Annotated in this window: 110 protein-coding genes, 1 tRNA gene and 2 pseudogenes (2 of these 113 running past the window's edge); 37 read left to right on the forward strand and 76 right to left on the reverse strand. The window is 62.2% G+C overall.

Features of this window, described 5'->3' with window-relative positions; genetic code table 11:
* A protein-coding gene (locus tag V5F23_RS19260; protein WP_338496116.1) for a glycosyltransferase family 2 protein crosses the window boundary here: on the forward strand, positions 1-151 show its end. The gene continues 809 nt to the left of window position 1, outside the view; 151 of the gene's 960 nt are visible here — the last part of the coding sequence; its start codon lies off the left edge, out of view; it ends in the stop codon at positions 149-151.
* Between the two features lie 50 nt (positions 152-201).
* Positions 202-1005 (forward strand): NAD(P)-dependent oxidoreductase, encoded by an 804-nt coding sequence (locus V5F23_RS19265; protein WP_338496118.1) that lies wholly within the window; start codon positions 202-204, stop codon positions 1003-1005.
* 7 nt (positions 1006-1012) lie between these two features.
* On the opposite strand, the gene V5F23_RS19270 is transcribed toward V5F23_RS19265, so the two are convergent.
* From V5F23_RS19270 to V5F23_RS19285, 4 genes and pseudogenes are all read right to left on the reverse strand, one after another.
* Positions 1013-3145 (reverse strand): glycosyltransferase, encoded by a 2133-nt coding sequence (locus tag V5F23_RS19270; protein ID WP_338496121.1) that lies wholly within the window; start codon positions 3143-3145, stop codon positions 1013-1015.
* Positions 3138-3824, reverse strand: a complete 687-nt coding sequence (locus V5F23_RS19275) for a 2OG-Fe(II) oxygenase family protein (protein ID WP_338496124.1) — start codon at positions 3822-3824, stop codon at positions 3138-3140. Before V5F23_RS19275 ends, V5F23_RS19270 begins: the two co-directional genes overlap by 8 nt.
* Positions 3824-5329, reverse strand: a complete 1506-nt coding sequence (locus tag V5F23_RS19280) for a polysaccharide pyruvyl transferase family protein (RefSeq protein WP_338498962.1) — start codon at positions 5327-5329, stop codon at positions 3824-3826. Before V5F23_RS19280 ends, V5F23_RS19275 begins: the two co-directional genes overlap by 1 nt.
* Positions 5312-6532 (reverse strand): annotated as a pseudogene (locus tag V5F23_RS19285) (ABC transporter ATP-binding protein); the annotation flags it as partial. The pseudogene V5F23_RS19285 and the gene V5F23_RS19280, both read right to left, overlap by 18 nt.
* A 478-nt stretch (positions 6533-7010) precedes the next feature.
* Between V5F23_RS19285 and V5F23_RS19290 the strand changes: the two are divergent.
* The 13 genes from V5F23_RS19290 to V5F23_RS19350 all read left to right on the forward strand — a co-directional run bounded on the left by V5F23_RS19290 (position 7011) and on the right by V5F23_RS19350 (position 24262).
* Positions 7011-7829 (forward strand): ABC transporter permease, encoded by an 819-nt coding sequence (locus V5F23_RS19290; protein WP_047736394.1) that lies wholly within the window; start codon positions 7011-7013, stop codon positions 7827-7829.
* A 55-nt stretch (positions 7830-7884) separates the two neighbouring features.
* Complete coding sequence (locus V5F23_RS19295; protein ID WP_338496127.1) at positions 7885-10335, forward strand: glycosyltransferase; 2451 nt, start codon at positions 7885-7887, stop codon at positions 10333-10335.
* 54 nt (positions 10336-10389) lie between these two features.
* A complete protein-coding gene (locus tag V5F23_RS19300; protein ID WP_338496129.1) occupies positions 10390-12798 on the forward strand; it encodes a glycosyl transferase in 2409 nt (802 codons plus the stop codon).
* A 12-nt stretch (positions 12799-12810) separates the two neighbouring features.
* Positions 12811-13824 carry a glycosyltransferase family 2 protein gene (locus V5F23_RS19305; protein ID WP_212802866.1) on the forward strand — a complete coding sequence of 338 codons (1014 nt, stop codon included), beginning with the start codon at positions 12811-12813 and terminating at the stop codon, positions 13822-13824.
* On the forward strand, positions 13821-14612 hold the full coding sequence (locus tag V5F23_RS19310; RefSeq protein ID WP_338496132.1) for a methyltransferase domain-containing protein: 792 nt from the start codon (positions 13821-13823) through the stop codon (positions 14610-14612). The genes V5F23_RS19305 and V5F23_RS19310 overlap by 4 nt, the downstream gene beginning before the upstream one ends.
* A complete protein-coding gene (locus tag V5F23_RS19315; protein WP_212802867.1) occupies positions 14609-15016 on the forward strand; it encodes a GtrA family protein in 408 nt (135 codons plus the stop codon). The genes V5F23_RS19310 and V5F23_RS19315 overlap by 4 nt, the downstream gene beginning before the upstream one ends.
* A 2-nt stretch (positions 15017-15018) precedes the next feature.
* Entirely contained in the window at positions 15019-16302 is a 1284-nt protein-coding gene (locus V5F23_RS19320; protein ID WP_212802868.1) for a sugar nucleotide-binding protein, read from the forward strand.
* Positions 16292-17866: an FAD-dependent oxidoreductase gene (locus V5F23_RS19325; protein WP_338496142.1), complete on the forward strand. Its 1575-nt coding sequence runs from the start codon at positions 16292-16294 to the stop codon at positions 17864-17866. Before V5F23_RS19320 ends, V5F23_RS19325 begins: the two co-directional genes overlap by 11 nt.
* 13 nt (positions 17867-17879) lie before the next feature.
* Positions 17880-18989 carry a UDP-N-acetylglucosamine 2-epimerase (non-hydrolyzing) gene (wecB, locus tag V5F23_RS19330; RefSeq protein ID WP_123578311.1) on the forward strand — a complete coding sequence of 370 codons (1110 nt, stop codon included), beginning with the start codon at positions 17880-17882 and terminating at the stop codon, positions 18987-18989.
* On the forward strand, positions 18980-20086 hold the full coding sequence (locus V5F23_RS19335) for a glycosyl transferase (RefSeq protein WP_042731612.1): 1107 nt from the start codon (positions 18980-18982) through the stop codon (positions 20084-20086). Before wecB ends, V5F23_RS19335 begins: the two co-directional genes overlap by 10 nt.
* Before the next feature lie 241 nt (positions 20087-20327).
* Positions 20328-22019, forward strand: coding sequence for a molecular chaperone HscC (locus V5F23_RS19340; protein ID WP_338473746.1), 1692 nt, complete (start codon positions 20328-20330; stop codon positions 22017-22019).
* A 3-nt stretch (positions 22020-22022) separates the two neighbouring features.
* Positions 22023-23402, forward strand: a complete 1380-nt coding sequence (locus tag V5F23_RS19345; RefSeq protein WP_338496146.1) for a J domain-containing protein — start codon at positions 22023-22025, stop codon at positions 23400-23402.
* Between the two features lie 113 nt (positions 23403-23515).
* Positions 23516-24262, forward strand: a complete 747-nt coding sequence (locus V5F23_RS19350) for a transporter substrate-binding domain-containing protein (RefSeq protein WP_212802871.1) — start codon at positions 23516-23518, stop codon at positions 24260-24262.
* Between the two features lie 3 nt (positions 24263-24265).
* Here V5F23_RS19350 and V5F23_RS19355 read toward each other — a convergent pair whose 3' ends face one another.
* Both V5F23_RS19355 and V5F23_RS19360 read right to left on the reverse strand, forming a co-directional pair.
* Entirely contained in the window at positions 24266-24592 is a 327-nt protein-coding gene (locus V5F23_RS19355) for an AzlD domain-containing protein (RefSeq protein ID WP_212802872.1), read from the reverse strand.
* Entirely contained in the window at positions 24589-25326 is a 738-nt protein-coding gene (locus V5F23_RS19360) for an AzlC family ABC transporter permease (RefSeq protein ID WP_338496149.1), read from the reverse strand. Before V5F23_RS19360 ends, V5F23_RS19355 begins: the two co-directional genes overlap by 4 nt.
* Before the next feature lie 133 nt (positions 25327-25459).
* Between V5F23_RS19360 and V5F23_RS19365 the strand changes: the two genes are divergently transcribed.
* The gene (locus V5F23_RS19365; protein ID WP_338496151.1) at positions 25460-26413 is read left to right on the forward strand and encodes a LysR family transcriptional regulator; all 954 of its coding nucleotides are present in this window, start codon (positions 25460-25462) and stop codon (positions 26411-26413) included.
* 49 nt (positions 26414-26462) lie between these two features.
* On the opposite strand, the gene V5F23_RS19370 is transcribed toward V5F23_RS19365, so the two are convergent.
* From V5F23_RS19370 to V5F23_RS19385, 4 genes are all read right to left on the reverse strand, one after another.
* Positions 26463-27419 (reverse strand): 2-hydroxyacid dehydrogenase, encoded by a 957-nt coding sequence (locus V5F23_RS19370; RefSeq protein ID WP_338496153.1) that lies wholly within the window; start codon positions 27417-27419, stop codon positions 26463-26465.
* A 92-nt stretch (positions 27420-27511) separates the two neighbouring features.
* Complete coding sequence (locus V5F23_RS19375) at positions 27512-28270, reverse strand: SDR family oxidoreductase (RefSeq protein WP_042731620.1); 759 nt, start codon at positions 28268-28270, stop codon at positions 27512-27514.
* A gap of 41 nt (positions 28271-28311) precedes the next feature.
* Positions 28312-29004: a fumarylacetoacetate hydrolase family protein gene (locus V5F23_RS19380; RefSeq protein ID WP_047736403.1), complete on the reverse strand. Its 693-nt coding sequence runs from the start codon at positions 29002-29004 to the stop codon at positions 28312-28314.
* 99 nt (positions 29005-29103) lie between these two features.
* Positions 29104-30453, reverse strand: a complete 1350-nt coding sequence (locus V5F23_RS19385; RefSeq protein ID WP_042730343.1) for an MFS transporter — start codon at positions 30451-30453, stop codon at positions 29104-29106.
* Positions 30454-31020: 567 nt separating this feature from the next.
* Here V5F23_RS19385 and V5F23_RS19390 point away from each other — a divergent pair.
* The 3 genes from V5F23_RS19390 to V5F23_RS19400 all read left to right on the forward strand — a co-directional run bounded on the left by V5F23_RS19390 (position 31021) and on the right by V5F23_RS19400 (position 34202).
* The gene (locus V5F23_RS19390) at positions 31021-31953 is read left to right on the forward strand and encodes an AraC family transcriptional regulator (RefSeq protein WP_042730342.1); all 933 of its coding nucleotides are present in this window, start codon (positions 31021-31023) and stop codon (positions 31951-31953) included.
* A 181-nt stretch (positions 31954-32134) separates the two neighbouring features.
* Positions 32135-33193, forward strand: coding sequence for an alpha/beta hydrolase (locus V5F23_RS19395; protein ID WP_123578314.1), 1059 nt, complete (start codon positions 32135-32137; stop codon positions 33191-33193).
* A gap of 193 nt (positions 33194-33386) precedes the next feature.
* A complete protein-coding gene (locus V5F23_RS19400) occupies positions 33387-34202 on the forward strand; it encodes a DUF1206 domain-containing protein (RefSeq protein ID WP_042730340.1) in 816 nt (271 codons plus the stop codon).
* Positions 34203-34209: 7 nt separating this feature from the next.
* Here the strand turns inward: V5F23_RS19400 and V5F23_RS19405 are convergent, their stop codons facing one another.
* Entirely contained in the window at positions 34210-34689 is a 480-nt protein-coding gene (locus V5F23_RS19405; protein WP_042730339.1) for a nuclear transport factor 2 family protein, read from the reverse strand.
* A 409-nt stretch (positions 34690-35098) separates the two neighbouring features.
* Between V5F23_RS19405 and V5F23_RS19410 the strand changes: the two genes are divergently transcribed.
* The gene (locus V5F23_RS19410; protein ID WP_123578487.1) at positions 35099-36751 is read left to right on the forward strand and encodes a RopAA-2; all 1653 of its coding nucleotides are present in this window, start codon (positions 35099-35101) and stop codon (positions 36749-36751) included.
* 418 nt (positions 36752-37169) lie between these two features.
* On the opposite strand, the pseudogene V5F23_RS19415 reads toward V5F23_RS19410, so the two are convergent.
* Positions 37170-37399 (reverse strand): annotated as a pseudogene (locus tag V5F23_RS19415) (terminase); the annotation flags it as partial.
* On the opposite strand from V5F23_RS19415, the gene V5F23_RS19420 reads away from it, so the two are divergent.
* The 4 genes from V5F23_RS19420 (at position 37386) to V5F23_RS19435 (ending at position 41709) form a co-directional block, all read left to right on the forward strand.
* Positions 37386-37538, forward strand: coding sequence for a DNA cytosine methyltransferase (locus V5F23_RS19420; RefSeq protein WP_123578488.1), 153 nt, complete (start codon positions 37386-37388; stop codon positions 37536-37538). The pseudogene V5F23_RS19415 and the gene V5F23_RS19420 sit on opposite strands and share 14 nt — an antisense overlap.
* 766 nt (positions 37539-38304) lie before the next feature.
* Complete coding sequence (locus tag V5F23_RS19425; protein ID WP_152622925.1) at positions 38305-39225, forward strand: trypsin-like serine protease; 921 nt, start codon at positions 38305-38307, stop codon at positions 39223-39225.
* Positions 39222-40199 carry a hypothetical protein gene (locus V5F23_RS19430; RefSeq protein WP_338496158.1) on the forward strand — a complete coding sequence of 326 codons (978 nt, stop codon included), beginning with the start codon at positions 39222-39224 and terminating at the stop codon, positions 40197-40199. Before V5F23_RS19425 ends, V5F23_RS19430 begins: the two co-directional genes overlap by 4 nt.
* Before the next feature lie 653 nt (positions 40200-40852).
* A protein-coding gene (locus tag V5F23_RS19435) for an IS5 family transposase (protein WP_338496159.1) occupies positions 40853-41709 on the forward strand; the annotation gives its coding sequence in 2 pieces (ribosomal slippage) (positions 40853-41194 and positions 41197-41709; 855 coding nt in all).
* A gap of 106 nt (positions 41710-41815) precedes the next feature.
* Here V5F23_RS19435 and V5F23_RS19440 read toward each other — a convergent pair.
* A tRNA-Ser gene (locus V5F23_RS19440) sits at positions 41816-41905 on the reverse strand.
* Between the two features lie 307 nt (positions 41906-42212).
* Between V5F23_RS19440 and V5F23_RS19445 the strand changes: the two genes are divergently transcribed.
* The 3 genes from V5F23_RS19445 to V5F23_RS19455 all read left to right on the forward strand — a co-directional run bounded on the left by V5F23_RS19445 (position 42213) and on the right by V5F23_RS19455 (position 44978).
* Positions 42213-42902 (forward strand): crotonase/enoyl-CoA hydratase family protein, encoded by a 690-nt coding sequence (locus tag V5F23_RS19445; RefSeq protein WP_042730335.1) that lies wholly within the window; start codon positions 42213-42215, stop codon positions 42900-42902.
* A gap of 248 nt (positions 42903-43150) precedes the next feature.
* Positions 43151-43873, forward strand: a complete 723-nt coding sequence (locus V5F23_RS19450; RefSeq protein WP_338496161.1) for a 1-acylglycerol-3-phosphate O-acyltransferase — start codon at positions 43151-43153, stop codon at positions 43871-43873.
* A 133-nt stretch (positions 43874-44006) separates the two neighbouring features.
* Complete coding sequence (locus V5F23_RS19455; RefSeq protein WP_042730333.1) at positions 44007-44978, forward strand: magnesium and cobalt transport protein CorA; 972 nt, start codon at positions 44007-44009, stop codon at positions 44976-44978.
* 101 nt (positions 44979-45079) lie between these two features.
* Here V5F23_RS19455 and V5F23_RS19460 read toward each other — a convergent pair whose 3' ends face one another.
* The 3 genes from V5F23_RS19460 to V5F23_RS19470 all read right to left on the reverse strand — a co-directional run bounded on the left by V5F23_RS19460 (position 45080) and on the right by V5F23_RS19470 (position 49274).
* Positions 45080-45811, reverse strand: coding sequence for an amidotransferase (locus V5F23_RS19460; protein ID WP_338496163.1), 732 nt, complete (start codon positions 45809-45811; stop codon positions 45080-45082).
* Positions 45812-45899: 88 nt separating this feature from the next.
* Positions 45900-48044, reverse strand: a complete 2145-nt coding sequence (locus V5F23_RS19465; protein WP_338496165.1) for a 3-hydroxyacyl-CoA dehydrogenase NAD-binding domain-containing protein — start codon at positions 48042-48044, stop codon at positions 45900-45902.
* A 24-nt stretch (positions 48045-48068) separates the two neighbouring features.
* Positions 48069-49274: an acetyl-CoA C-acetyltransferase gene (locus tag V5F23_RS19470; protein ID WP_042732244.1), complete on the reverse strand. Its 1206-nt coding sequence runs from the start codon at positions 49272-49274 to the stop codon at positions 48069-48071.
* A gap of 596 nt (positions 49275-49870) precedes the next feature.
* Here V5F23_RS19470 and V5F23_RS19475 point away from each other — a divergent pair.
* Complete coding sequence (locus V5F23_RS19475; protein WP_338496168.1) at positions 49871-50677, forward strand: cytochrome c; 807 nt, start codon at positions 49871-49873, stop codon at positions 50675-50677.
* Between the two features lie 110 nt (positions 50678-50787).
* Here V5F23_RS19475 and V5F23_RS19480 read toward each other — a convergent pair whose 3' ends face one another.
* From V5F23_RS19480 to V5F23_RS19530, 11 genes are all read right to left on the reverse strand, one after another.
* Positions 50788-51129 carry a ribonuclease E inhibitor RraB gene (locus V5F23_RS19480; RefSeq protein WP_042732242.1) on the reverse strand — a complete coding sequence of 114 codons (342 nt, stop codon included), beginning with the start codon at positions 51127-51129 and terminating at the stop codon, positions 50788-50790.
* Positions 51130-51329: 200 nt separating this feature from the next.
* Entirely contained in the window at positions 51330-51566 is a 237-nt protein-coding gene (locus V5F23_RS19485) for a hypothetical protein (protein ID WP_042732241.1), read from the reverse strand.
* 138 nt (positions 51567-51704) lie between these two features.
* Positions 51705-52313, reverse strand: coding sequence for an START domain-containing protein (locus tag V5F23_RS19490; RefSeq protein WP_042732240.1), 609 nt, complete (start codon positions 52311-52313; stop codon positions 51705-51707).
* 48 nt (positions 52314-52361) lie between these two features.
* Positions 52362-52616 carry a YkgJ family cysteine cluster protein gene (locus tag V5F23_RS19495; protein ID WP_042732239.1) on the reverse strand — a complete coding sequence of 85 codons (255 nt, stop codon included), beginning with the start codon at positions 52614-52616 and terminating at the stop codon, positions 52362-52364.
* 145 nt (positions 52617-52761) lie between these two features.
* Positions 52762-53235, reverse strand: coding sequence for a translation initiation factor 2 (locus tag V5F23_RS19500; protein ID WP_338496170.1), 474 nt, complete (start codon positions 53233-53235; stop codon positions 52762-52764).
* A gap of 86 nt (positions 53236-53321) precedes the next feature.
* Complete coding sequence (locus tag V5F23_RS19505; protein WP_014339472.1) at positions 53322-54764, reverse strand: PLP-dependent aminotransferase family protein; 1443 nt, start codon at positions 54762-54764, stop codon at positions 53322-53324.
* 197 nt (positions 54765-54961) lie between these two features.
* Entirely contained in the window at positions 54962-55771 is an 810-nt protein-coding gene (locus V5F23_RS19510) for an OmpA family protein (RefSeq protein ID WP_042732092.1), read from the reverse strand.
* On the reverse strand, positions 55768-56127 hold the full coding sequence (locus V5F23_RS19515) for a DUF4398 domain-containing protein (RefSeq protein WP_042732091.1): 360 nt from the start codon (positions 56125-56127) through the stop codon (positions 55768-55770). The genes V5F23_RS19510 and V5F23_RS19515 overlap by 4 nt, the downstream gene beginning before the upstream one ends.
* 9 nt (positions 56128-56136) lie before the next feature.
* A complete protein-coding gene (locus tag V5F23_RS19520; protein ID WP_042732090.1) occupies positions 56137-56961 on the reverse strand; it encodes a transporter substrate-binding domain-containing protein in 825 nt (274 codons plus the stop codon).
* 178 nt (positions 56962-57139) lie between these two features.
* Positions 57140-58069: an FAD-binding protein gene (locus V5F23_RS19525; protein ID WP_047736411.1), complete on the reverse strand. Its 930-nt coding sequence runs from the start codon at positions 58067-58069 to the stop codon at positions 57140-57142.
* Positions 58070-58071: 2 nt separating this feature from the next.
* Positions 58072-58821, reverse strand: coding sequence for an electron transfer flavoprotein subunit beta/FixA family protein (locus tag V5F23_RS19530; RefSeq protein ID WP_028620627.1), 750 nt, complete (start codon positions 58819-58821; stop codon positions 58072-58074).
* Between the two features lie 543 nt (positions 58822-59364).
* Here V5F23_RS19530 and V5F23_RS19535 point away from each other — a divergent pair.
* Positions 59365-61029: an electron transfer flavoprotein-ubiquinone oxidoreductase gene (locus tag V5F23_RS19535; protein WP_338496172.1), complete on the forward strand. Its 1665-nt coding sequence runs from the start codon at positions 59365-59367 to the stop codon at positions 61027-61029.
* Positions 61030-61214: 185 nt separating this feature from the next.
* On the opposite strand, the gene V5F23_RS19540 is transcribed toward V5F23_RS19535, so the two are convergent.
* Positions 61215-62105: an AraC family transcriptional regulator gene (locus V5F23_RS19540; protein ID WP_212802880.1), complete on the reverse strand. Its 891-nt coding sequence runs from the start codon at positions 62103-62105 to the stop codon at positions 61215-61217.
* A 179-nt stretch (positions 62106-62284) separates the two neighbouring features.
* Here V5F23_RS19540 and V5F23_RS19545 point away from each other — a divergent pair, with 179 nt between their 5' ends.
* On the forward strand, positions 62285-63337 hold the full coding sequence (locus V5F23_RS19545) for an NAD(P)-dependent alcohol dehydrogenase (RefSeq protein ID WP_047736413.1): 1053 nt from the start codon (positions 62285-62287) through the stop codon (positions 63335-63337).
* Positions 63338-63392: 55 nt separating this feature from the next.
* Here V5F23_RS19545 and V5F23_RS19550 read toward each other — a convergent pair whose 3' ends face one another.
* The 5 genes from V5F23_RS19550 to V5F23_RS19570 form a co-directional block, all read right to left on the reverse strand.
* Positions 63393-64196, reverse strand: a complete 804-nt coding sequence (locus tag V5F23_RS19550; RefSeq protein ID WP_042732127.1) for an IclR family transcriptional regulator — start codon at positions 64194-64196, stop codon at positions 63393-63395.
* Between the two features lie 59 nt (positions 64197-64255).
* Positions 64256-65566, reverse strand: a complete 1311-nt coding sequence (locus tag V5F23_RS19555; RefSeq protein ID WP_042732128.1) for an MFS transporter — start codon at positions 65564-65566, stop codon at positions 64256-64258.
* A gap of 187 nt (positions 65567-65753) precedes the next feature.
* A complete protein-coding gene (gene dgoD, locus V5F23_RS19560; protein WP_042732129.1) occupies positions 65754-66902 on the reverse strand; it encodes a galactonate dehydratase in 1149 nt (382 codons plus the stop codon).
* A gap of 49 nt (positions 66903-66951) precedes the next feature.
* Positions 66952-67572: a 2-dehydro-3-deoxy-6-phosphogalactonate aldolase gene (locus V5F23_RS19565; RefSeq protein ID WP_042732130.1), complete on the reverse strand. Its 621-nt coding sequence runs from the start codon at positions 67570-67572 to the stop codon at positions 66952-66954.
* A 19-nt stretch (positions 67573-67591) separates the two neighbouring features.
* The gene (locus V5F23_RS19570) at positions 67592-68575 is read right to left on the reverse strand and encodes a 2-dehydro-3-deoxygalactonokinase (RefSeq protein ID WP_042732131.1); all 984 of its coding nucleotides are present in this window, start codon (positions 68573-68575) and stop codon (positions 67592-67594) included.
* A gap of 188 nt (positions 68576-68763) precedes the next feature.
* Here V5F23_RS19570 and V5F23_RS19575 point away from each other — a divergent pair, with 188 nt between their 5' ends.
* Entirely contained in the window at positions 68764-69396 is a 633-nt protein-coding gene (locus V5F23_RS19575; protein WP_338496178.1) for a glutathione S-transferase family protein, read from the forward strand.
* Positions 69397-69401: 5 nt separating this feature from the next.
* Here the strand turns inward: V5F23_RS19575 and V5F23_RS19580 are convergent, their stop codons facing one another.
* Positions 69402-69884 carry a GNAT family N-acetyltransferase gene (locus V5F23_RS19580; protein WP_042730311.1) on the reverse strand — a complete coding sequence of 161 codons (483 nt, stop codon included), beginning with the start codon at positions 69882-69884 and terminating at the stop codon, positions 69402-69404.
* 188 nt (positions 69885-70072) lie between these two features.
* Between V5F23_RS19580 and V5F23_RS19585 the strand changes: the two genes are divergently transcribed.
* Positions 70073-70420, forward strand: a complete 348-nt coding sequence (locus V5F23_RS19585; RefSeq protein ID WP_042730312.1) for a hypothetical protein — start codon at positions 70073-70075, stop codon at positions 70418-70420.
* A 32-nt stretch (positions 70421-70452) separates the two neighbouring features.
* Positions 70453-70833, forward strand: coding sequence for a Rho termination factor N-terminal domain-containing protein (locus V5F23_RS19590; RefSeq protein ID WP_047736416.1), 381 nt, complete (start codon positions 70453-70455; stop codon positions 70831-70833).
* A gap of 156 nt (positions 70834-70989) precedes the next feature.
* On the opposite strand, the gene araH is transcribed toward V5F23_RS19590, so the two are convergent.
* From araH to V5F23_RS19705, 23 genes are all read right to left on the reverse strand, one after another.
* Positions 70990-71958 (reverse strand): L-arabinose ABC transporter permease AraH, encoded by a 969-nt coding sequence (araH, locus tag V5F23_RS19595; RefSeq protein WP_042730314.1) that lies wholly within the window; start codon positions 71956-71958, stop codon positions 70990-70992.
* A gap of 9 nt (positions 71959-71967) precedes the next feature.
* Positions 71968-73512, reverse strand: a complete 1545-nt coding sequence (araG, locus tag V5F23_RS19600) for an L-arabinose ABC transporter ATP-binding protein AraG (RefSeq protein WP_042730315.1) — start codon at positions 73510-73512, stop codon at positions 71968-71970.
* Positions 73513-73578: 66 nt separating this feature from the next.
* Positions 73579-74583 (reverse strand): substrate-binding domain-containing protein, encoded by a 1005-nt coding sequence (locus V5F23_RS19605; RefSeq protein ID WP_042730316.1) that lies wholly within the window; start codon positions 74581-74583, stop codon positions 73579-73581.
* A 175-nt stretch (positions 74584-74758) separates the two neighbouring features.
* The gene (locus V5F23_RS19610) at positions 74759-75577 is read right to left on the reverse strand and encodes an SDR family oxidoreductase (RefSeq protein ID WP_212802881.1); all 819 of its coding nucleotides are present in this window, start codon (positions 75575-75577) and stop codon (positions 74759-74761) included.
* 236 nt (positions 75578-75813) lie between these two features.
* Positions 75814-76689, reverse strand: coding sequence for an SMP-30/gluconolactonase/LRE family protein (locus V5F23_RS19615; RefSeq protein WP_338496185.1), 876 nt, complete (start codon positions 76687-76689; stop codon positions 75814-75816).
* The gene (locus tag V5F23_RS19620; RefSeq protein ID WP_338496187.1) at positions 76686-77432 is read right to left on the reverse strand and encodes a FadR/GntR family transcriptional regulator; all 747 of its coding nucleotides are present in this window, start codon (positions 77430-77432) and stop codon (positions 76686-76688) included. Before V5F23_RS19620 ends, V5F23_RS19615 begins: the two co-directional genes overlap by 4 nt.
* Positions 77433-77607: 175 nt before the next feature.
* Positions 77608-78168, reverse strand: coding sequence for a DUF1285 domain-containing protein (locus V5F23_RS19625; protein ID WP_338496189.1), 561 nt, complete (start codon positions 78166-78168; stop codon positions 77608-77610).
* A 15-nt stretch (positions 78169-78183) separates the two neighbouring features.
* Positions 78184-78789 carry a DUF4823 domain-containing protein gene (locus tag V5F23_RS19630; protein WP_042730321.1) on the reverse strand — a complete coding sequence of 202 codons (606 nt, stop codon included), beginning with the start codon at positions 78787-78789 and terminating at the stop codon, positions 78184-78186.
* A gap of 211 nt (positions 78790-79000) precedes the next feature.
* Complete coding sequence (locus V5F23_RS19635; RefSeq protein ID WP_042730322.1) at positions 79001-79969, reverse strand: radical SAM protein; 969 nt, start codon at positions 79967-79969, stop codon at positions 79001-79003.
* Positions 79970-80105: 136 nt separating this feature from the next.
* Positions 80106-80744, reverse strand: coding sequence for a TetR/AcrR family transcriptional regulator (locus V5F23_RS19640; RefSeq protein WP_042730323.1), 639 nt, complete (start codon positions 80742-80744; stop codon positions 80106-80108).
* Positions 80745-81129: 385 nt separating this feature from the next.
* Entirely contained in the window at positions 81130-81924 is a 795-nt protein-coding gene (locus tag V5F23_RS19645) for a TatD family hydrolase (RefSeq protein WP_123578333.1), read from the reverse strand.
* 11 nt (positions 81925-81935) lie between these two features.
* Positions 81936-82292, reverse strand: a complete 357-nt coding sequence (locus V5F23_RS19650) for a PilZ domain-containing protein (protein ID WP_042730325.1) — start codon at positions 82290-82292, stop codon at positions 81936-81938.
* Positions 82293-82334: 42 nt separating this feature from the next.
* A complete protein-coding gene (locus V5F23_RS19655; RefSeq protein WP_047736421.1) occupies positions 82335-83321 on the reverse strand; it encodes a DNA polymerase III subunit delta' in 987 nt (328 codons plus the stop codon).
* Positions 83314-83946 carry a dTMP kinase gene (gene tmk / locus V5F23_RS19660; RefSeq protein ID WP_042730327.1) on the reverse strand — a complete coding sequence of 211 codons (633 nt, stop codon included), beginning with the start codon at positions 83944-83946 and terminating at the stop codon, positions 83314-83316. Before tmk ends, V5F23_RS19655 begins: the two co-directional genes overlap by 8 nt.
* Positions 83947-83965: 19 nt before the next feature.
* Positions 83966-85126: an endolytic transglycosylase MltG gene (mltG, locus tag V5F23_RS19665; RefSeq protein ID WP_080964300.1), complete on the reverse strand. Its 1161-nt coding sequence runs from the start codon at positions 85124-85126 to the stop codon at positions 83966-83968.
* A gap of 3 nt (positions 85127-85129) precedes the next feature.
* Positions 85130-85945, reverse strand: a complete 816-nt coding sequence (gene pabC / locus V5F23_RS19670; protein WP_047736423.1) for an aminodeoxychorismate lyase — start codon at positions 85943-85945, stop codon at positions 85130-85132.
* On the reverse strand, positions 85945-87189 hold the full coding sequence (gene fabF, locus V5F23_RS19675; RefSeq protein ID WP_047736424.1) for a beta-ketoacyl-ACP synthase II: 1245 nt from the start codon (positions 87187-87189) through the stop codon (positions 85945-85947). Before fabF ends, pabC begins: the two co-directional genes overlap by 1 nt.
* A gap of 108 nt (positions 87190-87297) precedes the next feature.
* A complete protein-coding gene (acpP, locus tag V5F23_RS19680) occupies positions 87298-87534 on the reverse strand; it encodes an acyl carrier protein (RefSeq protein ID WP_003175607.1) in 237 nt (78 codons plus the stop codon).
* Positions 87535-87725: 191 nt separating this feature from the next.
* On the reverse strand, positions 87726-88469 hold the full coding sequence (fabG, locus tag V5F23_RS19685; protein WP_042728825.1) for a 3-oxoacyl-ACP reductase FabG: 744 nt from the start codon (positions 88467-88469) through the stop codon (positions 87726-87728).
* Between the two features lie 15 nt (positions 88470-88484).
* Positions 88485-89423 (reverse strand): ACP S-malonyltransferase, encoded by a 939-nt coding sequence (fabD, locus tag V5F23_RS19690; protein WP_338496191.1) that lies wholly within the window; start codon positions 89421-89423, stop codon positions 88485-88487.
* A gap of 123 nt (positions 89424-89546) precedes the next feature.
* Positions 89547-90557 (reverse strand): phosphate acyltransferase PlsX, encoded by a 1011-nt coding sequence (plsX, locus tag V5F23_RS19695; protein WP_080922030.1) that lies wholly within the window; start codon positions 90555-90557, stop codon positions 89547-89549.
* A gap of 3 nt (positions 90558-90560) precedes the next feature.
* Entirely contained in the window at positions 90561-90743 is a 183-nt protein-coding gene (gene rpmF / locus V5F23_RS19700) for a 50S ribosomal protein L32 (protein WP_003179396.1), read from the reverse strand.
* 13 nt (positions 90744-90756) lie between these two features.
* The gene (locus V5F23_RS19705) at positions 90757-91284 is read right to left on the reverse strand and encodes a YceD family protein (protein WP_003204262.1); all 528 of its coding nucleotides are present in this window, start codon (positions 91282-91284) and stop codon (positions 90757-90759) included.
* A 105-nt stretch (positions 91285-91389) separates the two neighbouring features.
* On the opposite strand from V5F23_RS19705, the gene V5F23_RS19710 reads away from it, so the two are divergent.
* On the forward strand, positions 91390-91968 hold the full coding sequence (locus V5F23_RS19710; RefSeq protein WP_047736425.1) for a nucleoside triphosphate pyrophosphatase: 579 nt from the start codon (positions 91390-91392) through the stop codon (positions 91966-91968).
* 76 nt (positions 91969-92044) lie between these two features.
* Here the strand turns inward: V5F23_RS19710 and V5F23_RS19715 are convergent, their stop codons facing one another.
* The 3 genes from V5F23_RS19715 to rluC are packed head-to-tail and all read right to left on the reverse strand — an operon-like array spanning position 92045 to position 94662.
* On the reverse strand, positions 92045-93034 hold the full coding sequence (locus tag V5F23_RS19715; RefSeq protein WP_338496194.1) for a S49 family peptidase: 990 nt from the start codon (positions 93032-93034) through the stop codon (positions 92045-92047).
* 19 nt (positions 93035-93053) lie between these two features.
* A complete protein-coding gene (locus tag V5F23_RS19720) occupies positions 93054-93716 on the reverse strand; it encodes an HAD-IIIA family hydrolase (protein ID WP_123578337.1) in 663 nt (220 codons plus the stop codon).
* Positions 93706-94662, reverse strand: coding sequence for a 23S rRNA pseudouridine(955/2504/2580) synthase RluC (rluC, locus tag V5F23_RS19725; RefSeq protein ID WP_042728826.1), 957 nt, complete (start codon positions 94660-94662; stop codon positions 93706-93708). Before rluC ends, V5F23_RS19720 begins: the two co-directional genes overlap by 11 nt.
* Positions 94663-95360: 698 nt before the next feature.
* Here rluC and rne point away from each other — a divergent pair.
* Positions 95361-98588, forward strand: coding sequence for a ribonuclease E (gene rne / locus V5F23_RS19730; RefSeq protein ID WP_338496198.1), 3228 nt, complete (start codon positions 95361-95363; stop codon positions 98586-98588).
* Between the two features lie 267 nt (positions 98589-98855).
* Here rne and V5F23_RS19735 read toward each other — a convergent pair whose 3' ends face one another.
* The 12 genes from V5F23_RS19735 to V5F23_RS19790 form a co-directional block, all read right to left on the reverse strand.
* Positions 98856-99446 carry a nucleotidyltransferase family protein gene (locus V5F23_RS19735; RefSeq protein ID WP_042728818.1) on the reverse strand — a complete coding sequence of 197 codons (591 nt, stop codon included), beginning with the start codon at positions 99444-99446 and terminating at the stop codon, positions 98856-98858.
* Between the two features lie 20 nt (positions 99447-99466).
* Complete coding sequence (locus tag V5F23_RS19740; RefSeq protein WP_042728817.1) at positions 99467-100438, reverse strand: XdhC family protein; 972 nt, start codon at positions 100436-100438, stop codon at positions 99467-99469.
* The gene (locus V5F23_RS19745) at positions 100438-102753 is read right to left on the reverse strand and encodes a xanthine dehydrogenase family protein molybdopterin-binding subunit (RefSeq protein WP_212802887.1); all 2316 of its coding nucleotides are present in this window, start codon (positions 102751-102753) and stop codon (positions 100438-100440) included. Before V5F23_RS19745 ends, V5F23_RS19740 begins: the two co-directional genes overlap by 1 nt.
* Positions 102750-103220, reverse strand: a complete 471-nt coding sequence (locus tag V5F23_RS19750; protein ID WP_042728815.1) for a (2Fe-2S)-binding protein — start codon at positions 103218-103220, stop codon at positions 102750-102752. The genes V5F23_RS19745 and V5F23_RS19750 overlap by 4 nt, the downstream gene beginning before the upstream one ends.
* Before the next feature lie 265 nt (positions 103221-103485).
* Positions 103486-104505, reverse strand: coding sequence for a UDP-N-acetylmuramate dehydrogenase (murB, locus tag V5F23_RS19755; protein WP_047736431.1), 1020 nt, complete (start codon positions 104503-104505; stop codon positions 103486-103488).
* Positions 104502-104966, reverse strand: coding sequence for a low molecular weight protein-tyrosine-phosphatase (locus V5F23_RS19760; protein ID WP_042728813.1), 465 nt, complete (start codon positions 104964-104966; stop codon positions 104502-104504). The genes murB and V5F23_RS19760 overlap by 4 nt, the downstream gene beginning before the upstream one ends.
* Positions 104966-105730 (reverse strand): 3-deoxy-manno-octulosonate cytidylyltransferase, encoded by a 765-nt coding sequence (kdsB, locus tag V5F23_RS19765; RefSeq protein WP_212802888.1) that lies wholly within the window; start codon positions 105728-105730, stop codon positions 104966-104968. The genes V5F23_RS19760 and kdsB overlap by 1 nt, the downstream gene beginning before the upstream one ends.
* A complete protein-coding gene (locus V5F23_RS19770; protein ID WP_042728811.1) occupies positions 105727-105912 on the reverse strand; it encodes a Trm112 family protein in 186 nt (61 codons plus the stop codon). Before V5F23_RS19770 ends, kdsB begins: the two co-directional genes overlap by 4 nt.
* A gap of 25 nt (positions 105913-105937) precedes the next feature.
* Positions 105938-106948: a tetraacyldisaccharide 4'-kinase gene (gene lpxK / locus V5F23_RS19775; protein WP_212802889.1), complete on the reverse strand. Its 1011-nt coding sequence runs from the start codon at positions 106946-106948 to the stop codon at positions 105938-105940.
* On the reverse strand, positions 106948-107376 hold the full coding sequence (locus tag V5F23_RS19780) for a biopolymer transporter ExbD (RefSeq protein WP_042728809.1): 429 nt from the start codon (positions 107374-107376) through the stop codon (positions 106948-106950). Before V5F23_RS19780 ends, lpxK begins: the two co-directional genes overlap by 1 nt.
* The gene (locus V5F23_RS19785) at positions 107373-108008 is read right to left on the reverse strand and encodes a MotA/TolQ/ExbB proton channel family protein (protein WP_161796100.1); all 636 of its coding nucleotides are present in this window, start codon (positions 108006-108008) and stop codon (positions 107373-107375) included. Before V5F23_RS19785 ends, V5F23_RS19780 begins: the two co-directional genes overlap by 4 nt.
* Positions 108009-108103: 95 nt before the next feature.
* Positions 108104-110350 (reverse strand): DNA internalization-related competence protein ComEC/Rec2, encoded by a 2247-nt coding sequence (locus V5F23_RS19790; protein WP_338496216.1) that lies wholly within the window; start codon positions 110348-110350, stop codon positions 108104-108106.
* Positions 110351-110494: 144 nt separating this feature from the next.
* On the opposite strand from V5F23_RS19790, the gene V5F23_RS19795 reads away from it, so the two are divergent.
* A complete protein-coding gene (locus tag V5F23_RS19795) occupies positions 110495-111010 on the forward strand; it encodes a DUF2062 domain-containing protein (protein ID WP_042728806.1) in 516 nt (171 codons plus the stop codon).
* A gap of 93 nt (positions 111011-111103) precedes the next feature.
* On the opposite strand, the gene V5F23_RS19800 is transcribed toward V5F23_RS19795, so the two are convergent.
* From V5F23_RS19800 to V5F23_RS19815, 4 genes are all read right to left on the reverse strand, one after another.
* Positions 111104-111883, reverse strand: a complete 780-nt coding sequence (locus tag V5F23_RS19800) for an ABC transporter permease (protein ID WP_042728805.1) — start codon at positions 111881-111883, stop codon at positions 111104-111106.
* Positions 111880-112812 (reverse strand): ABC transporter ATP-binding protein, encoded by a 933-nt coding sequence (locus V5F23_RS19805; protein ID WP_042728804.1) that lies wholly within the window; start codon positions 112810-112812, stop codon positions 111880-111882. The genes V5F23_RS19800 and V5F23_RS19805 overlap by 4 nt, the downstream gene beginning before the upstream one ends.
* Positions 112813-112944: 132 nt before the next feature.
* Entirely contained in the window at positions 112945-113568 is a 624-nt protein-coding gene (locus V5F23_RS19810; RefSeq protein ID WP_042728803.1) for a glutathione S-transferase, read from the reverse strand.
* A gap of 46 nt (positions 113569-113614) precedes the next feature.
* The gene (locus V5F23_RS19815) at positions 113615-114274 is read right to left on the reverse strand and encodes a transglutaminase family protein (RefSeq protein ID WP_212802891.1); all 660 of its coding nucleotides are present in this window, start codon (positions 114272-114274) and stop codon (positions 113615-113617) included.
* Between the two features lie 275 nt (positions 114275-114549).
* On the opposite strand from V5F23_RS19815, the gene V5F23_RS19820 reads away from it, so the two are divergent.
* Positions 114550-114574: the start of an acyl-CoA dehydrogenase gene (locus V5F23_RS19820; RefSeq protein WP_123578345.1), read on the forward strand. Its footprint extends 2423 nt past the window's final position; 25 of the gene's 2448 nt are visible here — the first part of the coding sequence; the start codon lies at positions 114550-114552; its stop codon lies beyond the right edge, outside the window.

Below are 114574 nucleotides of genomic sequence, written 5' to 3' on the forward strand. Positions count from 1 at the left end.
GCGGTTCTATGGCAAGTTTTTTCGCCAGAAGTACTCGGCGTTTCTGTGGGTCAGCGTGGTCGTTGGCGTCTGGTTCCGATTCGGCCTGATGGTCTGCCGTCACGCTGCCAGCCGACTGGTGAAGGCCTTGAAACGACTGGCAGGCGCCTGAAGTTGCGCGTCGGCCTGTTGGGAGCTTCCAGCGTATGGGGTGAGCGTGCCATGGCGCTGCTGGGCCACGCGGGTCATGCCGTGACCCCCTTTACCCGAGCGCTGCCCAACACACCGCTGCCTGGCGCCGGCTGGCGACACACCGATGACTGGCAAGGGCTGGTGCTGGATGCATGCCTGTCCTTGGCGCCCCTCTGGGTTCTGCCGGACTATCTGCAACGCCTGGCCGACACCCAGCTCAAGCGCATCGTTGTCTTGTCCTCCACGAGCCGCTTCGCCAAGGCGATGTCACCGGATCCCAGGGAAAGGGACATAGCACAACGTCTGGTCGATGCCGAAACGCACCTTGAACGATGGGCAACGGCACGAGGGATCGAGTGGGTCGTTCTGCGACCGACGCTGGTCTATGGGCTGGGCCGTGACAAGAGCGTTGCGCAAGTGGCGCGGTTCATCCAGCGCTTCGGCTGCTTCCCGCTCGTCGGTGGCAGTGTCGGGTTGCGCCAGCCGGTGCACGGCGACGACGTGGTCCAGGCGTGCCTGGCCGCGATGAGTATCGACGACCTGCCCAGTGGCGGCTACAACCTCTCGGGAGGCGAAACGCTGCCCTACCACGCCATGGTCAGCCGGATCTTCCAGGCCCTGGAGCGCCCGGAACGCACCCTGCCCCTGCCCGCCCCGGCGTTGGGCATGGCGGTTTCGCTGATGCGCTGCCTGCCGCGTTACCGGCACCTTTCAAGCGCGCTGGTGCAGCGCATGAACCAGGACCTGGTGTTTGACCACTCGCTCGCCCGCGATCGACTGGGCTTTTCGCCCAGGCCGTTCCACTTGACCCACGAGGACCTGCCCGGGCGCTGACGCCATTTCAGCGCTGCACGTGGGCCTGCCAGCGTCCCCATTTGCTTTCGAAGTACGCCTGGTTCTTATCCCAGAGGGCCTGGTACTCGCCACTGGCGATCAGTTTTCGAAACGAAGCCTGCCCGTAATGATGGATGAACGCATCTTCGGCGCAGACGGTGCGGTAGCCCTTTTCCTGGACACGGCGACTGTAGTCATCGTCCTCGAACATGCCGATGCCGAAAGCTTCGTCCAGCCACCCCACGGCCTCGAGGACGTCCCTGCGCAAGGCGACGCAAAACATGGCAAGCATCGCGATGTCGAAACACTGCCCCGCATGGGCGGCCCTGTACTCATCGGCGAAACGCTGCATCCGCGCCATGTCGGTATAGCTCACCGGGACCTTCGCTTCGTTGCCCACGGCATTCGTGACAGGGCCGACCAGGCCGATAGCGGGATCGCGCAAATGACCGACCAGCGGGTCCAGCCATCCCTTGGGAACCACGGTGTCATTGTTGAGCAGCACGAGAATGTCGCCGTCGGCTTGCCTCAAACCCTGATTGTTGGCCGCCGCAAAGCCGCGGTTCTCGTCGTTGAGGATGATCTTCACCCACGGCACGTGCTGGTGCAGGCGCTCCAGGTAGTCACGGGTGCCATCGTCAGAACCGTTATCGACCACCACCAGTTCGTAGTGGGGCCAGGTGGTGTTGCGCAAGAGGCTGTTGATGCATTGAACCGTCAGCGCGAGGTTGTGGTAGGTGACCACCACGATGGAGACTTTTTCGTGCAGCGCCACCATCGCCTGTTGCGTGGCGGCGAATCGATCCTTCCAATCATTAGCCCGGGCCAGCTCGAGGCGTTTCTTGTAGGTGGCCAGATCGCGCTCGGCCAGTGCCCGCTCGAGCTGGGCGACGAACTCATCGACACCGGTGGCGAAATACAAAACGTCCTCATAGAGGCTCATTTCCTTGAGCGGCGTGGAAACCACCGGTTTGCCGGCACTGATGTACTCGTAGAACTTCACCGGGTCTACCGCATGCGTCACGTTATAGAGCCGGAAAGGGATCAGGCAGGCATCGAAATGATGCAGGTACAAAGGCATTTGGGTGTAGGGCCTGATGCCCAGCAGATGCACGTTGGGCTTGTGCTCCAGGCCTGCCATGTCGTCGACGAACACATCGCCCAGGAATACGAAGTTCCACTCCGGTCGCCGGTCCGCCAAGGCCGCCAGCAGGGGAAAATCCAGCCACTGCGCCAAGGCGCCATAGTAGCCAATGACAGGGCCGACGAGCCCTTCCAGCACGTCATTGGCGAAACAATGCTGATGGAAAAAGTTGAAATCCACGGCGTTCCTGACCAATACGCACCGGGCGGTACTGGCGCACCATTTTTCGTGCAGCAAGGCGGAAGACACCGTCACCAGGTCGGCCTCGGCCACCAGGGTCTGCTCTTCTCTGAGCAGCGGTTCGCCGATGTTCGGAAAACCGTCCCAGTCGTCCATGCAGTCGTACTGGATCCGCCAGCCACGCTCGGCGCGCAATGCCAGTGCCAACGGGCTCCAGTAAGGCAGGTGGATCACCGAGAGCGCCGTCTTTATCTGCCAATCGGCCGCCAGCGCGGCCAGGGCCTGCCGATAAAGCTCGACGCCCTGGGGCGAGAGCGTGGTTTCGTAGTACTTGTCCTGGGTGTCGCGTTGCAGCGCGACCTCATAGACATTCGGCGCCACGGCAGTCAGCAGATAGGGCTGGCCCTGTTCGGGCACGCTGGACGGCACGACATAGAACACCCGGTAGCCCTGCTGCGCGAACTGGCTCATCAACTGCTGCGGCCGCTGGAATCGCGCCGCCCAGGCGATGTTGGCGAAACAGAGGATGTCCAGGCGCCCCGAGGCCTCGAAGTCCGGTTCAACCTCGGGTATCGGCCACAGCTCCTGCCCGGCCGGGCGCACGATGGCTTCCATCAGCTTGGGCGGGTCTCGCCGGGCGGCAAAGCCATAGCGCAGCAACTGGGCAAGCGTGCGCAGCGGTTGGGTAAAACGCCAGGAACTGGTCTTCTGCAGGAAGTCGACTTTCGCCAGGGCGATATCGCGTTCATGAAGGGCGGCATCCCGTTGGGCCACGACACCCTCGCGCTCGGCCAACTTGCTGTCGGGCTTATGCACGTGGGTAGCCATGCAACGCCGGCGTCTCACCTTGCGGCCACATGGAACTGACGGAGCCAGGGCGATAGAACGTTGCCGTCAGGCTGCGGCGCGAGGCGTTGCAGTTGCCCACCACCCGCGACACGGCATGCCAGGAATTGGCCGAACGCACCAGGACCGCCGAATTGCCCACCAGGGGCTCGATCTCGGCCACCACGGCGGTGGGGTCGTTGCTGCTCAGGATTTGCAGGCAACCGCCGTCGTCACGGTTCCAGGACTCGTTGAAATAGAGGATATGGGTCACCAGCTTGTCCGGGAGATCCGGGTGTGCACCGAGGCTGGCACCCAGGCCGTAGTGAAAGACATTGACCTCCATCGGTACGCTGCGCAGGTCGATCCCGGTCAATCGCGACATGGCTTCGCGATAAGGCGCCGAACCCAGGTCCCGGGCCAGTTTCAGCCAGACATCGCTCAGTGACTCGGCAAAGGCGATGGTCTGGGTGCCCATCTCCACCAATGCCCGCGCCTCGTAGTCATAGTTTTTCTCGCCGCCATAGCCACTCACGGTCTTGAAGTGATCATGGGGAAAGGTCTCGGCCAACGCCGCGGCGTCCTTGGCCGAATACAGATTCGCGATTTCAGCCCAGGAGAATGGATAGGACTTCAGTGCAGTCGATTCGAGGCGAAAAAGTTCTAGCATTATTTATTCTGGGTCGCTGTCAGTTTTCGGATACCACGGGCAATGGAGCGCAGTGGTGCGGTCATTCGGAACGAACTGGAACCTTCTAGTTGCAGAACCCTAGCATTACTCGACGCCAGTTGCTGGCTGAGCTGGGAAATAAGCGCCTGCTGGGCAACTTCCTGGGCCGACGGGCCGGGGACTGGAGCGACGACCCGAGGCGTGATCGGCTCCGGCGCGCACTGGGCATGCGGGGCAGCGCCGCGCTCGGCGGCTCCTTCGAGCAGATTGGGCAGGTGCTGCAAAAACGCGCCCAGCGCCGGCCTGGACGCCGTGCGGCCCTGGCGAATGATGTCGGCCACCCGGTCCCAATGCGCCACCAGGGTGTCCGCCGCTGCGCGCGCCGCCGGCGACGGGGCCGTTTTGCCAACGCGCGAGAGAAACCACTGGGGATCGATCGTCGCCACGTCGGGCAACGCATGGAGCGAGTCGAACTCAGCCAGGGCCGTGTACTTGCCCGTGGTCAGGTCCGCCGAGCAAAACACCGGGACCCCGAACGCCAGCGCGCTGATCGCCAGGTGATAACTGTGCCCGATCACCGCTTGCGCCTGGCTGAGTATCTCGGCCATCAACAGCGGTTGCGGCCAGAACGGCAAGGTGACGGCCCCCGGCAGGCGTGCGGCAATGACCGACGGGTCGTCGCCCAGCACCGGGCCGATGGGGACGACCAGGAAGCGATAACCCTCGAATGCCTGGGGATGCTCTTCGAACAACCGGACGAACGACTCGACCACATGAATGGCGTGGATCACGATGTACGGCCGGTCCAACCCCGCCTGTTCGCGCAGTTGCACGAACGCTGGGGAAGGCTGCTGCTCATCGATCAGGCGCGGCAGGCCGAAGGCGGTGTCCGGCAGCACGTCGATCTCGGCCCGCGAGGTCAAGGCGGCCAGGGCATCGCGGGTCGGTACATCGCGCACGCGCACGTACCGACTTTGCTCCAGGGCCATGGTCAACAGCGGCCTGGCCCAGTCGGGAACATGATTGCAATGCATCCCTGGGGCATTCCACAGGACCGGGATCCCATGCTGCAACCCGACCAGCGCCGGCGTGAGCCAGTACCCCGTGGGGTGATGGATGTCCGTGGTCGTCGGGCCATAGCCAGGGGCGACGACCTTGTCAAAACGGATCAGGAACCCACCGCCGATCAGCACGCCGTCCAGGTCCTCGGCAACACGGGGCAGCTCGGTCAGCGAGGTCACCGCATAGGGCCACTCGGCCGGAGTCTTGGCGTGATAGGAAAACCGATGCAGGTGGACGTTGCCCAAGCGCCGGGCCAACTCCGCCTCGGCGAGGATGGGAAACAACAGGTCACCGTAATTCTCGACATCGAAGGTGCCGAATATCGCGACCTGCCAGTCGGGCTTGCGGGTGGGCTCGGTCAACGCGTCACGCTCCTTGAGTTTGTCCTCGGCCAGGCACGCTTGCGCACCGGGGCCAACGCTGTGCAGGCCCAGGTCGACCATGCCGAGGAAATGGCGGGCGCTGGGCAACACGTCGAACGCCAGCGGCGCGACCTGTTTTTCGATCAATTGCGAGGTGTCTTCGGTCACCCCGTGCAACAGCTTCAGGGTCACATGGTAGCGCCCCGCGGCGAGATTGGCCGGGAAGCGCACGTTGATCGCCGCCCGTCGCCAGCCATTTTCGACGGGGCCCATCGGCAAGGCAAAGTTCGCCCCACCGATGACCAGCAACCGCGCCTCCTGGATGGTGAAGCTGATGTTGGGCTGGCGAATCGACTCATGCAGCACTGCCTCCACGCGAATCTCGATGTCGTTCCCATACAAGTAGCTGGAGGTAAGCTCCTGGGTATCGGTGAAGCAGGCCGTCGTGATGCGCCCTTCCTCGGTGCCGAACGCGATGCCGTCCAGGCCGCCCATGAAGGGCTTGCGGGTCACCGGTATGACCCCGCCGCTGGCCCAGCGACGCTGCTCGTCACGCATGTCGAGCAGGTACAGCTCGGCCATTTCGTCCGGCGCGCCGCTGGCGACCACCTGGCCTTCGCGCAGGTAGATGACCCGGTGGCAGAACCGCTTGACCATGCTCATGTCATGGGAGACGAACAGCAACGTGGTGCCCTTGGCGGTCAGCTCTTCCAGGCGGCTCAGGCACTTGAACTGGAAGGACGCATCACCGACGGCCAGGGCCTCGTCGACGATCAGGATATCGGGCTCCACGCCGACGGAAACGGCGAAGGCCAGGCGCACCAGCATGCCGCTGGAATAGATCTTGGTCGGCTGGTCGATAAAGTCGCCGATGTTGGCGAAGGCCAGGATGTCCTCGAAGCGCGCGTCAATTTCCGCGCGGCTCAAACCCAGCACGGCGGCGTTCATGTAGACGTTGTCGCGCCCGGTGAACTCCGGATTGAAACCGGCTCCCAGCTCCAGCAATGCCGCGATCCGGCCGTTGCCCCGGACACTGCCGTGGGTCGGCATCAGTGTCCCGCAGATCAGTTGGAGCAACGTCGACTTGCCACTGCCGTTGCGGCCGATGATGCCGACGGTCTCTCCCCTGGCGACGCTCAGGGAGACATCGTTGAGCGCCCAGAACTCGCGATAGAAGCGCTTCTTGCCACGCATCACCATCTGCAACAGGCGGTCCTTGGGTGCATCGTAGATCTGGTAGCACTTGCTCAGGTTTTCGGCGTTGATCGCCACTTCATTCGACATCGGCAAAAAGACCCATCCGTGAATCACTGCCGTTTGTACCGGCGTGCAGGAACATGCGCTGTAACAGGACGTTGCGGGCAGTTAAGCACAGACGCCACGAAAAAAAAGCCTTGCGTGCGTGGCGCCGACAATTAATTCACGTTCGCCGCGGCGGGCTCGTCCAGGTCGATCCGGCACAAGGATCTGGCGTCAATTAACCGCCCTGCCCGCGCCCATTGCGCTCACGCGCCTCCTATCCAGAAAGACGTCTGCAACCGGGAGTTTTTATTGTCGACAGGCCCCAACGGACGTAAGGTGTAGCCCTCTTGCAGGCTGTACGACAGTGGCCTTGGGGCCACGAATAACCACTAGAACCCGCCGTCTGGACAGGAACGCCGGCCCCCTGCCTTTGAGGTGATTCGATCCGTCGATTCACCTGTGCATGACGATGTTCGTCAGGGCGCCTGTGATCGATACTGTCTTAAGGACCCCGCCACTGATGCAGCCGTTCAACGCTTCGCCCATCGCCATGATCAAGAGTGCGTTCACCCATCGAAACCTGATCAGGACCTTGATTGGCAGAGAAGTCAGCGGTCGCTACAAGGGCTCGGTGCTGGGCATATTCTGGTCGTTCTTCACGCCCGCGCTCATGCTGGTGGTCTACACCTTCGTCTTTAGCGTCGTGTTCAAGGCCCGCTGGGCCGGTGGCGGCGAATCCAAGAGCGAGTTCGCCCTGATCCTGTTCGCGGGCCTGCTGGTGTTCAACCTGTTTTCCGAATGCGTGAACCGTGCGCCGGGGCTGGTGCTGGCGAACACCAACTACGTCAAGAAAATTGTCTTTCCCCTGGAGATCCTCCCCCTGGTGTCACTGGGCGCGGCGCTGTTCCATGCAGCGGTCAGCCTGCTGGCGTGGCTGATCTTCTACGTCCTGCTGTTTGGCATGCCGCCCGCGACCCTGTTCCTGCTGCCCGTGGTGGTACTGCCCCTGGTGTTGCTGACACTCGGTGTTTCCTGGTTTCTCGCCGCCATCAGCGTCTACCTGCGGGACGTGGGCCAGTTCACTGGCATCGTCACCACGGCCATGCTGTTCCTCTCACCGATTTTCTACCCACGCTCAACGCTCCCGCAAAACTACCAGGCGGCCTTGCAGGCGAACCCGCTGACCCTGCCGGTGGAAGTCGCCCGCGACCTGCTGTTCTGGGGCAGGATGCCGCAATGGAGCAGCTTGGCAATTTACGCGGCGGCGTCTGTACTGATCGCATGGGCCGGATTTACCTGGTTCCAGAGGACACGCAAAGGCTTTGCCGATGTCATATGAAAATGTCGCCCGCCAACACTGAGCCAACAGCATTAACCAAGGGATTTTAAACCGCATGGAACAGCTCAACCGCCTGGCTGATTGCATCGACCAACTGAGGCGCTCGACAGAAACCCGGTCCGTGGAAGCCGTCCAACTGGTCAAGGAAATAGAGAACCGCGACCAGCTTATCGCTCAGTTGCGTCGGGAACTGAAAGAGGTCACTGCCCGTACGGCATCCCAGGAGCGCGAGACCGGGCGGCTGCACGCGCAGTTGCGCGAACAGCAACAGCAGTTGGCTGCGGCAACGACGTCGCTACAGGCAAAAATCGATGAAGCGGCCGCTCTCGCCGACCAGGCCACGGACCTGCAGGATCGCCTGGCCGGCAAGCATGCCGAACTCCTCAAGCTGTCGGACTGGAGCCACGCCATCGAGCGCGCTCCGCTGCGCTATTCGATCCGCAAATTCCTGTATGGATGGTCCCGGCGGGTCTTCGCCTTGCTGCCGCTCGATGCCCAACGCAAAAGCCGGCTGGCGAGCCAACTTCGACGCTGGCTCAAGCGACGCCAACCCGTGCCCGGCCAGTCAGCGGCATCACCGGAGCAGGCGTCCCAGCCGCTGCCAGCCCTGTTGGTGAACCTCCCTCCGCCGCCTCTCACTACGCAACCCTGCGTGGTGATGTTCGGCGTCATCGATTGGCACTTCCGCATCCAGCGTCCGCAGAACCTGGCCAAGGAACTGGCCAAGGCCGGCCAGACGACCTTCTACATCTCGAACAATTTTATCGACGATCAGGCGCCCGGCTTCGAGGTCGAGGCGCTGGATGCCTCCAGGCGGTTGTTCCAGATTCGCCTCAAAGTCTGCGGCGCGCCGGCCATTTATCACGCCCCGCCTTCGGCCGCCGCAATCGGCCAGTTGTGCCAGAGCATCGCCATGCTGCTGCGCTGGGCGAAAGTCGGCGCGGTGGACTGCATTGTCCAGCATGCCTACTGGTTTCCGTTGGCCAGGCGTATCCCCAACTCCACGCTGATCTATGACTGCATGGACCACCACGAAGGCTTTGGCAACGTGGCGCAGGAACTGCTCGACCTGGAAATCGCCCTGATGCGCCGGGCAGACCTGCTGGTCGCCACCTCCGATTGGATCGAACAACACGCCCGGCGCGAAAACGCCAACGTCGCGGTGATCCGCAATGCCAGTGAATACTCTTTCTTCAGCCAGCGTCCCGAGCAGATTTACCAGGATGCCAAGGGCCGCAAGATCATTGGTTATTACGGCGCTATCGCCGAATGGTTCGACCTGGACCTGATTCAGCACGTCGCCCAGACTTTTTCACAGCACCTGATACTGCTGATCGGCAATGACACGACCCAGGCGAAAAAAGCCCTCAAGGCCTGTCCGAACGTGGTCTTCGAAGGCGAGGTCCCCTACGCCTCGCTGCCTTACTACCTGCATGCGATGGACGTGTGCCTGCTGCCGTTCAAGGTCATTCCACTGACCCTCGCCACCAACCCGGTCAAGGTCTATGAATACCTGAGCGCGGGCAAACCGGTGGTCTCGGTGAAACTGCCGGAACTGAGCAAGTTCGGCGATCGGGTGCGGGCGGCCGAAAACCCGACGGATTTCGTCGCGGCCATCGGCGAGGTTCTGCAGGCCCTGCCAGAGGCGCAATCCACGCTGCAGGCGCGTCGCTCGTTCGCCCAGCAGCAGACCTGGCGACATCGCGCCGCGAGCCTGCGCCAGGCCATCGACACCTTGCCTCAACCCAAGGTCAGCGTCGTGGTGCTGACCTATAACAACCTCGCGCTCACCCAGGCCTGCCTCGACAGCCTGGTGACCCACAGTCACTACCCGAACCTGGAGATCATCGTCGTCGACAACCACTCCAGCGACGAAACCCCTGCCTTCCTCACCGACTGGGCGAAGGGACACCCAGACCGGATCGTCATCCTCAACCCCGACAACAAGGGGTTCGCGGCGGGCAACAACGTGGGCCTCGCCGCAGCCAGCGGCGACTACCTGGTGATCCTCAACAACGACACCGTGGTCACGGCCGGCTGGGTCAAGGGCCTGCTCCGGCACCTGCGGGACAACCAGAACATCGGGATCATCGGCCCGATCACCAACAACATCGGCAATGAAGCCAAGGTCAGCACCCGCTACAACCTGATCGAGGACATGCACGTCGAGTCGGCAGAGCTGACCTATGGGCGCATGGGCGAGAGCTTCGAGATCAACACCCTGGCTTTTTTCTGCGTGATGTTCCCGCGCACCACCTACGCACGGATCGGCGGCCTTTGCGAAGAGTATGGCCTGGGCTTTTTCGAAGATGATGACTACTGTCGCCGCGTCCAGCAGCTTGGCCTGCGCGCCTTCTGTGCCGAGGACGTGTTCGTCCACCATCATTTGTCCGCCTCGTTCAACCAGTTGGGCGCGCAGAAGAAACGCGTGCTTTTCGAGAAGAACAAAGCCCTCTACGAAAGCAAATGGGGGCCCTGGGTCCCGCATGTGTACCGGGACGTATAGGCCGCCCATGGTCCTTCCCAAGCCACTGACGTGTTGAACCGCAGAGACGATACCTTGCACACAGATAGCTTGAAGTACGCGACGGTGGTGTTGGTGCTGTTGGCCAGCACGGTGGTCAGCCTGTACGGTTTCTCGACGCTGCCATGGCCGTCGATGAACAGCGCCACCCGGACAATCCTGTTGGCCTCACTGGCGATTGGCGCGCTCACCGCCCTCACCCGCAAACCGCCGTTTGTGCTCGGCCTGGGCCTGATCGCGGGCTTGTCCATCGCCGGTGGCCAGGCCTGGCCGATGATCGTGGTCGCCGTGCTGGCGCTGTCCGCCCACACCCTCGGCAAATGGATACTGGGCCAGCGAACCCCCACCGACTGGACGGTCCCGTTGCTGGTCGGGATGGGCACGTTCGGTACGCTGACGGGCCTGGCCGCCTACTTCCCGATCAATTACCCCGGGCTGTATGCCGCGCTGCTGTCGCTGCCCCTCGTGTTCGGACATGCCGACGCCGCGGCGAGTGTTCGCCGAATCCTGGCGCAGGTCCGCACCGAACGCGCGCCGCAGGCACCGCTGGCGACCCTGCTGGATAGCCTGTTGGTCGCCATCGCCTGCCTGCACGCAGCGGTCGCCTTCATGCCGGAGGTCGGCTACGACGCCCTGGCGATGCACCTGTTCGTCCCGTCTCAACTGGCCCAGCGGCACCAATGGGGTTTCGACGCCAGCACCTACGTGTGGGCGGTCATGCCCATGCTGGCCGACTGGGTCTACAGCATCGTCTACATGCTGGCCGGCGAAACCGCTTCGCGCCTGACCAACTGCGCGTTCACGCTGCTGGTGGCGTGGCAGGTCCGAAACCTGACGATCTGGGCCGGCGGTACGGCCATCAGTGCCCGATGGGCGAGCCTGTTCTTCCTGTCCACGCCCCTGGCCTTCGCCGAAAGCAGCAGCCTGTTTATCGAGTCAGCGTGGACCGCGTTCGTCCTGGCCGGGTCATTGGCCATCCTGAACACCTCACGGTTCACCTCGCAAGTTGCGCAGCGTCATTCACAGTTGATCCTGGCCGGGCTGCTGCTGGGGTTTGCCCTGGCGACCAAAGCGGTGACCCTGAGCATTCTGCCGGTCCTGCTGGTGCTCCTGCTGGTGCAGTACCGGGCCTGGATCCGCCCCGGCGTCATCCGGGCGCTGCTGTTGGGCAGCCTCGGCCTGCTGGTGGCGGGGCTCACACCGTACCTCTCGGCGTGGTTCCTGACCGGCAATCCCGTGTTCCCGTTTTTCAACGCGATTTTTCAATCGCCACTCTGGCCAAGCGTCAACTTCGAGGCGCCGGCCATTTTCGACAAGGGGGTCACGTGGGACACCCTCTATCGCATGGTCTTCAAGGCCCCCCGGTTCATCGAGGGGAAGGACGGTGCCGCCGGCTTCCAATGGCTGCTGGTGCCCACCGCGGCCGTCGCCCTGCTGCTGGGGGCCAACCGCAAGGCCTGGTACATCCTCCTGCTCGGCGCCGGTGCGATTGTCCTGTCGTTCCACTCGACAGCCTACCTGCGCTACATATTCCCTTCCTTTGCCCTGTTTGCCGTAGTCCTCGCCCTGCCCTTTTCCGACCACAGGCACTTCCCGAGGACACTGGGGATGATCGTGGGCGCCGTGCTGGTGCTGGCCAATGTGCTGTTCATCCAGGCGGCCACCTACTATGGCCAGATCAAGCCGGCCGCACTGTTCAGTGCGGCCGGGCGGGATGCCTACCTGGCGCAGAACCTGCCGATCCGCAAAATGGTCGACGTCGTCAACGCGCTGAACGTGGCCAATCGGCCCGTGGCAGTCTTTGCGCCACCTTCGATGGCGGGCCTGAAAAGCGATGCGTTATACGCCTCCTGGTACAACGTGAAATGGACCCGTGAAGTCGACCAGGCAACCACGCCGCCGGCCCTGCTGCAGCGGTTGCGACAGCGCCAGGTGGACTGGTTGATCATCGACCATGCCAGCACACCCACCGCGCAACGCGAGCGTCTGCTGGCCGTGTCCGAGCCGTATGCAAAAATGGGCGGGCTGGAGCTGCGCAAAGTCCATCAGGTCCCTCTCGAACGGTTGCTCAACCCTGACCTGTCCGACCTCGAAGGCTGGCACCTGACCGAGCCCTCGTCCTATGACGCATCGCGCAAAACCCTTACGGTCACGGTCAACACGCCGGCCACCCAACGTGTCGAGGTGGCGCCAGGGCAGAGCTTCACCAGCGCAGTGTCGGCACGCTGTGCGACGCAGCCCACGTCCGGAAGAATCCAGACCAACTGGATGGATGCCCAAGGCCGGTTCATTTCCGCCAGCATCGAAACGTTCGATTGCACGCCGCAATGGGCGACCCATGAAATGACCGTGGTGGCACCTGAGGAAGCCGTCGTCGCGATCGTCTATGCCTCCGGGCATACCGATACGCCCGTGGCGTTCAAGTCCCTTTCATTCAGACAATAGCCAGCGATATCGATGAACTCAAAAACAGAGCTTTTCACGGAAGAACCTCGAGTCGCGGTCGTCATCCCCTGCTACCGGGTGACGGCGCACATCATCGATGTCATCGAGGCCATCGGCCCGCAGGTGTGGCGCATCTACGTGATCGACGATGCCTGCCCGGACGGCTCCGGCCAGCATGTGCTGCAGGCCTGCACCGACCCCAGGGTCAGGGTCCTGCCCCATGCCGTCAACAAAGGTGTCGGAGGGGCCGTGATGACCGGGTACCGGGAAGCCATCGCGGACAACGCAAGCATCATCGTCAAGATCGATGGCGATGGTCAGATGGACCCGGCCCTGATCCCGCTGTTCATCGAGCCGATCCTGGCCGGCGAGGCCGACTACACCAAGGGCAATCGCTTTTTCAACCTGGAGCAAGTCCAGTCGATGCCACGGGTCCGGCTGTTCGGCAACGCCGTGTTGTCACTGATGGCCAAGCTGTCGACGGGTTACTGGGACCTGTTCGACCCCACCAACGGGTACACCGCGATCCATCGTGACGTCGCCCGGCTCCTACCCCTGGACAAGGTCAGCGAACGCTACTTCTTCGAGACCGACATCCTGTTCCGCCTCAATACCGTGCGCGCCGTGGTGGTCGATATTCCGATGGAGGCGCGCTATGGCGACGAAACCAGTCACCTGGCGGTCTCGAAAATCATTGGCGAGTTCCTGTTCAAGCACCTGCGCAATTTCAGCAAGCGTGTGTTCTACAACTACTACCTGCGGGACATGTCCCTGGCCTCGATCGAATTGCCCATCGGGCTACTCATGCTCCTGTTCGGCACCGTGTTCGGCAGCTACCACTGGTACGAATCGGCGCAAAATGGCGTCCAGACCCCCGCCGGGACCGTGATGCTCAGTGCGCTGCCGCTGCTGCTGGGGCTGCAACTGGTCATGGCCTTCCTCGGCTACGACATCGCCTCGGTGCCCAACCGGCCAAGGCATTCGAGACGCCGCCATGCCACCTCGTTGCGGAAAAAGCAGCCGTGAAGGCGCTCAGGGATTTTCTGGCCGACCCTTCGCTCAAGACATTGGATGTCGACGGCGTCGAGCGCCTTGAGCTGCATAAGCGAATTCTCGAACGCAAGCGGATGCTCAAGGACGTGTTCGTCGAGTTCCACCATGCCTTTCATCGCCTGGCCGAGCGTCACTTCAAGGTCGAAGGCCTGCAAGTGGAAATCGGCGCCGGGATCGCGCCAATGCGCGACACCTACCCTGGCGTGTTGGCCACCGACATCGTCGCCACCGAGCACCTAGACATGGCCCTGAATGCAGAATCGATGAGCCTGGGCGATCACTCGGTCAGGGCGTTCTACGGCCAGAACTGCTTCCACCATTTTCCTCACCCTGATCGGTTTTTCAGCGAGCTTGAACGCACCCTCGTGCCCGGTGGCGGGGCCATCCTGATCGAGCCCTTTCACGGCCCGCTTGCCGCGTTCCTGTACAAGCGCCTGTTCAAGTCCGAGGGCTTCGACAGGCACTTCCCATCGTGGGAAACACCCTCTACCGGCCCCATGAACGGTGCCAACCAGGCGCTCAGCTACATCGTTTTCGTGCGGGACCGCGAAGCCTTCGAACGCAAGTACCCTGGCCTGGAAATCCTCCACCAGGAAATCTGCGGCAACTATCCTCGGTACCTGATCTCGGGCGGCTTGAATTTCCGTCAGTTGCTGCCCGACGCGCTGATCCCCTTGATGAAAGTCGTTGAAAAACTGCTTTATCCCCTGCGACGGGTGCTGGGCCTGCATCACATTGTCGTCATCAGGAGCAAGCCTTGACCTTCGTTCGGTATGGCGCCATCCAACTGCTGGCCTATGCCCTGGACATGGGCACGTTCCTGCTGCTCCTGGTTTTTTTCCGGGATGAGCCGGTGCTGGCCAATATCGCCGGCAAGGTCGTCGCCGGGCTGTTCGCGTTCTTCCTGCATCGCCACTTCACGTTCAAGTCGAACCAGGGCAACGGCAAGGCCCAGGCACTGAGCTACTTCGCGTTGCTGGCGGTCAACATTCCGCTCGCCTCGGCCCTGCTCAGCGCCGGCCTGTATGTCGTCGACCATCCCAGCACGGTGAAATTCGTTGCCGACGTGGCCTGCGTCTTCGTGACGTACTGGATCAGCAAGTGGTTCGTGTTCACCGCCAAGACGCCTGCGTCCGAGCGGCCCGACCGCGTGGAAGGCGCCTGATCATGAAGCTGCTGATTACCGGTGCAACGGGTTACATCGGCCTACCACTGGCCGACCGCGCGGCAGCGGACGGCCATGAGGTGATCTGCGCCACGCGCACGCCGTGCGCTCGCGCCCATGCCTGGCTCCCCTACGACCTGCGGGACCCCGCCCCGCAATGCCCGGCCGGTGTCCAGGCGTTTATCCACCTGGCGGCCAATACCGCGCCCGAGTCCGGCATGGGCGCGGACGCCGAGGTCCAGGCCGCCGAGGCGCTGATCCAGTGCGCCCGACAAGCCTCGGCCAGGTTCATTTTCATGTCCAGCCAGACGGCCCAGGCCAGCGCGCCAACGGTCTACGGCCAGGTCAAATGGCGGATCGAACAAGCGGTGCTGGCGGCCGGAGGCGTGGTGATTCGCCCGGGCCAGGTGTATGGCGGTCCCGAGCGTGGGCTCTTTGGCCTGTTGTGCAGGCTGGTGCGCCGCTTCCCGGTCATCCCGATGCTGGTGCCGGCGCCTTGCGTACAGCCGATTCATGTCGATGACCTGGCCGCCTCGATCCTGGCCGTGGTCGAGCGTGAGGACATTCGCGCCGAGGTGCTGAGCCTGGGTGCGGTGCAGCCGATTTCCTTTGGCCGCTTTCTCATGGCGATCGCGACACACAGGGTCCACACGATGCGCCTGCCCGTTCCCGTGCCGGTAGCACTGCTCGCCCTGCTGCGCCGGTGCCTCGGCCAATCGCTGGGCACGAAGCTGGGGCTGGAGCGGATCTTTTCGCTGATCCACCTGCCCACCCTGGACACCGCCCACAGCCTGCAAAAACTCGGCATCGTGTTGCGGCCCCTGGCGGACGGCCTGCACCGCTCCGGCCGGGGACAACGTCGGCAGTGCCTCGAAGAAGGCAAAGTGCTGTTGGGCTACCTGCTCGGCAGCACACCGCCGAGCAGTTTGGTCAGCCGCTACGTCAAGGCCCTGGAACAGGCTGGCAAAACCCGACCGGCCATTCGCTCGCCCTTGTTGAAACGCTGGCCGGTCCTGGTGAGCCTGCTGGACAACCCCGGCGTCCTCGCGGCGACCGGTGGCCAGGACCTTTCCTGGCGCCTGCAGGCCGCGCTCGCCCTGGCCGAAGCCAGCCCCGTCGGCGCCAGGCGGTTTCTCGGCACGCATCAGCCCCGTGGCTTCGTCCTGACGTCGATGGCACTGGTATGGATCGCGGCCAAGGCCCTCGCATGGCGGGCCGTGACCCCGCTGTGTCGTCCACTGGCGCGCCGCTTGATCCTTGACGCTGGAGCCCCGCGTGACGCCTGAATTCGATGTGATCATCGTCGGCAGTGGCCCTGCCGGCACCTCGGCCGCCTACCCCTTGGTCAAGGCAGGCCTGACCGTGCTCATGGTCGATGCCCAGGTCGACGGCGGCACCTCGGCTGCGCCGCTGGCCCCGTACCTCACGAGCCGCACCCGGGACGAAGCCCAGTGGAAATGGTTGATTGGCGAAGACTTCCACGGCCTGAACCAACAGGAAGCGGTCTCCCCCAAGCTGAAGACGCCCACCCACGCGCATGTGTTTCGCGGGTTCAACGAAAGCAACCGCATCGACACCCGGCACTTCATCGGGGTCGGCTCATTGGCCACCGGCGGGCTGTCGAATGCCTGGGGCTGTGGCGTGGCGCGCCTGGACGCCAGCGACTTGCCCGCGCTGCCCTTCGATTACGCCGAACTGGAACGATCCTATGCAGCGGTGTCGCGGCGAATCGGGATCAGCGGCCAAGCCGACGATGATCTTTCCAGCTACTTCGGCCTCGATGAGTGGTCCCAACCGCCCTTGCCGATGGACCCTTTGCATCAACGGCTGCTTGATCGCTACACACGCCGTCAACCGAGTTTTCCCGCCCTGGGGTTTCGCCTGGGCCGTTCGCGGGTGGCGGCGTTGAGCCAACCGCTGGGGGAACGCAAGGCGTGCGATCTGTCCGGCAATTGCCTGTGGGGGTGCCAGAACCAGGCGCTGTACAGCGCAGCGCAGGAACTGGCAACGCTCAAGCAGTACCCAGGCTTCCAGCACATCCAGGGTGTGCTGGTGGATGATCTTTCGCGTCAACCGGACGGCTCGTGGGTGATCAGCGACCGTCATGCCTCCCGACGCGTGGGCGCACGGCGCCTGCTGCTGGCGGCTGGCACGCTGGCCACTACCCGGCTCGTGCTCAAGCAGTTGAACCACACCGCGGCGGTGCGACTGCTGTCCTCGCCCACGGCCGCCTTCCTGCTCTGGCTGCCGAGCATGCTCGGCACGCCGAGGGTTTCGACATTTGGCCTGGGTCAGCTATCGTTCGCCCTGGAGCTGGCGGCCGGCACCTGTGCCTTCGGCTCGACGTTCAGCACCACGGGCTTGCCGATGAGCGAATTCGTCAGCCGGATCCCGATGAGCAAACGCTTGGCCATCGAGCTGTCGAACAACCTGCTCAGTGCCTGCCTGGTCGGCAATATCTTCCTGCCTGGCCATCTGTCCAACAACACGGCGAGGTTACGCCCCGATGGCTCGTTGAGCGTTAACGGCGGCCTGCAACCCGAGGCGCCAGGGCTCATGAAGAACGCCGAGGCCAGGCTGCGTCGGATCTACTGGAAAATGGGTGCGCTGCTGATGCCGATGAGTTTCACCCTGGCCCAGCCGGGGGCGGACATCCATTACGCGGGCACCCTGCCCATGCGGGCACGGCCCGACGTCGGAGAGACCGACAGCCTGGGAGAGGTCGCCGGGCTGCCCGGCGTGCACGTTGTCGACGGTGCTTGCCTGCCTGGTCTCTCCGAGAAATCCCACACCCTGACCCTCATGGCCAACGCGGACCGGATCGGACGCGCCCTTGCAACACAACGATAGGACATCAACAGGCATGACCCGCAAGGTACTTTGCATCGTCGGCACCCGCCCGGAAGCCATCAAGATGGCCCCGGTGATCAAGGCACTCCAGGCACAGGACGGCATCGACTGCCGGGTGCTGGCCACCGCCCAACACCGAGGCATGCTCGACCAGGTGCTGGCGTTTTTCGCAATCACCCCGGACCTGGACCTGGACCTCATGCAGCCCGACCAGTCGCTGGCGACGTTGACCGCACGATTGCTGCTGGCACTCGACGATGTGCTGAAGGCCGAAAAACCGGATGTCGTCCTGGCCCAGGGCGACACGACCACCGTGATGAGCGCGGCCCTGGCATGCTTCTACTTGCAGATTCCCTTCGGCCATATCGAGGCTGGCCTGCGTACCGGGGATATCCACAACCCTTTCCCTGAAGAAGCCAATAGGGTGATCGCCGGCAAGCTGACCCGCTGGCATTTCGCGCCGACCCAGGGCGCGGTGGACAATCTGCTGCGTGAAGGCGTCGCCCCGGCCGATGTCATCCTGACAGGCAACACCGTGATCGATGCTTTGTTGATGACCGCGGCACACCCCGTGCCCCTGGATATCGAACTGGACGCCAGCAAGCGCCTGGTGCTGGTCACGGCCCATCGGCGGGAAAACTTCGGCGCCCCCTTCCTGCATATCTGCCAGGCGCTCCGCTGCCTGGCCGAACGCAACCCGGACATCCAGATCCTGTACCCCGTACACCCCAACCCCAACGTCCAGGCAGTGGCCCACCAGGTGCTCGGCCAAGTCCCCAACATCCTGCTGTGCGCACCCCTGGACTACGCCCCGTTCATCGCGGCCATGAAACGCGCCTACCTGATCATCAGCGACTCCGGTGGCGTCCAGGAAGAAGCACCGGCGCTGGGCAAGCCGGTCCTGGTGCTGCGTGAGGAAACCGAGCGCCCGGAAGCGGTGGACCTGGGGGTGGTCAAGCTGGTGGGCGCCAACCCACAGGCGATCCTCGAACAGGCCCAACGCTTGCTCGATGACCCTCAGGCGTACCAGAACATGGCCCGGGGGATTTCCCCCTACGGCGATGGCCAGGCCGCCGGGCGGATCGTCGATGTGCTGAGGCAGCACCTGTCGCCATGCGCCTGATCTATCTGTCGCCGGTGCCATGGGCCAGCTTCAGCCAGCGCCCGCATCATTTCGTCCACTGGTATCACGAGCAGACCGGAGAACCGGTGCTGTGGATCGACCCGTATCCGACCCGCCTGCCCTCGCTGAACGACTTCAGGCGCAAGCCTCCATCAGCCGGCCCACAACACATCGCCGTACCGCCCTGGTTGCGCCTTTGCCAGCCCCCGGCGCTGCCCATCGAACCCATCCCCGGCGCGGCGCTGGTCCTCAAGCCGTTATGGCGCAAGACGTTCAGGCGCGTCGCACAGTTCTGCGCCGAAGGGCCGAGCATGATCTGTGTCGCGAAGCCTTCGGAACTGGCGCTGCAGTTGCTCGCGCGCCTGCCGGACAGCCCGGCGGTGTATGACGCCATGGATGATTTCCCGGCCTTCTACCAAGGCCTGTCCCGACGGTCGATGGCACGGCGCCAGGCGCAGTTGATTCGACGGGTGCCTCACCTGCTGGTGTCCTCCACGGCCCTGCGCGACCGGCACCAGGCTGTGGCAAAGCGTGTCGAACTGGCCCTCAACGCTTGCGACCTGCAGCATCTGGCACCGGTGGAGCAACTGGACCTGGGTCCCAAACAACAGGTGCTCGGTTATGTCGGCACGATGGGGCACTGGTTCGACTGGGACCTGGTCATTGCCCTGGCCCGCGCCAACCCGGCCAACCCGGTTCGCCTGATCGGCCCCGTGTTCACCCCGCCGCCCGGCGCGTTGCCGGCCAACATCGAGCTGATTCCCGAGCGCGCCCATGCCGAGGCCATTGCCGCCATGGCGACGTTCTCGGTAGGGCTGATTCCCTTCAAGCTCAACCAGCTGACCGCCTCGGTGGACCCGATCAAATACTATGAGTACCGGGCCCTCGGCCTGCCCGTGATATCCACCCGATTCGGTGAGATGGCCCTGCGCGGCGAAGCGCCGGGGGTCTGGTTGGTGGATGAAGGCACCGACTTGCGTCAAACCGCCCTCCAGGCACTTGCCTGCCCCAGTGACCGCACCACCATCGGGCAGTTTCGCCAGGACAACCGCTGGGCAGACCGTTTCGCAGCGACGCAGGTCCTCGCGCCCACCTGATGGGGCTCGGTTGACCATGCCACCGCCGCCCCTCGCCACGACGAACGACTGGAGCTTGTTCTCCAACCTCTGGATAATGGCGCGCGGACCAAATCGGTGTGAAGCGGTGGGTGAATTAAAGCGCCTGGCCTGCGCTGCCGATAACCCCAGCCAGGGTGCTGCGCCCTCCGGCGTAACTGTAATGACTGACCCGCGACCAGGGCGCTGCATGGCCCGGCGCGTCATTTAAGGAAAAGTGACTGTGATCATTGGTATCGACCTGGGCACCACCAACAGCCTCGTGGCGGCGTGGGATGGCGAACATGCCCGGATCCTCCCCAACGCCTTGGGCAACTTCCTGACGCCGAGCGTCGTGGGCCTCGACGATGAGGGCCAGTTGGTCGTCGGGGACATCGCCCGCGAGCGGTTGCACACCCACCCCCAACTCACCGCGTCCCTGTTCAAGCGCTACATGGGCAGCGCCCGTGAAACGCGACTCGGCGCCCGCGTCTACCGCGCTGAAGAACTCTCGGCGATGCTGCTGCGCAGCCTCAAGGCCGATGCCGAGCGCGCCTTGGGCGAGCCGGTGCACGAAGCGGTGATCAGCGTGCCGGCGTATTTCAGCGATGCCCAGCGCAAGGCGACGCGTATCGCCGGCGAGCTGGCGGGGCTGAAGATCGAGAAGCTGATCAACGAACCCACCGCTGCCGCCTTGGCCTACGGCCTCGAACAGCGGGACGAAGCCACGTTCCTGGTGTTCGACCTGGGCGGCGGCACGTTTGACGTGTCGATCCTGGAACTGTTCGAAGGCGTGATGGAGGTTCGCGCCAGCGCCGGCGACAACTTCCTGGGCGGCGAGGATTTCGATGACTTGCTGGTGGAGCACTTCATCGCCAAGATCGGCGCCGCCGACCTGCCCGACCTCAACCAGCCGGCCATCACCCAGCGTTTGCGGCGCGAAGCACAGCGGGTCCGCCATGCCTTGGGCCAGGCCCAGGCTGCGCGCTTCACCCTTCGCGAACAATCCCGTGAATGGCACCTGGAACTGACCCAGGGCGATCTCACGACGGTCGTCCAACCCTTGCTGGACCGCTTGCGCGCGCCGATCGAACGGGCGCTGCGCGATGCCCGGATCAAGGTCGCGGACCTGGATGAAATCCTCCTGGTAGGCGGTACAACGCGCATGCCACTGGTGCGCAAGCTGGTCGCCACGCTGTTCGGGCGGATCCCGGCCATGCAGCTCAACCCGGACGAAGTGGTTGCCCAAGGGGCGGCCATCCAGGCGGCGCTGCAGGCACGGCATGCGTCCCTGGAGGAAGTCGTCCTGACCGACGTCTGCCCTTACACCCTGGGCATCGAGACGTCCATGCAGGTGGGCGGCGGTTTCCAGAGCGGCCATTACCTGCCGATCATCGAGCGCAACACCGTGGTGCCAGTGAGCCGTTCTCGCAACGTGTCCACCCTCAGCGATAACCAGAAAGTGGTGCGGCTGGGCATCTACCAGGGCGAAAGCCGCCTGGTGAGCAACAACATTTTCCTGGGTGAGCTGGAGATCCCCGTACCGCCGCGCAAGGCCGGTGAAGTGACCCTGGATGTGCGCTTCACCTACGACAACAACGGCTTGCTCGAAGCCCAGGTCCACCTGCCGATCAATGGCGAAACCCGGCGACTGGTGATCGAGAACAACCCGGGGGTGCTGGCCCCCGAAGAGATCGCCCAGCGGCTGGCCGCCCTCGAAGCGCTGAAAGTGCACCCACGCGACCAGCAGATCAACACCCTGCTGCTCGCCCGGCTCGACCGGCTGTACCAGGAAAGCCTCGGGGAGGGCCGCGAGTACATCGCCAGCCTGGCGAACCATTTCCAGCAAATGCTCGACACCCAGGATGAACACCAGATACGCGAAGCCCGCAGCGACATTACCCAGCGCCTTGTGCACTTCGAGCGGGAGATTTGAGCCATGAGCCACTGGCAGTTGCTTAGCCTGACCCCGGACGCGGACGAGCGCAGCATCAAGCGCGCTTATGCGCGGCTGCTCAAGGTCCACCGCCCGGACGAAAACCCCGACGCGTTCCAGCGCCTGCGTGAAGCCTATGAAACGTCGCTGGCCGAGGCCCGCTGGCGCGCGCAGGCCGATGAAGAAACCGTTGAGACACCGTTGGCCGAGCCCCTGCCGCCCGCCCCCGAGGTGGTGGAGATACCCGTGCGGGACATGCACGTGGAGCGGATCGAAATCCCCACGGTTGTCAGCCCTCCGGAGCCATCATTGGGGCAGATGGCGCAATGGTTGGTCGAAGGCAAGGAGCGCCAGCTCATGGAGGCCCTGCGTCACTGGCTGAGCAGTGAGTGGCTGGTGCCGTTCGAGCACCGCCAGCAGTTCGAGCAATGCGTGCTGGACTGGTTCGAGTCCGCCCCGAGTTGGTCGCCGGCCTTCTTCGAGGGCGTGTGCCAGGCCATGGGCTGGAACGAAGACCAGGGCAACCTGCCCTGCGCCTACTGGCGTTGGGATCGACTGATCCGGCACTGCGAAGTACAAGCCTTCGAGGAAACCCTGCGCAGTGACCTCGACCGTTTCGACGCCGATAAACTCCATGGACAGGCCGCCGCCCTGCTGCTCAAACCCATGAGCGACGCCCGCCGTCGTGCAATGGCCGACCACTTTACCGGCCTCGACTGGCAACGCTTCACCCAGCTCGCTGAAACCATCGAGTACCAGTACCCCGAGGTTCCCGAACGCCTGGAACTACAACCCTTGGACAACTGGCGGGACTGGCTGCCGGCCACCAGCTATCGAGGGGTCAGCCTGTTCCTCTGGTTCGCGTTGTCCGCGTTACTCGTGGCAACGTTGTTCACCGTGCCGGTCAACCGGGATGAACCGCTGGCGGTGCTGCTGATGCCGTTCCTGATGCCGATATTGCTGTGGCTGGGCGTCAAGCTCTACCACGTCTGGACCTACGTGGCCGTGGCCGCCGCCCAGTTCGATGTGTGGCTGAGCCAAAGGCTGGTCCCCCGCCGCTGGTACCGGCAAGGCGCCGGCCTGCTGGTGTTGCGTCACGTTGTCCCTGCTGCGGTGCCCGCGGCCCTGGCCTGCGCCTGGTCCGACGGTGTGCCGTGGCTACGCTGGGTCAGCCCGGCGGTGGTGTTCTTCGGCACGCTGTATTTCACCCAATTGGCCCTGAGCGGCGGTCGGGTCTCGATCTGGGGTCGGGCAGCGCGAGCCATCAAGTTGAAAATCGGACGGTTGCCTTGGCACCTGCTCAAGCGCGAAGGCGTCCTGGCCGTGCTGGCAGTGGCGGCGACGGCGGCGTGGGTGTATTCGAAGTTGAAAGCCGTGGCTTAGGGCGGACTACTCCACTCAGTGCCAACCGGCATTGAACGGTTTTTTGCGTCTATGCTTATCTTGGCCCCCTTCTCAAAACCGCCCTCAACGGCGAAAGGCCCCCAGGTGAATACGTGAAACACTCGGCACCGACTGCAGTGCTGCTTTGTCTGTTGCTCGGCACGCAGGCCCGGGCCGAGCAGTACCAGGTCGTGACCGAAGAGTGGGCACCCTACAACTATCGGGAAAACGACCAGCTTACCGGCATGACCACGGAAATTGTCCGGGCCATCATGGCGCGCACCGGAGACGCTTTCGAGGTGTCGATGGTGCCCAGCATGCGCGCCACCCAGGCGCTGAACACCCGGGACAAGACCATCATGTACTCGCTGTTCCGCACCCCGGAACGCGAGGCGTTGTACAAGTGGGTCGGGCCGATCGTGGAAGAGTCCATCCACCCCTACCAGTTGAGCAGCACGCCGCCGGTGAACAGCCTCGAACAACTGCGGCACGTCCCGCAGATCACCACGCGGCACGCCGGCTCGGTGCCCGCCAGGCTGCAATCGATGGGCTTCGGCAACCTCGACAAAAGTGCGACGTCGAGCCTGCAGCTCTACCGCATGCTGCTCGCCGGACGCACGACCATCATCGTCGGCGACACCGATGCCGGGGTGGCCTACTACAGCCGCCAGTTGGCCATCGCTCCCGGCCTGCTGCGACAGATCCCCGTCGAGATCTACCGCTCATCGCTGTACATCGCCTTCAGCCCCGACTCCGAGGACAAGGTCGTCGCTGCCTGGGCCGCCGCCTTGGAACAGTTGCGCCAATCTGGTGAGCTGGCGCGTATCAAGCAGCGCTACACACAGCCGGTCGGGCAGTGATATTCACGCGACCAGGAACTTGAACCCCCACAACGCCGCCATCCCCACCGCCAGGGTCAACAGCGTATTGCGCCAGCGCCAGGCCACCCACGCAGCAACCATCGCCGCCGGTACCTGGGGATTGTTAAGCACCCATTCAGCCTGCCCGGTCGGGTACACCACGGCAGGCAGCACCAGGGCCGCCAAGACGCTGGCCGGTACGTACATCAATGCCCGGCGCATCAGCGGCGGGATGCGCCAGCGGCCATAGAGCTCGACAAAAGACAAGCGCATGGCGAAGGTGCCCAGGCCGGCCGCCAGGCACAACCCCCACAGGGCCAGGTCGCTCATTGGGCTTCTCCTTCGGCGCCCTCGACACTCGCGCTGTTTGACGAGGCCTGAAGACGCTCCACCACCAGCCCGGCCAGCACGCCCCCGAGGGAGGCGGTGACCAGGCCAAGGTTATAGGGCAGCTTGATCGCCAGCACGGCAAGCGTCCCGCCCACCGCCGCCGCGCACCAACTGGCGCGGCTTTGCAGGCCGGGAATCAGCAACGCCAGGAACGAGAGCGGTATGGCAAAGCTCAATGACCAGTCCTGGGGAATGCTCGCGCCCAGGTACACCCCGGCCAGGACCGAAACTTGCCAGGCCAGCCACATGGTCACCGCGGTACCGGCATAGAAATAATGAGCAAAGGGCCCCAGCTCCCCGGACGACAGCTTCAAAGTACAGAGGGCGTAGGACTGATCGGAAAGCAGGTAGGACAGCGGCCACGTCCAGCGTCGGGGCAAGTGGTGCAGGTGAGGCGCCAGGGACGCGCTGTACATGATGAAACGCAGGTTGATGATCAGGGCCGTGACCACGATCGCCACAGGCAGCACGCCGTTGTGCAGCAACTGCAGCGCGACCATCTGGGCAGAGCCGGAGTAGAACAATATCGTCATGCCCATGGCCATGCCCGGCGACAGGCCCATTTCGATCGCCATGACCCCGGTCACCAACCCGAACGGAATGACGCCCGGCGTCAACGGAAGGAGCGCCCGGGCCCCTTGCATGAAGGCGTGTGCGCCACTGCGGTACGGCATCTGGTTTCCTCGTGCGGGGTTCGTTCGGACACAGGCCACTGGCGTTGCCCTGAGCATCGTGAGGTAGAGTGTAAGCATGCGGGACCGACCGGCAGAACCAACTTTTTTTCCGAGAAAGCAGGTAGTTTTTGTTATGGCCAGAAACGATCCGCCAGACCAGGCGCTGATGAAAATGCCTTCGTTCAAGGCCATGAGATCCTTCGTGGCGGCCGCCCGGTACCGCAACTTCACCCGTGCGGCCGAGGCGTTGTGCGTCACCCAGGCGGCCATCAGCCGACAGATCCGTGACCTGGAAACCTACCTGGGTACCGAGTTGCTCATCCGCAACGGCAGAGAACTCAAGCTGACGCCGTCGGGCGCCGCGCTCTTCGACGCAGCGCAGTTATCGCTGCTCAATATCTTCCAGGCCACGGAACGGATCCGCCGGGAGAAAAGCGACAAGCACGTCCTGACCCTGTGCTGTACCCCCGCATTGTCGACGCTTTGGCTGGCCCACCGGCTGAAGGACTTTTTCAGCGCCAACCCCGACATCGACCTGAAGGTCATCACCACCCAACATTTCCTGGCCATGGAGTCGGGCATCAACCCGGACCTGTTCATCGCCAAGTTCAACGACCACTGCCCCGGCTACCTGCGGGTGCCGTTGCTGCACGAAGTCGTCTATCCGGTGTGCACCCCACGCTATCTCCAGGCCCACCCGGAACTGGGAACACTTGCCGGCCTGCGCAGCAACACGTTGCTGGACCTCAACCCCCATGGCCGTTCGCAACTCTCGGAGCTGATCGACTGGAACGTGTGGTTCGCCTACCAATCCCACGACCTGCAACTGCCGGTGTCGGACAGCCCGCAATCGTTCAGCAGCAACGACTACAGCCTGCTGGTGCAAATGGCCCTGGATGACCAGGGCGTTGCGCTGGGCTGGGACCATCTGGTCCGGCACCTGGTGCAACAGGGCCGCCTGGTCCGACCCGTCCCGCAAGAGCTGGCGCTCAGGGAGTCGATCCAGTACCTGATGATCAACGAAGACAAGGTGGATGATCCGGCGTGCAAACGCTTGAAGGCGTGGCTGGTGGATCAGTTCCAATAGCGTGCGTGACGACCTCGGGAAGCCTGTGTTCCCTGAGGTCGCCCGACATTCAGCCCGTCACACAGCCCTGCGGCACCTTCCCGGCAAAACTGTCCACCAGGCTGGCCACCACCATTTCGCCCATGCGCGTGCGCGTTTGCAGCGTCGCGCTGGCCCGATGAGGCTGCAGCACCACGTTTTCATGGGCGAACAACGCCTCGGGCACGTTGGGCTCATCGACGAACACATCCAGCCCGGCACCGGCGATGTCACCGGCAGCCAGCGCCGCCACCAGGTCGGCCTCGTTGACCAGTTTGCCCCGGGCCACGTTGATCAGGTAGCCGCCCTTGCCCAACGCTTGCAGCACACGTGCGTCAATGATGGCGTGGGCGTTGTCGGCGGCGGCCGCCAGGATCAGCGCGTCGCTGTCGGCCGCCAAGGCCTTGAGATCGGCAACGAAGGTATGGGGCACATCGCTCATCGGCTGTAGATCGGTGTAGCTGATCGGGCACCCGAACGCCGCTGCCCGGCTCGCCACGGCGCGACCGACCCGCCCCATGCCGACGATGCCGATGCGCATGCCGGAGACCTGGCGCGCCAGTGGCAGCGGGGCCAAGGGCGTCGGGCTCTGCGGCCATTGGCCCGAGCGCACGTAGCGGTCACCGGTGCACAGGCCACGGCACACGCCGATCAACAGGCCCATGGCCAGGTCGGCGACGTCCTCGGTCAACGCGCCGATGGTGGCGGTCACGCGGATGCCGCGATCCCTGGCGTAGGCCAGGTCTACCGCGTCGGTGCCCACGCCGTTGACGGCCACCACTTCCAACTTGGGCAGTTGCTCCATGACAGCCCGGCTGATGCCGGTATGCCCGCCGGTGATGACCCCGCGGATGTTGGCGCCATGCGCCTGCAGATACGCCGGTTTATCGGCCTGTTCGAAATAGCGCCGCACCGTGAACAGCTCGCTGAGCCGGGTGTTGATTTCAGGGATCAGGATCGGGCTGAGCTGCAAGACTTCTGGCTTCATGTGAACCTCGTGTCGCTAAATAAAAAGATCGATCGAGCACCTTGCTGCTCGCGTACGGCGTGCTGGATGCCGTTAATGAGCAGCGTTACGGCTCAACCGCGACCGGCAAACGGCATGGCCGTGGCCATGACGGTCATGTTCAGGACGTTGGCCGACAACGGCAGGCCGGCGATGTAGCGCACCGCGTCGGCCACGTGCTTGACGTCCACCATCGGCTCGACCGCGATGGTGCCATTGGCCTGGCGCACGCCCTTGGTCATGCGCACCGACATCTCGGTGAGGGCGTTGCCGATGTCGATCTGACTGCAAGCGATGTTGTACTCGCGCCCGTCCAGCGCCAGGGATTTGGTCAAGCCCAGCACCGCATGTTTGCTGGCGGTGTAGGCACTGCTGAACGGCCGCGGGGTGTGGGCCGAAATCGAGCCGTTGTTGATGATCCGCCCGCCCTGGGGCTGTTGCCGGCGCATCAGGCCGAAGGCGCCACGGGCGCAGAGGAAAACACCGTTGAGGTTGGTGTCGATCACGTTGCGCCATTGCTCGAACGTCAATTCATCCAGTGGCACCGCCGGCGCGTTGACCCCGGCATTGTTGAAGACGACGTCCAGGCGTCCGTAGACCTCGGCGATGGTGGCGAACAGTGCATCGACACTGGCCGGGTCACGCACGTCGGTGGGCACGGCCAGGGCCTGGTGCCCCTCGCTCGCCGCCGATTCGACCAGCGCCTGCAAAGGCTCCGGCCGCCGACCGGCCAGTACCAGGGTGTAGCCGTCAGCCAACAGCCCCAGGGCCACCGCACGACCAATTCCGCTACCGGCACCGGTGACCAGAGCCACTTTCAATGGGTGGGACATAGTGTTCCTTCCTTTCTCGAATCAGTTGACGCGCGCAGGGCTCAAGGCCGCTGGCCGACGCGCATTTCCAGTTGGCCGAGGCCATCGATGCCGGCGTTGATGACATCGCCCGGCTCCAGCAAGTCCACGCCTGCCGGGCTCCCGGTCATGATCAGATCGCCGGCCCGCAGCGCCACCGACTGCGAGATCCGGCTGATCACTTCACTGACCGACCAGATCTGGCTGTCGAGGCTGTCGCGCTGGCGCTCCTGGCCGTTCACGTTGAGCCACAATTCACCTTCGGGGTGCCCCGCCCGCGAGACCGGCACGATGGCGGTCATCGGCGCTGCGGCCTCGAACACCTTGGCGCCTTCCCAGGGCAGGCCGTTGCGCTTGGCCCGGCGCTGGACATCACGCCGGGTCAGGTCGAGCCCGACGGCGTAGCCCCAGACATAGGCCAGCGCCTGGTCCTCGGGAATATTCGCGCCACCTTCGCCGATGGCCACGACCAGTTCGATTTCGTGAACGAATTCTTCCGTCACCGGCGGGTACGGCACTTCACCGACCGCATCCACCACACTGCTGGCCGGCTTCATGAAGAACACCGGCGGCTGGCGGTTCTGGCCCTGGGTGTCGGGCCACGGGTAGTTGCGACCGACACAAAACACCCGGCCGACGGGAAAGCGTTGCGCAGTGCCGACCACCGGCAAGGTCACTGGCAAGTCCGGGGTAAAGACGTACTCGGGCATGTTCATCCTGATAAAAATCCTCTTGGTTGCGTCAGCGTACGGCGGCAATCCGTGGCGAAGTTGGAGGAATGCCGCCTTGTCTTGGAGAAAAACGGTTTTCTTGGCTCAGCGCGTCCGCAGTTCGATGCGGTACAAGCGGCCGAGCAGCAGCGAATAGGACAACGTGCCCATCAGTGCCACGCCGCCAATGAACCAGAACGCCAGGGCAAACGAGCCGGTGCTGTGGACGATCGCGCCGATCACGATGGGCGTGACGATGCCGCCGATGTTCGCCGCCAGGCTGGTGATGCCTCCGGTCAGCCCGATCAGTTCCTTGGGCGCCACCTCCGACACCGCCGCCCACGAGGACGAGGCAATGCCCTGGGCGAAGAAGGCGACGGTCAGGATGGCAATGCAGATCACGTTCGAATCGGTGAAATTGACCAGCACGATGGACATGCCCAGCATCGACCCGACCACCAGCGGCAACTTGCGTGCAAAGGACAGCGAATAGCCGCGACGGATCAACAGGTCGGAGATGATCCCGGCCAGCAGGATGCCGACGGTCGCGCCCACGAACGGCAGCACGGCGAAGATCCCGGCCTTGATCATGGTCAGTTGGCGTTCTTCGATCAGGTACGTGGGGAACCAGGTAAGGAAGAAGTACAGCGCCGAGGTGCTGGCGAACTTGCCAATGCAAATTGCCCAGACCTGCCGATAGCTGAACAGCTCGGCAATCTGCCGCCAGTTGAAACGGGTGCGTTCCTGGCTGCTCTTGACCAGCCCACCGCCGGCTTCGATGTACTTGAGTTCCTGCGGGCTGACTTTCTTGCAGTTCATCGGGTCGCGATAGAGGTACAACCAGGCCACCCCGAAGACGATGCCGAGGGCGCCGGTGCTGTAGAACACATGCCGCCAGTCGTAGGTGGTGGCCAGCCACAGCAGCGCACCGGTGAACAACGCCGTGCCCAGGTATTGGCCACAGACATAGATGCTGCTGGCCATGCCCCGCTCCCGCGCCGGGAACCACACCGTGACGGCCCGGCTGTTGGCTGGAAACGCTGGCGCCTCCATCGCACCGACCGCCAGGCGCAAGCCGAACAACGAGGCGAACCCGGTGGCAAAGCCCTGGCACACGGTGACCGTCGACCAACTGATCAACGACACTCCGTAGGTGAACCGTGAACCGAAGCGATCGGCAATGAATCCGGCGGGAACCAGGGCGAGCGCATAGGTCCAGGCGAAGGCGGAAAAAATCAGGCCCATCTCGATCTTGTCCAGGCCCAGGTCCTTGGCCAGGAAAGGCGCGGCAATCGAGATGTTGACCCGGTCGATGTAGTTGATGATGGTTGCGATCAACAGCAACGACAGCATGAACCAGCGCCGCCGTGACGGCAGTCGCCCAGGCACTGCGGCGTCCCGGGCGGCGGCGATCACCGGCGCCGAGGCGGTCTGGGAGGTGTGGGAATTCGACATGGGTGGACCTCGTTATTGTTAGAAGCGTCGAAATATCTACGAGCAGCCGAAGCCATTGCCCTCGATGTCGGGGCAGCACAATCGCTACTGGAATAAGGACATGCGAACAGCCTGTGTCAGGCGGGCGAAGATGCCTGGCGCCAGGGGTTGCCGGGGGAAACGGCAGGAGGATCTGCCAACGATGGGAACCACGTCATGATGAGCGCACCTCTGGATTGTTTTTGGATAAAGGTCGGGTTGCGTGGCACCTACAGTGGTCGTACAACCTTGCAAAATCAACCGAGGCGTTAGATCGTTTTTTTCGAAGAAAGCCCTGACGATGGGCCCTGTCCAAGAAAATGCAAAACCGCCGGTTTTTCCATGATCTTTTACGATCAAAGTTAACCAACTGTTTTACAAAGAAAAATATTAAGAGACTGGCCTTTCTGGTTTTGGACACTCGCCTTGCGTCCAAGCAGGGCAGAAAATCATCGCCCTGCGCATCTCATCGTATAACTTCTTGAAAACTCGCCAGATGCACCGTCACAATCACCGTCATCGCCATGCCCTGCAGAGGATTCCCAGGAGATGCCAGCACCGAGCCGAGTCCCCACTTATGTCATGCAGCAACGCAGCGAACTGACGGACTTCTACATACGTGACAAAAAAGGCCGGCGCGCTGAAACCAGCCCCCATCGGCACGAGTATTTCCAGATCCAGATCAACCTGGGCGGCGATACGGTGCAGCACATCGGCAACGTCGAGCGTCCGTTCCCGCGCAACACCCTGGCCTTCATCCTGCCCCACCGCGTGCATGTGATCCCGCATCCGGCCAACAGCAACTTCATGGTGATCAATTTTTCCCAGACCTTCCTGTTGCCGCACCTGCAGTGCGACCCGATGGACCTGGAGGAAGTCTCGATCCTCCTGGCACCGGAGTTGTCGCCGTTCCGCTTTCAGGAGCACCTGGACTTCATCCTGGCCGACGAGGATTTCGCCCGGGTCTGCGGCCTGATCGAGCAGATGCGCGTGCTCGATGAACACCGCCAGTTCGGCACCCGCGAAATGCTCAAGGGTTTGCTGTTGCAACTGATCGGCAGCGTCTGTGCGCTGTACGCCGAACCGCTCAAGCGCTTGGCCGAGGAAAATGCCGCTGAAGTCAGCCGCCGCGATGCGTTGGGCCGCATGTCCGAATACCTGCGCAAGAACATCGCCGATCCGGACCTCAACCTGATCAAGGTGGCCGCCGCGACCTACCTGTCCCCCACGTACCTGACCCACTGGCTGCGCAAGGAAATCGGCAAGACGTTCACTGAGCTGGTGCTTGAGCGACGGATGCACGCCGCCCGCAATTACCTGCTCAACGGAACGCGCCCGGTGGGCGAGGTGGCGCGCCTGTGCGGGTTTGCCGATGAGGCCTATTTCTCCCGGCGCTTTCGCCAGATCCACGGGCAGCCGCCGGGACAGTTCAGGAAACAGCAGTTGAATCCGGACACGCCGCAGTTGCCGTTGAACACCTGATCCGCGGCGAGCGGGCTGCGTGCATGTATCGCTTTGTATCAGGCAGGCTTCCCGGTACATAACCTTTCACCCAGCCCCCTGGCCCGACACAGCCCGGATACCTCGTCGCGTTCAAATGCCTCCACGGTTTGAAGGGGTTCGACCAGCACCCCTGGCCACGACACGCGACGGAGGCATCACCATGAACAAGGCATTGCAGCACAGCACACCCCAGCGTCACCTGCTCGGCTCATCGATTCTGGCGCTCGCCCTGTTCGGCGCTTTCGGCGCAGCCAACGCGCAATCGGTAACCGCGGCGCAGCCCGCCTCGACCGAAGCGAGCGCTCCCCAGGCAACACCCTCGCCCTTCGGCCCGCTGAAGCATGTAAAGGCCGGCTTGCTGAACGTGGCGTATGCCGAGACAGGTCCGGCGGATGGGCCGGTGGTGATCCTCCTGCACGGCTGGCCCTACGATATCCACAGTTATGACCAGGTCGCTCCCTTGCTGGCCGCCAAGGGCTATCGGGTGTTGATGCCGTATGCCCGAGGCTATGGCGATACACATTTCCTGTCCGCCACCACGCTGCGCAACGGCCAGCCGGCCGCGCTGGCCAGCGACGTCATCGATTTCATGGATGCACTGAAGATCCCGCACGCCGTGCTGGGCGGCTACGATTGGGGCGCACGCTCGGCGGACATCGTTTCGGCGCTGTGGCCGGAACGGGTCAAGGCCCTGGTGTCGGTCAGCGGCTACCTGATCGGCAACCAGGCGGCCGGCCAGAACCCGCTGCCGCCCAAGGCCGAGTTGCAATGGTGGTATCAGTTCTATTTCGCCACCGATCGCGGCCGCGCCGGGTATGCGAAGAACACCCACGATTTCGCCAAGTTGATCTGGCAAACCGCTTCGCCGAAGTGGACGTTCGACGACGCCACGTTCGACCGCAGCGCCAAGGCCTTGGAAAACCCCGACCATGTCGACATCACCGTCTTCAACTACCGCTGGCGCCTCGGGCTGGTCAAGGGTGAAGCCCGCTACGAGGCACTGGAGCAGAAACTGGCCACGGCGCCGGCCATTAGCGTGCCGACCATCACCCTGGAGGGCGATGCCAACGGCGCACCGCACCCGGCGCCCGAGGACTATGCCAAGCGCTTCACCGGCAAATACGAGTTCCGGTTGATCAACGGCGGCATCGGCCACAACCTGCCGCAGGAAGACCCGCAGGCCTTCGCCAAGGCCGTGATCGATGCCGATCATCTGTGAGGCCAGGCCGAACGTCGGGGAAAACAGCGCCGGGTAGCGCCTGAGGCACCCGGCGCTGGAGCCCAGGGCAACCCTGCGGGAGCGGGCGCCATCGACCCGGGTGAGCGGCGCTGGGGTTTCGCCCGCAACGCCAATCGAACCCCTCGCAACACCATGGGTCTGCTCCTGTATCACGTCTACGGAATCGCAACCCATGTCCCCACACCAGAGCCTGGTTTTGCTGGCCCGCGGTGGCTATGCCGCTCGTGGCGTCATCTACCTGATCATCGGCCTGTTCGCCCTGCTCGCCGCCAAAGACTCAAGCAACCCGAAAGACAGTCACAAGAGCCTGGAAGCGTTGCTGAGCCAACCTTTCGGCCACGCGCTGGTGGGACTGGTGGTGGCAGGGTTGCTCGCTTTCGCCGGCTGGCGCGTGTTGCAAGCCACCCGCGATGTCGACCACCACGGCCACGATCTCAAGGGCTGGGTCATTCGTGCAGGCTTGTTCGCAGGAGGCCTGGTCAACGGTGCGCTGGCATTCTTCGCATTGAGCCTGCTCATCAGCGGCCTCAGGCGGTCGAGCGGCTCCGGCGGTGATCACACCCCCGACCTGCTCGCCCGCCTGCTGTCCTGGGACCACTCGAACCTGCTGATTTACCTGATCGCCCTGGTGCCGCTGGGTGTAGGCATCGCGCACATCATCAAGGGCTGGAAAGCATCGTTCGAAAAGTACTTTGAAGTTGACGAAGACGTCATGCGTTATGTGCGCCCCGTGTCGCGCTTCGGCCTGGTCGCGCGTGGCGTGGTCTTCATCGAGATCGCCCTGTTGTTGATGGTCAGCGGCTCGGCCTACAAGGCCATGGACCCACCGGGGATGAAAGAGGCCCTCAATGCGCTTCAGAACCTGCCGGCCGGCGGTGTAGCCCTGATGGTGATGGCCTTGGGCTTGATCGCTTTTTCGGTCTACAGCTTTTCCGAAGCCGCCTGGCGCAAGATCAACATGGACGTGCCTGGAGTGCCGGACACCTGACACTGGCTTATTGCTGTGCAGGTTCCACGCGACGCATAAGATCGTTCAGCGCATACGTGTCGAGAAAAGCCTTTACCTCGGTGATCTGCCCCTGCGTGAATGTCATGTGCCATAGGTACGTGTTGTTATAGGGTTTACGATCCAGTGCGGTTGCCTGGCCGCTCCACAGCACGACCACAACGTCGTCTTCGGCAACAATGCTTTGAACGGTGGGCGAAATAGGCGTCGCCAACCGAGCACTGATCGGCCGTACGGCTTGTTCCATTAAATCGGCCTTGCTCTTGTACACGCCCGACACAGGACTGGATCCGGCGACCGTCCATGTGGCATTGGGCGCCAATAGATCGAACACGGTGCCTTTGCCTTGCTGCCAGTTCGTGAATGCCTGGCGCAGTCGATCTGCATTGGCGTTTTCCGACGCCCAGGCTGAGCTCATTGAAAGAGCCAGCGATAGTGCGATAGCTAGAGGGCGCAAAGCCGAACTCATCCGAGTGGTCATGTTGTTCTCCCAACAATGCCGTTGATAGGAAGTCGCAGGAAAACCTTAACGGCATGCGCCGGGCCCCTGTAGCTCGATACTGTTGCGTATTTGCCTGATGCTGCCTGGAGAGGAGTGCTGGCGCGATTGGAAACCGGACACAACGTTGCCGACCTAAAGCCAGCTATCGCCGATTCATCCAAGCCCGCAAGGGGTTTCTCAGCCAAACCGTTCAAGTGGAATAAAACCGCTCTCCTTTGGAACGTTTCTTCCGTCATCGCCACTCAGGGCAAGGATATCGCCGCTCATAGCGTCCAGATCGAGATGTGTCGGGGCGGGGGAAATGATGGCGGGTGGGCGCGTAGGCCACCGAATTCATTTGCATGCTTCTATCTGCCGATCACCAGAGGGTAATGCCATGGATACGATTAATGTGAGTGCAAACCGCGAGATGACGCGTGTACCTGATGAGCTACAGCCCGATGCAGCGCCACAGGTCTCCCACTCTCCCAACCTCGGCCCTACCGGGCTGGCGATGAGCAGCCGGCTTCAAGACCATTTCGAGGCTCACCTGGAGAGAGATGCCGACTCCGGCCACCCCCTTGCCGCGACCGCAAGCCCCCACAACAGGGAGCTGAACGCGATTCGCGATGACCGTGCCCAACGGTTAGAGGCGAAGGGCTATAACGTCCATGACATGGAGAAGGTGGAAAAAAACGCGGCCAGAGCCGACAGACTGTTTGCATCAATAAAGTCGGGGATGGGGGGGACGCCCTTTGCAGCGCTTACCGAGGCAGGTAATTTCAGTCCGTCCATCCTTCAGGTAGGGGGCCAGCATGCCAATACCGTACGCCAAGCGGCGATAGAGAACGCTATGTCATGCTTGTATGCCGGTATGGCTGATGCTGCCGGCAACAAGATGATTGCAGGCCTCAAGCCGGGTTACTACCTTAAGCCCGATAGCCAAGCACTGCACCCGGCGCTTCAAGCGTCAGTGGCGCAAAAGCTGCTGGCCTTGGACAAAGGCCCATTGCGCAACGCCTTCGACGAAGCCAATAAGTGGCTTGTCGGGTTTGCCGTCCGTAATACTGCGATGTACGCATCGACGCTGGCCATGACGGCTGCCGGCCGAGAGGAGCTGGATGCCATCCTGCAGCCCGCCCTACGCCCCGTCACGGCTATCCTCGTGGGCATCGCAATTGAGCATTACGCTGTGAGCCGCGATCGCACGAACCACTTGGCCGAGCCAGCAATGCTTTATGGTCGGCGAGATGCTGTACCGCAGGGGCAGCCTCATAAGCCTCTTGATCAAGAGACCGAATGGCTGGATGACTTCGAGACTTTAAAGGATCTCGATGCCACTGCCCTGGTCAAGATGGTCTCCGCGCGGCTTGGTGAAGGCTCGGCTACAGCTCTGAATGCGATCATCAGCGGCGATGCCCTGAAAGAGATCCTGGACCCGGTCAGTGTCCTGGGAAATGGCCTCCTGACTGGGGGATTTTCTGCGATGGGCGCGGCTACAACCGCCACGGCCAACTTGGCCAAATCCAGGCAACTAGGGGCAATGGCCGCTACCGCTGCCTCGGAGGGGGTAAAAAACGTATTGGGTACACTGGCTTTCGGGCTGTGGGCAGCCGGCGCCTCGCTAGGTGGCTCATTACCGAAAAAAGCCACCGAGGCTGTCGATGCCCATGTACCCAAAGCAGTAGAAGGGAGCGCAGATGCCGTGGGCAGAGTGGCTGTCAAAGGCGGTGAGCTTGCACTCAAGACATCGCTCAGCGGCGCCAAGTTTGCCAAAGAGGTCGCTGTTTCAGGGGCCAGCCACACCAAAAGTGCAGTTCAAGCGGCAGGGGATGGAGTCATCAGCGCCGCTGGCGTCATTGGCTCCACCTCCCAATCGGCTTGGGACAAAAGCATTGGAGCGCTGAGGCAACGCACGGTGGCCTCCTCCCAAGGCCCAGCCGTTCAAGGTCAGAACATACCCCTGCAGCCGCTCACCGCTGCGCAGACCCCAGCAACGTCCTCAGCGCCCACACGCCCCGCGGCTCAGGATGATGGCGATATTGTGTAAGGCCCGCTGGCGTCTTTAGTTCCGAGGGGAAAGCACGGATATGGACCGCCTCGGCTTGGCGCGAACAGGGTCGCTCGGTTCCGGATCGCTTTTTTCAGACGCCAAAAACCACAAACCCCCGACTTTCTCTAGGAAAATCGGGGGTTTGTGTTTATAGAATTTGGCGGTGAAGGAGAGAGTTGAAAGCACCCGATTGGGATTTTCGCGATGTCGCCCCCCGATTTATAAGGGTTTCAGGGCGATAGTTTGCGCGCAAGTATTCCCATGGCAGTCCCATGGAATCTGTTCGGCACCAAGGGGCACGGTCGCGTAAGCAGACTATTGCGTTTTTGGGGAGCAGCGTCGGCAGTGGGTAACTTTAGTAACTCACTCGTGTTTTTATGAACATCCAGAAAGCCTTGAGAGCAGAAATAACCGTTTAAGTCTCAACGGTATTGGCAGCGGTCTGCCCTTCGAGCGGTTCGTTCTGCAATGCGTGGAAGTAGGTGAACTGGCGGCCGCCTGGGTAATGGTCTTGCGGATTGCCATGAGCGACTGGGCCATGTCGTTCCAGCCGGCATCGAACTCCAGCCTTCCCTTATGGATCACCTCGTAGGCCTTCAACACCAAGCGGGTTTTAACCTCGGGCGAGTAGTTGAAGGTGGTCACAGCCCGGGCTGTGCTTGCCGATCGATTTACCCATGCACGCCAGTTCGAAGACATGCGTCAATGCGGCACCCATAACCTCACCCCGGTGGATATCCTCACCGCCGGTTTCTCCTGCCAGCACATCAGCATCGCCGGATGAAGGGAAGCAATCAGGCCACCCGAGGGCTACGCAGCGGCCTGTTTTGGGAATCCTCAAAGAGATACAACCTGGCTGGGTGGTCCTTGAAAACGTCGTTAACTTGCTCGCTGTCGACGATAGCGAAGACTTTGAGACAGTCATTCGGGCCCTTGCGGACTGGGGCATGTGGGATTTTGCCGAGTGCTTAATGCTCAATATTTCGAAGTCCCCCTGCAACGTCGTCGAATATTCCTGGTCGCCGGTTATCGACGCATGCCTTCTTCGAGTTCCTAGCTGACGCCGCGCCAGTGGACGCAATACCTCCAGCGTCTCGTTCGAGACGATGGCCATGCCCCGCGGACGCCTGGGCTGCCAATACTCTATTGGCAAACAAGGCCGGATACCAAATCGCTTAGGGCTGTACCACTTTCGTCGCTCACCCGAACGGGTGGGATCAGATAGTTGAGCGGCAACGAGCGTCTGAAATGATGGGGTTTGCATCGGACTGGATGCGGCCAACCTTGAAGAGGTTTTCAGTGCCGGAAACGCCGTTTTACGCAGGTTGCGGAGTGGGTTGGGCGGGAGCTGATGAGGAATTGACGTATCAAAAATATTTGGTCTGCAGCAGATGCGTAGCGGACTTTTAGTCAGACCACGGCAGTCAAATTTTAATTTTTCATAAATTTCAATAACTTACATAAAACAAAAAACATTACATTATTTCCCATCAATAATTTGACACTTCTCTGATTCCAGCTTTAATCAATCTCAACCAGAGAGGTGTTAAATGAGAAAACAATCGGTTTATACAGCCTGCCTCTTGCTTGCCTTTACTGGATCAACACTAGCGATTATGAAAATCGCTTATGTACCTTATAAAACAATGGGAAAAAACAACCTGCCGGTTTTGTTCGGCCATACATTCACCAACGAATACAACCCTTCAGCCTCCACCAAATTCGACCCTCAAAAATACACTCAGATAATTGCAGAGGCTACACAATTGGGATGCAGAGGAGGAGATGGACTTTCAACGCAAACGAACAAGCCACACGCAGTGCTAAGCTGTTTTCAAAAAAATAATGGCGAGGATAAAAAAACAACAATAATATACAACAAACTCAAAGATGGGATTACATCAATCACCTTTGACAACAGCCATTTCTGCATGGCCTCCTATGCTGGAAATGGAAAATGGGTTACTGCAGGACATTGTTTTTCCGGCAAAACAGAGCCCTATGAAAACTACAAAATCCTTCTAGACAAAGCCTACTCCATCAAAGTCACAAACTGCGGCCCACTTAATTGTGACATAGCAACAGTAGAAGCGATTGGGAGCAAACTTTCTGAAACCCCTCCTGCCCCCATCATTGGTGATTTAAGCTCAGTATCAGAAGAAACACCTTTATTCATACCGGGCATAGAAATAGGAACAAAAATTCCGGGCAACAACCTTCAAGGAGTGTCACAGGTTGTGATGTGGAGCAAAATTAAAAACGCTTGTATTCCCTATGAAGTAAAACATGGATGCATAGCCTACACATGCAGCACGCTGACTGGCTTTTCTGGATCACCTGTTTACTCCATAAGCGCGGATTATCCCAAGCTTGTTGGCGTGCACTCTGGCGTCGAGCTTGGTGGTAGTTGTACCAACCATACCGTAAACCTAGCAGTAACTACTGACATTTTCGCGGGGATGCTAAAATGAAAAATGGCTTACTGATACTTTCCTCAGCTCTGCTGGCTTCCTGCAGCTGGGGCCCTAAAACCGTGAGCACTAAAAGTTACGATATCTCCGATATACATCGTAATGAATCAATAGAAGAACTTAGGGTTTTTACCAAGATCGGGGAAAAATGCGCTACAGAAACCCTAGGCAAAGAGACAGTCCTTCCCTTGGGGGCGGTAGTCCTTGGTTCAGCAATAAAACAAATTGCGGCTTACGGAAAAGAGCAAGTTGATATCGCGATAAAATACCTACAAGGCGACGTCAAAATATCCGGAAAATCGCTTTTAAGCAACGCAAATATGACCCCTGCGCCAGCACCGACTCCTTCGCCAAAATTATGCATGCTTGCAATATATGGAACATTCAAAACGACCCCTACATCAGATGACAAAAACAAGACAATACAGACCTTTAAAAAAATCCAAATCCAAAATAAAATTGATGAACGAGACAACGTTTTTATAGAAGACCTCAAAGAGTATGAGATGGCCGGAGTAAACTCAGAAAACCCTGTCGACAGCCTAATAGGCAATCCGGTATTTATGGTAGAAATGAAAGCCTACGTAGTGACGGGATCTGATCCTTCCTCCTCCAAATACTTGTATAAAGTTACTCCTACCTTTTTGTGGTACCCACACTCATTGCACAAAGGGGTATTTCAACGGGCCAAACGCGATCTCAGCGTAGAAGTAGCGTTTGCAGATGTTAAATCCATTTCTCCCCTAGATGGATTTCCTGCCGGGTTTATGTATAAAGGGAGCGATTTTGCATCTCGGTTTTCATTGGTTGAAGGCAGCAAAAGCGCGACTGTTAACGTCGTGAGCGTTACAGTAATCGAAGGACCTGACAAGGTTCCTACAGATAAAGCTCTTGCGATTGTTAACGACGCCATTAAGGCGAAAGCCGAGGAACTCTCCAAGGAAATCGAGGACAAAAACAAACCCGCACAATAAAAATTAGACTAATGCCGAATACACAACCCAGCTTGAGAACGTTTATCTCATGGCCTAATTTCTAGGCGGACTCGAAGGGATCAGTCGACGAACGTGAAAATTTTTCCGACATCGACCCTATCGAAGAGACTGACCAGATGAGGTTGAGCGCTTCCCTGCGGCTAAAACCGTAACCGCGCAAGGCGATTCGCGAGCGGTGCCCGAACCTGCTTTCCGAAAACGAAAAAAGACGCCTACCGCGTCTTTTTTCTACTCCCAGCGTTTTGTTGTCGTAGGCTGCCGCATGTGGTCTTACCGCAATACGAAGCCCATTTGGCCCAGCAATCGAGGCGGCTTGTCAGAAATAGGAAAGGCCTCACCCTGAGTATAGGTGGGACCCTTTATTTGCTAATAATCACCAAAGCCTCGACGAAACGCCTGCGGGTGCTGACACGACCGCATGAGAGTCGATTGCACTTGTTGGCCGAGGTCTACCGCTTCTCCCCAAAGTCAAACGCCCTCATCCAGATCGGACTATCTCTCCAAAAAGTGAAGCTAGCGCACACGCTTCGGCACTCCTAGGCTCTGTACGAAATCCCGAGAAACCCAATTGGCGCTCCTTGCACGCTGAGATTTTGTAGAGTCACCCGCCATCAGCGGAAAGGAATTCTGTGATGGCAAAGCGTTATGAACTCTCGGATGAGGCCTGGGATGTGGTCTCCGATCTCTTCATCGAAACTCATGGCCGGGGGCGGCCTCGACTGAGCGACCGACTGATGCTTGACGGCGTGCTATGGGTGCTCTGTTCGGGTGCTGCATGGCGAGATATGCCTGAGCGCTTCGGCCCATGGTCAACGGTGTATCAACGGTTTCGGGGCTGGCGAAATCAGGGAACGTTCGAACAGATGCTCAAACGCTTGCACCTGAGATTGAATGAGCAGGGCTTGATCGATCTGCAAACCTGGATGATCGACTCAACAGCAGTACGCGCAACCCGGGCCTCATCTGGCGCCGGGAAAAAAGGGGGGCTGACGAGCCTGCCGATCACGCTCTAGGCCGTAGTCGCGGCGGCCTGACAACCAAAATCCACATGCTTTGCGACGCCAACGGAACACCGTTGCGCTTCCTCCTCTCTGGCGGTCAAGCCAGTGACATCAGCTACGCACAACCACTGTTGGACGAGGTCAGCATTCCATCGAGCCAACGTGGCCGTCCGCGCAAGCGCTGTAAATGGCTGCTCGCCGACAAGGGCTATGATGCCGAAGCGCTGCGCCGCTACTGCGACCAATATCGAATGCAGCCCGTCATCCCGCTGCGCTCAATGAAGCGCAAGCCCAAGCCTGGTTTACCCAGACTGTTTGATCGGCCCAAGTACCGACAGCGCAACATCATCGAGCGCATGTTTGGCTGGCTGAAAGAGAACCGTCGGATCGTGACACGCTTCGACAAGCTCGCAAAAAGTTATGCCGCCATGGTCTCACTCGCATGCTCCATGCGGTGTTTGCGACATCTCTTTTCGTACAGAGCCTAGGGACGAAAACACCCTCATATTTCCCCATATCGCCCTTTTCCAGACGCCAAAAACCACAAACCCCCGACTTTCTCTAGGAAAATCGGGGGTTTGTGTTTGTAGAGTTTGGCGGTGAAGGAGAGATTCGAACTCTCGATACAGTTTCCTGTATACACACTTTCCAGGCGTGCTCCTTAAGCCACTCGGACACTTCACCGTGTCTCGGCAAACTGTTCAGTCTGTCGAGGCGCGCTAATGTAGTCGAAAGGCTTTCCGATGGCAAAGGTTTTTTTCAGAATTTTCATGCGGTTAAGGTGTTCGGGCATTTCAAACGCGTCGGAACATGGCAAACCGGCCAATCTCCGGGTGTGCGTGGGGACGAGGCCAGGGATGAAGGTAAGGCCGGATGGGCAGGCCAGACGGTTTGTCGATGTCAGGGCTGACCGGTGAGTCAGTCACGGCGCTTTACCTGGCCTGCGGCGGTGGGTAACGTCTGCCTCACTTCTCTTACAAGGAATAGCGTGATGAGCGACCTGATTGGCTACCATCTCGAAGACGGTATCGCGACCCTGACCTTGAACAACGGCAAGGTGAATGCCATCTCGCCCGATGTGATTGTCGCGCTCAACGCTGCGCTGGACCAGGCGACGGCGGATCGGGCGGTGGTGATCATCACCGGGCAACCGGGGATCCTGTCCGGTGGCTATGACCTGAAGGTCATGACGGCCGGCCCTCAGCAAGCGGTGAGCCTGGTCACGGCCGGCTCGACGCTGGCCCGTCGCCTGTTGTCGCACCCCTTCCCTGTCGTCGTCGCGTGCCCGGGGCATGCCGTGGCCAAGGGCGCGTTCCTGCTGCTGTCGGCGGACTACCGCATTGGCGTGGACGGACCGTTCAGCATCGGCCTGAATGAAGTGCAGATCGGCATGACCATGCACCACGCCGGTATCGAGCTGGCCCGTGACCGCTTGCGCAAGTCGGCCTTTCACCGCTCGGTGATCAACGCCGAGATGTTCAACCCGCAGGACGCAGTGGGTGCGGGCTTCCTCGACAAGGTGGTGTCGGCGCAGGAACTGCAAGAAGCCGCGCTGGAGGCGGCGCGTCAGTTGAAGAAACTCAACATGACCGCCCACAAGAACACCAAGTTGAAGGTGCGCAAGGCGCTGTTGGAGACACTGGACAGTGCGATCCTGCAGGATCAGGAACACTTGGGTTAACCCCTTCCACCAGCCAACATGGCTGGATCAACCCCGTGGCGAAGGATCATGCGCCTTCGCCACGGTCCTCTGTCGACTTTTCCCACCTGCCCTGTTTGAAAATCAGCGACCGGCTTAGCCTGTTTCCGCCATGCCTTCGGGGAGCGTTCCCCGTGAACGTCGTCCATCTCCTACCTCTATAGGGACAATTGCCGAAAACAGTGCACAACCGTACACTGCGCCCACTTTTGTCCCAACAGGGCCTGTAGATGCTGTTTTTACTGCGTATGTTGTTGATGGGACTGCATTTTGTCCTGGCAGGTGTGCTGGGGTTGATCCTTGGTATCTGCCGGCCGTTCAACCCGGACAACAGCCGTCTGTGCGCCCGGCTGTACGCGCTGCCGGCGATGTGGATCCTGCGCCTGCGGGTCAGGGCCGACGTCACCTCGTTGATGGATAAACCCCCGAGCTGCGTGATCATAGCCAATCATCAATCCAACTATGACCTGTTCGTGTTCGGCAACGTGGTGCCGTACCGTACCGTGTGCATTGGCAAGAAGAGCCTGAAGTGGGTGCCGCTGTTCGGGCAGTTGTTCTGGTTGGCCGGCAACGTGTTGATCGACCGTGGCAATGCCATCAGGGCACGCCGGGCGATGCTGACCACCACCCATACGCTGCAACATGAGGACACCTCGATCTGGGTGTTCCCGGAAGGCACACGCAACCTCGGGGCCGACCTGCTGCCGTTCAAGAAAGGCGCCTTTCAGATAGCCATCGCGGCCGGGGTGCCGATTATCCCGGTGTGCGTGAGCAACTACGTCAAGCACATGCACCTCAATCGGTGGCGCAGCGGTGATATCTTCATACGCTCATTACCGGCAATTCCTACAGCCGGGCTGAGCATGGATGACATGCCTCAGCTCATCGCCCAGTGCCGTGAACAGATGCGCGAGTGCATCGCCTCGCTGGACCGGCAAGCGCAAACCGCTTGAGTGCAAACCCGCCTGATGGCGGGTTTTCTTTTGCCCGCGGAAACTCGGCAGATTTTGCTGACTCTCAAATGACAGCGCACGCTAAGCTGGACGTTGCGTGCCACTGCCATTTTCCAAGAAGTGAACCATCACCATGGGTAGAGTCGTTGCTGCTGCGGTATACAGCGCCGGTAAGAAAGTCACCAATATCACCCTCGACGAAGGCAGCGCCTGGGCTGCGAAACCTGGCCATTTTGTCTGGATCGGTCTGGAAGAACCCAGCGCCCAGGAGCTGAACAACTTGCAACGCCAGTTCAACCTGCACGAACTGGCCATTGAAGATGCGATGGAAAAGCACAGCCGCCCCAAGCTGGAAACCTTCGGCGATGCCCTGTTCATCGTGACCTATTCGCCGATTCGCAAGGACGGCAAGTTGCAGTTCATCGAGACGCATATCTTTGCCGGCAAGGGCTACATCATCACCGCCCGCAACGGCCACTCGGCATCCTACGCCCACGTCCGACAACGCTGTGAGGCGCGTCCACTTCTGCTGGAGCACGGGGAAGATTTCGTGCTCTACGCCATCCTCGATTTCGTGATTGAAAACTACCAGCCGATGGGCGAAGCCATTCATGCCGAGATCGATGAACTGGAGCACCACGTGCTGTGCAGCGCCTTGAACGAGCGGGACATCCAGAATCTGCACAGCCTGCGCCGTGACGTGTTGCGCTTGCGTCGTTATGCGGCGCCGATGGTGGAGATCAGCGAAGAGTTGCAGAAACTGAATTTCCCGTTCATCGACAAGAACATGCGCCCGTATTTCCGCGACGTGCAGATTCACGTCACGCGGCAGATGGAGGACCTGACGACCCTGGCGGACATCGCCAGCCAGACCATCGAAGTCGGTGTACTGCTCGAGGCCTCACGCCAGAGCGTGGTCCAGCGCAAGTTCGCGGCGTGGGCGGCGATCCTGGCGTTTCCGACGGCGGTGGCCGGGATCTACGGGATGAATTTCCAGGACATGCCGGAGTTGAGCTGGCACTACGGCTACTTCACGGTGCTGGGGGTGATTACCATTGGGTGCACGGCATTGTGGGCCAGCTTCAAGCGCTCGGGTTGGCTGTAGCGGTTCAGCCCGCGGCGTGGGGATTGGGCCGACCTCTTCGCGAGCAGGCTCACTGCCACAGTGACTGGGGGTGACTTGGCACTTGGGTCAGCCCAATGGCATCAACCCTGGGCCACGGCCTCGGGCTTGTGGGCAACGAAGCGCATCATCCACTCCGCCACGGTCGTGCCATGGTGTTCCTGGTCGAGGCTGGCCACGCCCTGGCTGTAGACCTGCTCGCCCAGGTGCTGCTGACGAAGCTCCAGCAAGGCGCGGGAGTAATCGTGGATGAATTCCGGATGCCCCTGGAAGCACAGCACCTGGTCGTTGATGTGGTAGGCGGCGTACGGGCAGAAATCGCTCGAAGCGATCACCGTGGCGTTTTCGGGCAATTCGGTGACCTGGTCCTGGTGGCTGATCAGCAGCGTCAGTTCTTCTTTCACCGGGCTCATCCACGGCGCCTTGGCGGCGAGTTTGTAGCGATGGGTACCAACCCCCCAGCCCTGGGTGGCGCGCTCGGTCTTGCCGCCCAGCAGCAAGGCCAGCAATTGATGACCAAAGCACACGCCGAGCAGCTTGTCGCCCCGCTGGTAGCGGTCCAGCAGGTAGGTCTTGAGGGTTTGAATCCAAGGGTCGGTGCCAAAGGAGTCGGCCTTGCTGCCGGTCACCAAATAAGCGTCGAACTGTTCGCTATCGTCGGGGTAATGCCCCTCCATCACGTTGTACACGATAAATTGCGCCGCGATGGGCTGCTGTGAAAACAGCCGCTGGAACATCTGCCCGTACCCCTGATATTGGTCGACCAGTTCCGGACGCAGGATATCGGTTTCCAGAATGCAGATGCGTAACGACATAAAAAATACCTGACACGTGATGGGAATATTGCACACCCCCAGAGCCTGCCCTGAAACACGGTCCCAAGGCAAGCCCCCTCACGGCGTGTCAGAACAGTTCCTGGCGAGCGGCTTTTTCCAACAGCAAGGCCGGCGGCGAGAAGCGCTCACCGTACTGCTCGGCGAGGTATTGGGCGCGAGCGACGAAATCCGGCAAGCCGTACTGATTGATGAACTGCAAGGCGCCACCGGTCCAGGCCGCAAAGCCGATGCCGAAGATCGAGCCGACGTTGGCATCGGCGGTCGACGTGAGCACACCTTCCTCCACGCAACGCACGGTTTCCAAGGCTTGGATAAACAGCAGGCGATCGCGGACATCCTGCGGTGAAATCTGCCCGTCGGCTTGCTCGAAGCGGCTCTTGAGACCCGGCCAGAGATGCTTCGACCCGGTGGTCGGGTAATCATAGAAACCACCGCCCGCGGCCTTGCCCGGTCGCTTGTATTCGTTGAGCAGCACGTCGATCACGGCGAAGGCCGGGTGTTCGCTCGGTGCTGTCCCTTCGGCCTGCAGGTCCTTGGCGGTTTGCACGCGGATATGGTTCATCAGGCTGAGGGACACTTCATCAGCGATCGCCAGGGGACCGACCGGCATTCCGGCCTTGCAGGCCTCGGTCTCGATCATCGGCGCGCTCACACCTTCGCCGAGCATGGCGATGCCCTCGCTGGTATAGGTGCCGAACACCCGGGAGGTAAAGAAGCCGCGGCTGTCGTTGACCACGATCGGCGTCTTGTTGATCTGCAGGACAAAGTCGAAGGCCCGCGCCAAGGTTTCATCGCCGGTGCGTGCCCCCTTGATGATCTCCACCAAGGGCATTTTCTCCACCGGGCTGAAGAAATGCAGGCCGATGAACCGGCTCGGGTCAGGCACCGCCGTGGCCAGGCCGGTGATGGGCAAGGTCGAGGTGTTGGAAGCGATCACCGCCTCAGGCCCCGCCACGGCCTGGGCGGCCGCCGACACCTGAGCCTTCAAGGCGCGGTCCTCGAACACCGCCTCGATGATCAGGTCGCAACCGGCCAGGTCCGCGTCGCTGCCGGTGGCATGGATCCGCGCCAGCGTGGCGTCGCGCTGCTCGACAGTGAGCTGGCCGCGGGCGATCTTCTTGTCCAGCAGCGCCGCCGAACGGGCCTTGCCCTTTTGCGCTGCGGCCAGGTCGACATCCTTGAGCACCACGTCGATACCGGCCACGGCGCTGACGTAGGCAATGCCGGCGCCCATCATGCCGGCCCCCAGGACGCCAACTTTCTTCGTCAGAGACTGCGCAAAACCGTGTGGGCGAGAGCCGCCAGCCTTGATCTCGTTGAGCTGGAACCAGAAGGTCCCAATCAGGTTCTTGGCCACCTGGCCGGTGACCAATTCAGTGAAATAGCGGGTTTCGATCAGGTGAGCGGTGTTGAAATCCACCTGGGCCCCCTCCACAGCCGCGCAGAGGATCTTCTCCGGCGCGGGCAGGCAGCCTTGGGTCTTGTTGCGCAGGATCGAAGGCATGATCGCCAGCATCTGCGCCATTTTTGGCTCGGTCGGCGTGCCACCTGGGATCCGGTAGCCCTTCACGTCCCATGGCTGGGCCACGCCGGGGTTGGCCAGGATCCAGGCCCGGGCCTTGGCCAACAGCTCGTCACGGTCTGCCGCCAGGGCGTCGATCAATCCTGCCTGCAACGCCTGTTGCGGACGAACCTTCTTACCTTCCAGCAGATACGGCAACGCCTGCTCCAGGCCGAGCAGGCGGACCATGCGCACCACCCCGCCGCCGCCCGGCAACAGGCCGAGGGTGACTTCCGGCAGGCCGATCTGCACCGACGGATGATCCAGCGCCACCCGATGATGGCAAGCCAGGCAGATCTCCCAACCACCCCCCAGCGCCGCGCCGTTGATCGCCGCCACTACCGGTTTGCCGAGGGTTTCCAGGGTGCGCAATTGCGCCTTGAGATCCAGGACGCCGGCGTAGAACGCCTGGGCCTCGGGCTTGCCGACCTTGACCAGCTCGTTGAGGTCGCCGCCAGCAAAAAAGGTCTTCTTGGCCGAGGTGATGATCACGCCGGCGATTGACGCCTTCTCGGCGATCAGACGGGACAGGCAGGCCGCCATGGCCTCCCGGTACGCCGCATTCATGGTGTTGGCGCTCTGGCCCGGCAGGTCGAGGGTCAGGACGACGGTCCGGTCGGCGCCGGTTTCGTAACGGATGGCTTCGGTCATGAAAAGTGCTCCTTGAAGTCGGGCTCAGAGGCGTTCGATGACGGTAGCAATGCCCATCCCGCCGCCGACACACAGGGTCGCCAGGCCATAACGCAGGCGCCGTGCCTCCAATTCATCGAGCAAGGTGCCGAGGATCGCGCACCCGGTGGCGCCCAACGGATGCCCCAAGGCAATGGAGCCGCCATTGACGTTGACCTTGGCGGGGTCAATGGCCATGTCCTTGATGAACTTGAGCACCACCGAGGCGAAGGCTTCGTTGACTTCGAACAGGTCGATGTCCTCCACCCGCAACCCGGCCTTGACCAAGGCCTTGCGGGTGGCCGGGGCCGGGCCGGTGAGCATGATGGTCGGGTCGGTGCTGGTGACGGCCGTGGCGACGATGCGCGCCCGCGGTTGCAGGCCCATTGCCCGCCCCTTGGCTTCGGAGCCGATCAACATCGCCGCCGCACCGTCGACGATGCCGGAACTGTTGCCCGGCGTGTGCACATGGTGGATGCGCTCGACATGGCTGTAGACCCGCAGCGCGGTGCCGTCGAATCCCATCTGGCCCATGGCTTCGAAACTCGGCTTGAGCTGGCCCAGGCCTTCGAGCGTGGAGTCGGCACGAATGAATTCATCATGGTCCAGCAGCACAATGCCATTCTGGTCCCGTACCGGCACCAGGGACTTATCGAACGCCCCTTCAGCCCGGGCCCGCGCCGCCTTTTGCTGGGAATGCAGCGCATAGGCATCGACTGCCTCGCGGCTGAAACCTTCGAGCGTGGCGATCAGGTCGGCGCCAATCCCCTGGGGAATGAAATGACCGTGCAGGTTGGATTGCGGGTCCAATGCCCACGCGCCGCCATCGCTGCCCATGGGCACCCGGGACATCGATTCGACGCCGCCCGCCACCACCAGGTCCTCGAACCCGGAGCGCACCTTCATGGCCGCCAGGTTCACCGCTTCCAGGCCGGAGGCGCAGAACCGGTTGAGCTGTACACCCGCAACGCTGACATCCCAGTCGGCCACCAGCGCGGCGGTCTTGGCGATGTCGGCGCCCTGTTCGCCCACCGGCGTCACGCATCCGAGCACGATGTCGTCGACCTGGCTGGTGTCCAGGTCCATGCGTTGCTGCAAGGCGCCGAGCAAGCCGCCCATCAGGTTCACCGGCTTGACGCTGTGCAAGGCACCGTCGGCCTTGCCCTTGCCACGGGGCGTGCGCACGGCATCGAAAATCAAAGCTTGGGTCATGACGTCCTCGGGGCGTAATGCGAGGTCTTCACCATAAGCCCAACGGCGTCGGATTCAATGACCGCAGCGCTCAATGACGTTGACGGCCACGCTCAGACGAACGGTAGCGAGCTATCGGGTTAACCGTTTCAGGAGAGCGAGCTGTCTAGCCAAAGGGCCTTCAAGAAGGTGGCAATAGGCCTCATGCCGTTTTAATAGAGAAAATACAGCCATTGATACGAATTGGATCTAAGCCAAGCCGGCTGCGGCCCCTAATGTAATCCTTGTACAAGAAAGTCGTCGGGTTTTGCCGAGGCACTTGTCAAACAGGAAGTGCAACGCCAGCCGTCATGGAGATGCAGGCTGGCCTCAGGAAATAACAATAAAGGCGGGTCAGCCATGTTCAAACATTCGAAAGTTCGTCAAGCCGGGCTCATTCTCTTTGCCACGACGCTGCTGTTGATCTTGCCGAACATCACCAAGGTGATCGGCTGAGTCGTACGCGCGCCGCCTGCATCCAGACATCTGCATCACCAAAAAAGTAGCGGGGCTCGTTGTTCGGGTCGGGGTGGCTGTGCCAATCTTTGCGGCCCCCCTCGACACGGAAGGCGACCCCCTTGAAAGCTCTCATCATGATCGGGGCGCTGCTGCTCAGCACGCCCTTGTATGCCGCGCAGTTGGTGCTGGACCTCGGCGCGAATGCGCGCACCTGGCAAACCGAGGCCTTGCTCAAGCACCCCGAAGCCCGGACGATCCAGATCGTTGAGGACGTTTCCTACAAGAAGCCGATGACATATCGCGCCGTGCCGCTGGCGGCGCTGTTGACGGGGGTGCAGCCAAGCGATCATCTGCAGGCCGTTGCCCTGGATGGCTTCGCGGCAGAAATGCCCGCCGCGCCGCTGCTCGAACGCCACGGTGCGCGAGCCTGGCTCGCGATCGAAGACCCGGCCAGCCCATGGCCGCCGCTGAGTGAAGGCAAGTCCAGCGCCGGACCTTTCTACCTGGTCTGGACGGATCCCCAGGCGGGCCCCATCAGCCCCGAGCAATGGCCCTACGCAGTCGCCACTATCAAGCGCTTGCTGGCGGTGGCCGAACGCTTCCCTGCCCTGCTGCCGGCCGCCAGCCTGGCGAAGGACGACCCGGTCAACAAAGGTTTCGAACTGTTCCAGAAGCATTGCCTGGCGTGCCATCGACTCAACGGCGCAGGCGACGCGCAATTCGGGCCGGACCTGAACATCCCCTTCAATCCGACCGAGTACTTCTCCGGCGATTTCCTCAAGCGCTACATCCGTGACCCGCAAGGCCTGCGCCGCTGGCCCCAGGGCAAGATGCCGGGGTTTTCGGCGGCGGTGCTGCCAGATTCAGAACTGGACCTGCTGGTGGGCTACCTCAAGCACATGGCGGGGCGCAAGCAACCCCAATGACCCTGGCGCGGGCGGGCCGTGCTCGACAGCGGTTGCGGGGCCGGCCCGGGCCACACATGAAAACGGCCGACCCCAAGGTCAGCCGTTGTTCGGGTTACGCAGGTGGGCAATCAGCCCTGCAGGCGTCGGATCTCCTGCTTGACTCCCCACCCCTCGATGACGCCGCCCAAGGGTTCGACGACGGCCTCGAAATCTTGCTCGAAGTCTCCAATATCATCGTAGGTCGCGTACATCACCCGGCTCAATTCCAACGACCATGCCCCGTCGTCCCGGGCACTGACCTGCGCGTTCAACGACTCGCCCCGAAATTGACCTGCCGCCCTGCGCGCCCGCTCCTCGTCCGGGAAAATGGCGTAGAACTCGATGGGATGGAATCGGGAAAAATCGAAACCGCCTTCTTTCATGCGGCGCAACACGTGGGTGCTGATGTCTTCTTGATAGGCTGTGCTCATGAAACGTCCTCCTAACAGATGGATAGACTTTCCGTCTTCCCGTGCGTGCCACCCGGAGGTTGCAGGCGATACGGCATCAAATTGCCGTCGGGACACAAGCATGTAGCTGACAAGACCGGACCTTGGCGATCCTTTCGCTGATCTCAATTGCAGAGTAGCTTCAAGTGATGGCCACTGCCAAGCGAGGCCAGCCAACGATTTCATGAAATCGATTTAATGCTGATGATTTCAATACTGTGCTGGGACTTGAGATTCTTGACCGTCGGGTCCTCGGTGCGCCCTTCCAGATCGTTGAGGTCCAGCTTTGCGGGCACCGGCAGCAGCTTTTCGCGAATCAATTGCGCCGCCTGTTCCATCGTGGGCTCCTGTTCATAGTCGAACTGCTCGGCGATGGCTTCGCCATGATCATCCACGAAAGTGATTTCCCACTTTTGCATCGGTGTCTCCTTGATCAATTCAGGGCCGGGATTACCTTTATCTCGACATTGAGGGCTGAACAATCGTTCCACCAGGCCGGTGGACGGCACACATGAAAAGACCGCCACGTGGGCGGTCTCGCGAGGCTCATGCGGCGATTATTTTTCGGCGCGGTCCCTCAGGGCTTTCAAGGTGTTGAACGGCGCATCCACCACGAACTTGTTCGCCAGCCAGGACGGTACATCGCCTCCTGGTTCGGTGTGGACCTGATAGGTCACCTCGATCTGGTCGGCGCCCTTGGGCGCGAACTTCCAATAGCCGTCGACCTGGGTGACGCGCACGAAACCCTTTTCTTCCGGCAGGTAGGTCGGCACGCCCTTGAGCTTGCGGGTCAGGCTGCCATCGGCGCCTTCTTCGGTGGTGACTTCCAACACCGAGTCCCGGGAGGTCACCGGCCATGGCGTGTTGAACTGGGTGTAGGTCCAGCTCTGATTGCCTTCGTGCTTGAGCAGCTTCTGGCTCTTGCATTCATGAATCCACGCACAGGCACCCGGCACGTCTTCCTGCAGGGCGCGCAGCTTGGCCATGGTGGTTTTCATCACGGTCACGCCGCGATAGGCCTTGTACTTGGAGCCGGCCACTTCGCTGAGCGAAACCTTGATGCCGTCCTGCTCCTTGGCGACCTGCCAGTCTTCCGCCTGAGCGGTTGCGGTTGCCATCAACACGGTCAACCCACACAACATGGCCATACGATGCAGCGAACCCATGGTTTTTTTCCTTATTGTTCGTTCATTTGAATTGCGCACAGTGCCCCATTACGCCGCCGTGACTTGCTCCCACCAGTCGATCAGGCGGATGGCTTCTTCACGGCTGCTGCCGCACACCTCGATGTCTGCCTGGAACCCCGAGCACACGGCCGGACGCTGCGGTTGACCGAAAATCAGGCACAGATTATCGACCGACAACTGCACGCAACGTTCTCCCGCCGGCTTGCCGTCGGGCATGCCAGGGATGGGTGAACTGATGGAAGGGGCGATGCAGCAGGCGCCACAGCCTTCACGGCATTTCATGCGACGACATCCTCACGGCGGTAATGGTTGGTAACAAACACAGAGTAACGGCTAAAACACCTGTTTTAAATTACTGGCTGCGTGTTTTTTTGACCACGGCACGCATGACCGATCGGTCAGCGACGAACTGCATGATGGCACCGGTTTATTGCTTGAATTCGAAGTCCAGTGCCGCGCCCTCCAATTCACTGCGCTCGGGGTTGCGCAGGGGCAGTTGCATCTCGTTGCTCAGCAAACGGCCATTGAGTTGGAAGGGACCGGGCTTCTGGCCGAACATGGACGGCAACAGCGGCTCATGCTTGGGCGTCACCACCTTGCCCGGCGGCTGCAACGCCTCGACCATGTCGTGGGGCAGGCTCAAGTCCAGCTTCGCGGGGGGCAACGGGGTCTTGGCGACCTCACGGGCGGATTTGCTCTTGGACGCGATGGGCGCACGTTTTTTCTTCGTCGCGGCGGTTTTTTTCACCGGGGCTTTCTTGGCCACGGCGGGTTTCTTCGAGGCATCGCGGGTGGCGCTGGCGGCTGGTTTATCCTGCGCCGAAGCCGCCATGACACCTCCCGCCTGAAACGCGGTGAGCAGGCCGATCAAAACCCAGGCAGCAGGAGCAATGGCTTTCATAACACACAACGGCAATAACGGCAGAGGCCCCCATGCTCGCCTGATAATGAGGCGCTGACAAGCACATCAGGCTAAGGTGCTGATTCCTATAAAAACCCGTTGGCGGTCTCTTGGCACAGTTGGGTGGCCAATAGCCCCAGTGTCATCAAGGCCCGCTCTGCCTCGCGGTTCCACGGCGTACCGCAGTTCAGGCGGATGCAATGGTTGAACTGCTCGGTGTTACTGAAGATCAGCCCCGGCGCAATACTGATGCCCTGCTGCAATGCCCGGACGTGCAGCTCTTGGGTGTTGACCCGGCCCGGCAGGCTGACCCACAGGATGAAACCGCCGGTGGGACGGCTCATCTGAGTGCCTTCGGGGAAGTACTGCTGCACCGCCAACTGGAAAGCACTGAGGTTCTTTCGGTACTCCTGACGGATATAGCGCAGGTGTCGGTCATAGCCGCCATTTTCCAGGTACGCCGCGATCCCCATCTGCGTGACGCTGCACGCCGAATGAGTGCTGAAGGTCTGCAAGCGCTGGATTTCCTGCTGGAACTTGCCGGCGATCATCCAACCGATGCGCACGCCCGGCGACAACGTCTTGGAAAAACTCGAACAATAGATGACCCGGTCCAGCCGGTCGTAGGCCTTGAGCGCCTTGGTCCGTCCCTGCTCGAACATCAGTTCGCCGTAGATATCGTCTTCGACGATCTGAATGTCGAAGTCCGATGCCAGGCGCAACAATTGTTTCTGCCGCTCCTCGGGCATGGTGCCGCCCAACGGGTTGCTCAGGCGCGTGGTAAGCACCAGCGCCTTGATCGACCATTGGTTGGCCGCCAGTTGCAGGGCTTCAAGGCTCATGCCGGTGACCGGGTCGCTGGGGATCTCGATGACCTTGAGGCCCAGCAGGTCGGCCAGTTGCAACAGGCCGTAGTAGGTCGGCGACTCGGCGGCGATCAGGTCCCCCGGTCGGGTCAGTACCCGCAAGGACATCTGCAAGGCATCGACGCAACCGTGGGTGATCACTACTTCGGAGGGGTCCACCACCACGCCGGCATCGCGCATGCGAATCGCCACCTGGCGTCGCAACGGCTCGAAGCCCGGACTGAACATGTAGCTGAAGGCCCGTGGGCTGTGGAAACGCGTGACCTTCGCCAATTGCTGATGCAACGCCCGCACCGGCAAGTAGTCGACGCTCGGCACCGCCGCTCCCAAGGGAAACACCCCCTCGCGGCGCGATTCGACCAGTACCTGCTGGATGATGCTGCTGCGCGTCACCAGCCCCGGCCGCTCTACTCGGGCGATGTCCGGCGTCGGCGCCGTCAGGGCCGGCGTCTGGTGCACGTAGTAACCCGATTGCGGCCGCGCGCGAATCAACCCCTGGTCTTCAAGGTTCGCGTAGGCCTGCAATACCGTGGCATGGCTGACATTGAGCTGCGAGCTCATCTTGCGCACCGACGGCACGCGCTCCCCGGGCTGGTACACACCGCGCCGGATGTCTTCAGCCAGCTGTTGAGCAATACGTTGATAGAGCAGAAGGTTGGTCATGACGCAGCACTCGATTTCACGGGCATTTTATTCTTGTCGGAAACGATACCGGAACAGTTTAGAAGTGTACTGGGACAGTTGCCAGATTACTCGACCGTACAGTGCAGTGACAGCCCCAACTGTACTCATGGCCCCGATTCACTGGCAAAAAAAACCCGGCACCTTCAAAGGCGCCGGGCTTTCCAGTGACGCCGCCCTCAGCGGGCGGCGCCAAGCTGGCCTTTCTCGTCGGAGAACACGATCTCGACGCGGCGGTTCTGGGCCCGGCCACGCTCGGTGGCGTTGACGTCCACCGGGTAGTCGTCACCGTAGCCCTGGACTTCGATGCGCTTCTCATCAATGCCCAGGTCCACCAGCACATCCGCCACCGCCTGTGCGCGGTCGCGGGACAGCTTGAGGTTTTCCTGGCGACCGCCGGTGCTGTCGGTGTACCCCTCGATGCGCACCACGCGCTTGGGGTTGAGCTGCAGGAACTGGACGATCTTGAGCACGACCCGATTGGCCGAATTCTTCAACTCCGCTTCGCCGGTGTCGAACAGCACATCGCCCAGGGTCATCACCAGGCCGCGATCGGTCTGGGTGGTGGCCATGGCCATGATCTGTTCCTCCAGCCACTTGCCCTGCTGTTGCACGCTGAGCAGCTTGGATTCGCGCAAGGCCAGTTGCAGGCGCTGGCGCTCCAGTTCGAGCTTCGCCGCACGCTCTTCGTTGAGCACCTGGTTGCTGTGTTCACGGGCGATCGCGCTGTAGCGCTGGCTCAAGTAAGCGTAATGCTGCACGTCTTCCCCGCTGCCCCAGTAGGTGGACAAGCGATCGGCACGGGCCAGGGATTCGCCGGCGCGGATCACATCCCGGGGCGCGGCGCGCAATACATTGGCGTCTTCCTTGACCTTCTGGAAATCGGCACTGGCCTGGTCGAGCGCGGCTTCGCTACGCTGGCCCGCACAGCCATACAGACTCGCCAGGCCGGCAATAACCAGGCCGCCGAGGACTTGGGACGACTTCATTGGGCGTCCTCCCTCAGTTGTTTGCGCAAGCGCTTGATACGCGTGTCGAGCACGTTCAGTTGTTCCTGGCTCTTGAGGGTCAACACCTTCGCTTCCGCCAGGCGTGCATCCAGTTCAGCCTGCTCGGCGCGCATGCGCGCCTTCTTGTAGGACTCGTCGGCCATGTTGGATTTGGCCCGGGCGAACTTTTCTTCAGCCAGTTTCAACTCGGGCACTTCGTCGGCGTTGGCGCCCACGGCCCGGGCCTGCTCCAAGGCCTGTTCGGTCAGGCGGATCTGTTCATTCGGCGCCGGATCGGCTGCGCAACCCGCCAGAGCCAGAACGGCCAGGGCAGCGAAAAGAGGTCGAATAGTCACTAATGTTCCCTACTGTTTTGGGGCACCGACAGGAGACTGCAACTGTGTGTTCCAGCGCTCTAGATTGCGTTGCAACACAGCCTCTGCCAGGCCGGACGCGGACAATTCTGTCATCTTTTGCGCCAGCTGTCCGCGTAACCATGGGTCATTGCAGGCCGAGTTATGGGAAACCGCGAGGAACAGGCCAGGCTTATCCACCGGTTGCGGCGCGGCCTGCAGGTCATTCGCCATCCCCAGTGTCTGCGCCATGGCCAGGCCCGAGTAGCGTCCCGCCAGGACATATTCCACCTCCCCCAACAGCAATTTCTGAAAGGCCTGGGTCAGGTTTGGCGTACGGGTGAGGGACAATTGCTGCTCTGCAAAAACGCCGAATCCTGCAGTCATACGTGACTTTTCCGACAAGGCGCCGGTATGTCCATGAAGGTCTTCGGGGCGGTTGATGACCAGCGTGGAGTCCTTGCGGGTCCAGACCAGGTAATCGTTTTCCAGCAGCGGCGGATGCACGTAGTCCAGGGCTTCGAGCCCGGTCGTGGTCAGCGGTGCATCGGTGAGCAAGTCCATGCGCCCGCTGCGCACTTCGTCCAGCGCCTGGGCACGCTTGCCGGCATAGAGCAGCTCAATCTTGATGCCCAGTTGCGCCGCCACTTGCGTCAGCAGGTCGGCACCGGCGCCAATCAGATGCTTGGGGTCCTGGGGGTCTTGCCAGAGATAAGGCGGCGCATCCGGGCTGCCGGTGGCGATCAGTCGTTCACACTTGCCGGCAGCGAGCGCCAACCCAGGCCCGACCATCAACAGGCCCAACAACGGCCAGCCGGCCAAACGGCGAAGATCCATGGCGATACGCTCCCCTTCAAAATGCAGACGATAAAAAGCCCGGCCAGGCCGTAGCGTTGTCATCAAGGCAATGGATCTGTGGCGAGCAAGCTTGCTCCCTCGCCACGATGATCCAGACAACCCTCAAATGAACACTGCTACCGCCAAAGCCGGGCTCTTTATAAGTGAAGACGCCGGATTAGACCAGCTTCTCCAACTCGGGGACTGCTTCGAACAGGTCAGCGACCAGGCCGTAATCGGCCACCTGGAAGATCGGCGCTTCTTCGTCCTTGTTGATCGCAACGATCACTTTGGAGTCTTTCATACCGGCCAGGTGCTGGATCGCGCCGGAGATACCGACGGCGATGTACAACTGTGGCGCAACGATCTTGCCGGTCTGACCGACCTGCATATCGTTCGGAACAAAACCGGCGTCGACCGCGGCGCGGGAAGCACCTACGGCAGCGCCCAGCTTGTCGGCCAGCGCGTACAGGTGCTTGAAGTTGTCACCGTTCTGCATGCCGCGGCCGCCGGAAACGACGATCTTGGCAGCGGTCAGCTCAGGACGGTCGGACTTGGCCAGTTCTTCGTTGACGAAGCTGGAAATGCCGGCGTCGTGGGCAGCGCCTACGGCTTCGACGGCAGCCGAGCCACCTTCGGCGGCAACCGGGTCGAAACCGGTGGCGCGCACGGTGATGACCTTGATCGCGGCGGTCGATTGCACGGTGGCAATGGCGTTACCGGCGTAGATCGGACGCTTGAAGGTGTCGGCGCTTTCTACCGAGATGATCTCGGAGATCTGGTCGACATCCAGGGCAGCGGCAACGCGCGGCAGGATGTTCTTGCCGTTGGACGTGGCGGCAGCCAGGATGTGGCTGTAGCCCTTGCCCAGCTCGGTGACCAGTGGCGCAACGTTTTCCGGCAGCTGGTTTGCGTAGGCGGCGTTGTCGGCCGACAGTACTTTTGCCACGCCGGCAATTTTCGCGGCGGCTTCGGCTACGGCGCCAGCGCCCTGCCCGGCGACCAGTACGTGAACGTCGCCGCCGATTTTGGCCGCGGCAGCAACGGTGTTCAGCGTGGCCGGAGCCAGCGCCTTGTTATCGTGTTCGGCGATTACCAAGATAGTCATAGTTAGATTACCTTCGCTTCGTTTTTCAGTTTCTCGACCAGTTCAGCCACCGACTTGACCTTGATGCCCGCGCTGCGTGCCGCCGGCGCTTCGACTTTCACGGTCTTGTTGGTGGAGGCGGTGGAAACGCCCAAAGCGTCAGGCGTCAGCACTTCAAGCGGCTTCTTCTTCGCCTTCATGATGTTTGGCAGGGACGCATAGCGCGGCTCGTTCAAACGCAGGTCGGTGGTGACGATAGCGGGCAGCTTCAAGGAAACGGTCTGCGCGCCGCCGTCGATTTCACGGGTCACGGCAACGCTGTCGCCGCTGACTTCGACCTTGGACGCGAACGTGCCCTGACCGTAGCCGCTCAATGCAGCGAGCATCTGGCCGGTCTGGTTGTTGTCGCTGTCGATGGCTTGTTTGCCGAGGATCACCAGCTGTGGCTGTTCCTTGTCGACAACGGCCTTGAGCAGCTTGGCCACGGCCAGGGAGGTCAGGTCTTCGGCGGATTCGACGAGGATGGCGCGATCGGCACCCAGCGCCAGCGCAGTGCGCAGTTGCTCCTGGGCGGTGGTCGGGCCGATGGAGACAACGACGATCTCAGTCGCCACGCCCTTCTCTTTCAGGCGTACGGCTTCTTCTACGGCGATTTCGCAGAAAGGGTTCATCGACATCTTGACGTTGGCGAGGTCGACGCCGGAGTTGTCCGCCTTGACGCGAACCTTGACGTTATAGTCGACCACTCGTTTGACAGCTACAAGAACCTTCATGGATTCCTCGTTACTCTCCGGTGAAAAGAAAGTCGCCTAGGCGAACCTGGCGGTTGATGCTCATGGGCGCAAGGGCACCTCTAAAAACGCCGGCATGAACCACACATGACCCTGCTCACGGGAGTGAAGACCATTGGTCGGCGAGACCGATGAGTCATTCAATATCGCGGCGTGTAAACTGCGCATCCGAGCCACGCAATACGTCACTTTGTGCTGCCTTCGCCCTGTCTTTAGAGGTGCTCTTGAAACCAACAGTCAGCCTACGGCGAGCGCAAAACCGCCCGTATCTTGACCGGAACGCCTATTCCGGTCAATACGGCAAAATGGCCAGTCATAAGCCGTACGTCAGTGATTTATCTGGGCTGCGGCAATTTCAAACAAACGTTTGTATTGGACCCTGAGAGTGGTGTAGATATAATGCGCCACCCAGAGAGACCCGCGTCTGATCCGTTGTCACTTTCGTCAGTTTTGCGAGTCAACAACGGATGCAACGCCCAACCTCCAATTAGAAAAAAACTGTGAGCCTTGAGTAGGAGATAGCCTGTGGAACGCGAATACATGGAATTCGACGTGGTCATCGTCGGTGCCGGCCCCGCTGGCCTGTCTGCCGCTTGCCGACTGAAACAGAAGGCCGCCGAAGCCGGTAAGGAAATCAGCGTCTGCGTGGTCGAAAAAGGCTCCGAAGTCGGTGCGCACATTCTCTCCGGTGCGGTGTTCGAACCCCGTGCCCTGAACGAACTGTTCCCCGACTGGAAGGAACTGGGCGCGCCGCTCAATACCCCGGTCAAGCGCGATGACATTTATGTCCTGAAGAACGCCGACAGTGCGAGCAAAGTCCCTGACTTCTTCGTGCCCAAGACCATGCACAACGAAGGCAACTATATTATTTCCCTGGGCAACCTGTGCCGCTGGCTGGCCCAGCAGGCCGAGAACCTGGGCGTGGAAATCTACCCGGGCTTCGCCGCCCAGGAAGCGCTGTTCGACGAAAATGGCGTGGTCCGCGGGATCATCACCGGCGATTTGGGTGTCGACCGCGAAGGCCACCCGAAAGAAGGCCTGTACACCCCCGGCATGGAACTGCGCGGCAAGTACACGCTGTTCGCCGAAGGCTGCCGTGGCCATATCGGCAAGCAACTGATCAAGCGCTTCAACCTCGACAGCGACGCCGACGCCCAGCACTACGGCATCGGCTTGAAGGAAATCTGGGAAATCGACCCGGCCAAGCATCAACCGGGCCTGGTGGTGCACACCGCCGGCTGGCCGCTGGACATCATGGGCACCGAGAACACCGGCGGTTCGTTCCTTTATCACCTGGAAAACAACCAGGTGGTGGTCGGCCTGATCGTCGACCTGTCCTACAGCAATACCTACCTGTCGCCCTTCGACGAATTCCAGCGCCTCAAGCACCATCCGGTGCTCAAGCAGTACCTGGAAGGTGGCAAGCGCGTCAGCTACGGCGCCCGCGCCATCTGCAAGGGCGGCCTGAACTCGCTGCCTAAAATGGTCTTCAAGGGCGGCGCCCTGATCGGCTGCGACCTCGGCACGTTGAACTTCGCCAAGATCAAAGGCAGCCACACCGCCATGAAGTCCGGCATGCTCGCCGCCGAGGCGGTGGCCGATCGCCTGTTCGCCGAGTCCGAAGGCGGTGATGAACTGACCGCTTACGTCGACGGCTTCAAGAACAGCTGGCTGTATGAAGAACTGTTCGCCAGCCGTAACTTCGGTGCGGCGATCCACAAGTACGGCGCGATCATCGGCGGCGGCTTCAACTGGCTCGACCAGAACATCTTCGGTGGCAAGCTGCCGTTCACCCTGCACGACAACAAGCCTGACTACTCCTGCCTGAAGCTGGCGGCCGACTGCAAGAAGATCGACTACCCGAAACCGGACGGCAAGATCAGCTTCGACAAACTCAGCTCGGTGTTCATCTCCGGTACCAACCATGAAGAAGAACAGCCCTGCCACCTGAAGCTGACCGATCCAAGCATCCCGCTGGCCAAGAACCTGCCGCTGTACGACGAACCGGCCCAGCGCTACTGCCCGGCCGGCGTGTATGAGGTGGTGACCAAGGAAGACGGCGAGAAACGCTTCCAGATCAACGCCCAGAACTGCGTGCACTGCAAGACTTGCGACATTAAAGATCCGGCCCAGAACATCACCTGGGTGACCCCGGAAGGCGCTGGCGGACCGACCTACCCGAACATGTAAGCCGACCCGCTGAACATCAAGGCTCCCGCAATGGGGGCCTTTTTGTTGCGTGCCCATCCAAGAACATCGCAGACCAACGTGTGGGAGCGAGCTTGCTCGCGATGACGGCAGCCCATTCAACATTGATGCAAGCTGAACCGCCGCTATCGCGAGCAAGCTCGCTCCCACAGGTGAACATCACAGGATCAGGCGGCGCGCTCTTCCCCGGGGCTGCGCTCGAAATAACGCTTGTACTCCCGGCTGAACTGCGACGAGCTCTGATACCCCACCTGATGCGCCACCTGCGCCACCCCCATGCCATCGATGAGCAACAGCCGCTGGGCCTTGAGCAAACGCAAGCGCTTGAGGTACTGCACCGGCGAAAGCAGCGTGCTGCGCTTGAAATGCTCATGAAACGTCGAAGCACTCATGTTGGCGCAGTTGGCGAGGGTCTCGACGTTCAGCGGCTCGGTGAAGTGCGCGTGCAGATGGCTCAGGGCCGCGGCAATCCGGGCGAACTGGCCGTGCTGTTCCACCAGCGCCCTGAGCACATCGGCCTGGGGCCCGCGCAAGGCGGCGAAGAGTAATTCGCGCAGTCGCGCCTGGCCCATGACCTTGCACTCCAGCGGATCATGCAAGCATTGCAGCAGACGTTCGACGCAGCCGCGCATGGCGCCATCGAGCACGGCACTGGTCATGGACTCCGGCGTCTGGGCCGCGAGGCTTCGCCCCGGCATCAACCCCATGGCCAGCACCAACTCGCCCAACAGCGCCCGATCGATCGCCACGGATATCCCGAGCAACGGAGCATCGGGCATGGCATAGGTTTCGCACTCGAACGGCACCGGCAGTGCCTGGATCAGGTAATGCCCGGCGCCGTACTCCAGCGTGCGCGGGCCCAGATAAGCCAATTTGCTGCCTTGGGCGATGATCACCAGGCTCGGTTCGTAGAGCTGCGGGCCACGGGCAATGTCCTGGCTGCACCGCAGCACTTGCACGCCCGCAAGACGTGTAGGGATAAAGCCGTCACGGGTCGCCAAGGGTTCGATCAGCGAAACCAGCGCCGCGTTGGCATCGAGATGACGAGTCAGCAACATGGGGAAAACTTCACGGAAAAAGGGATGAGGACATCATCGCAGGTCTGGCGCCCCATAGGAGCAATCCACGGCCAAGGTCGGAGGATTAGGCATGACACCCGTAGGAATCGCCATCGCCGCAGGCCGCCACGGCTCCCAGAATAGATCACCTCACTGTTCACTGCTTAGCGAGGTCCATCATGTACACCGCCATCGGATACGCCGCTCAATCACCCACCGCGCCCCTCGCCCCTATGAAGTTCGAACGCCGCAGCCCACGGGCCGACGACGTGGCGATCGAAATTCTCTACTGCGGCGTCTGCCACTCCGACATCCACCAGGCGCGCAACGAGTGGGGCATCGCCGTCTACCCGCTGATGCCTGGCCACGAGATCGTCGGCAAGGTTACCGCCGTCGGTGCGAATGTGACCCGCCATAAGGTCGGCGACGTGGTGGGCGTAGGCTGCATGGTCGACTCCTGCCGCGAGTGCGAAGCCTGTCATGCCGACCTGGAGCAATACTGCTATCAGGGTATGACCCAGACCTACGCCAGCCCGGACCGCGTGAGTGGCGGCCATACCATGGGTGGCTACTCCAACAGCATCGTGGTTCAGGAGCACTTCGTGCTGCGCATCCCGGCTGGGCTGGACCTGGCCAGCGCCGCACCGATCCTCTGCGCAGGCATCACGACCTACTCCCCGCTCAAACACCACGGCGTGAAAGCCGGCGACAAGGTCGGCGTGTTGGGCATGGGCGGCCTCGGCCACATGGGCATCAAGTTCGCCAAGGCCATGGGTGCGGAAGTCACGTTGTTCACCCGCTCGGCCAGCAAGGCCGAAGAAGCCCGTCGCCAGGGTGCCGATCATGTGATCGTATCCACCGACGCCGAGCAGATGGCCGCCGCAGCCGGACGCTTCCACTTCCTGCTGGACACCATTCCGGTACAGCACGACCTCAACCCCTACCTCAGTACCCTGCGCTTCGACGGCGTGCACATCCTGGTGGGCCTGGTCGAGCCGATCGATCCGCCAGTGCATGCGGCCAACTTGATCATGGGACGCCGGGCCCTGGCCGGCTCGCTGATCGGTGGCATCGCTGAAACCCAGGAAGTGCTGGACTTCTGCGCCGAACACAACATCAGTTGCGACATCGAGATGCTCGACATCCGCCAGATCAACGAGGCCTACAGCCGCATGATCGCCGGTGACGTGAAGTATCGCTTCGTCATCGACATGGCCACGCTCAAGGCCTGACGCAGTGGCCTGTACGGTTAATTCGAATACTCGAATTAGCCACACCGGCCACTCATCAGACCTTGGCGCCCAACTCCGCCGAAAGCCGGGCTGTGACCCCTTTGACCAAGGGAATCAGCTCGGCCATTTTTTCCAGCGGCATGTACGGCACGGTGCTGGCGATGCTGATACCGGCGACAATCCGTTTGCCGGCGTCACGAATCGGCGCCGCCACGCAGCGAATCGACGGTTCGTTGTCTTCCAGGTCGAACGCATAGCCCCCCGCCACGTACTCCAGCATCCGTTGCTGGAACTGCTCCCAGGATTGCTCCTGATGCTGGGGCCAGAATTGATGCTTGCCGCCGGCCGGCAGGCTGATTTCATACAACCGCTGCCACATCTGCGGAGAATCATCGAGCATCAACGCCTTGCCGATCCCGGTGCGCGCCAAAGGCATGCGATGGCCCACCCGTGAGCGCATTTCCGGGCCGTTGCGCCCTGGGTTCTTCAGCAGGTACAAAACCTCGTCGCCTTCGCGGATCGCCAGGTGCACGGTGTCCCCGGTGAGCGCCGACAATTCGTCCAGGTACGGCCCCGCCAGGTTCACCAGCGGCAGTTCTTCCCGGGCCTGGAAACCCAGCTCGATCAACTTCGGCCCCAGCAGGTAACCCACTTGTGGCACCACGCGCAGGTAACGTTCCTCCACCAGGCAACTGGCGAGGCGATGGGTGGTGCTGCGGGTAGTGCCGATCAGCCGGGCGATTTCCTTCAGGTCACGGGCGCCGCTGGCGACTGCCTGGACCACCCCCAGGCCGCGCAGCAATGTCTGGGTGCCCGTAGGCGCTGCGTCCTTGGTGGTTTTTGGTTCGTCTTGCTGCATAACCGGCCTTCAACAGTGAGCGGGGAACGGGCGGCATTATGGTCGCCCGCCCCGTCGGACTACAACTCGATGCGCTCGACCTTCCCGACCAGCAGGATGTAGGACAGCGCGCCAACCAGTGCCAGAACGGCGATGTAGGTGATGGCCGGGGCGAACGAATCGCCACTGGCCAGGAAGCCGATGACGATGGGCGTGGCGATGGCCGCCAGGTTGCCGATGAAGTTGAACACCCCGCCCGTCAACCCGAGCAGGCGTGCCGGCGCCAGGGTGGAAACCAACGACCAGGTGATCGACGCCAGGCCATTGCCGAAGAACGCCAGGGCCAGGAAGGCGATGACCAGCGGTGTCGACTCGACGAAGTTGGCCCCGATGATCGCGGTGGAGATCAGCAACCCGCCAATGATCGGCAGCTTGCGCGCGAACCCCACGGTGGCACCGCGCCGGATCAGCCAGTCGGAGAAAAACCCCGAGCACAACACGCCAACAAACGCCGCCAGGAACGGCAACGACGCCAACAAGCCAGACTTGATGAAGTCCATCCCGCGGTATTTCACCAGGTAGGTCGGGAACCAGGTCAGGAAGAACCACAACGTGGAGTTCAGGCAGAACTGCCCCAGGTAGATGCCCCACAGCTTGCGCTGGGTCAGGACGATGCCGAGGTCGGCCCAACTGAACTTCGCCTTGGCCCGGGTGGTTTCGGCCTGGATGTCCACCAGCCCGCCGCCCTCGCGGATCAACTCGATTTCGGCGGCGTTGGCGCCTTTGAAGTCCCGTGGCTCGCGATACACCGCGTACCAGATCGCCGCCCAGATAATGCCCACGGCACCGGTCACCACGAACACCATGTGCCAGCCGAAAGCGTGTTGCAGCCACGCCAGCACCGGCGTCAGGAAGGCCAGCCCGACGAACTGCCCGGAGGTGTAGAAACCGATGGCCGTGGCCCGCTCGCGCTCGGGAAACCAGGTGGTCACCACGCGGCTGTTGATCGGATACGCCGGCGCTTCCAGGGCACCGACCGCCATGCGCAACACGAACAGCGCGATGAAGCTGGCGGCGAAACCGAGCATCACCGTGGCCGCCGACCATAACAACAGCGCCACGCTGTACAGGATGCGCGGCGGCACGCGGTCCACCAGCCAACCGCCAGGAATCTGCATGGCGGCGTAGGTCCAGCCGAATGCCGAGAAAATCAGCCCGACATGAATCGGGTCGATGCCCAGTTCACTGGTCAGTGCGGGAGCGGCGATCGACAGGTTGCTGCGGTCCAGGTAGTTGATCACCACGGTGATGAACAGCAGGACCATGATGAAAAAACGCTTGCGGCTGGGCGTCACCAACGACGCCTGCGCGCTCAGGGTGTGCGCTTGCATGTAAGGTGCCTCTTTTTATGGTTATTGAGGAAACGGGCGCTTGATGAGCGATCTCCTGACCTACGGAGATCAAACTGTGGGAGCGGGCTTGCTCGCGAAGAGGGAGTGTCAGCTGACGAATGTGCGGCTGACACACCGCCTTCGCGAGCAAGCCCGCTCCCACAGGGATTGGCGGAGTGTCAGGCAGTTACCACTCGGCGAAGCTGCCGTCGGCATGCCGCCAGATCGGATTGCGCCAGCGGTGGCCGATGGCCGCGCGCTCGATGACGTACTCCTCGTTGATCTCGATGCCCAGCCCCGGGCCGTTGGGGATTTTCACAAAACCCTGGTCGTAGTCGAACACCTGCGGGTCCTTGATGTAGTCCAGCAGGTCGTTGCTCTCGTTGTAGTGGATGCCCAGGCTCTGCTCCTGGATGAACGCGTTGTAGCACGCGGCGTCCAGTTGCAGGCACGCCGCCAGGGCGATCGGCCCCAGCGGGCAGTGCAGCGCCAGCGCCACGTCGTAGGCCTCGGCCATGTTGGCGATCTTGCGGGTTTCGGTGATGCCGCCGGCGTGGGAGGCGTCCGGTTGGATGATGTCGACGTAGCCTTCACTGAGCACGCGCTTGAAGTCCCAACGGGAGAACAAGCGCTCGCCCAGGGCAATCGGCGTGCTGGTCAGCGGCGCCAGTTCCTTGAGCGCCTCGTAGTTTTCACTGAGCACCGGCTCTTCGATGAACATCAGCTTGTACGGGTCAAGTTCCTTCATCAGCACCTTGGCCATCGGCTTGTGCACGCGGCCATGGAAATCCACGCCGATGCCGACGTTCGGCCCGACCGCATCGCGCACGGCGGCGACGTTGGCCAAGGCCAGGTCGACCTTCTCGAAGGTGTCGAGGAACTGCAGCTCTTCGGTGCCATTCATCTTCACCGCCGTGAAGCCACGGCCCACGGCCTCTTTGGCGGCGCGGGCGGTGTCCGCCGGCCGGTCACCGCCGATCCACGAATACACGCGGATCTTGTCGCGCACCTGGCCTCCGAGCAAATCGCTGACCGACACGCCCAGGGCCTTGCCCTTGATGTCCCACAACGCCTGGTCGATGCCGGCCAAGGCGCTCATATGCACGGCGCCGCCGCGGTAGAAGCCGCCGCGATAGAGCACGGTCCAGATGTCTTCGATGTTGCGTGGGTCTTTGCCGATCAGGTAGTCGGACAATTCTTCAACGGCTGCCGCCACAGTGTGGGCACGGCCCTCGACCACGGGCTCGCCCCAACCGGTGACACCCTCGTCGGTCTCGACCTTGAGGAAGCACCAGCGCGGCGGAACGATGAAGGTGGTCAGTTTGGTGATTTTCATCTTGTTGTCTCTCTTATCGGATGCAGCGCCTGCAGCGCCGGAAAAATCTTCAGTTCAGGGCATTCCACGCGGCCACATAGGCCTTGGCGCGCACCGCGACCTCCTCGGCCGTCAGGCCCGGCTTGAACAGCCCGGAACCGAGGCCAAAGCCCTTGACGCCGGCCTCGACGAACACCGCCATGTTGTCCGGCGTGATCCCGCCCACCGGCACCAGCACGGTCCCGGCCGGCAGCACGGCGAGCCAGGCCTTGACCACTGCCGGGCCCATTTGCTCGGCGGGAAACAGCTTCAGGACATGGGCGCCTTCGGCCAGTGCGGCGAAGGCTTCGGTGGGCGTGGCGACCCCCGGCGACAGGTACAACCCTGCGGCTTTCGCCGCACGCAAGACTTTCGGGTCGCTGTGGGGCATGACGATTACCTGGCCGCCGGCGGCCTTGACCTGTTCCACCTGCTCCGGCGTAAGCACGGTGCCGGCACCGATCAGGCAATCGGCGGGCAAGGTACTGCGCAGAATGCGGATACTTTCGTACGGCTCGGGGGAATTGAGCGGTACCTCGATGACGCGAAATCCGGCGCTGTACAGGACTTCGCCGATGGCTGCCGCCTCTTCGGGACGCAGACCGCGCAGGATCGCGATCAGCCCGTTGTGCGCCAGTGCTTGAGTGAGCATGTCAGACCTCCAGTCAGGGTTAACGCGATGCGGTGGAATCGAGCAGCCCGGCCGCCACGGCCAGTTGCCACAAACCACGTTCGGTGGCCTGTTCGGCCAGGGTCACCCGGGTAAAACCGCAGGCGTCGAGCGCTCGTTGATAACGGGCGCAGAGTTGGGAATTGCCGATCAGCACCACCGTTGGCAGGTGGACGCTGTTGCGCCGCTGGCGTTGCACGGCGGCCAACGCCATCAATTCGTGGCCAATCAACAGGCCGGAAAGGTAGTCCGCTTGGGCTGCGGCGCCGAGTGCACCGGTCAGGCCGAGGCTACGGGCGCTGAACACCGTCGACAGCGGGCCGATCTGACCGTCCGTGGACAACGCCACCTGCACGCCGCGATCGAAGGCCTCGCCGTCGAACGTCGCGCCCCGCTGCTGGGTCCGACCGAGAATGCTGTGATCACTGAGCACGGCGAAGATCTCACCGGTCATGAAGGTATCGAAATGCACGATGCAGTCGTCGGCCACTTCCACCCATTTCGAATGACTGCCCGGCAGGCCGATCAACACGGCTTCGTCCGGCAGGCTGTGCAAGGCGCCGAGCACCTGGGTCTCTTCACCCCGCATCACATTGGGCAAGCGGGAACGTTGGATCACGCCGGGCACGATGTGCACGTCGACACCGCGAAGACTGCGAACGGTTTGTAGGGAATGTCCGAGATTGGCCACGTTGGCCGGCGTGTCGCAGTAAGGCGCTTCGCGCCAGCCTTGGGCGCTGCCCACCATGCCGCAGGCAATCACTGGCAAGCCTGGCTGTGCATCGAGCCAGTCGCCACAGGCCTCGTCGAACGCCAGCTCGAAACCATCGCTGCATAGCCGACCGGCCACGGTGCGCGGCCCGGCGGGCAATTGCATGATTCCCGACGACAGCGCGCGCTGTTCCAGCACCTCGCCGCCGGCGGCGAGTTTGTAAGCCCGTAATGAGGTGGTCCCCCAATCGAGCGCGATCAATTGCGCCTGCATCCGCTTCACCTGTTCTGTTTTTTGGCAGTGAGTGAGGCGGACTATAAACCTGAGCACAGAAAAATCTCAATATATAAATAACACTCCCATATATTGGGATTAAAATCACCCTCCTCCAAACCCATCGCCATCCGCCCGCGACCCTGCTACGTTCTGCGTCGGATGCCTCTACTCTCAGGGAAAACGTAATGGGACAACTGTTGAAAATTCTCGGTCGGACCTCTTCGATCAACGTCAGGAAGGTGCTGTGGACCTGCCAGGAACTGGCCATCGACTACGACCGGGAAGACTGGGGCATCGGCTTCAATTCGACCCAGAACCCGGAATTCCTGGCGCTGAACCCCAACGCCCGGGTGCCGGTGATCATTGACGAGAATGGTGTGCTCTGGGAGTCGAACACCGTCTGCCGCTACTTGGTGGGCAAGCATGGACGCAGCGATCTGCTGCCCGTCGAGCCAGCTGCGCGGGCGCGGATCGAACAGTGGATGGACTGGCAGGCGACGGAGCTCAACCCGTCATGGGGCTACGCGTTTCACGCGCTGGTGCGCAAGAACCCGGCGATGCAAGACCCGTCGGCCATTGCCGCAGGCATCAAGGGCTGGAATGAGAAGATGGGCCTGTTGGAGCAGCAGTTGAACCGCACCGGCGCGTACGTGGCGGGTGCCGATTTTTCCCTGGCCGACGTGCTCATCGGCCTATCCGTGCACCGCTGGCGCCAGGCGCCCATGGAGCGCCCGCACTACCCGGCCGTTGCCGCGTATTGCAAGCGCCTGGAGCAGCGACCGGGGTTTGCCCAGTGGGCGTCCAACGACCACTCGTGAGCCGTTCAATGGCCCTGGGCGAAATCCCGTAGCACCTTGCCGTCCATGCGGTAGCGCACCCATTCTTCCTGAGGCTGCGCACCCAGGGACTTGTAGAACTCGATGGCCGGCGTGTTCCAGTCCAGGACACTCCATTCGAAACGGCCGCAATCGTTGTCACAGGCGATCTTCGCCAGATGCCGCAACAGCGTCTTGCCCGCCCCGCCGCCGCGCTGGTCGGGGGTGATGTACAGGTCCTCCAGGTACAGGCAATTGCTGCCCAGCCAGGTGGAGTAGCTGAAGAAAAACACCGCGAAACCGATCGGCACGCCATCGCGCAGACAGATCAAACCGTGGGCGGTCGCGCCTTCGCTGAACAGGCTGCGCTCGATGTCGGCCACACTGGCGATGACTTCGTGACGAGCCTTTTCGTAATCGGCCAATTCGGTGATGAAGGCAAGGATTTGCGGCGCATCGCTGGGTTGCGCGGGACGGATCTCGATCGACATGGACAGGCCTTGTAGCCAATTGAAAACGCCATACTAAGCCGCTACGTCGCGCTCGTCACGGTCAGCGTCCTGCTTCTGGCAGATAGACAGGCGGTTTTCCAATGCGCCATTCGTCGCCCTCCAGGCACCAACCTCGAACCGCCAAGGCCCAAGATCAGGCAAGCATTCAAAAAAATGGAGGCGACACCATGATCACTTCAAGGCTGACTGCATTTACCCTCGCCACGCTGCTGTCCTCGGCGGCGTTCGCGGCGACCACTTCCGGCACCGGGCCGACCGACCCGGTACAGGCGCCCAACTCCCCGGCCACCCAAGGGCTGCCCAAGTTGAACACCGACGGAACCGGCGGCGGCACCTTGAACAATGGTCAGCCACCAGCCACCGGCACCGACCCGCGCGTGCAGGGCAATGACATGGGTCGCCAGGGCGGGATGAATACCCCTGACGCCACCGCCCCCGACAACGCCGGGACCGGCGTGGGCTCGAAAACCACCACCGGGGGTTCGGGTTCCGAAGGCGGCGGCGCCAGCCAGTAAGCGCGGCTCACACACCGGAGGAGGAAGGTCCCATGCCTCGTGGAAGCAAAGACAAGTACACCGCCGAGCAAAAGCGCAAGGCCGAGCACATCGAGGAAAGCTACGAGAAGAAAGGCTTGTCCGAAGAGAAGGCCGAGGCCCGGGCCTGGGCGACGGTGAACAAGCAATCGGGCGGAGGTGAGCGCGCCGGCGGTTCGGGGAAGGACAAGCCGGTGGCGCAGAAGAAAACCGATCGCAAGGAATCCGCCCGCCGCGCCGCCAAGACCCGCGAAGGCCATCCGCGCAGCAGCAAGGCCTCCCACCAGACGCAAACGGTGGACAGCCTGATGAAGGAAGCCCGTGCGAAGAACATCCCCGGGCGTTCGAAGATGCGCAAGCAGGAACTGGTCGAGGCGTTGCGCAAGGCAGGGTGATGGTTGAGCGTCAGGGATGACGCCTTCGCGAGCAAGCTCGCTCCCACAAAACCCAGGCCGGCACAAGATTCGCACCCACCACAAAATCACCCACCACTGTAGCCACTGTGGGAGCCGGGCTTGCCCGCGAAGGGGCCCGCCCGGCCGCCGCAGGGTTCAGCGCTGTTTCAGGCGGTCGATCACCACCGCCAGCAACAGGATCGAGCCGCGGATGACGTATTGGTAGAAGGTGTCGATGTTCTTCAGGTTCATCGCGTTTTCGATGATCGCCAGGATCAGCACGCCGGCAATCACGTGGCGGATCATGCCGATACCACCGCTGAGCGACACCCCACCCAGGACGCAGGCCGAGATCACGGTCAGCTCGAAGCCCTGGCCGATCATCGGTTGCCCCGAGGTCATGCGCGAGGCCAGGATCACCCCGGCCAGGGCGCCGATCACACCGTGCACGGCGAAGATGATGATCTTGGTGCGATCAACGTTCACCCCCGCCAACAACGCCGCTTCCTGGTTGCCGCCGATGGCCATGGTGTTGCGCCCATAGGTGGTGTAGTTCAGCAGCCAGCCAAAAAACAGGAAGCAGGCAATGGTGATCAGGATCGGCACCGGCACGCCGAACAACTGGCCGTTGCCGTACACGAAGAACGCTTCCTGGGACACGCCCACCGCTTTACCGTTGGCGAAGATGTAGGCCAGGCCGCGGACGATCTGCATCGTCGCCAGCGTGGTGATCAACGCATTGACCCGCAGCTTGGCGATGACGATGCCGTTGATCAGGCCGACGATCAGCCCCATCACCAGCGCCGCGCCGACGCCCAGCAACACGCTGTCGGTGTCGCGCATCACCACGGCCGCGACCACGCCGGCACAGGCGATCACCGAGCCGACCGACAGGTCGAAGTGCCCGGAGGCCAGGCAATACAACATGGTGCAAGCGGCGATGCCGGTGGTGGAAATCGCCAGGCCCAGGCCGCGCATGTTCAAGGGCGACAGGAAGTTGTCGATCAACAGCGTGCAGAGCACGAAGACCCCGATGGCCGCCAGCAACATGGCCCAATCGTCGAGGAAACGTCGCATATCCAGGGGTTTGCGCGCCGTTGGCAGTGCATTGTTTTGAATGGTCATGATTACCTCTCAGTTCGCCGCGTCGGCAACGCGTTGGCGTGGCAGCGCCAGTTGCAGCAGGTTGGATTCATTGGCCTGGTCGCGCGGCAACTCGCCACGCATGGCCCCTTCGCAGAGCACCAGGATCCGGTCGGAAATACCCATCACTTCCATCAGGTCGCTGGACACCACGATCACCGCGATACCGTCGGCTGCCAGGTTGTGGATAATCTGGTAGATCTCGGCCTTGGCGCCGATGTCGATGCCGCGGGTCGGCTCGTCCAGCAACAACACCTTCATCGGCATCGACAGCCAGCGACCGAGAATCGCCTTCTGCTGGTTGCCGCCGGACAGGTACATGATTTTTTGCCCCGCCGTCGGGGTCTTCACTTTCAACGCCTTGATCTGTTTGTCGGCGTTGCCCCGCTCCCAATCGCCGCGCAACAGGCACCCCAGGGTGGAATGGGCGCTACGGGCGCTGATGTTGATGTTCTCGCCCACGCTCGCCAGGGGCATGATGCCTTCCTTCTTGCGGTCTTCCGGGCAAAGCAGCACGCCGGCACCGATGGCGTCCCGGGGCGAACGCAGTGTCAGTTCCTGGCCATGCAGGACCAGGCGCCCTTCGGTCTGGCGCTCCAGACCGCTCAGCAAGCGCAGGAGCTCGGTGCGACCGGCCCCCACCAACCCGAACAGGCCAAGGATTTCACCCTTGTGCACCTGGAAACTCACCGGCTCGCGCAGCCCCGGCCCGAGCAGGCGCTCGACCTGCAACGCCACTTCGCCGCGCTCGCGCGCACGGTAATCGTAGATGTCCTGGATATCGCGGCCGACCATGCAGGTGACCAACTGGTCGTGGGTCAGCTCGCCCATGTTCTCGAAGGTGCGCACGTAGCGACCGTCCTTGAACACCGTCACCGCGTTGCAGATGCGGAACACCTCTTCCATGCGGTGGCTGACATACAGCACCACTTTGCCCTCATCCCGCAGGCGCGCGATGATCGCCATCAACCGGTCGATCTCCCGCGCCGACAGGCTGCTGGTGGGTTCGTCGAAGGCGATGACATGGGCGCCACGGGACAGCGCCTTGGCGATTTCCACCAATTGGCGCTGGCCGAGGGACAGGCGGCCGACCTTTTCGTGCGGGTCGATTTCGTCGGCCAGGCCCTTGAGCAGGTTCAGCGCCTGCTGGCGCAACAACCCACGGTTGACCAGGCCGAAGCGAGCCGGCAGATGGCCGAGGAACAGGTTCTCGGCGACGGTCATTTCCGGCACCAGGTGCAACTCCTGGTGAATCACCGCCACGCCGCTGGCGATGCTGTCGGCGGTGGATTTGAAGGCCATCGTCTGCTCGCCGATCTGCAGCTCGCCGCTGCTCGGGATGTAGGCGCCGCCGAGGATCTTCAGCAACGTGGACTTGCCCGCGCCGTTCTCGCCCATCAAGGCATGGACCTGGCCCGGATGCGCGACGAAACTGATGTTGGCCAGCGCCTGCACGCCGGGAAAGGATTTGCCGATCCCGTTGAACCGCAAGCTGCCGCCGATGTTGTGTTGTTGTGTCGCTGTTTGCGCTTGCATAACCACCTCGAACTCACAGAGATCAAGCGGCCCCGTTACCAGGGCCACTCTTGAATCAACCGACCGTCAGTTCCACAGGCCGATTTTTTCCAGCTCCTGCTTGAAGTTCTCGCGGGTGATCAGCGTCACCTCGTCCATTGCGGTGTACTTCGGCGGTTCCTTGCCGGTGGTGATCCACTCGTACATCATCTCGGCGGTCTTGTAGCCTTCGATGTGCGGGCTTGGCAGCATTGACCCAAAGAAGCCGCTGTCGGGTTTCTTCAGCTCGCCAATGGCGTCGGTGCCGTTGATACCGATCCCGATCACGTTCGCCGCCTTGAAGCCGGCACTTTCGGTGGCGCGCACGCCGCCCAGCACGGTGTTGTCGTTCATGCCGCCGATGATCAGGTTCTTCGCGCCGCTGGGCAGTTTCACCAGGGCGGAGTTGGTGGAGTCCATGCTGCCTGGTACGTCGAGGGTCTTGAGCGCCGAAAAGAGGATATGGTCTTGCGGCATCCCGGCCTTCTTCAACGCATCGACCGAACCGTCGGTGCGCTTCTTACCGGTGTCCAGCTCGTTGAAGGTGTTGATCACCGCGTAGGTGTCCTTCCAGTCCCAGTTACGTTTTTTCGCTTCGGCAGCCATGGCGGCGCCCTGCTTCTGGCCTACTTCGAACGCGGCCATGCCCAGGTACGGGACGTCTTCCATGAACTTGCCGCTGGCGTCGACGAAACGGTCGTCGACGGCAATGACCTTGAGGTCGTTGAGCTTGGCCTTGGCCATGATGGCCGGGCCGAGGGACACGTCCGGCGGGCAGATCACGAAACCCTTGGCGCCGTTGGCGGCCAGGCTGTCGATGGCCGAAAGGGTTTTCTCGCCATCGGGCACGGCGATCTTGATCAGTTCGAAGCCTTTATCCTTGCTCGCCTTCTCGGCGAACGCCCATTCGGTCTGGAACCAAGGCTCCTCGGCCTGCTTGACCAGGAAACCGATTTTCACGGGATCAGCCGCCAGCAAGCTGCTGCTGAGGCTGACCGCGGTAACCGCCAGGGCGGCGCGGCACAGGGAACGGATCCCACGACGATGCTTCATAGTTGACTCCTTGTTTTTTTTATTGAAAGCCAGACGTCCAGGGCCCTGCTCCACCGTCGGTGAAAAAACGCAGGCTGGGCGGTTACAGCACGTTGCTACACAGCATAGGCCTAAATAGTCATATCGTATGATGATTGGATGACAGGCGAAGTTTCACCCGGCCATCCAGGTTCGTTCAGTCGTGGTACATGACCGAACGCCCACCATCGATGGTGATGCATGAGGCATTGATAAAAGGTGCTTCATCGCTGGCCAGGAACACCGCCGTCATGGCCACTTCGATCGGTTGCCCGATACGCCGCGGCGGGTGCAGGTCCAGTGCTCGTTGGCGTTCGGCATGGGGATCGGCAAAGCCGTTCCAGTAGTCGACGTTCAGCTGGGTTTCGATGTAACCCGGGGCGATGGCGTTCACGCGTACCCCCTTGGGTGCGTATTCGATGCCCAGGGCGCGGGTCAGGCCCAACAGGCCGTGCTTGGCCACCGGGTATGGGAAACAGCCGGGAATAATGTGGGACGAATGGGTCGAGGCGATGTTGATGATGCTGCCGACGCCCTGCTCGATCATCTGCGGCAACACCGCCTTGCAACCGTACCAGGCACCATCCAGGTCGATGGCGAAACAGCGCCGCCAGTCTTGCTCGGTCATTTCCAACGGGTCGCGGAAGACGTTGACGCCGGCGCAGTTCACCAGCACGTCGATGCGACCATGCAGTTCGACAGCCCGGCGGGCCATGGCGTCCAGGTCCTGCGGGTTCGACACGTCAGCCCGCATGGCGTGGACGTCCGCCCCGCGCTCACGCCAGAGCGCGGCCACTTGCTCGACCTTCTGCGCCTGGATGTCGCTGATCACCAATCGCGCCGCCTGCGACGCGAACGCGGCGACGATCGCCTCGCCAATCCCCTGGGCCGCCCCGGTGAGCAACACGACCTTGCCCTTCAGGCGCTCGCCCTTGGGCGGCTCCGGCACGGGCGGCAGGCGAAGCGCATCAGCCATGGATCAAATCTCCTGTTTCCAGGCATGACGAAAACCGGGCATCCACGGATGACCGGTCCAGAGGCACTTGGAAAAACACTGGCTCGCGTACGCCACCGGGGCACACGGGGGAGGATCGTTGCATCACTTCACCTGTCTTGTTTTTTTAGTGTGAGTGCGTCTTGCTGATGGAGCCGACTATAAACCCGGCCGGCCAACAATCTCAATATATATATTTACATCCCATATTCTGGGATTTAACCAGCAAACCTCGTACACGCTATCCCTGGCACATCGACCCGCATCGACAGCACGGCACCGTCCAGCGGGTGGCCCAGCGGGCTCGCCGCGCTGGTGATGTACAGCGTCTTGAGGTCTTCGCCGCCAAACACACAGCTGGTCGGGCGGCTGACAGGCAACTCGATCACCTGGTCGACATGGCCGTCCGGGTGCAAGCGCAGCAGGCAACTGCCATTCCAGCGCGCGTTCCAGATGTAGCCACGGGCGTCCATTGCCGAACCATCGGGCCCGCCGCGCGGGTGGGGGCCGAACCAGACCTCGGGCGGCGCCAAGTGGCCTTCGGGGTAGATAAAGTGCCGATACAGCGTGCCGTCGAGGCTGTCGCCGAAGTACACCGTGGTGCCGTCGGGGCTCCACAGCAACGTATTGGGAATGCCCAGCCCACGTAACAGCGGCATCACCCGGCCGTCGCTACCGACGCGAAACAACCCGCCGGAACGTCGTTCGATGGGCAAGTCTTCGCCGGCATCGCCGATGTTGTTCTGCATGGTGCCGAGCCAGAGCTGGCCCTGGGCATCGCAGCGGGCCTCGTTGGGGCGGTTGCCGGGCTGGGGATCGGCCATGCACAGCAGCGTCAGGCGCGGTTGCAGCCCAGGCGAGTCGAGGTCCAGCCGATAGACACCGCTGCTCAGGGTCACCAGCGCGTCGCCATTCTGGGTTGGGATAAAGGCCGAGACATGCTCGGGCATCTGCCAGATCTGCACATTGGCGCCGATCAACCGCAGCGCCTGCTTGCCGGCGATGTCGACCCAGTACAACGCCTGGGTCGGTTCATCCCAGAAGGGCCCTTCGCCCAATTGCGCACGGTGTTCCGTCACAGCCTTGCACTTCATTGAAATCTCCTGTTCCCGATGGGTCCGGCGGTCTCCGTGCGACCGGCCATGACATTGGGGTAAAAGCGTTTGATCGCCAGGTCGGCGTTATCGATCAGGGTCATGCAGGCCCACACGCCTCGCGCCGCGTCACGGGCGGCGATGGCTTCGGCGATGTCCTTATGGATGGGTAATGTGCGCCGCAGTTCATCCGGGTCGGCGGCCGACACCTCGAACGACACGGCCAGCAACGCCCCGAGGGCCGGGACCATCTGTTCGATGAACTGATTATGACTGGCGGCGAGGATGCACTCGTGGAAGAACTGGTCGGCACGGTTGTAATCGGTGCCGCTGTCCACCGCCCGTTCCAGGGCATGGTAGGCCAGGCGAATCGCCGTCACCTGCTCGGCCGTGGCGCGCTCGCAGGCCCAGCGGACCGCCATTGGTTCGATGGTACGACGCAGGTCCAACAGGTCATCGACAAAGTTTTCCGGCAGGCCGCTGCGCGACAACCAGCCGACCACCTGCGGGTCGAACAGGTTCCAGCGGCGCACGGGCAATACCCGGGTGCCGACTTTCGGCCCGACCTCCAGCATGCCTTTGGCCACCAGGGTCTTGATCGCCTCGCGAATCACCGTACGGCTGACGCCCAGTTGCTCGCCCAGGTCCGCTTCGACCTTGATGGTTTGCCCAGGCTTGATCTGGCCGGCGGCTATCCAGCCACCCAACCAATCGACGGTCGATGCATGAAAACTGCTGGACATGGAGACCCCGTGGGCTGTTCTTGTGGTGGCCCACGCTAATCATCATACGATTGGGTGTCAATCCGAATCTTGCACAAAACAATGTGGGAGCGGGCTTGCCCGCGAAAGTGGTAAATCAGCAAACAGTGATTTGACTGACTTATCGCCTTCGCGAGCAAGCCCGCTCCCACAGGATCTAAGGCTCCAGGCCTATCGGGTAGAACTCGCCACCACTCCACACACCCAGCCAGCGCTGCCCATCCATCTCACGACTGACCGCCAATTCCACCAGTTGGTAAAACACATTGCGGTGGATCAGCGCTTCGAGATTACTGCGCACATGGACGTAGGGCGCAGGTTCCTGGGTTTGAGGATCGATCACCACTCGCATCGGATGCTCGGGGCCGGCTTCGGTGGTTTCCTCGACATTGGTGGTAAAACGCAGGAGCTGCCCTTCCCCCTCGCCTTCGACATCCAGGGTCACGGCCACGAACGGCGCGTCGTCGACCTGGATGCCGACTTTTTCCACAGGGGTGATCAGGAAATAATCATCGCCGTCGCGGCGGATGATGGTAGAGAACAGTTTGACCATCGGCTTGCGCCCGATGGGAGTGCCCAGGTAGTACCAGGTGCCGTCCCGGGCGATGCGCATGTCGATGTCGCCGCAGAAGTCGGGATTCCACAAGTGGACCGGCGGCAGGCCTTTGGTCTTGGGGATCTGCACCAGCAAGTCATTGGCTTTTTGCGGTCCGCTCATGGTGACTCCTAATGGTTACTCGTCGCTCATCCCCAGCAGGCTGCGGGCATACTCACGCAACGGCGTGGCGATGAGGTCTTGGGGTTGTTTGTCGTGCAACGTCAGTAAACCGCCACGACTCTTGATGCGTGCAGTATCAATCAAATACTGGGTGCTGGTCTCGATCAACATGATCTGAATGACACTGGTGTCGACCCCCAGGCGATCCACCGCTTCCTCGTCCGCCCATTCATCGGTGTTGCCGATGCGGTTATCCGCCTTGGCGAAACGGGTGTACAGCAGGTAATGAGCGCCGGCGGCCCGGGCTTCGCCCATGGCCTGGTCGAGGCCTTCGGGGGCGCGGGCGCGACGAACCATGGGGAAGTATTCGATGAAACCGTTGAAGGCCTCCTCGGCCACCACGTTGGGCCGCGGATAAGCGCCACCTGGCGGGGCGAAGGCTCCCTGGGCGATGAAGATGAACGAGTCCGGCTGAATACGCAGGTTGTTCACCCGACGGCTGTCGCTGTGGTCCAGCAGGCCGGCATCACTCATGTGGTAACGAACGCCCTCTCCCATGTCGCTGACATTCATGCAGCCGCCAAGCGCCAAAACGGCCAGCAGCAAAACCAGGCTACGCATCCTACCCTCCAAGAACCGGTGTCGGAAAACCGGCGAATGGCCGTGGGATGCAGCTTTTGCGCCAGCTCAGGAACTTGTCGGAATTTCAGCCTCGGAACATCCGTGGCGAGGGAGCTTGCTCCCGCTCGGCTGCGAAGCAGTCGTAAGACTTCAGACCGAAAAGGGCTGCTGCGCAGCCCAGCGGGAGCAAGCTCCCTCGCCACAACGGCTGTCAGCCGCCGATGATTTTCATGATGGTTGCACCGCCGGAAAACGCGACTTCCTGCTTATCCCCCAGCGCCTTGACCAACAATCGTTGAAGGGCAGGCAACGCCTGGTGACGGGGTTTGTCGAGCAGGTCGCCGACAAAGTGCCGATTGCTCGACGACAGGCAGCCGTGCAGCCAACCCGTGGACGACAACCGCAGCCGCGAACAGGTCCGGCAAAACGGCACGCTTTCGTTGGCAATCACGCCGAAATACCCCAGCCCCGGGATCTCGTAGCGCACCGCCGTGGCGTCCACGGGCGCGTTGGCCTGCAGGTATTCGTATTGGTCGCCGATCAGGCTGAGCAGTTGCTGGAGGCTGACGAACTGCTGCAAGAATGCATTCGAGTCGCTGGCCAGGTGCCCCATGCGCATCAGCTCGATGAACCGCAGTTCATAGCCGCGCGCCAGGCAGTATTCGAGCAACGGCATCACCTGGTCCAGGTTCTGCCCGCGCAACGGCACCATGTTGACTTTGATCTTCATCCCGGCGGCCCGGGCCTGCTCCATGCCATCGAGCACGGTCGCCAGGTCACCGCCCCGGGCGATACTGCGAAACGCCGCGGGATCCAGGGTATCGAGGGAAACGTTGATGCGGCGAATCCCGGCGTCAACCAGTAAGGGCAGCTTTTTCGCCAGCAACTGGCCATTGGTGGTCAGGCTGATGTCTTCCAGGCCCATCTGCCCCACCGCGGCCATGAATCGCTCAAGCTTCGGACTGACCAACGGCTCGCCACCGGTAATGCGCAGCCGCTCGATGCCGGCCGCCTCGATCAGGTAGGCCACGCCCCGCGCCATCGCGTCGGCCGACAGTTCATCCTGCGCAGCCACCAGCCGCTTGCCGTCGGGCACGCAGTAGGTACAGGCGTAATTGCAGGCTGAAGTCAGGCTGATCCGCAGATTGCGGAAACGCCTGCCTTGACGGTCAACGATCATGGATCACTCCGGCGAAAGGATAATGGGGCTGATAAAACTTGACCTAGAAATCAAGTCTGCGCAAGGCCCATGCCTGAGTATATTCCTGGGGCACTGCGCCATGTAAGCGGACATGGCGCAATCAGGCAGCTGAATGTCAGTTGCTCGGCACGTCCGTATCGCGCTTGCGCTTGTTGCCCATGCGCACGCCGATGTCCATCAGGAACTGGAAGAAGCCTTCCTGATCTTCCAGCACGTTGCTCCAGAACGGCGAGTGATACAACGCCACCGCGCCATGCACCAGCGCCCAGGCCGCGCAGTAGTGGAAATAAGGCGGCACGTCTTCGAGCTTGCCTTCAGTGATCCGACCCTTGATCAACAACGTCAGGCGCTCGAAGTTCGAGGCACGGATCTTGTGCAGCTCCTCGACCATTTCCGGCACCTGGTTGCCCTTGACCACCTTCTCTTCCAGGCGATCAAACAGGCGGTAGCGCTGCGGGTCGCGCATGCGGAACTCGAAGTAGGCCCGCGACAGCGCCTCCTTGTCCTTGTCCACATCGGCCGAATGCAGCAGCTCGTTCAAATCGCGCTCGTAGTCGAGCATCAGGCGCAGGTAGATCTCCGCCTTGGATTTGAAATGTTTATAGATCGTGCCTTTGCCGATACCCACGGCATCCGCAATCATCTCGACGGTGACACTGTCTTCACCCTGGTCGAGGAACAACTTGAGCGCGGTGTCGAGAATTTCCTGCTCGCGGCGGCGAAACTCACGGACCTTACGGGGTTCTTTGTGCATAAGAAAAAGGTCTGAAGGGTCAAAATTCGAAGCCGGGTATTATGCCTAACTTACGCAAAAATGCACGGATCATCCGTTCTCGGCCGCAGTTCTTCAGAAAACCGCGCATGCCAGGCTTCCCAGGATTCACCTCGATACGCTCTACCTCCCCGGCCGCAGCCACAGTGAGAACCTATCCGAAGCGAGCGTATTCCAAATTTGTTTAAAAACCGTCCGGGCCCGACTGGACGCGTCGGCATAGTGATCAATACTTCAACTGTCGGCGCGACATCTCCCCCAAGTGACGCGCTGATAAAGGTACCAAAGGACCGCGTGCCTTTGTTTTACTCCTAATGGTCTTAACCCGGATTCACCCCCCAGAACCCGGGTTTTTTTTGCATGAAATTCAGGCCTGCGCCGCGCGGACGTGGGCCAGTGGAAACAATTTCTTAAAATTCTCCGTGGTCTGCTCGGCGAAACGCTCGTACGACTCGCCGCGCAGCATCGCCAGGAACTCCGCCACTTCCCGCACGTATTGCGGCAGGTTGGGCTTGCCGCGATAGGGAATCGGCGCCAAGTAAGGCGCATCGGTTTCCACCAGCAGGCGGTCGGCCGGCACCTTGCTGGCCACGTCTCGCAGGGCATCGGCATTGCGAAACGTGACGATCCCGGACAAGGAGATGTAATAACCCATGTCCAGCGCAGCCTTGGCCATGTCCCAGTCTTCGGTGAAACAGTGCAGCACTCCGGCCTGAGGCAGCGCAGCCTCGCGCAGCAAGGCCAGGGTATCGGCCCGGGCACCTCGGGTGTGAATGATCACCGGCTTGCCGGTCTGCCGAGCCGCTTCCAGGTGCAGGCGGAACGATGCCTGCTGGACGTCGGCGGCTTCGGGCTCGTAGTGGTAGTCCAGGCCGGTCTCGCCAATGGCCACCACCCGTGGATGATCGAGCTCACGCAGCAGCCAGTCGAGCGCAGGGGCGGCGTCAGGTTGGACATCCAGCGGGTGGACACCGACCGAACAATCGACATCGGCATAACGCTCGGCCAGCGCCTTAACGTCGGCGGCGTTGTCGGCGCTGACGCCGATGCACAGGAAATGGCCGACACCTCGCTGGCGGGCGGCGTCCAGGGCGGCATCCAGGGAGCCATCATGGGCGGCGAGGTCGAGGCGGTCGAGGTGACAATGGGAATCTACAAGCATAAAGGGCTGGGCTACATCGTATGGGTAGGACGGTCGGACTTCAGGGAGCCGGCCAAGTGGGTTTCGATCTGGTTGCGGGCGCTATTGTCGCCATCGCTGAACTGCACGCCAACACCGGCGGCGCGGTTGCCCTGGGCGCCCTTGGGCGTCATCCAGATCACCTTGCCGGCGACCGGGATTTTTTCCGCTTCATCCATCAGGCTCAGCAGCATGAACACCTCGTCGCCCAAGCGATAATGCTTGTTCGTGGGAATGAACAGGCCGCCATTCTTGATGAAGGGCATGTAGGCAGCGTAGAGCACCGACTTGTCCTTGATGGTGAGGGACAGGATGCCATTGCGTGGGCCGGGACTGACAGGTTCGTTCATGCTGATCTCCGCTGCGATTGAGCTCAGTCTAGGCGGTGTCTGTCAGTTGCGACCAGGCAAACTCGCCCACTGCACCAACAGCGCTTCGAGCAACAGTACCCGATTGAGGTTCGCCTTGCTCAGCACCTTCTGACGTTGGGCAAGTATCCAGTCCTGAATGTTCAAGATTTTGTCCTGGCTGCTTTTTTGCGCCAGGTACTGGATCACCTTGCGCATGTCCGCCAGCCCAAGGCCGGCCTCGTCTTCGGTGAGCTGGTAGCGCAGGACCAGGCTCGACCAGTCGCAGAACCAGTCGAACAGCAGGAGCAACGGTATGGCGTTCCAGCCTTCGGCCAGCTGCGTGGGCGATTGCTGTTGCTTGAGCAGTTTCTTGACCCCGTCCACCACCAGCGCTCGCTGCTCGCGCACGCCCTGGGCCTGGAGGCTGGCCGCCGCCAGGGGCGAGCCGGCCGCGAGGGTCAGCAACTCGGCACGCTCCTCGTCGGTGTTGTCGGGCAGGGCCTGGGCCAGCCATTGCAGGCTCATCGCCTGGCTTGGCAGCGGGCAGGCCTGTTGCACGCAACGGCTCTTGATGGTGGGCAGCAAACGGCTAGGCTGGTGGCTGACCAGCAACAGCACGGTGTCGCCGGAAGGCTCCTCCAGGCTCTTGAGCAGGGCGTTGGCGGCATTGATGTTCATCGACTCGACCGGCTCGATCAGCACCACCTTGCGCCCGCCCATCTGCGAGGTCTGGACCACGAAGCTGACCAGATCGCGAACCTGGTCGACCTTGATCGCCTTGTCCGCCTCTTCCGGCTCCAGCACGTAATTGTCCGGATGGCTGCCGGCCTTGAGCAACAGGCAGGATTTGCACTCGCCACACGCGTTCGAGGCCGTCGGGCGCTGGCACAGCAAGCTCGCCATCAGGCGCTCGGCCAATGCCCGCTTGCCGATCCCGACTGGGCCGTGCAACAGATAGGCGTGGGCATGCTGGGCACGACCGGCCAGTTGCTGCCAGAGCCCGTCTTGCCAGGGATAGGCTTCAGCCACGGGCGCGCTCCAGCAAACCTGGCAACAACGCGTCCAGGGACTGCTGGACCTGGGCCAGCGGCTGAGCGGCGTCGATCAACAGGTAGCGCGCCGGATCGGCCTTGGCACGGCCCAGGAAGGCGTTGCGCACCGCATTGAAGAAGGCCTGGCCTTCCAGCTCGAAGCGATCCAGTCGGCCACGAGCGCTGGCGCGGGCCAGGCCGATTTCCACCGGCAGGTCGAACACCAGGGTCAGGTCCGGCCGCAGGTCGCCCTGGACAAAGGTTTCCAGTGCACCAATACGCTCCAGGGATAGCCCCCGGCCGCCGCCTTGGTAGGCATAGGTCGAATCGGTGAAGCGGTCGCACAGCACCACCGCGCCGCGGGCCAGCGCCGGGCGTATCACTTCGGCCAGGTGTTGCGCGCGTGCGGCAAACACCAGCAACAGCTCGGTGTCCGGGTTCATGACTTCTTCGATCGGCGCCAACAGCACCTCGCGAATCCGCTCGGCCAAAGGCGTGCCGCCCGGCTCACGGGTCAACACCACTTCGATGCCGGCGGCCCGCAGGCGCTCGGCCAGGTAGTCGCGGTTGGTACTCTTGCCGGCGCCTTCCGGGCCTTCCAGCGTAATAAACAAGCCAGTCACGGGCAGTCCTTAATCAGAGTCATTGCGGGCTCGGCGGCTCGCTGGCATCCGGCCCTGGAGCCGGTTGCTGCGCCGGTACCTGGGGCACGGCTTCGGGTTGTGTGTCGGGCGAGGCCGCCGGAATCGGGGCCTGCCCGTCCGGCGCGGTCGGGGCCGGGCTGGAACGGTAATCGGCACGGCGCTTGAGCTGGAACTCGCGCACAGCGTTGTTATGCGACTCCAGGTCGTCGGAGAACACATGGCTGCCGTCGCCTCGGGCGACGAAGTAGAGGCTGTCGCCCGGTGTCGGGTTCAACGCCGCATGAATCGCTTCGCGGCCCACCATCGCAATCGGCGTGGGCGGCAAACCCGGAATCAGATAGGTGTTGTACGGGTTTTCTTCCTTGAGGTGGGCACGGGTGAGCTTGCCGGTGTAGCGCTCGCCCAGGCCGTAGATGACCGTGGGATCGGTTTGCAGCAACATGCCCAGGCGCATGCGCCGTACGAATACGCCGGCGATCTGGCCGCGTTCCTGGGGCACCCCGGTTTCCTTCTCCACCAGCGACGCCATGATCAGCGCCTGATAGGGCTGGGTGTAAGGCACATCGGCGGCACGCTGGGCCCACTCCTTGGCAAGCACGTCTTCCAGCCGGTCATAGGCTTTGGCCAACAGCTCGACATCCGAGGTACCGCGCACGAAGCGATAAGTGTCGGGGAAGAACCGCCCCTCGGGGAACACGCCGGGATGCCCGAGGCGCTCCATGACCTGGCTGTCGCTCAGACCGGCAAGGGTCTGCTGCAGCTTGTCGGTCTTGGCCAGCGCTGCACGCACCTGGCGGAAATTCCAGCCTTCCACGAAGGTCACGCCGTACTGCACCACTTCGCCGCGCTTCCAGACACTGATCAGGCCTTCCATGGTCATGCCCGGCACCATCCGGTACTCACCGGAGTGCAACGGCTGGTCGGCCAGATTGAAGCGCCAGTAGATGCGCAGCCAGAAAGCGTCCCTGATCAGGCCGTCGGCCTCCAGGCGCTTGAGGGTCCCGGTCGGGGTGGTCCCGTTGGGTACGTCCAGCATTTCTTCCTGGGTGATGTTCAGCGGCTGTTGCAGCGCCGAATGAATCTTCCAGGCAGAAACGCCCATCAGCAGCCCTGCCAGAACCAGTCCGGTCTCCAGCAGCAGCAAGAATTTACGTCTCACGAATCAGGCATCCAATAACGCGCGGGCAAGGGTCTGCAGTTTACGGGTGAGCGGCCCAACCGACCAGCGTGCCGAACCACATGCGCGCACGGGCCACACGCCATAGACGCTGTTGCAGACGAAGACTTCATCGGCCTGGTGCAGTTGTTCGAGGGGAATATCGGTGATGTCGGTGGCGATACCCAGGGACTCGGCTTGAAACAATAATTCCGCGCGCATCACCCCGGCCACGCCGCAGCGGCTCAGGTCCGCGGTGATCAATGCGCCATCGCGCACCAGGAACAGGTTGCTGAACACCCCTTCGATCACTCGCCCGGACGCATCCAGCATGAGGCCTTCGGTGTACTGTGCATCGGTCCATTCGGCCCGGGCCAGCACCTGCTCCAGGCGATTGAGGTGCTTGAGGCCTGCGAGCAAGGGCTGCTCGGACAAGCGTACGGTACAGGGAAACAGATGCACGCCTTGTTCGGCATGGGCGGCAGGATAAGCCGGCGGCGGGTTACCCTGCAGGATGCGTCGTACCGGGGCGGATGGGTCCGTCGCATAACCGCGCAGGCTGTCGCCGCGGGTCACGATCAACTTCAGCACGCCGTCACCCAGCCTTAGGGCGTAGGCCTCCAGCTCGATGCTCAGCGCCACCGGGTCAACCTTCAGCGCCAGCCGCCGGCAGCCATTTTCCAGGCGTTGCAGGTGGCGCGCCAGCAGCAGCGGTCGGCCGCCGCGCACGGCGATGGTTTCAAACACCCCATCGCCATAAGCCAGGCCGCGATCTTTCAGCGACAGGACGTCGGCCGGCAGACCGTCGACCCAGCTCTCCATCAACCGGCGAACCGGCGGAACACCAGCGAGCCGTTGGTCCCACCGAAGCCGAAGGAGTTGGACAACACCACGTCGATGTCCATGCCGCGGGCCGTGTGCGGCACGAAGTCCAGGTCGCAGCCTTCGTCCGGCTCGTCCAGGTTGATGGTCGGCGGCGCCACCTGGCTGTTGATCGCCAGCACGCTGAAGATCGCTTCAACCGCCCCTGCCGCACCCAGCAGGTGACCGGTCATGGACTTGGTCGAACTGACCGCCAGCTTGTAGGCGTGATCGCCGAACACCGTCTTGATCGCCTGCGCCTCGGCCAGGTCGCCGGCCGGGGTCGAGGTGCCGTGGGCGTTGATGTACTGCACCTGGTCGCCATTGATCTTAGCGTCACGCAGGGCGTTGGCGATGCAGCGGGCCGCACCGGCGCCATCGGCGGGTGGCGAGGTCATGTGGTAGGCGTCGCCGCTGGTGCCAAAGCCGATCAATTCGGCATAGATGGTCGCGCCGCGCGCCTTGGCGTGCTCCAGTTCCTCAAGCACCAGTGCTCCAGCACCGTCGGACAACACGAAACCATCGCGGCCCTTGTCCCATGGCCGGCTCGCGCGGGTCGGCTCGTCGTTGCGGGTCGACAAGGCACGGGATGCGCCGAAGCCGCCCATGCCCAGGCCACAGGCCGCCATCTCGGCGCCGCCGGCAATCATCACATCGGCTTCGTCGTACATGATGTTGCGCGCGGCCATGCCGATGCAGTGAGTACCGGTGGTGCACGCCGTGGCGATGGCGTAGTTGGGTCCCTGTGCGCCGAGGTGGATCGACAGGAAACCGGAAATCATATTGATGATCGAGCCCGGCACGAAGAACGGAGAAATCCGTCGCGGCCCCGAATCGTGCAGCGTGCGGCTGGTTTCTTCGATATTGGTCAAGCCGCCAATACCCGAGCCCATGGCCACGCCGATGCGTTCACGGTTGGCGTCGGTGACCTCCAGGCCGGCGTTGCGCACTGCCTGGAAACCGGCTGCCAGGCCGTATTGAATGAACAGGTCAAGCTTGCGAGCTTCCTTGACCGACAGGTATTCCTCGACATTGAAACCCTTTACCGAGCCGCCAAAACGGGTGGAATAGGCAGAAAGGTCGGTGTGTTCGATCAGACCAATGCCACTGCGGCCAGCCAGAATGCCCTGCCAACTGCCCGGCACATCCGTGCCCAGTGGGGACAACATACCCATACCGGTGACTACGACGCGTCTACGCGACACAGCACTCTCCTTTTTCTAATGACGACTTTGCATCAGGCCTAAAGAAAAAACCGCACGCCGTTATGGCAGTGCGGTTTTTCCATGACAGCGAGCAACGACTAAAAACGATTACGCCTGGTGGCTGGTAACGTAGTCGATAGCAGCTTGTACAGTAGTGATCTTCTCAGCTTCTTCGTCAGGAATCTCGGTCTCGAATTCCTCTTCCAGAGCCATCACCAGCTCAACGGTGTCAAGGGAGTCGGCACCCAGGTCTTCAACGAAGGAAGCGGTGTTCACAACTTCTTCTTCTTTAACGCCCAGTTGCTCGGCAACGATTTTCTTGACGCGCTCTTCGATGGTGCTCATACCTTGTTTTCACTCCTAATGGACAAATTCAGGCAGCTGGCCAGTGGGTAAGTGTATAGAAGAACTTTTCGGTTTTTCAACCGAAAGCTTCACTCCTCAAACCCTGTGGCCCGCTGTCTATAAATTGATTGCAGCTTTATAACGGATTTTAGACAGCTCGTATGACATTTTTTTGAAGCAATCCGTCACATTTAACTCATGTACATCCCGCCGTTCACCGGGATTGTAGCCCCGGTCACGTATGCCGCACCGTCCGACGCAAGAAAAGCGACCACGGACGCGATTTCTTGAGCTTGCCCCAGACGACCCAGCGGAATCTGCGTCTGCAGGGCTTCACGTTGCGCTTGCGGCAGTTCGCGGGTCATGTCGGTGTCGATGAAACCCGGAGTCACCGAGTTTACCGTAATCGACCGCGAACCCACTTCACGCGCCAGTGCACGGCTGAAGCCTTCCAGGCCGGCTTTCGCCGCAGCATAGTTTACTTGGCCTGCGTTGCCCATGGCACCCACAACCGAACCGATACTGATAATTCGGCCCCAACGAGCCTTGGTCATGCCACGCAACACGCCCTTGGACAGCCGGTACAGACTGTTCAGGTTGGTATCGACAACGTCGAACCATTCGTCATCTTTCATGCGCATCATCAGGTTATCGCGGGTGATGCCGGCATTATTGACCAGGATCGCCGGTGCACCGAACTGCTCCTGAATGCTGGCCAGCACGGCCGCAACGGATTCGTCACTGGTGACGTTCAGCTCAAGGCCGGTACCTTGGATGTCATGTTCCTTCAGGGTCGCGGCGATGCGCTCGGCGCCCGCGGCGGAGGTCGCGGTGCCCACGACGATGGCGCCTTGGCGACCCAGTTCCAGGGCGATGGCCTGGCCGATGCCACGGCTTGCACCGGTCACCAGTGCAACTTTACCTTGCAGACTCATGCAAGCTTCTCCTGTTCAGGCCTGCGCTGCGCGGGCGGCAGCGAAAGCGTCTGGGGTATTGAGGTTGGAAGTCGACACGCCTTCGGCGCAGCGTTTATTCAGGCCAGCAAGCACTTTGCCAGGGCCGCATTCAACCAGTTCAGTGGCGCCCTTGGCGGCCAGGGTCTGTACCGACTCGACCCAGCGAACCGGCTTGTAGAGCTGTTCCAGCAGGTCACGCTTGAGCGTCTCGAGGTCCGCCGCCACGCCGGCGCTGACGTTCTGCACCACGGGAATCTGCGGCGCCTGCCAATCGATGGCCGCGATAGACTCGGCAAAGCGCTCGGCGGCCGGACGCATCAGCTCGCAATGCGATGGCACGCTGACCGGCAACGGCATGGCGCGCTTGGCACCACGGGCCTTGCAACCTTCGATGGCGCGCTCGACTGCCGCCTTTGCACCGGCGATCACCACCTGGCCCGGCGAGTTGAAGTTCACCGCGCTGACCACATCACCTTGCGCCGCTTCGGCACAGGCAGCCAGCACATCGGCATCTTCCAGGCCCAGGATCGCGGCCATGCCGCCCTGTCCGGCCGGAACGGCCTCCTGCATCAGTTGACCACGACGCTCCACCAGCTTGACGGCCTCGCCGAGGCTCAGGCTGCTGGCGGCTACCAAGGCGCTGTATTCGCCCAGGCTGTGACCCGCGACGAATGCCGGACGCGCACCGCCTTCAGCCAGCCACAGGCGCCAAAGCGCGATCGAGGCGGTAAGGATGGCCGGCTGGGTCTTATCGGTTTGATTGAGCTGTTCTTCCGGTCCCTGCTGGGTCAGCGCCCACAGGTCATAGCCAAGGGAATCGGAAGCTTCTTTGAATGTTTCAAGGATCAGCGGGTATTGCGCGCCCAGCTCGGCCAGCATGCCGAGGGACTGCGAACCTTGTCCTGGAAAGACGAATGCGAGGGAAGCAGACATGAAAACAAAGCCCCTAATGATCTTGTCGTCAGAAAGTGACGCCCCTGGAGGCGCTAGGAAACTGACAGTTGGATGGCCGGTTGAACCAGCCGGTCACATTTAAGCATTGTCGGAAGAAAACGCCTAAGTTAACAAATCTTCGAGGCGACCATGCAGGCGCTCGGGAAGGTTCTCCTGGATCTCGATCACCGCGCGATTGATCGCACTCTGAAACCCCTGCACGCCCGCCGAGCCGTGGCTCTTGATCACAATGCCCTGCAATCCGAGAAAGCTGGCGCCGTTATGCCGAGCCGGCGCCAGGTCGGCCTGCAACCGGCGCATCAAGGGCAACGCCAGGGCGCCCACCACGCGCGAGGCCAGGCTTTGCCTGAACAGTGCTTCGATGCGCTCGCTGATCATCGTTGCCAGGCCTTCGCTGGATTTAAGCAGGATGTTGCCGACAAAGCCGTCACAAACCACCACGTCCGCCTCGCCGCGGTACACGCCATCGCCTTCGACGAAACCGATGTAGTTGATGCCCCGGGCGTTTTGCAGCAGGGTGGCCGCCAGCTTGACCTGCTGGTTGCCCTTGATGTCTTCGGTGCCAATGTTCAGCAGCGCCACCCGTGGGCGCGCGATGCCCAGGGTCTGCGCCGCGACCGAGCCCATCACGGCAAACTGCAGCAGATGCTCGGCACTGCAATCGACGTTGGCTCCCAAGTCGAGCAGTTGACAGAAACCGCGCTGGGTCGGGATCGCCGCCACCATCGCCGGCCGGTCGATACCAGGAAGGGTCTTGAGCACATAACGTGACAGCGCCATCAATGCACCGGTGTTTCCTGCACTGACACAGGCCTGAACCTTACCATCGCGCAGCAGCTCAAGGGCCACCCGCATCGAGGCGTCGGGCTTGCCGCGCAAGGCTTGCGCCGGCTTTTCGTCCATGGTGATGACTTCGGACGCCGGGGTAATCGTCAGGCGCGCGCGATCGACAGCCGATTGGCCGTTGAGCATGTCTTCCAGGAGGGAGGGTTGACCGACGAGGGTCAGGTGCAGCGAGGGCGTAGCATTCAGACAAGCAAGGCTGGCCTGAACAATGCTGCGGGGACCGAAGTCCCCGCCCATTGCGTCAATCGCGATGACTTGAGCGGACAAGGATTACTCGTCAGCGCCCTTGTCGATCACTTTACGACCACGGTATACGCCTTCTGGCGATACGTGGTGACGCAGGTGAACTTCACCAGTGGTTTTTTCTACAGACAGGGTGCTAGCCTCGAGAGCGTCGTGCGAACGGCGCATGTCACGGGCAGAGCGGGATTTTTTGTTCTGCTGAACAGCCATAATTGATTAACTCCTAAACGTTTGGGTCACGCTTTAACTGCGCCAATACACTGAACGGGTTGGACCGCGTTACCTCGTCCTCGCTCGGTTCGGGCTCATCTGCTCCCGCCGGCTGCTGGCATTCTTCCGGATGATGAGCAGGCACAATGGGCAAGGCGAGCAGAAGCTCCTCCTCGATCAGTGACTGCAGATCCAATGGATCTTCGCCCAGTTCCAGCACGTCATAACCTTTCGGCAACGACTGGGTATTCGCACCCTCCTTCACCACGGCGTAACTGCATTCGCTGTGGATCGGCAGGGTGACCAGCTCAAGACAACGCTGGCAAACCATTTTGACTTCAGTGTCGATAAAGCTGTGGATCACCACAGATTTACGTTCATCTCGTTCAAAAACGAATTTAGCCTGGACCGTACCGACGTCGTCGGAAAGCGGGTCGCAGAGTCTCTTCAAATCGGCCAGCAGCAGTTCACCCTGGAGGGTGGTGCCACGGTCAGCCAATTTGCGCGGGTCAACGTGAGGTGGAATCGGGTCATTCAACATAGGCGCAGCATTATAGGGATACACCCTGCCATGTCAAAGGAAATTCAGCCCTGTCCGTCACTTGCGCGCCTCGCTAGAATTCGCCCCTGCCTATCGGAGATGCCCATGCTGCCTTTATTACTTGCCTCCAGCTCGATCTATCGGCGCGAACTGCTCGCCCGCCTGGGGCTGCCGTTCGTCTGCAGCGCCCCCGACATCGACGAAAGCCATCGCCCCGGCGAGTCGGCGCACGAACTGGTCCAACGCCTGGCCCGGGAAAAAGCCCAGGCACTGGCCGGCAGCCACCCAGCCCACCTAATCATCGGTTCGGACCAGGTGGCGGTGCTTGGCGAGCGCATCCTCGGCAAACCACACACCTTCGAAAACGCCCGCGAACAACTGCTCGCCGCCAGCGGCACCCAGGTCACCTTTCTGACGGGACTGGCGCTGCTCAACAGCCAGACCGGAGCCTGCCAGGTCGATTGTGTTCCGTTCACCGTCAATATGCGCACGCTGGACGCGGCGCGCGTCGAACGCTACCTGCGGATCGAACAACCTTATGATTGCGCCGGCAGCTTCAAGGCGGAAGGGCTTGGCGTCAGCCTGTTCCAGAGCACCGAAGGCCCTGATGCCACCAGCCTGGTCGGCCTGCCGCTGATTCGCCTGGTGGACATGCTGCTGGCCGAGGGTGTGCAAATCCCCTGATTCATCAGCCCCCGGCAGACACTGAACCTGTGGCGAGGGGGTTTATCCCCTCACCCCATGAGACAGCGCACGCCAATCAGCGCAGCGTCGGCCCTTGAAAGCCCATCCACATCGCCAAGTGCTCGGCGATGCTGGCCCCCAGCTTTTTCGAGAAGCGGTCGAACGGCGACTCTTCGACAGTGAAGTCCACCAGGTCTTTCTGACCGATGACATCACGTGCTACCGAGCTGGCACTGCCCAGGCCATCGATTAGGCCCAGTGGCAGCGCTTGCTCCCCCGACCAGACCAGCCCGGAGAACAGTTCGGGATGCTCCTTGTCCTTCAGGCGCTCGCCCCGGCCTTTCTTGACGCTGGCGATGAATTGCTTATGAGTGGTGTCGAGCACACCCTGCCAGAAAGCGGTTTCTTCCGGCTTTTGCGGCTGAAACGGGTCAAGGAACGATTTGTGCTCACCAGAGGTGTACACCCGACGCTCCACGCCCAGCTTTTCCATGGTCCCGACAAAGCCATAGCCGGCCGCCGTCACACCAATGGAGCCCACCAGGCTAGCCTTGTCGGCGTAGATCTGGTCCGCCGCACTGGCGATGTAATAGGCGCCGGATGCCCCGAGATCGGAAATGACCGCGTACACCTTGATATCCGGGTGCAACCCGCGCAACCGCACGATCTCGTCATAAACGTAGCCCGACTGCACCGGGCTGCCGCCAGGGCTGTTGATGCGCAGCACCACGCCCTTGACCTTCGGATCCTCGAACGCGGCTCGCAGACTGCCGACGATATTGTCCGCGCTGGCGGGCTCCTTGTCGGCGATCATGCCTTCGATGTCGATCAGCGCGGTATAGGCCGAGCCGCTGACAGCGCTTTTCTCCATGTCCATCAGCGGCGTGAACAGCGCCAATGCCACAAAGAGATAGGTAAACGTCAGTAACTTGAAGAAAATGCCCCAGCGACGGGAGCGACGCTGTTCCTGCACGCTGGCCAACAGGGTCTTTTCCAACAGCTTCCAGCTTTTGTCATCCCCGCCCTCGACGCTCGCCTTGGCAGGTGCCTTCCATTCATCGGTCATGCGTGGTTCCCCAGCAAACTTAATGGGCCCGCCGGCTCAGCCAGGCGTGCAACTCAGGAAAATGATCAATGGCCAACCGTGGTTCGAATGCCCTCAGCGCCTCGATCGACTGAGCCCCGTAGCTGACCGCCACCGAGCCCATGCCGGCATTGCGCGCCATTTGCAGGTCGAACGACGAGTCGCCCACCATCAGCGCTTGCTCCGGGCGCATGTTGCAATGCGCCAGGATCTGCTCAAGCATCAGAGGGTGCGGCTTGCTGGCAGTTTCATCGGCGGCGCGGGTGATATCGAAATAATCGTCCCAGCCATGGGACTTGAGCACCCGGTCCAGCCCGCGACGAGCCTTGCCGGTCGCCACGGCCAGGCGATAACCTTCGGCGCGCAGGGCATGCAGGGTATCCGCCACGCCATCGAACAACGGCGAAGGCTCGGCCTCCAGCGCTATATAGTGGTCGGCATAGTGCTGACGAAAAACCGGCAACGCAGCGTCGTCGATCTCCGGATAAAGGCTGCGGATGGCTTCCGGCAATCCCAGGCCGATGATGCCCTTGACGGCACTGTCGTCGCACCGCACGAACCCCATGCGATCCGAGGCGGCATGCATCGCCTCCACGATCCGATCGATGGAGTTCGCCAGCGTGCCATCCCAATCGAAGATCAGTAGCTTGTAATCAGGATGCACTCAACCGCTCCACGGTCTTGGCCCACATCTCATCCACAGGGGCCTGCAATTTCAGCTCACTGCCATCGGGCAACGGCACAGTGAGCATGTAGGCGTGAAGGAACAGGCGCTTGCCGCCCAGTTCGCGGATTTCCTTGGTGAAATCCTCATCTCCGTACTTGCTGTCACCGGCGATGCTATGCCCGGCATGCAGGGTGTGGACACGAATCTGGTGGGTGCGACCGGTCACTGGCTTGGCCTCGACCATCGTGGCGAAGTCACCGAAGCGGCGCAGCACCTTGAACACGGTCAAGGCCTCCTTACCCTCTTCATTGACCTCGACCATGCGTTCGCCGGACCGCAGGTTGCTCTTGAGCAACGGTGCACGCACTTGCTTGACGGACGTCTCCCAACGCCCGCGCACCAGGGCCATGTAGCGCTTATCGACGCCATCGCCGCGCAGTTGCTCGTGCAAATGCCGCAACATGCTGCGTTTCTTGGCGATCATCAGCAGACCGGAGGTGTCGCGGTCGAGGCGATGGACCAGCTCCAACTCCTTGGCATCCGGACGCAACTGACGAAAGGCTTCGATCACACCGAAGTTCAGCCCGCTGCCACCGTGAACCGCAATGCCTGCGGGCTTGTTGATCACGATCAGGGCTTTGTCTTCATGGACAATCGAGGCTTCGAGGCGCTGCAAGAGGCCTTGGGCCAGGGGCACCGGCTCATCGCGCTCGGGCACCCGGACGGGCGGCACGCGCACGACATCACCGGCCTGGAGCTTGTATTCGGGCTTGATCCGTCCCTTGTTCACCCGCACTTCGCCTTTACGCAAAATGCGGTAGATCAAGGTCTTGGGCACGCCTTTGAGCCGGGCCAGCAGGAAATTATCGATTCGTTGGCCGGCATATTCCGGCGAGACCTCAAGCAGTTGAACGCCTGGGGTCGAGGGGGCAGTCGTTGTCATGGCGGCGATCATAACAATTTTTTATGGAATTGAAGCACTTAATCATTGCTGCTATAGTCGCGAACGCCGCCAAAAGTGGCTGGACAGCGGACTAACGGTCAAAAACCGGCCCTGACCAACGCAATTCACGAGGACGAGAGGCCGTCCTACGGGGCTTTCGCTACGAACGGTAGAGTTTGCAGGTGTAACGAGCGCAGGTGACATGAGGCCTGAAATACGCCGCAAAGCAGAGTTCTGACTCGCCTTGCGCGCCACATTCACGGCCAGTTCACAAAGTGCAGTCAGCTACGAACGACCCCGAGCGAGAGCTTCGGAAACAACGCCTAAATTAGCCATGATGCGTGACCTCCCCTTTCGGAGCTCACGGTAAATGCCAACCCGCTGCGGATTCTGCGCGCGGCAGCACCCGAATTATCAGGGATACGTGTAGGGTGGAGATGTACAACCGTCGGACTGTGTAGCACTAGGCTTATATTTAGACGCTTCATCTCGTCCACAGGCGTCGGTTGATTCCTCCTCCTGACTGAGTGCTTGAGTACCAGCAAGCAGGACGCGTCCGTCGCGACTTCGCCATCATTGGGTCGAACTCGCTGGACACTGGGGTGGCACTGCCACTTCCAGGACGCACCTGACACCGACCGTGAGAAGTCGTGTGTGCCGAACGCCGTTTCCGGCAGCCCGGAAACCGACGGTACTACATGAAAAGAATGCTGATTAACGCAACTCAACCCGAAGAGTTGCGTGTTGCACTGGTAGACGGCCAGCGCCTCTACGACCTGGATATCGAATCCGGTGCACGCGAGCAGAAGAAGGCCAACATCTATAAAGGCCGGATCACTCGCATCGAACCAAGCCTTGAGGCTGCCTTTGTCGATTTCGGCTCCGAGCGCCACGGCTTCCTGCCCCTCAAAGAAATCTCCCGCGAATACTTCAAGAAGGCCCCTGAAGGCCGCGTCAACATCAAGGACGTCCTGAGCGAAGGCCAGGAAGTCATCGTCCAGGTCGAGAAAGAAGAGCGTGGCAACAAGGGCGCCGCCCTGACCACCTTCATCAGCCTGGCCGGCCGTTACCTGGTCCTGATGCCGAACAACCCGCGCGCCGGCGGCATCTCGCGTCGCATCGAAGGCGAAGAGCGCAACGAACTGCGTGAAGCCCTCAACGGCCTGGTCGCCCCCGCCGACATGGGCCTGATCGTGCGCACTGCCGGCCTGGGCCGCAGCAGCGAAGAGATGCAGTGGGACCTCGACTACCTGCTGCAACTGTGGACCGCCATCAAAGAAGCCTCGCTGGATCGCTCCGCGCCGTTCCTGATCTACCAGGAAAGCAACGTGATCATCCGCGCCATCCGCGATTACCTGCGCCAGGACATCGGCGAAGTGCTGATCGACAGCGTCGAAGCCCAGGACGAAGCCCTGACCTTCATTCGCCAGGTGATGCCGCAGTACGCCAGCAAGATCAAGCTCTACGAAGACAGCGTACCGCTGTTCAACCGTTTCCAGATCGAAAGCCAGATCGAGACCGCCTTCCAGCGCGTCGTCGAACTGCCGTCCGGCGGCTCCATCGTCATCGACCCGACCGAAGCCCTGGTGTCCATCGACATCAACTCGGCCCGCGCCACCAAAGGCAGCGACATCGAAGAAACCGCCCTGCAGACCAACCTTGAAGCGGCCGAGGAAATCGCCCGTCAATTGCGCCTGCGCGACATCGGCGGCCTGATCGTCATCGACTTCATCGACATGACCCCGGCCAAGAACCAACGCGCCGTGGAAGAAAAAGTCCGTGAGTGCCTGGAAGCCGACCGCGCCCGCGTCCAGGTCGGTCGCATCTCGCGCTTCGGCCTGCTGGAAATGTCTCGTCAGCGCCTGCGTCCATCCCTGGGCGAAAGCAGCGGCATCGTCTGCCCACGCTGCAACGGCACCGGCATCATCCGTGACGTCGAGTCGCTGTCCCTGGCAATCCTGCGCCTGATCGAAGAAGAAGCCCTGAAGGACCGCACCGCCGAAGTGCGTGCCCAGGTGCCGATCCCGGTGGCCGCGTTCCTGCTCAACGAAAAACGCAACTCGATCACCAAGATCGAACTGCGCACCCGCGCCCGTATCGTCATCCTGCCGAACGATCACCTCGAGACGCCGCATTTCGAAGTGCAACGCCTGCGCGATGACAGCCCGGAAGCCCACACCAACCAGTCCAGCTACGAAATCGCCGCTGCCGCTGCCGAAGTGGAAGACGTCCAGCCGGCCGCCGCCACCCGCACCCTGGTTCGCCAGGAAGCCGCGGTCAAGACTGCACCGGCTCGCGCCAACGCTCCGGTGCCGACCGAAGTGGTTGCCCCGGTTGCCGCACCGGCCGCCGCGCCGGAGCCAAGCCTGTTCAAAGGCCTGGTGAAGTCGCTGGTCAGCCTGTTCGCCACCAAGGAAGAGCCCGCCGCACCGGCCGTCGTTGCCAAGCCTGCCGCACCCGAGCGCCCTGCCCGCAACGAGGAACGCCGCAACGGTCGCCAGCAGACCCGCAACCGCAACGGTCGTCGCGACGAAGAGCGCAAGCCGCGTGAAGAACGTGCCCCTCGTGAAGAACGCGCCCCACGCGAAGAGCGTGCACCGCGTGAAGAGCGCGCCCCACGTGAAGAGCGCCAGCCGCGCGAACTGCGTGAGGACGCACCCGCCGTAGCCCGCGAAGAACGCGCACCGCGTCCGCCGCGTGAAGAGCGCCAGCCGCGCGCACCTCGTGAAGACCGCAAGCCACGTGGCGAGCGTGAAGAACGCGTGCGCGAGCTGCGTGAGCCACTGGATGCCGCCCCGGCTGCCGCCGCCCCGACTGAAGAGCGTCCGGCCCGCCAGCCTCGTGAAGAGCGCGCACCGCGTCCTCCACGCGAAGAGCGTCAGCCACGTGCCGAGCAGGCCGCCGCCGCGGCCAGCGAAGAAGAAGTGCTGAACGCCGAAGAGCAACTGCAGGAAGATGGCCAGGACACCGCCGAAGGCGATCGTCCACGCCGCCGTTCCCGTGGCCAGCGTCGTCGCAGCAACCGTCGTGAGCGTCAGCGCGACGCCAACGGCAACGTGATCGAAGGTTCGGAAGAGTCCGAATCCACCGAGAACGCCCCGGCCCCAAGCGCTGCCGACCTGGCTGCCGGCCTGGCCGTGACCGCGGCCGTTGCCAGCAGCGCCATCAGTGCCAACGCCGAAGCCGAGGCTCACCAGCAGGCCGAACGCGCCACCGCTGCCGTGGAAAGCGCCTCGGTTGCTGAAGCGCCCGTGGTTGAAGCCACCACGCCGGTAGAAGCAGTCGCTGCACCGGAAGTGGAAGTCGCCCCGGCGGTTGAATCCCAACCAGAAACGCCAGTCGCCGCCGAGCCTGCACCAGTCGTCGAGCAGCCTGTGGTTGCCGCTGAACCGGCCGTTGAAGCCCCCGCTGTCGAACAAGCAGCGGAGCCGGTGCGCGAAGAGCAAACCGCGTTCAACTGGAACGCCGAGCCAGCCGCTTCGGCACCGGTGGTCGAGCCAGAGCCGACGCCAGAGCCAGTGAAGGCGATCGAGCCTGCCGTGGTCGAGGCAGCGCCAGTGGTCGAAGCACCCGTGGTCGCCCCGGCGCCCGCCCCCGTGCAAGAGCCGGCACCTGCCAGCGCCTTGACTGAAAACGGCCGTGCACCGAACGATCCACGTGAAGTGCGTCGCCGCAAGCGTGAAGCCGAGCGTCTGCAGAAGGAAGCCGAACAAGCTGCCGCTGCCGCTGCTCAAGCGCCTGCCGCCGAGCCTGCGCCGGTCGTGGAAATCGTCGAGGCACCAGCCCCGGCCGCTGAAACCGTCGCTGAATCGGCCCCGGCTGAATCGACTCCAGTGATCGACGAAGCGCCTCACAGCGCTGAAGAAGTCGCCCCGCGTCACACTGAAGCCCTGGAAAAAGAGCACGAGCCTAAACCTCACGCTTGATTCCAGCGCCCAGTAAAAAGCCCCGCCCGGTCATGCCCGGCGGGGCTTTTTTATGCCTTGTCCCGCCGCAATCAAACGCTGCCGGACTTGAACAACCGCCCCTTCAACCTGTGGGAGCGAGCTTGCTCGCGAAAGCGATGGGTCAGCGTGCAGGGTGGTTGACTGTAACGCCGCCTTCGCGAGCAAGCTCGCTCCTACCTTGGATCTTAGGAAGCATAAAATCTGCGTTCGGCACAACGGCCCTTGTGGATTGATGTATGTCGACTGTTACTTGAAAACCAGCGCTTCGGGTACGTCGATATCCCAGGTCACGCCCGGATCATCCACCGGCACTTCAACCACTCGCGCCCCGGCAAACAAGGCCTTGGCGCCACGGTCTCCGGTCAATGCCATCAGCTTTGAAGCGAACGCCCGGCCGAACCCTACCGGGTGTCCATACTCTCCTGCAAAAACCGGCACGCTGATGCCATCCTCGCGGATCCCGGCTGCCACCTGTTCGATACTCGCTGGCAGGATGAACGGCATGTCCCCCAGCACCATCAGCCACCCGCCAAGGTCCGGGCAGGCCTGGACACCGGCGGCAATGCTGTCACCGAGGCCGGGGGAATCCAGTTCCACGCAATCGCACCCGTAGGCCTGGGCCATGCGCACGGTCTGGTGACGGTCTTCGCGGGTCACCAGCACGCGCTTGTCCAGATGGGCCGGCAGATTCACCAGCACCTGCTCGATCACCGAGCGCACGCCGCCGTCCCGCCCTGTACAGTCAGCCAGCAGCTTGTCCTTATCCGGGCCCGCTGCCTGGCGGAACCGACTGCCCGCCCCGGCGGCGAGAATGATCACCCCAATGGAATCCTGCATACGCCCTCCTTGCCTGCGACCTACAGCGGTTTTTTCTGACGCAGTTCGACGCCATTCTTGATCGCCACGATTTCAGCCAACAGCGACACGGCGATTTCCGCCGGGGTGTGGCTGCCGATGTGCAAGCCGATCGGCCCATGCAGTCGCTCGATGGCTTCCTCAGACAAGCCTAGCTGAGCCAGGTTATCCCGGCGCTTCTGACTGTTGACGCGCGACCCCAGGGCACCGACATAAAACGCCCTGGAATCCAGTGCCGTGAGCAAAGCCATGTCGTCCAGGCGCGGGTCATGGGTCAGGGCGACAATGGCCGTGCGCTCGTCGGTCCGGATATTCAACACGGCTTCGTCGGGCATCCCCGGGACGAAGCGTCCATGCTGCTCTTCCCAACCGTAGACGAATTCCTTGCGCGGGTCGCAGATCAGCACTTCAAAATCCAGCAAGCGGGCCATTTCCGCCACGTAGCGCGACAGTTGTCCGGCACCGATCAACAGCAGACGCCAGCGCGGACCATAAATGGCCCGCAGCACCTGGCCGTCGAAAACCAGCGCGTCAGTCTTATCGGCCGGCGTCAACGTCACCTGGCCGTCGGCGATATTCAACTGGCGGGCGACAATTTCGTGGGCATCGCAACGTCGCAGCAATTCGGCGACCCATTCAGGGTCGCCGACCCGTTCCTCGGTCAAGCGCAGGGTGCCTCCGCACGGCAGGCCAAAGCGCGCCGCTTCTTCACGCGTGACGCCATACGTGATCATCTGCACCGGCGGACCGTCCGCCGGTATGCGACCGTCGTGCAGCCGAGCGATCAAGTCATCTTCGACACAACCGCCCGACACCGAGCCGATCACCACGCCATCTTCGCGCAGGGCCAGCATCGCCCCCGGCGGCCTCGGCGCGGTGCCCCAGGTCTGGACCACCGTGAACAACACCACTCGCTGCCCGGCGCGGCGCCATTGGAGCACGCTGCGCAGGACATTCAGATCAACGCTGTCCATCAGGCACTGGCCTGCTGCCAACCCTGCAACTGATAACGCACGGGCAAGCTGCGAATGCGCTTGCCGGTAGCAGCAAAGAGCGCATTGCACAGCGCCGGCGCAATCGGCGGCACACCCGGTTCACCGACGCCACCCAGCGGCACCTCGCCTGGCGGTGTCACCAGGTGCACTGCCACCTCCTTGGGCGCCAGGGACATGCGCGCCACCTCGTACATGTGGAAGTTGTCCTGCTGGACCTTGCCGTCCTTGAAGCTGATCTCCCCCACCATCGCGTTCCCCAGGCCCATGACGCAGGCCCCTTCGAACTGCGAACGAATCCGCTCGGGGTTGATCTGCGGGCCGCAGTCCACCGCGATATCCGCCTTGTGCACGATCACCGTACCGTCGTCCTTGACCTCTACCTCGATCACCGCGGCGACATAGGTGACAAAGCTGTAGTGCACCGCCAGGCCAAGACCCCGACCCTTGGGCAGTTTGCGGCCCCAACCGGCGGCCTTCGCCGCGGTTTCCAGCACGGTGCGGATCCGCGCCGTGTCGATGGGATAACGGTCGGGCGATTCGCCGTAGTTCCACTCATCACTCACGGTGCGCGGGTCGATCTTGCGGTCCGGGCCGAGCAGCTTGAGCTGGTACTTCAGCGGATCCTGGCCCGCCTTGTGGGCCAGCTCGTCGATGAAACTCTGGATCGCGAACCCGTGGGGGATGTTCGACACCGAGCGGTACCAGCCCACCCGGGCGTAGGCCGTCGCCTCGGGATTTTCCATGCGCATGTTCGGCACGGCGTAGGCCATGTTGGTCACGCCCATGCCTATCTCGAACGGTGCTTCGTGGGTCATTCCCGGCGCGAACAACGCGGTGATGCTCGGCGCCACGGTGCGGTGCAGCCAGCCGGACGGCAGGCCGTCCTGGTTCAGGCCGGCCTTGAGGTACTCGGCCGATACGGTGTGGAAATACGAATGATGGATGTCGTCCTCGCGGGTCCATTGCACCCGGATCGCCTGGCCGGGAAACTCCTTGGCCAGCACCGCGGCCTCAACGACGAAATCCGGCTTGGACTTGCGGCCGAAACCGCCGCCCAGCAACGTGATGTTCACCGTGACCTTGTCGAACCCAATGCCCAGGCGCTCGGCGATGCGCTCGCGCGTCACCTGCGGGGCCTGGCTCGGCGCCCAGGCTTCGCACTGGCCGTCCTTGAAGCGAGCGACCGCGACCATCGGCTCCATCGGTGACTGGGACAGGTGCGGCAGGTAATACGCCGCTTCCAGGGTCGAGTCGGCCTTGGCCAGCGCGTCGTCGAGGTTGCCGCTGCTGCGCACGACCTTGCCGGGCTTGAGCGCCGCCGCTTCCAGCTCCTTGCGATAGGCAATGGAGTCATAGCCGGCGTTCGGCCCATCGTCCCACTCGATTTTCAGCGCTTCACGGCCCTTGATCGCCGCCCAAGTGTTCTTCGCCACCACCGCCACGCCGCCCAGGGGCTGGAATTCCGAGGGCAACGGGCGCCCTTCGATGGCCACCACCTTGACCACGCCGGGTACTTTCAGCGCCGCGCTGCTGTCCACGGTCCTGACCTTGCCGCCATAGACCGGCGGACGGGCCACGACGGCGTAGAGCATGCCCTCAAAATGCACATCGGCACCGAACACCGCGCGACCATTGACGATGTCCGCACCATCGATAGCCCGGCTCGCTTGTTTGCCGATGTAGCGAAACTCCGACGCCTGCTTGAGGCGCAAGCTGTCCCGGGCCGGCACCGGCAAGGCGCTGGCGGCAGCGGCCAGCGCGCCATAACCCAACTCCCGACCGGACGGCTGGTGCAACACTTTATGCAGTTGCGCCCGGCATTCAGTCACCGCAACGCCCCACTGCGCGGCAGCGGCCTGCTCCAGCATGGTTCGCGCGGCGGCTCCGCAGCGACGCATCGGCTCGTACCAATGCCGCATGCTGCGCGAGCCATCGGTGTCCTGGTTGCCGAAACGCGCTTCATCGGCCGGCGCCTGTTGCACCTTCACCAAGGCCCAGTCGGCGTCCAGTTCATCGGCCACCACCATGCTGAGGCTGGTGCGCACACCCTGGCCCATTTCCGAACGATTGCAGATCACCGTCACGCTGCCGTCGGCGGCAATGCTCACGTACACCTTCGGGTCGTCGATCACGCCATGGGGCATGCCTTCGGCACCGAACTTCTTGTCCTCGGCAAAGGCATCCGGCAAGCCCCAACTGGCGGCCAGCACAAGTACACCAGTGGCGCTCGCGCCCTTGAGGAAACCGCGACGGCTGAGATTGCTCAGCACAAAATCCTTGGGCAAGCGGCTCATGCCTTGGCCTCCTTCAGGTGGGTGGAGGCTTGGCGAATGGCGGTCTTGATCCGGTTGTAGGTGCCGCACCGGCAGATGTTGCCGACCATAGCCTCCTCGATCTGCTCATCGCTGGGGTTGGGGTTGCTCTTGAGCAAGGCCGTCGCGGACATGATCTGCCCACCCTGGCAGTAACCACACTGGGCCACGGCGGTATCGAGCCAGGCCTGCTGGACGACCTGCCCGACCGGGTCGGCGTGCAGCGCATCGATGGTGCTGATGGCCTGCCCCTGCACCGAGCCGATGGGGGTGATGCAACTGCGCGCCGGGGCGCCGTCGATGTGGATGGTGCACGCGCCGCACAGGCCCATGCCGCAGCCGAACTTGGTGCCGTTGTAGCCAGCGACATCGCGGATCGCCCAGAGCAGCGGCATGTCCTCGGTCACATCCAGTTGATGGTCTTTTCCATTGAGTTTCAGGGTAATCATGGGCACGCCCGCATAGTGGTCGGGTTATGGGGTCGAGCAATCTGCCGCGTGGGGAACGGTTCGGGTACCGCAGACTGGCTCAGGCTATTGGGCTCTCTTATGCACACGCACACAGGCGTCTGCACGGGGCCTTGCAGATGCAATGGTCGCATCGGTTGGAGGCTAAATTAACCCAGGATCACGCAAAACGCCCTGCACAATCCTGCACAAATGATCCATGTGCGCGATGGGACAGGGCGTTTTCAGATGATTACAAATGACAGGTTCAGTACCGGTTGGGTTCCATTTCCAGCTCGACCTGGAACCGCTCGGCGATGTCCTTCTGGATACGCAGGGCCAAGTCCAGCAGTTGCGGCCCCGTGGCGGCGCCATAGTTGACCAGCACCAGCGCCTGCAACGCATGCACTCCGGCGTCGCCCTCGCGAAAACCTTTCCAGCCGGCCCGCTCGATCAGCCACCCGGCGGCGATTTTCATCTGCCCTTCGGGCTGTGGATAAGCCACCAGGTCCGGGTACTGCACCTTGAGTTGCGCAACGTGCTCGGCCGGCACCAGCGGGTTCTTGAAGAAACTGCCGGCGTTCCCCAGCACCGCCGGGTCCGGGAGTTTTTCGCTGCGGATACTGCAAATCGCCCGGCTCACATCCATGGGCGTTGCCTGGTCGATGCCTTGCTCGGTCAACCGCTGGCGGACCGGACCGTATTCCAGGTGCAGGTGGGCGGCGCGACTGAGGGCAAAACGCACCCGCAGGATCAACCAGCGCCCGGCCTGTTGCTTGAACAGGCTGTCGCGGTAGGCGAAACGACACTCTTCGAGGCTGAACTCGCGTTGCTGGCCGGTATGGCGGTCGAGCGCCGTGAGGCCGGCAAACACGTCCTTGATCTCCACGCCATAGGCGCCGATGTTCTGCATCGGGGCCGCGCCAACGGTGCCGGGGATCAGGCTGAGGTTTTCCAGGCCCGACCAGCCCTGCGCCAGCGTGTACTGGACGAAGGGATGCCAGGGCTCCCCGGCTTCGGCTTCGACCACCACCCGCTCGCCGTCATCGCTGAGCAAGCGAACCCCCTGGCTGGCCATGCGCAGCACCAGGGCGTCAATGTCACCGGTCAGCAGCAGGTTGCTGCCGCCGCCAATCACCAGCAGCGGCACCTCGTGCTCACGGGCATAGGCCAGGGCCTCGCGGACATCGCCATCGTCGTGGGCCTCGGCGAACAGGCGCGCCGTCACATCGACGCCGAAACTGTTGAACGGTTTGAGGCTGACGCCGGCCTGTATCTGCAAGGTCATAACCGTCCCTTCAATTCGATCACCAGGCGATCGGTGGCCTGCTCGATCAAGTCCAGCACCTGCTCGAAGCCCTGTTCGCCGTCGTAGTACGGGTCCGGCACCTCGTCCAGTTCCGCTTCGTAGCGGCGCAGGAACAGGTCCAGCTCGGCCCTGCCGTTGGCCGGTTGCAGGGCCTTGAGGTTGCGCAGGTTGCTGTTGTCCATGGCCAGGATCAGGTCATAGGCGGCGAAGTCGGCGCGAGTCACCTGCTGGGCCCGCTGGGCCGACAAGTCGTAACCCCGGCGCAAGGCAGCGGCCTGGCTGCGTTTGTCCGGGGCCTTGCCGACATGCCAGTCGCCGGTACCGGCAGAGGCGACTTCGACCTGGCCGGCCAGCCCGGCCTCGCGCAACTTGTGCCGCAGGATGCCTTCGGCGGTGGGCGAACGACAGATATTGCCGAGACAGACGAACAGGACCCGCATCAGACCTCCAGCAGGCGACGAACGCGTTCGAGGTCTTGCGGGGTGTCGACACCGGTCGGCGGGGCGATCAGCGCATCGGCGACATGGATCCGCACGCCATGCCACAAGGCACGCAATTGCTCCAGCGCCTCGGTATTTTCCAGCCAGCATGGGCCCCAGGCGACGAAGTCCTGGAGGAAGCCGGCGCGGTAGGCATAGATGCCGATGTGGCGACGGTACGGGACGCCTTCGGGCATCACATCGCGGCTCTGGGCGAATGCATCGCGGGCCCATGGCAATGTCGCGCGGCTGAAGGTCAGGGCCAGGCCGTTGAGGTCGCTGACCACCTTGACCACGTTGGGGTTGAACAGGGCTTGCACATCCTCAATCGGCTCGGCCAGGGTCGCCATGCGCGCCTCGGTGTGGGCCGCGAGGTTGGCGGCGACCTGATCGATCACGCTGGGCGGGATCAAAGGCTCGTCACCCTGCACGTTGACCACGATGGCTTCCGGTTCCAGACCCAGCTTCACCGCGACTTCCGCCAGGCGATCGGTGCCGGAGTTGTGGTCCTCGCGCGTCAGCACGACCTCGGCGCCAAACCCCTTGCAGGCCTCGACGATGCGTGCATCGTCAGTCGCCACCACCACGCGCTGGGCGCTGCTTTTGCAAGCCTGTTCCCAGACATGCTGGATCATCGGCTTGCCGGCGATCGCCAGCAACGGTTTGCCGGGCAGGCGCGTCGAGGCGAAGCGCGATGGGATGACAACGGTGAAGGCGGTGGTCATTTATCCAGGCGCTCGTCGGTGCTCAGGGTGCGGGCTTCGCTTTCGAGCATCACCGGGATGCCATCACGAATCGGATAGGCCAGGCCAGCACCCTTGCTGATCAGTTCGGTCTTGTCGGCGCTGAGCTTGAGCGGACCCTTGCAGACCGGGCAGGCCAGGATATCGAGCAGTTTGGTGTCCATGGAAATTCCCTTGGGTAAAAGGTGTTTAAGGCAAAAGGCGATCCGGCAACAGGCGCATCAGCTGGGTGTCGAACCAGGCCGCGAAGGCCGGCGACGGCGCAGCATCCACCGCCAGGTACCACCAGTGCGGGCCGGCGAAGGCGCGGCATTTGACCGCGTCCTTTTCCGTCATGACCAATGGCAGCGCAGGCGAGAAGTCCAGGGCCTGGGCACTGTACTGGGCATGGTCGGCAAACCCGTGCGGTATGGGTCGCCAGTGTAGCGTTTCGAGGGTCTTGAAGAAACGCTGGGGATTGCCGATGCCGGCCACTGCGTGCACCGCCTGGCCGGGCGGGAAATGGTCGAGGTCGCGCCGCTCGCCGTTGGCCAGGTTCACCAGGGCGGTGGGCCGCAGTTCAAAGGCGAAGCCGTCGTCGCGATCCGCACTAGCGCCGTTGTACAGCACGGCGTCGACCGATTGCAGGCGCTCGACCGGTTCGCGCAACGGCCCGGCAGGCAGGCACCGGCGGTTGCCCAGGCCGCGGGCGTTGTCGATCAGCACCAGTTCGAGGTCCCGGGCCATCCGGTAATGCTGCATGCCGTCGTCGGACAGGATCAGGTCCAGCGGTTCGGTTTCCAACAGCGCCTGGACCGCGCGGCTGCGCTGCGGGTCGATCATCAGTGGCACGCCGGTGCGCTGGACGATCAACAGCGGCTCATCGCCGGCCACGTCGGCGCCCTGGCTGGCTTCGACCCGCCAGGGCAATTGCGGCGGCTGGGCGCCGTAGCCCCGGCTCACCACGCCAACCCGCAGGCCGCTGCGCTGGCAATGCTGGATCAGCCACAGGATCATGGGCGTCTTGCCGGTGCCGCCGACCGTGATATTGCCGACCATCACCAGCGGCACGGGCGGCTGGTAGATCGGGCCGTCACCGGCCAGGAAGCGCTCGCGCTTGCGCACCACCACTCGCCGGTACAACCACTCCAACGGCCGCAGCAGCGCCAGGGCCGGATGCCCCTGGTACCAGGCGGCAAGCAAACGATCGGACATGGCCATCAGGGTGCGGGCGCCGCCTCGACGGTGGTCATGCGCAGATGACTGAAGCCGAGCTTGCCGGCCGCATCCATCGCGGTGATCACCGATTGATGCGGGGTCTTGCCGTCGGCGCTGATGGACAGCGGCAGGTTGGTGTCGCCGCCGGACTCCTTCTGCAAGGCGTCGATCAGGCTCGCCAAATCACTCTTGGGCAGCAACTGGTTGTTCACCGAGAACGCGCCTTCGGCGCTGATGGTGACTTCCAGGTTCTTCAGCTGCTGGTCCTCGGCCGGCGAGCCACTGACGGCCTGCGGCAATTCGACCTTGAGCTGGGTTTCCCGGGTGAAGGTGGTGGTCACGACGAAAAACAGCAGCAGGATGAACACCACGTCGATCAGCGACGCCAGGTTGATCTCGATGTTTTCCCGGGGTTTGCGGCGGAATTTCACTTCTTGTCCCCGGCCAGGTCTACATCACGGTCGCCCTGCACCACCTCGACCAGCTTGATGGCCTCCTGCTCCATGCCCACCACGAGCTCGTCGACGCGCCGTTGCAGGAAGCGATGGAAAAACACTGACGGAATACCCACCATCAGGCCGGCAGCGGTGGTGATCAGCGCCTTGGAGATGCCCCCCGCCAGCACGGCGGCGTTGGTGGTCATGCCGGAGCCGGTGAAGGCGCTGAAGATATCGATCATGCCCAGCACCGTACCCAGCAAGCCCAGCAACGGGGACATGGCGGCAATGGTGCCCAGGGCATTGATGTAGCGCTCCAGCTCATGGATGACCCGGGCGGCGGCTTCCTCGATGCACTCCTTCATGATCTCGCGACCATGCTTGGAGTTCGCCAGGCCGGCGGCGAGGATTTCCCCCAAGGGCGAACTGGCGCGCAGTTCCTTGAGCTTGTCCTTGTTCAGTTGCTTGTCCTTGATCCAGACCCAGACCTGCCCGAGCAGATGCTCCGGGGTCACACGGCTGGCCCGCAGGGTCCACAGGCGTTCGGCAACGATACCCAGTGCCGCGATGGAACTCAGAATGATCGGCAACATCATCCAGCCGCCGGATTTGACCAATTCCCACACAGTGACTGCCCCCTCGAAAAAGTGCGCCACTTTATCACACAGACTCGCCTTGGAAGACCCGACTCGCCGATAGGCGCTTGCCCATTTGAGCTGGATCAATGTCGGCCCGGGTGGCCGGCGGGCAGTGGATCACGCCAGTAGCGGCGATGCCCGGCCTCGGTACGCGGCCGGGCGAAGGCCCCCAGTTGCAGACGAATGGCACCCTGTTCGGCACTGTCGTAGATCGTCATCCCCGCCCGGCGGTAACGGGCCATCACCTGGGGATGTGGATGGCCGAAGGCATTGCCCTGTCCGCGGGAAATCAGCACCGAGTGAGGCTTGAGACGTGCCAGCAGCGCCATCGACGATGAGCTGCGGCTGCCATGATGAGGGGCGGCCAGCCAGTGGATCGGCACCGCCAGGGGGCCATCGAGCAAGGCGCGCTCGGCATGGCGGTCGATGTCGCCGGTCAACAGCAAGCGCTCGCCGCCCGCCTCCACCCGCAACACGCAGGACTTCTGGTTGCTGTCCTCGGCCGATGACCATTGCCACAGCGCGAAACCGACCCCGTCCCACTCCCAGCGCTGGCCACTGTCACAAGGCCCGGCGTGCAACGCCTCGGGCAGCGCGTCGGGATCGCCGCTGATCAGTTGCCGGGTGGGCAGCCCGTTGCGCACCGCCAGGGCACCACCGGCATGATCGGCATCGGCATGGCTGAGCAGCATCAGGTCCAATTCGCGCACCCCCAGCTTGCGCAAGGTGGGCAGCACGACACGCTCGCCCGCATCGGCGTCGCCCCAGCGTGGCCCGGCGTCATAAAGCAGGGCATGGCCATGGGTACGCACCAGCACCGCCAGCCCCTGGCCCACGTCCAGTTGCCAGATTTCGGCCTGCCCGTGCGGCAGGTTTTCCCGCGGTGCAAAGACCATCAAGCTCAACATTGGCCAACCCAAAAGACGCAGCGGCACGCCCTTGGGCAACAGCAGCACAAACGCACCGAGGGCGGCGATGCCCAAGGCCCAGGGCGGAACCGCCGCCGGGGTCCAGGCGGGCAGTTGCCCGGCCACCCACGCCAGCCCCCTGAACCATACGTCGAGCAGCCCGCCAGCGATCCATAGCAGGCCCTCGCCCACGAACGGCACCGGCAACAACAGCGTGCCGAGCAATGCCGGCGGCAGCACCAGCAGGCTGATCCAGGGCACCGCCAGCAGGTTCGCCAGCGGCCCGCTGAGGCTCACCGGCAGCCCCAGGATCAACAGCAACGGACACAGGCCGAGCGCAACCAGCCATTGGGCGCGAGTCCAGGTCTGCCACCAGCGCCAGGGCCCCAGGCGGCCGCCAAAGGTGAACATCAGGATCGCGACGGCGGCGAACGACAGCCAGAATCCGGGCCGCAGGCAGGCCAGCGGATCGAACAACAGCACCCCGTCGAACGCCAGCAACCAGGCCCACCAGGAGGCCGCAGGCTTGAAGCGCAAGCGCCACAGCAACACCAGGCCGATCATCGCGCAGGCCCGCCGCACCGGCACCTCGAACCCGGCCAGCAAGCCGTAGCTCAGCGCCGCCATGAAGGCCAGGCCGCAGGCCCAAGGCAACCATGGCAGCCTTGCCGGCCACAGGCCATGGCGCGCCGCACCCGCCACCATCAGGTACACCAGGCCGGCGAGCAGGCCAATGTGTTGCCCGGAGATCACCAGCAGATGAACCGTGCCGGTGTCTTGCAACACCCGCCAGTCTTCGCGGCTCAACCCGGCACCATCCCCCAGCACCAAGGCCATCAGCGCACCGGAGCGGCCCTGGGCATCGACCCGCGCCAGCGCCTGGCGCACCCCGTCACGCCAAGCGCCCTGAGCCGGCTGCAGCAGGCGACAGTCCTTGATGGTTCCGGTGGCGCCGATGCCCCGGCTCAACAGCCAGGCCTGATAGTCGAAACCGTGAGGGTTCAGCAGCCCGGCGGGCCGCTTGAGCTTGACCGCCAATCGCCAACGCTCGCCACTGCTGACCGGCGGCCCACCGAACCAGGCGAGGCGCATCAACGCCGGCAACCGGTCGCGACGACCATGGGCATCGGCCAGTTCGAAGCGCACCACGCCGTCGCTGTATTGCGGCAAGCCGACGACACGCCCTTCGACCCAACGGGTTTCTCCCTCCAGCGCGGCAGGCAACCGATCGTCCAGCGCACACTGCGCCGACAGACAGGCCCAGGCCAATCCGCCCAGGAAGAAGCCCAGCGGGTAGGTTCGAAACGGCACGGCCATCAGTGCCAGCACCGGCAGCGCCACCATCAGCCACGGCGGCGGCAACGCCGGGAAAAAAACCGGGGCCACCAGCCCCAGCGCAAGCGCGACCAATCCTGTGCGCATGACCCGTCCTTGAGAGTGCCCTCTCAAGGCTTAGCCGTTGTGCGGCACCCCGGGCGTTATCAATTGTCACAAAGTCTGAATCTGCCAACCGTAGAATCCGGACATACTTGCCGCCTTACTGCTTTGAACCGACCGAGAAGCCTTATGCCCCGGCGCCTATTCAAACGTTACATGCCTGACCCGCAGAGCATCCGGGAACACAAATCCTTACGCTTTCTCGGCACCTTGCTGCATGACCCCAACCTCTGGCACCTCAACCGTCACTCCGTCGCGCGCGCCATGGCCGTCGGCCTGTTCGCCGCATTCCTGCCCATTCCCTTGCAAATGCTGCTGGCTGCCGCACTGGCCGTCGCGGTACGCGGCAACATGCCGATTGCCGTAAGCCTGGTGTGGCTGACCAATCCGATCACCATGCCGGCGGTGTTCTTCTGCACCTACCAGACCGGCGCCTGGCTGATGGACGTACCTGCCCGGACGCTGCCGGAAGAACTGACCTGGGAATGGATCAGTGGCCAGTTGTCGACGTTGTGGCAGCCGTTCCTGCTCGGTTCGGTGGTCACCGGCCTGGTGCTCGGTGCCCTGGCCTACTTCGTCACCATGAGTTACTGGCGCTGGTGGGTGACCCGGCAGTGGAAACGGCGCAAGAAAAGCCGGATGTGACCGGCAAAAAAAGGGCCTCCATTGCTGGAGGCCCTTTTTTTGGGGCGTGCTGGCTGACGCCTTCGCGAGCAGGCTGGCTCCCCAAGGGGAACGTCAGGTGCGCATGCCGCGCCCGCTGACCAGCAACCGCGAGCAACCGATGTACAGCACCACAGTGGCCACCAGCATGAAGGTGATCGCAATGCTGATCTTGATGTCGGAAACCCCCAGGATGCCGTAGCGGAAGGCGTTGACCATGTGCAGCACCGGGTTGGCCAGGGAAACGGTCTGCCAGAACGGCGGCAACAGGGAAATCGAATAGAACACCCCGCCCAGGTAGGTCAACGGCGTGAGCACGAACGTCGGGATGATGGAGATGTCATCGAAGTTGCGCGCGAACACCGCGTTGATGAAGCCCAGCAGCGAAAAGATCGTCGCCGTGAGCACCACCACCAGGACCGTCACCCCCAGGTGATGCACCTGCAGATGGGTAAAGAACAGCGACAGCAGCGTCACGATCAACCCCACTGCCAGGCCACGCAGGACGCCGCCCAAGGTGTAGCCGATAAGGATCGTGTGGGGGGAGACCGGCGAGACCATCAGCTCTTCGATCGAACGCTGGAACTTGCTGCCGAAGAAGCTCGACACCACGTTGCCGTAGGAGTTGGTGATCACCGACATCATGATCAGCCCCGGCACGATGTAGTCCATGTAGGTGAAGCCACCCATGTCGCCGATCTGCCGGCCGATCAGGTTGCCGAAGATCACGAAGTACAGAACCATGGTGATCGCCGGCGGCAGCAGGGTCTGCGGCCAGATGCGCATGAAGCGCCGCACTTCACGGTAGACGATGGTATTGAGGGCAATCAGGTTGGGGCGCAGTTCGGAACTCATACCGCCACCTTCGCCAGGTTTTTCTCCACCAGGGACACGAACAACTCCTCGAGGCGATTGGTCTTGTTGCGCAGGCTCTGCACTTCGATGTTCTGCAAGGCCAACTGGCCGAACAGCCCGGTGATGCCGACGGCCTTGTCCACCTGGACCTCCAGGGTATGGCTGTCGACCAGGCGCGCAGGGTAACCAGTGAGCTGGGGCGCGGCCTTCAGGTCGTGCTTGAGGTCCAGCACAAAGGTTTCCACATGCAGTTGGCCGAGCAACTGCCGCATGCTGGTGTTCTCGACGATGGTGCCGTGGTCGATGATGCCGATGTTGCGGCACAACTGCTCGGCCTCTTCCAGGTAATGGGTGGTCAGGATGATGGTGATGCCTTTCTGGTTCAGCTCGGTCAGGAAGGTCCACATCGAACGACGCAGCTCGATGTCCACCCCCGCCGTCGGTTCGTCGAGGATCAGCAGGCGTGGCTCATGCACCAGCGCGCGGGCAATCATCAGGCGGCGCTTCATGCCGCCGGACAACGAACGGGACGGCACGTCGCGCTTGTCCCACAACCCCAGCTGGGTCAGGTACTGCTCGGCGCGCTCGTTGGCGATCTTCGGCGGGATGCCGTAGTAACCGGCCTGGGTCACGACGATGTCGAAGGTCTTCTCGAACTGGTTGAAGTTGAACTCCTGGGGCACCACGCCAATGCAACGCTTGAGGGCGGCGGGCTCGCGGTCCAGGTCATGGCCGAAGACATTCACCGTGCCGCTGGTCTTGTTCACCAACGTGGAAAGAATGCCGATGGTGGTGGATTTGCCGGCGCCGTTAGGACCGAGCAAGGCAAAGAAATCGCCTTCGGCGACGTCCAGATCGATACCACTCAGGGCCTGGAAACCGTTGCCGTAGGTTTTGGTTAGCTGCCGGATGGACAGAGCGGAACTCATATCGGATTACGCACCAAGAAGGGAAGAAAGAAGTACATGAGGGCGCGCGGCGAGCAAAACAACCACGGCGCACGATGGCCATGGTGCTGGGCGTCGCCGCACAAGTACAGTCACGCGTGTCGATAGTAAGTATTAAGTCAACGCGGTCATGACCGCCTTGCGGTAGGCCGGACGCTGTTTCAACTGCTGGTACCAGGCTTCCAGATTCGGCCAGGCAGCCCGCTCGATGGGCATTTCGAACCAGGCATAAATGAAGCTGCCCAAGGGAATGTCGCCCATGCCGATCTGCGCGCCGCTCAAATAAGGCTGCTCGCCCAATGCACGGTCGGCCATCGCCAGCAAAGCGTTGCATTCCTTGATAGCCGCATGGATGGCAGGCCAGTCCTGTTGCTCGGCCGGGGTGCGCAGCACGCCCCAGAACACCGTCCGAAACGGTGCGGCAAAAGACGAAGTGGTCCAGTCCATCCATTTCTCGGCGGCGGCCCGTGCCTGGGCATCGGCCGGGTACCAGGCCGAATCCGGCGCGTGGCGGGCCAGCAGGTAGCGCACAATGGTGTTGGATTCCCACAGCACGAAACCGTCATCCTCGATCATGGGCACGCGGCCGTTGGGGTTCTTCGCCCGGTACTCAGGCGTGTCCACCACGCCAAAAGCGCCGCCCGCATCGATGGCCTCGTAGGCCAGCCCCAGCTCTTCGGCACACCAGAGCGCCTTGCGCACGTTCGACGAATTCTTGCGACCCCAGATCTTCAGCATCACGGTTTCCTTCAATGGACAAAGTGCCGCAGCAGCATACGCCGGATCAGCCGCGACTCAAATCGTCCCGCATATCGCCGAGCAAGGACGGCGCCTGATCGCCGAACAGGTGTGGATAACATTTCTCCAGGTGCCCGAAAAAGAACGCTTCGGGGACATCGGCGAACTGCCCATGGTCGGTGATGTATTCCATCAGCTTCGCGCCTTGGCGATTGAACGGGTGGAAAACGCTGTCGTGGCGGCCGTCGAACTCCAGCGGCGCGACGTCGAACAGCTCGCACAAGCCCTGGTTGAACGCCGGCGTGGCCTTGACCCAGCGGCCGTCCAGGTACAGCTCGGTGTAGCCGTGCATGGCGAACACGTCGCTGCGCAGCAACGCCAGCAAACGGGGCGTGGACAGGTGGTTGCGCACATCCGCCAGGCCGATGCGTGCCGGGATACCGCAATGCCGGGCACAGCCGGCGAGCAGCGTGGCCTTGGGCACGCAGTAGCTTTCCCCGTGGCTCAGCGCATGGCTGGCACGCAGGGTCGCCGGATCGCGACTGAAGGTATACGGGTTGTACCGCACCGCCTCGCGCACGGCGTAGTAAAGGTAGACCGCCTGCGCCACAGGGTCGCGGTCGGCACCGCGATGCGCCTCGGCAAAGGCGATGACCTGTGGATGATCGCTGTCGATGAAGCGGCTGGGCGTCAGGTAGGACTGCATGCAGGAAGGCCTCCGGGAAACGCCGGCCATCGTGGCTGGCATCGGCAAAACCCGAGTCTATCCACAGCCCCGTTGCAGCGATAACGACGTTTCGGCCAAACAATGGCGTTTTCTCACCTGGATAACGAACGATTTCCCACGGCTGTTGCCAACCAGACTGGCGCACTGCATCCAGGGTTTCCCACGAAATCAATCACATCGCGCCGACCGCCGGTTTTGCAGAGGCCGTCTAAGCTCTGTGGGTCGGTTTTGCCCTGGTTCACGGAGGATTACCTATGCTGTTGTTGTGGATACTGGTCC

Origin of the sequence: Pseudomonas sp. WP18 (genome assembly GCF_036689585.1) — a bacterium.
Classification (GTDB): Bacteria; Pseudomonadota; Gammaproteobacteria; order Pseudomonadales; family Pseudomonadaceae; genus Aquipseudomonas; species Aquipseudomonas chlororaphis_E.

Bases quoted from the DNA above. Each gene is read 5' to 3' on its own strand.
- V5F23_RS19265 (WP_338496118.1), top strand. From the start codon at position 202: ATGGCGCTGCTGGGCCACGCGGGTCATGCCGTGACCCCCTTTACCCGA.
- V5F23_RS19275 (WP_338496124.1), bottom strand. From the start codon at position 3,824: ATGCTAGAACTTTTTCGCCTCGAATCGACTGCACTGAAGTCCTATCCA.
- V5F23_RS19280 (WP_338498962.1), bottom strand. From the start codon at position 5,329: ATGGTCGACCTGGGCCTGCACAGCGTTGGCCCCGGTGCGCAAGCGTGC.
- V5F23_RS19290 (WP_047736394.1), top strand. From the start codon at position 7,011: ATGCAGCCGTTCAACGCTTCGCCCATCGCCATGATCAAGAGTGCGTTC.
- V5F23_RS19295 (WP_338496127.1), top strand. From the start codon at position 7,885: ATGGAACAGCTCAACCGCCTGGCTGATTGCATCGACCAACTGAGGCGC.
- V5F23_RS19305 (WP_212802866.1), top strand. From the start codon at position 12,811: ATGAACTCAAAAACAGAGCTTTTCACGGAAGAACCTCGAGTCGCGGTC.
- V5F23_RS19320 (WP_212802868.1), top strand. From the start codon at position 15,019: ATGAAGCTGCTGATTACCGGTGCAACGGGTTACATCGGCCTACCACTG.
- wecB (WP_123578311.1), top strand. From the start codon at position 17,880: ATGACCCGCAAGGTACTTTGCATCGTCGGCACCCGCCCGGAAGCCATC.
- V5F23_RS19335 (WP_042731612.1), top strand. From the start codon at position 18,980: ATGCGCCTGATCTATCTGTCGCCGGTGCCATGGGCCAGCTTCAGCCAG.
- V5F23_RS19345 (WP_338496146.1), top strand. From the start codon at position 22,023: ATGAGCCACTGGCAGTTGCTTAGCCTGACCCCGGACGCGGACGAGCGC.
- V5F23_RS19355 (WP_212802872.1), bottom strand. From the start codon at position 24,592: ATGAGCGACCTGGCCCTGTGGGGGTTGTGCCTGGCGGCCGGCCTGGGC.
- V5F23_RS19360 (WP_338496149.1), bottom strand. From the start codon at position 25,326: ATGCCGTACCGCAGTGGCGCACACGCCTTCATGCAAGGGGCCCGGGCG.
- V5F23_RS19365 (WP_338496151.1), top strand. From the start codon at position 25,460: ATGGCCAGAAACGATCCGCCAGACCAGGCGCTGATGAAAATGCCTTCG.
- V5F23_RS19370 (WP_338496153.1), bottom strand. From the start codon at position 27,419: ATGAAGCCAGAAGTCTTGCAGCTCAGCCCGATCCTGATCCCTGAAATC.
- V5F23_RS19375 (WP_042731620.1), bottom strand. From the start codon at position 28,270: ATGTCCCACCCATTGAAAGTGGCTCTGGTCACCGGTGCCGGTAGCGGA.
- V5F23_RS19380 (WP_047736403.1), bottom strand. From the start codon at position 29,004: ATGAACATGCCCGAGTACGTCTTTACCCCGGACTTGCCAGTGACCTTG.
- V5F23_RS19385 (WP_042730343.1), bottom strand. From the start codon at position 30,453: ATGTCGAATTCCCACACCTCCCAGACCGCCTCGGCGCCGGTGATCGCC.
- V5F23_RS19390 (WP_042730342.1), top strand. From the start codon at position 31,021: ATGCCAGCACCGAGCCGAGTCCCCACTTATGTCATGCAGCAACGCAGC.
- V5F23_RS19395 (WP_123578314.1), top strand. From the start codon at position 32,135: ATGAACAAGGCATTGCAGCACAGCACACCCCAGCGTCACCTGCTCGGC.
- V5F23_RS19400 (WP_042730340.1), top strand. From the start codon at position 33,387: ATGTCCCCACACCAGAGCCTGGTTTTGCTGGCCCGCGGTGGCTATGCC.
- V5F23_RS19405 (WP_042730339.1), bottom strand. From the start codon at position 34,689: ATGAGTTCGGCTTTGCGCCCTCTAGCTATCGCACTATCGCTGGCTCTT.
- V5F23_RS19410 (WP_123578487.1), top strand. From the start codon at position 35,099: ATGGATACGATTAATGTGAGTGCAAACCGCGAGATGACGCGTGTACCT.
- V5F23_RS19425 (WP_152622925.1), top strand. From the start codon at position 38,305: ATGAGAAAACAATCGGTTTATACAGCCTGCCTCTTGCTTGCCTTTACT.
- V5F23_RS19430 (WP_338496158.1), top strand. From the start codon at position 39,222: ATGAAAAATGGCTTACTGATACTTTCCTCAGCTCTGCTGGCTTCCTGC.
- V5F23_RS19445 (WP_042730335.1), top strand. From the start codon at position 42,213: ATGAGCGACCTGATTGGCTACCATCTCGAAGACGGTATCGCGACCCTG.
- V5F23_RS19450 (WP_338496161.1), top strand. From the start codon at position 43,151: ATGCTGTTTTTACTGCGTATGTTGTTGATGGGACTGCATTTTGTCCTG.
- V5F23_RS19455 (WP_042730333.1), top strand. From the start codon at position 44,007: ATGGGTAGAGTCGTTGCTGCTGCGGTATACAGCGCCGGTAAGAAAGTC.
- V5F23_RS19460 (WP_338496163.1), bottom strand. From the start codon at position 45,811: ATGTCGTTACGCATCTGCATTCTGGAAACCGATATCCTGCGTCCGGAA.
- V5F23_RS19465 (WP_338496165.1), bottom strand. From the start codon at position 48,044: ATGACCGAAGCCATCCGTTACGAAACCGGCGCCGACCGGACCGTCGTC.
- V5F23_RS19470 (WP_042732244.1), bottom strand. From the start codon at position 49,274: ATGACCCAAGCTTTGATTTTCGATGCCGTGCGCACGCCCCGTGGCAAG.
- V5F23_RS19480 (WP_042732242.1), bottom strand. From the start codon at position 51,129: ATGAGCACAGCCTATCAAGAAGACATCAGCACCCACGTGTTGCGCCGC.
- V5F23_RS19485 (WP_042732241.1), bottom strand. From the start codon at position 51,566: ATGCAAAAGTGGGAAATCACTTTCGTGGATGATCATGGCGAAGCCATC.
- V5F23_RS19490 (WP_042732240.1), bottom strand. From the start codon at position 52,313: ATGGGTTCGCTGCATCGTATGGCCATGTTGTGTGGGTTGACCGTGTTG.
- V5F23_RS19495 (WP_042732239.1), bottom strand. From the start codon at position 52,616: ATGAAATGCCGTGAAGGCTGTGGCGCCTGCTGCATCGCCCCTTCCATC.
- V5F23_RS19500 (WP_338496170.1), bottom strand. From the start codon at position 53,235: ATGAAAGCCATTGCTCCTGCTGCCTGGGTTTTGATCGGCCTGCTCACC.
- V5F23_RS19505 (WP_014339472.1), bottom strand. From the start codon at position 54,764: ATGACCAACCTTCTGCTCTATCAACGTATTGCTCAACAGCTGGCTGAA.
- V5F23_RS19510 (WP_042732092.1), bottom strand. From the start codon at position 55,771: ATGAAGTCGTCCCAAGTCCTCGGCGGCCTGGTTATTGCCGGCCTGGCG.
- V5F23_RS19520 (WP_042732090.1), bottom strand. From the start codon at position 56,961: ATGGATCTTCGCCGTTTGGCCGGCTGGCCGTTGTTGGGCCTGTTGATG.
- V5F23_RS19525 (WP_047736411.1), bottom strand. From the start codon at position 58,069: ATGACTATCTTGGTAATCGCCGAACACGATAACAAGGCGCTGGCTCCG.
- V5F23_RS19530 (WP_028620627.1), bottom strand. From the start codon at position 58,821: ATGAAGGTTCTTGTAGCTGTCAAACGAGTGGTCGACTATAACGTCAAG.
- V5F23_RS19540 (WP_212802880.1), bottom strand. From the start codon at position 62,105: ATGTTGCTGACTCGTCATCTCGATGCCAACGCGGCGCTGGTTTCGCTG.
- V5F23_RS19545 (WP_047736413.1), top strand. From the start codon at position 62,285: ATGTACACCGCCATCGGATACGCCGCTCAATCACCCACCGCGCCCCTC.
- V5F23_RS19550 (WP_042732127.1), bottom strand. From the start codon at position 64,196: ATGCAGCAAGACGAACCAAAAACCACCAAGGACGCAGCGCCTACGGGC.
- V5F23_RS19555 (WP_042732128.1), bottom strand. From the start codon at position 65,566: ATGCAAGCGCACACCCTGAGCGCGCAGGCGTCGTTGGTGACGCCCAGC.
- dgoD (WP_042732129.1), bottom strand. From the start codon at position 66,902: ATGAAAATCACCAAACTGACCACCTTCATCGTTCCGCCGCGCTGGTGC.
- V5F23_RS19565 (WP_042732130.1), bottom strand. From the start codon at position 67,572: ATGCTCACTCAAGCACTGGCGCACAACGGGCTGATCGCGATCCTGCGC.
- V5F23_RS19570 (WP_042732131.1), bottom strand. From the start codon at position 68,575: ATGCAGGCGCAATTGATCGCGCTCGATTGGGGGACCACCTCATTACGG.
- V5F23_RS19575 (WP_338496178.1), top strand. From the start codon at position 68,764: ATGGGACAACTGTTGAAAATTCTCGGTCGGACCTCTTCGATCAACGTC.
- V5F23_RS19580 (WP_042730311.1), bottom strand. From the start codon at position 69,884: ATGTCGATCGAGATCCGTCCCGCGCAACCCAGCGATGCGCCGCAAATC.
- V5F23_RS19585 (WP_042730312.1), top strand. From the start codon at position 70,073: ATGATCACTTCAAGGCTGACTGCATTTACCCTCGCCACGCTGCTGTCC.
- V5F23_RS19590 (WP_047736416.1), top strand. From the start codon at position 70,453: ATGCCTCGTGGAAGCAAAGACAAGTACACCGCCGAGCAAAAGCGCAAG.
- araH (WP_042730314.1), bottom strand. From the start codon at position 71,958: ATGACCATTCAAAACAATGCACTGCCAACGGCGCGCAAACCCCTGGAT.
- araG (WP_042730315.1), bottom strand. From the start codon at position 73,512: ATGCAAGCGCAAACAGCGACACAACAACACAACATCGGCGGCAGCTTG.
- V5F23_RS19605 (WP_042730316.1), bottom strand. From the start codon at position 74,583: ATGAAGCATCGTCGTGGGATCCGTTCCCTGTGCCGCGCCGCCCTGGCG.
- V5F23_RS19610 (WP_212802881.1), bottom strand. From the start codon at position 75,577: ATGGCTGATGCGCTTCGCCTGCCGCCCGTGCCGGAGCCGCCCAAGGGC.
- V5F23_RS19615 (WP_338496185.1), bottom strand. From the start codon at position 76,689: ATGAAGTGCAAGGCTGTGACGGAACACCGTGCGCAATTGGGCGAAGGG.
- V5F23_RS19620 (WP_338496187.1), bottom strand. From the start codon at position 77,432: ATGTCCAGCAGTTTTCATGCATCGACCGTCGATTGGTTGGGTGGCTGG.
- V5F23_RS19625 (WP_338496189.1), bottom strand. From the start codon at position 78,168: ATGAGCGGACCGCAAAAAGCCAATGACTTGCTGGTGCAGATCCCCAAG.
- V5F23_RS19630 (WP_042730321.1), bottom strand. From the start codon at position 78,789: ATGCGTAGCCTGGTTTTGCTGCTGGCCGTTTTGGCGCTTGGCGGCTGC.
- V5F23_RS19635 (WP_042730322.1), bottom strand. From the start codon at position 79,969: ATGATCGTTGACCGTCAAGGCAGGCGTTTCCGCAATCTGCGGATCAGC.
- V5F23_RS19640 (WP_042730323.1), bottom strand. From the start codon at position 80,744: ATGCACAAAGAACCCCGTAAGGTCCGTGAGTTTCGCCGCCGCGAGCAG.
- V5F23_RS19645 (WP_123578333.1), bottom strand. From the start codon at position 81,924: ATGCTTGTAGATTCCCATTGTCACCTCGACCGCCTCGACCTCGCCGCC.
- V5F23_RS19650 (WP_042730325.1), bottom strand. From the start codon at position 82,292: ATGAACGAACCTGTCAGTCCCGGCCCACGCAATGGCATCCTGTCCCTC.
- pabC (WP_047736423.1), bottom strand. From the start codon at position 85,945: ATGGAGAGCTGGGTCGACGGTCTGCCGGCCGACGTCCTGTCGCTGAAA.
- acpP (WP_003175607.1), bottom strand. From the start codon at position 87,534: ATGAGCACCATCGAAGAGCGCGTCAAGAAAATCGTTGCCGAGCAACTG.
- fabG (WP_042728825.1), bottom strand. From the start codon at position 88,469: ATGAGTCTGCAAGGTAAAGTTGCACTGGTGACCGGTGCAAGCCGTGGC.
- fabD (WP_338496191.1), bottom strand. From the start codon at position 89,423: ATGTCTGCTTCCCTCGCATTCGTCTTTCCAGGACAAGGTTCGCAGTCC.
- rpmF (WP_003179396.1), bottom strand. From the start codon at position 90,743: ATGGCTGTTCAGCAGAACAAAAAATCCCGCTCTGCCCGTGACATGCGC.
- V5F23_RS19705 (WP_003204262.1), bottom strand. From the start codon at position 91,284: ATGTTGAATGACCCGATTCCACCTCACGTTGACCCGCGCAAATTGGCT.
- V5F23_RS19710 (WP_047736425.1), top strand. From the start codon at position 91,390: ATGCTGCCTTTATTACTTGCCTCCAGCTCGATCTATCGGCGCGAACTG.
- V5F23_RS19715 (WP_338496194.1), bottom strand. From the start codon at position 93,034: ATGACCGATGAATGGAAGGCACCTGCCAAGGCGAGCGTCGAGGGCGGG.
- rluC (WP_042728826.1), bottom strand. From the start codon at position 94,662: ATGACAACGACTGCCCCCTCGACCCCAGGCGTTCAACTGCTTGAGGTC.
- rne (WP_338496198.1), top strand. From the start codon at position 95,361: ATGAAAAGAATGCTGATTAACGCAACTCAACCCGAAGAGTTGCGTGTT.
- V5F23_RS19735 (WP_042728818.1), bottom strand. From the start codon at position 99,446: ATGCAGGATTCCATTGGGGTGATCATTCTCGCCGCCGGGGCGGGCAGT.
- V5F23_RS19740 (WP_042728817.1), bottom strand. From the start codon at position 100,438: ATGGACAGCGTTGATCTGAATGTCCTGCGCAGCGTGCTCCAATGGCGC.
- V5F23_RS19745 (WP_212802887.1), bottom strand. From the start codon at position 102,753: ATGAGCCGCTTGCCCAAGGATTTTGTGCTGAGCAATCTCAGCCGTCGC.
- V5F23_RS19750 (WP_042728815.1), bottom strand. From the start codon at position 103,220: ATGATTACCCTGAAACTCAATGGAAAAGACCATCAACTGGATGTGACC.
- murB (WP_047736431.1), bottom strand. From the start codon at position 104,505: ATGACCTTGCAGATACAGGCCGGCGTCAGCCTCAAACCGTTCAACAGT.
- V5F23_RS19760 (WP_042728813.1), bottom strand. From the start codon at position 104,966: ATGCGGGTCCTGTTCGTCTGTCTCGGCAATATCTGTCGTTCGCCCACC.
- kdsB (WP_212802888.1), bottom strand. From the start codon at position 105,730: ATGACCACCGCCTTCACCGTTGTCATCCCATCGCGCTTCGCCTCGACG.
- V5F23_RS19770 (WP_042728811.1), bottom strand. From the start codon at position 105,912: ATGGACACCAAACTGCTCGATATCCTGGCCTGCCCGGTCTGCAAGGGT.
- lpxK (WP_212802889.1), bottom strand. From the start codon at position 106,948: ATGGCCATGTCCGATCGTTTGCTTGCCGCCTGGTACCAGGGGCATCCG.
- V5F23_RS19790 (WP_338496216.1), bottom strand. From the start codon at position 110,350: ATGCGCACAGGATTGGTCGCGCTTGCGCTGGGGCTGGTGGCCCCGGTT.
- V5F23_RS19795 (WP_042728806.1), top strand. From the start codon at position 110,495: ATGCCCCGGCGCCTATTCAAACGTTACATGCCTGACCCGCAGAGCATC.
- V5F23_RS19800 (WP_042728805.1), bottom strand. From the start codon at position 111,883: ATGAGTTCCGAACTGCGCCCCAACCTGATTGCCCTCAATACCATCGTC.
- V5F23_RS19805 (WP_042728804.1), bottom strand. From the start codon at position 112,812: ATGAGTTCCGCTCTGTCCATCCGGCAGCTAACCAAAACCTACGGCAAC.
- V5F23_RS19810 (WP_042728803.1), bottom strand. From the start codon at position 113,568: ATGCTGAAGATCTGGGGTCGCAAGAATTCGTCGAACGTGCGCAAGGCG.
- V5F23_RS19815 (WP_212802891.1), bottom strand. From the start codon at position 114,274: ATGCAGTCCTACCTGACGCCCAGCCGCTTCATCGACAGCGATCATCCA.